Origin of the sequence: Paenibacillus sp. NRS-1781 (assembly GCF_050467745.1) — a bacterium.
Classification (GTDB): Bacteria; Bacillota; Bacilli; order Paenibacillales; family Paenibacillaceae; genus Paenibacillus; species Paenibacillus terrae_A.
Genome location: NZ_JBITPI010000035.1, coordinates 1 through 115,343 on the forward strand (window position 1 = coordinate 1; position 115,343 = coordinate 115,343).

Here is a 115,343-nt window from a genome sequence, read left to right on the forward strand (position 1 = left end):
TTCTTTAGTTCAACTTATATAAATATAGATATGGGTGCAGAATAGCAGGTCTTTTCCAGATTAGAATTTGACGCTGCGGGCTTTGGAATACTGGATGCTGTTCGTTAACGTGAAACGGTTTTACGTTCAGTTACGTCCAGATTTTATGAATACTGGTGTTTATTCATGCTTAAAGGAGAGAAATAAAGTGCGCAATTACTTGGAACTGCTGGAGGATATATTGGAGAATGGAGTAAAAAAAGAGGACCGTACAGGGACGGGAACACTTTCTGTTTTTGGAAGACAGCTCCGCTTTGATCTGGCCAAGGGTTTTCCCTTGATGACAACGAAAAGAGTACATTTAAAATCCGTTATCCATGAGTTGCTGTGGTTCTTGCGGGGAGATACCAACATTTCTTATCTCAAGGAGAACGGGGTTACCATTTGGGACGAATGGGCAGATGAGCAGGGGAATCTGGGCCCTGTATATGGATCGCAATGGCGTGCGTGGGAAACAACAGACGGACAACATATCGATCAGATTGCAAATGTCATTGAAGCGATTAAAAACAACCCGGATTCCCGACGACATATCGTCAGCGCCTGGAATGTGGCTGAAATCGATTCTATGAAGCTCCCGCCATGCCATTTTGTATTTCAGTTTTATGTGGCCAGAGGGAAGCTTTCCTGCATGCTGACCATGCGTTCAGTCGATACCTTCCTTGGCCTTCCTTTCAATATCGCCAGTTATGCATTGCTAACGCATATGGTTGCACAGCAGTGTGGTTTGGAGCCGGGCGAATTCATTTGGTCAGGCGGCGATGTGCATATTTATTCAAATCATATGCAACAAGTGCATACGCAGCTGGAGCGTGATCCTTATCCGTTGCCTCAGCTCAAAATCCTTCGTAAACCGGATTCGATATTTGATTATACGTACGAGGACTTTACTTTTGAGAACTATGAATATCATCCGGGTATCAAGGCGCCAGTCGCTATCTGATTTGGGGGAGCTGTGAGTTATGAGCATTTCGATGATCTGGGCTATGGCACAAAACGACGTCATTGGCCGGGATAACAGCCTTCCTTGGCGCCTGCCGAGAGATATGGCATTTTTCAAGGAGCAGACGGTCGGAAAAACCGTACTTATGGGGCGTAAAACATGGGAATCCTTTGGCGGAAAAAGCCTGCCTAAGCGGCGTAACGTTATTTTGACCCGTGATCAGAGCTATCTGGCGGAGGGCGCAGAAGTGATCCATTATATGGAAGAAGGTCTCCGATTGGCGGCTCAGGAAGAACTGATGATCATCGGCGGTGCAGAGATTTATTCACTGTTCTGGACACATGCTGATCGGCTAATCGTCACCAGGATTGATGAGAATTTCGAGGGAGATACGACTTTTCCTGAGCTGGATTGGAACGGCTGGAATGTAGTCAGTGAGACTCCCGGTGTCAAGGATGAAAGAAACCCGTATGACTACCGTTTTGTCGTTTACGAGAGGACGAAGTAAGATTGGGATACATTTGACCTCACTCATTTGAAAAATTAATGAACCATATAAAAAATCCTTTTGGCTGTTGATGCAGAAAGTTGCATAAGTTTTCATTACTTTTGCGCTGTATTGTGATACAATAAATCAAATTCAACGAGAATAGATCCTTTCATGATACAAACAGACAAATTCGAATTTTAGCTCAAATTCTGAATGGATGAACGGGGTTCATAAGCGAAGAGATGGGGGAACGTAACATGTCTACACCAACTGGATTTATGGAATACACACGACAGCTTCCTACAGATCGGGATCCGGCAGAGCGTATTAAAGATTGGGAAGAATTCCATAAGCATATGTCCGAAGAAGAGCTGCGTACCCAAGGGGCACGTTGTATGGACTGCGGAACTCCTTATTGTCATACGGGAATGGACATTATGGGAGCGACTTTGGGCTGCCCGGTTCATAATCTTATTCCAGAATGGAACAATCTCGTATATCGCGGTTTGTGGAAGGAAGCACTGGATCGGCTACACAAAACAAATAATTTCCCGGAATTTACTGGGCGTGTCTGTCCTGCACCTTGTGAAGGTTCCTGTACGGTCGGCCTGATCGGGCAATCTGTTACAATCAAGACGATTGAGGAAGCTATTATCGAAAAAGGCTTTGAGGAAGGCTGGGTTGTCCCTAATCCGCCGGAGAAGCGTACAGGCAGACGAGTGGCTATTGTCGGCTCGGGTCCGGCAGGACTGGCTGCTGCTGCGCAGCTTAACAAAGCAGGACACAGCGTAACTGTGTATGAGCGTGCGGATCGTGTTGGCGGGCTGCTGATGTATGGCATCCCTTCCATGAAGCTGGACAAAAAGGTTGTTCAGCGTCGTGTGGATTTACTGGAGGCGGAGGGCATTCAGTTCATTACGAATACAGAGATTGGAAAGGATATTCCTACCGATCAGCTGAATGCTGAGTATGATGCGGTTGTACTGTGTGGTGGCTCCACAAAGCCGAGAGAATTCAACATTGAAGGTAGCGATTTGAATGGCGTTCATTATGCGATGGATTATTTGAACGGTACCATCAAGAGCTACCTGGATTCCAACCTGGAAGATGGCAACTATTTGTCCTCTCAAGGTAAGGATGTTATTGTAATCGGTGGTGGTGATACAGGTTCGGATTGTGTAGCTACTTCTTTACGTCATGGCTGTCGAAGCGTCACTCAATTTGGCACACATGCCAAAGCTCCTTTGGAACGTGACCCAATTGCCAATCCTTGGCCACAATTTCCAAACGTGTACTCTCTCGATTATGCACAGCAGGAAGCGAAGGCGATATTCGGGGAAGATCCGCGTGAGTTCTCCATCATGACAACGAAGTTTGTAGGTGATGAGAACGGTAATTTGAAAGAGCTGCACACGATTCAAATTCAGCGTATTGTCGATGAAACGGGGTGTAAAATCTATCAGCCGGTTCCGGGTACGGAGCGCGTATTCCCGGCACAGATTGCTCTCATTGCGATTGGATTCGACGGTCCTGAGCAAACGATTGTGGAGCAAATGGGTTTGGAAACGGATCGTCGTTCCAACGTGAAAGCACGTTACGGGAAATATGTTACGAATGTAGATAAGGTTTTTGCTGCTGGTGATATGCGTCGCGGGCAAAGCCTTGTCGTGTGGGCCATTAATGAAGGTCGGGAAGCCGCACGTGAGGTCGATAAATACCTGATGGGCGCTACCGTTTTGGTGTAAATATAATTTATATATTAGTTATCCAGTCAAAGCTCCATCCTCGGATGGGGCTTTGTTGCGTTTAAAGGACTAGCGTGCTCAGGTTAGTAAAATGCGAATGGATACCATTGAATTACGAGATTTTTCTAAAACATTATTTGTTATCATTGTATGTAAAGGGATGTGAATTTAATGTCATATAATATGACTTTATTAAAATTTCTAGATCTGTTTTATACAGCGATCATAACATAAAAACAGGAGTGAAGTATAGCTTTTTTATTGAAAAATGAAATTATTTTGCGGTAATAATCAAAAATTTGTTTTATGTGTTATATATAATAACATAAATATAACTCTTGTGGTTATGTGGGGAGTGATTTTAGATGAAAATTCATTTAAATCATCTTCCTGTATAGCTCTTTTACATAGACCTTATGGATAATGACAGTAACTATTAGCGTTACAAGGCTTCGTAAATCATCACCTGAGAGAATGTTGGTATCTATGGTATAATACACGTATATTGTTGGAGCGCTAGACCAAATGAATGGACAAAGGAGCTTTCGCCGGGAGAAGGCTCCTTTTGCGTGAGGCCCTGCCTGTATTTCATTTACCTTTCGTTTATTACGTGTGAGTCAAGGAAGGGAAGCAGAAGGCCGTCAGGAAGGAATGGAATATGAATGAAGACGTTAATTATTGCTGAAAAACCGGATATGGGACGCACTATTGCGGCTGTTATGGAGCCGAGGGCCAAAAATAACCGTACCTATTTGGAGGGGGAGAAATACATTGTAACTTGGGCGATCGGCCATTTGTTGGGTCTCGCTGAGCCGGATGCATACGATGCCAAGTACAAACGATGGAATATTAAAGATCTTCCGATTATCCCTGAGCAGTTTAAAATTGTACCGAATCCGAAAACAAAAGATCAGCTGAAAATAATTGGTGAGTTGGCCAAACGCTGTAATGCAGTCGTGAATGCTTGTGATGCGGGGCGAGAGGGGCAATATATTTTTGCCTTGATTCAACAGCAGTTAAAGCTTCGTCAGCCGGTCAAGCGACTTTGGATCTCAGATTTAACGGCGGAGAGTATTGCAGTAGGCTTTGAACGTTTGCGAGATGCATCGGAGTTTGAATTTCTAACTCAGGCTGCGCGGGCACGAAGTGAAGCAGACTGGTTAATCGGTATGAATGCTTCCAGAGCCTTTACAACACGGCATAACGCGTTACTGTCGGTCGGACGGGTGCAGACTCCTGTACTGGCATTGATTCATGACCGGGAAAAGGAAATTGAAGCGTTTCAGTCTCAAACCTTTTATGACGTGTGGGCAGAGTTTAAGCAAGATCAGACCAAGTATAAAGGTGCGTGGCAAGGAGATCGGCTGACCAAGCCGGAAGAAGCTGAGGCGATAGCAGCGGCAGTTCGCGGAAAAACAGGTGAAATCACAAAATATGATACGAAGCAGACGAAGGAATATCCTTTCAAGCTGTACGATTTGACACTGCTTCAACGTGAGGCGAATGCCAAGTATAGTTATTCAGCCAAAAAAACACTGGATGTAGCACAAGCGCTCTATGAGCGGCATAAGGTCATTTCCTATCCGCGTACTAATTCCAACTATGTAACGGATCAAAATATAGACGGTATGCACAAGGCGCTTCGTATGCTGGGCACAGGTCCTTATGCTGATCTGGTACAGCAAGCGAACCCCAATTTGGTCCATAAACAGAATAAAGCTGTCTGCAATCCAGCCCGTGTTGAGGATCACCATGCTATATTGCCTACGCTGAAAAGACCGGGAACGCTCAGTAAGGAGGAACAAAATGTATATGACCTGATCATCCGCAGGTTTTTGTCACATTTCTTCCCGCCTGCCGAATATAAAATGCATACTGTGATAACCCAAGTGGACAAGCATCTGTTCAAAACAAGTATTAAGGAGCTTCTGTCCTTGGGTTGGAAAGTAGTTCTGAGCAAGGCTGATCAGGATAAAGGAAAAAAGAACAAAGCACCGAAGAAAGAGGAAGAAGAGGAAACAGATGAATGGACGGACAAAAAGTTTGAGATTGATGCAGGCCGTCTGGTGGATTGTATTCGCGCCGAGATGAAAGAGAAGGCGACACAGCCGCCTAAAAGCTACACAGAGGGCACATTGCTAAAAGCAATGGAGAGCGCAGGCAAGCAGATGGAGAACGAGGAATTACGTGAGGTCATGAAGGATGCTGGATTAGGTACGCCTGCGACACGTGCTGCCACCATTGAACGTTTGAAGAAGGTCGGCTACATTGAAATGAAAGGCAAAAAGATTCTCATTACGGATAAGGGGAAAATGGCAATTGACCTGATCCGCAACGCGGGGGTCGACCTGCTAGCTTCGCCGGAGATGACAGGACATTGGGAACGCCGTCTGCATCAAATTTCCAAGGGAGAAGCTGCCCAGGAAAAGTTTATGGATAACGTTAAAAAGTTTACGTTATCCATTATTGACAAGGTGAGGCAGCAACCACCGGCTCCAGCAAACGCTTTTGGCGAGGAAGCGAGGGGCAAACGCTCAGGTAGTAAGGGAGCCACCCGTAGTGGAGACGCAAGCGGAAGCATCACCACCCAAGGGGCAGCACGCGCTCCGTCACGGCGTACCAACAACTCGGTCGGAATATCGTCACTGGAGCAAGTGCCATCGGGCGCAGGAGGGCGTACTGCTTCTGCATCGGGTTCAGCTGGGAGTAGTTCAAGCGCCGGGGCAGCGCGAGCTTCGTCCGCCGAGCCGTTGGGCACTTCGCCGGGCCAAAGGCAGGCTTTAGGCAGCTGCCCGCGGTCGAATTGTGGCGGGAGCATTATCGAAGGCCGCAAGGGGTATGGGTGCAGCCACTACAAGCAGGGCTGCGGCTTTGTCGTCTGGAAGGAATATGCTGGCAAGCAGATTACGGAAACGATGCTCAAGTCTCTGTTGACGAAGGGGCAGACACAGCTGCTATCTTTTAAACGTAAAGATGGATCGAACGTCAAAGCAAGAATTGTTCTGAATGAACCAGGTACAGGGCAACTTAGCGTTCGTGAGGAAAACTGAACCAGGTACAGAGTATGTTTTTCGACAGATTGAAAAAGAAAGCTTTTTTGGCTGTCATCAGATGATTACTGAATTCATCAGGAGTCATCTTTTTTCTTGTTACGCACCCCAAAATTCCCCATAAGAGATGCTTATATAACATTTTATTAAATATTTGTAAGCTTCCAACCGATAAAATAAATAAGGGTTATGCAAAAGTACAAGCTCACTTATCACGGGGCAATCATGGATTTGGATGATGAAAGCCTAAGGCATATAGAGCTAGACCATGCCAATCTGGAGTCTGTTAACAAGCCGGAGGATTTGGCTTATATCATCTATACCTCGGGTTCCGCGTGGAAACCCAAAGGGGTCATGGTAGAACATCAGGGAATCATCAACCTCCAGCATTTCTTTCAGGAACAATGGGGTGTGGACGGATCGGACCGGATGCTGCAATTTGCCAGCAGTTCGTTTGATGCCTCGGTCTGGGAAATGTTCACGATTTTGTTGGGAGGCGGAACGCTGTATCTGGTTTCGCGGGATATTATTAATAATCTGAACGAATTTGCACGGTTCATGAACGAAAACCAAATTACGATTGCGCTGCTGCTGCCGCCTACCTATCTGGCAGGGATTGAGCCGGACAGGCTGCCGACGCTGAAAAAACTGGTGACAGGTGGATCAGCGATTACCAAAGAGCTGGTTATGCGGTGGAAGGACAGCATGAAGTATATGTACGCCTATGGTCCGAGCGAATCGAGCGTAATTGCAACCGCGTGGACGTACCGGGAAGAGGATATGGGGTATCCATCGGTAACGATTGGAAAACCGATTGCCAATACCCGGATTTACATTTTGGACAGGAACCAAAAGCTGCTGCCGCTCGGAGCAGCCGAGGATATGTGCATTGCAGGAGACGGATTGACCAGGGGATATCTGCACCGGTCGGAGCTAACGGCGGAGAAGTTTGTGGCGAATCCTTACGAAGCTGGAGAGAAGCTGTACCGGACAGGGGATCTGGTGCGTTGGCTGCCGGACGGGAATATCGAATTTTTGGGAAGAATCGACGATCAGGTGAAAATTCGGGGCTTTCGCATTGAGCTGAGGGAAATCGAAGCGCAGCTAATGAAGCAGCCGCTTGTCCGGGAAGTGGCGGTGATCGCGAGGGAAGATAAGCAAGGCGAGAAGTATCTGGCGGCGTATTTTACAGCAGAGGACGAACCGGGAGCGGAAGAGCTACGGGGACAGTTTATGCAGGAGCTGCCTGATTATATGGTGCCGTCCAGCTTATGCAACTGGATGGCATGCCGATGACTCCGAGCGGAAAAATTGACCGGAAGGCACTACCCGAGCCTGAATGGCAGGGAAGCGACCACACAGTCAGCAGCCCAAGAAATGACTTTGATTTGAAAATCCAGAAGGTATGGCAGGAGATTCTCGGCATAGAGTCGATTGGAATTGATGAGCATTTCTTTAGCTGGGTGGTAATTTCGATCAAGGCGATTCAGGTGGTTTCGAGGCTGGCGCTTGATTTTGAAGTGGGCATTAACGACATCTTTCAATATCCGACGATTCGGGCCTTGGCGGATAACATTAAGTATTCCAAAGACAGATTAAAACAATTTGTGTACACCTTACGGGAAGCGGCAGCTTCCGGAGAAAACGGCGTACCTGGTGTTGTCTGGAAAATGCGCGAGAGTCTCAAAGAATACCGGAAGAAAAATCAGGGTTATGAAAACATCGATCTTTCTGAACGGGCTGACTACCGTAATGTTCTGCTGGTAGGAGGAACCGGGTATCTGGGAATCCATATTTTGTTTCAACTGCTGCAAAATACGGAATATAAGGTGTATGTACCTGTTCGGGGAACGAATGACGAAGAGGCGCTCGAAAGACTATGGGCGAAGCTGAAGTTCCATTTTGGCCTTGAGCTTGATGGGCAGAATGTCTGGAAAGACAGAGTATGCGTGTTTTGCGGAGATTTAACCGAGGACCTGCTTTGGACTGAGCCGGGAGCACTATAGGGATTTGGTCGGAAGCATTGATACGATCATTAACTCGGCGGCAAATGTGAAGCATTTTGGGCATTACTCGGAATTTCAAGCGGTCAATGTGGAAGGGAACGCAAGACTGATCAAATTTGCTGGCACAGGGAAGAAAAAGACCTACAATTTCGTTTCCACCACCAGCGTAGGTAGTGGCTGGATAGAAGACCAGAGCAGCATCATGTTCACTGAATATGATTGCAATGTCGAACAAAGCTCTGATAACTATTACGTGATGACGAAGCTCGAAGCCGAGAAAGAGATTGTAAGAGCAAGGGAAGTAGGGCTTGATTCCAATGTGTTCAGGGTCGGAACCTCGTGTTTGATTCTAATTCGGGGATATTCCAGGAAAATATTTCGGATAATGTATTTTATTCGTTGGTAAAGTCGATGATCAAACTTGGCCGATTACCCACAATTCAAGATAAAACCATGGACTTCTTCTTTGTGGATGAGGTGGCCAAGGCAGTTGTACTCCTGTTCGACCGGAAAAATCTAATCAACGAAACCTATCATCTGTTTAACAGCCATCAGGTTAGCATGATAGCTTTTGCCAAGCTTTTGAAGCAGGCGGATATAAATGTAAAGCCGATGTCAGTGGAGGATTTTACCGAATACATGTTTGAAAAGTACGATGAATCAGAGACAGAGCAGAAGGTTGCCCGGATTCTTCATTCCAATGTCTTTTTTGAGGGAGCAAACAAAACATTGTTCATGACGATGAACAAGAAGACTGATGGTATTTTGCAGGAGCTGGGGTTTGAGTGGTCCAGGCTGGACGGTCAAAAAGCGAAGCTAATGATGGATCATGCCAGAAAAGTAGGGTTTATATAAAAGAACGAAGGGAAGGAGGGAGAAAAATGGATGCGATTAAACTGGCGAGCACCTACTTTTTCGGAACTGAAGATTATATATTATCCAACAGCATGATCGCAACGGTTACTTTTAAAAGAAGAATCGACGCTGAAAAATTGTTTTCCAGCTACCGTTCGCTCATCCTGGACAACCCTTTGCTGCAAGCCAAAAGGGTGGAACCATTCGAAAAAGACACGTTTGTATGGGGGCGTTTTTCTCAGGAAGAGCTGGAACAATTTCTGGAGGCTGAAAATCTGAAGCTTTCCCAATATTTTACGGAGAAGGAGGTACTGGCCCAGTACAGACCGACCAATGCCAGACTTCCGTTTCGTATTTACCCTATAAATGAATATACAATGATATTTGCGATGAACCATGCGGTGGCTAATGGGCTGAGCCTGGTTTTCTGGATCAAGAGATGGCTGGAATATTACTCAGGCGAACCAGATCCCGAGTCGGAAAATAAGGCGGCAAAGGGCGACGTCTCCAAAGACAGGCTGTTACGTATGAAAAGAAGATTCTCCGCTTTTATGTGGATGCCGGTTTTTGTTGCCGGTTTTATGTCCAGGGTTAGGGGAAAAGGGACAAGCGCTGGCGAAACCGTTGATTTGAGTTATGGCAGAAGGCCAGAGCAAGGCGGCGGTTATATTAAAAAATCGTATAGATTCAGCAAAGAGGAGACTGGTGAGATTTTACGGCGCTGCCGGAGCCTAAAAATGACATTAACCGAATACATCTGTTATCGAATGACTGATGGACTATTGCAGCATGCTCCCGACAAGCAACGCGTGTTTGTCTCCATGTCTATGGATTTGAAGTTTCTGCATAACTACTCGCCGGAAACTATGCACGGCAATTACGTCGCAAGCCTACCAATGCAATTTTTCCGGGCTGGAAATTTGGAAAAACAGGTGAAATCCGCGTTCAAATGGTTCAAAAGGGGGGTTCCTTATGCGTTGTCGCTCTTTTTTGCTTCGTTTTCCAATTCATATCGGAAATATAAACAAGAGTGTCTTGAATTGGTTATGAAAACAATGCCTGAAAGATCCCACCTGTGGAATTTTACCATCACCTTGTCCAATCTGGGAGTTATATCGTATCCGATTATGGAGGAATGGGTGGATACCATCTATTTTTCCATCAAAAACCAGTCGTTATTGCTCACAACGGCTACGCTTTCGGGACGTTTAATGATGGAGGTCAGCGTATTGGAGAATCTTTACGATTCGGAAGAAGTCTTTAGTCTTTTTGACCGGATTTTATCCGTGGAACATTTATTGAATGGTTATATCACTGACAATTAGATAAGTGAAAAAAATATCCACTCCAAGTTCTCTCTAGCCTCATGATACCATGTGGACTTTTTGGAGTGTCTACTTGAAGGGGATATTAGCGGTGCTCTCTAGCCGAGAGTCCTTTTTTGTTGATGCAATTGAATGCTTTCGTGTATGACTCGGGGTACTTCTGTTAGCTTCTGTATCGTATACATCACGGAGTTAACGCTTTTTTGCAGCTCAATCATATTGTAAACCCATTCTTTGGGCTGCTTGAGATACACGGCATGAATGCCTGCCGCAAGGGCGGGAGATATATCGGTGCGCAGGGAGTTTCCAATCATCCAGGTGATGCTTCGGTCAAAACGGTTCGTCTGAATAATTTCCTCCAGAGCCTCGACATTTTTATGCTGGCGAATGTAGATGCGATCATCAAAATAGTTAGTCAGTTTCATCTGTTCAATCTTCTTTTCCTGAATGACCTGCTCACCGCCAGTGTAGAGATGCAGGGAATGTCCGGCTTTTTGGAGCGAGTTTAACGTTTCGACCATTCCGGGATATGGCTCAATTTCCTGCTCGTACACACTTCGGCCAAGCGAGCGAAGCTCCTGCTCTTCCCGAGGATCTGTACGGCGTCCGAATTGCTCCGAGAAAAAGTGGTACGTATCAATCAAGGACTGAGGAAAATGCTCACTGGCAAATCCCACCTGATGGACACCAGCCACATCAATTTCGATTTGTTTTTCACGAATTGTATCTTTTATCAGGTTATGGGCTGCAAACCATTCCTGAAGCAAATCGAAAAAGTGGTTGAGAATAAGATCAAAATACTTGTTGCAGTGGACCAAAGTGTCATCAAGATCGAATAATATGTGCTGTTTCGGATACGACATGTTGCATACTCCTTCCAAGCCAATGCTTTAACGAAGTTCGGTTATAACGTAGGGCACAGCTCCATTTACAGTCCGATATAGGATTCCAAAAATACCTGTATATCAGCCGCTCCGTCGGGGCGAATACTGAATTTTTCCTTGTGATAACGTCCAATGTGGATACGGAGCAGGCCAGCTACTCGCAAAATCATCATATCAGACATGAGCGTGTCTTCCAATCGGCTCAAATCATGACGCATATCTTCGAGAGATTTAGGGCCTTGAGCCACGTAACGCAGAATCCGCAGACGTTGCGGGTCATTTACCGCCCGAGTCAGCCGAAGCAGGAGTGTAGGCGGTTCTTCCTCGCTTTCTTCGGGAACGTCTACCGGATACTGGATTAGCAGCATGCGGGTATAAAAACAGTACGAATTGATCGGACGGTTATGGACGACTGGAAACAGAACAACTGTATCCAAATCTTCCATATGAGGCACGATCAGTCCGGCTGTGGCGTATTCAACCAATGCTTCCGGTTCCATTTTGTTCAGAAGCATACGTTTTTCTGCAGCGTCTTCCTCTGCCAGCACACGCAGTTCGCTTTCCATTGCCCGGAAGTAGTCCCGGTCCCATAATTTGAGGAGAGGGGCGTACACCTTGCGAATGCGCAAAGATTCTTCAAAGGTTAAAAAAGGAACATGAGGAACAATCAGCTCGAACATATCTTCATCTGGGCCGTGGTCCAAATAAGCGATATAATCAGATATTTCATCCGATTCCGGTCGAAGCAAAGCCCAAACATAAAGCGCGTCATAATCGCTAAAAGGGCAATTCTGCGTTGTAGCCAGCTCGGTGCGAACTTCGTTTTGTAGCCGTGCATCCACTTTGTCGATCCACTCATGGCCCAGGTCCATATCGTGTACCCATTTTTTGGTTACATAGGCCATAAAGCTGCCTAGTAATTCGTAAATTGGAGAAGTGTCTATTTTAATTTGATAACTCATGGAATCAAATGCCTCCTATTCTGTCTTCGAGCCCAGAGCGGTGAACGTAATTAAGCCCGTCCATAAGCAAAACATGAGCAATTTCAAAATGCTCACTTATTTATTATGGCTTGTTCTGCTGGGCATTGTCCACTATAATATAAAATAGTGCGCTGTGACGTGATTGGGTTCGGATTGAACATACAAGACTCTCTAACGATGCGGAGTCGATTACATATCAGACAGAATTTCCGTAAAATCGTCATCTCAGATGGCGATTTTTTTCATCTTTTCTTTTATGCACTAAAAATACCGAAATTCGCATGTATTCTGCTGTATTTGCATGACCGCTATACATGGTAGTAAGAATATCTATTGATTATGGAATCAAATGCAAATCATTCCTTAACATTCATTTTAAGATATTGAGCTGGGGTTTGCATTGGGTCTGCTTGGATTGTGGTTGGACCTAACATTAGCGGAGCGCTACTGGACTATGAAACCCAAGGCAGCATGTTTCTGGTTCTCGGGGGCAGATAAATCGTTTTCGGGTTGTTGGGATTGTTATTTCGAAAAATAATATCGACGGCATAAAACTGCGGTTTGCATGGTATTTGTTTCACATTTACTATAAACTATAGATAGTATTGATGGCGGACAAAGGGGAATCACAAAGATGATTAGAATACAGAAGCTGACCAAGCAAGTGGGGCCTGAACGGACCCCATTACTTCGCGGGATTAATGCTGAAATTCACCCGGGCGAACTGATAGCCGTAGTGGGACCGAGCGGAAGTGGAAAAACCACACTGCTGCGCTGTCTTGCTTTGCAGGAGCCATGGGAGGAAGGCAGCCTGATGGTAGATGGCCAGGATGTGCTGAAATCCGGATGGACGGGCAAAATGAAAATAAAGCGGGAATGGGCATATCTGGAGCAAAATCCGCATTTAAATATGAATCGGACCGCTCTCAAAAATGTGCTGATCGGCAGATCGGGTCAGACTCCATTATGGAGAATGGTGACCGGGATGGTGCGTTCTGACGATTATATGGGAGCAATGGATGTATTGGAGGATTTGGGCTTGCTGGATAAGGCGCATGACAAATGCGACAAGCTTAGCGGCGGTGAGCGGCAACGGGTAGCGACTGCGCGTGCGCTCGTTCACGGGGCTAAGGTCATTTTGGCTGATGAGCCTGTAAATGGACTTGATCCGACTTCAGCAGCTCATGTGATGGATACCTTCCGCAAGCTTTGCTCTGACGAACGGGTGACGGTAATCACCGTACTGCCGCTGGAGATGGCTGAACGCTTTGCTTCCCGTATATGGGGATTGAACGGCGGCGAACTCGTATTTGATATTCAGGGCAGACGACTGACACAGGCGGAAAAGAACAAATTGTGAAGGGGACGGCAAGAGAAGTGAAAATGATGTTGTTGAGAATGTTAACCGGTTGCTGCACATCACTGCTTCTTGTTGGATTTTTAAGCGGCTGTAATGTCATTAGCGATCCAATTTCGCTGATGCAGGCACCGATGATGTCTGACGAGAAACAGCAGCTGAATGGTGCTGTGATTACTCAGCTTGGAATGGTACAGCCTCTGCGACCCAATGACCCCGATGACCCCACGCCCATTCGGACGGGGGATCTGAACAATGATGGTACGGACGAAGCAGTGCTTTTTTACGAAACGCCAGATGAAAGTGTAAAAATACACGGGGCCTTGTTCGAGGATCAGAACGGAACGTGGGTAAAGAAGCTGACGTTTGACGGGGAAGGTACGGTGCTGGAATCGTTCAAGCTGGTCGACGTAACGAATGATGGCACGCTCGATATTGTAGCAGGCTTTTCCAGCGGGGATAGCAGTGAGGGTGGCGATCAGAAGGGACTTATCGTGTATTCCTATACCGGAGGAACTTTGGAGAAAATATATGCTACAGGTTATACGGACTTCGTCGTAGACGACTTTAATCATAACAAGATGGACCTGAACGGGGACAATTTGAATGACTTGACGATTATCCTGCTGCGTCGCAATGAATTTTTCACGGTCAAAACATTCCAATTCAGCGGGGGAACCTTTAAGGAAATCGGATCGCTGGATTTGGACAGTCAGGCTCTTAGTATCTACAATGTGGTCGCTGGTAAGGTAGCCGAGGGTAGGCAGGGGATCATTATAGATACCAAGATTGCTCAGACGACTACGGTGTCCAATGTCATTGTGATGGACCACGGCAAGCTCAAAAAGCTTGATCTCATGGATGTGACCTTTAAGGATGCTACCATTACTAGCGGTGATGTAGATGGTGATGGCATTCTGGAATTTGGCAATTTGGAGAAGCCGAAAGGCTGGTCCAACAGGCCACTGGATGAGGTTCCGTATTTTGTTTCGTTCTATCAGTGGGATGGGGCCAAGGGAACGATTTTCAAGCAGCAGCAGTATCGAGATTCCAATGATCAGGTCTATTTCAGGCTGCCAAAGGAACTGCATGGCAAAGTGACTATTGATCCGAAAGCATCAAAGAAGGACAGCTATTTGCGGTTCATTTTGGATAATACAGACAAAACGATTGCAGAAATTAAATATTTCTCATTGTCGCAATGGGAGCGAAACAATGAAGGCTATAGCCAGCTATGGCGAACCAATGCACAGGTGATTGGTATCAAGCGATCCAGCGAGCTGGAACCACGTAAAACCATTAAAAACAAGTTGGGGGAAAGGCAGGTAGAATAGAGTGAGTAAAGTTTTGATCATGGAAGACGAGGAATCCATTCGCAGCTTTATCGTCATAAACTTGAAACGAAACGGTTTCGAGGTGCTGGAGGCAGCAGATGGGCATGAGGCTCTTAATATTTTGAACACGGTGCGGGATATTGATATCGCGTTGCTCGACGTAATGGTGCCCGGTATGGACGGTTTCGAGGTCTGTCGAAGAATTCGGGAAACGAATGAGCGCATTGGTATTATCTTTCTCACGGCGAAGGTACAGGAGCAGGATAAGGTGTATGCCTTGTCTGTAGGGGCTGATGATCATGTGAGCAAGCCTTTCAGCCCGACGGAACTCATTGCCCGTATTCAGTCGCTGCTGCGTAGGGTGAATGTACACCGCGAGACGGCGGCTAAAGTATCCTTCCAGTCTGGTCCGTTCACGCTGGATCTGATTGCCAAGCAATTTAAGAAAAACGGGCAGTTGATTGAGCTGACGCCAACAGAGTTTTCCCTGATTCAATTTTTTCTGGAAAAAGAAAATACACCGCTCAGCCGGGATGTTTTGCTTGACCATGTGTGGGGCAAGGAATATATGGGCGATCCAAAAATCGTGGATGTGAACATCCGGCGGTTGCGGCAAAAAATTGAAAACAATCCTTCCGAACCCGCCTTTTTGCAAACGGTATGGGGGCATGGGTATAAATGGAAAGGTCAGGCTCAATGATCAAAAAAGGGATTGGCAGACAGATTGTGCTTCACTATTTTTTTGTGGTGTTCTTGGCGCTTCTGTTGGTAGAAGTCATTTTCATGATTGTAATCCGTGCATACTATTACGACACGATTTATAAGCACGTGGAAAGTCGCATCCAATCGGTAAGTGAGTTTGCACCCAAATTCAAGGAGCCGGGACAGTCTTTGCAGTCGTATCTGCTTAATACGTTTTCATTAGGGGATACGGAACTGCAATTGCTCGATGAGAAGGGGAATGTAATAGATAATTCCACGAACTTTGCGGCAGAAACAAGTGTACAAACCAGTGATGTGACGCAAGCATTAGCGGGGGATACGGGGAGCTGGATTGGGAAGCAACCTGGTACGGGTCAGCAAGTTATGGCGGTATCCAAAAAACTGGATAATATCGTCGGAGATCAGGTGTATATTGTTCGGTATACGACCTCGCTGGAAAAGGTCAACGATAAGCTATTTACCATTACGCTCTTCTCCGTGGGCATCATGGTAGCTGTACTGGTTATCGTATTCGTAGTCAGTACAGGACTAGCTAATTCCATCGTTAGGCCGATTAATAATATCCGTGATGTATCAGCTCAGATGGCGCAAGGGCGATTTGATGCACGAATTAAAGGAGATTATCGCTTTGAGTTGGGTGAGCTGGCTTCGACACTAAACTACATGGCCCAGGAAATTGCTAGAACGAATCAAATCAAGGATGATTTTATCTCGTCCATTTCCCATGAGCTGCGTACGCCGCTGACTTCTATTAAGGGATGGAGTGAAACGCTAAATTCCGGCGGCTATGATCCAGAGGAGACGAAGATCGGGATGCAGATTATTTCCAAGGAGACGGATCGGTTGATTGGTTTGGTCGAGGAGATTCTTGATTTTTCCAAGCTGGAACAAGACGCAATGAAGCTTGTCATGGGAACGGTTGATCTGCGCGAGCTTTTGCAGGAGATTATGCTGAACGTATGGGCCAAAGCGGAAATGAAGCAAATTAAACTCCAACTGGACTCGGAGGAAACAGTATACCTGGTTCATGGAGACGGCAACCGTTTGAAACAGGTGTTTTTAAACATTGCGGATAATGCCATCAAGTTCTCGCATGAAAGCTCTATTATTTTTCTGTCACTGCAAAAGATCGGAGACAACATCGAGGTGTCTATGCAAGACACAGGAATCGGGATTAGCGCGGAGAATCTTGCCAGAGTAAGAGAACGATTCTTCCAAGTAGACCATCAGAATGGTGGTACGGGCTTGGGATTGGCAATCTCGCAGCAATTTGTGGAGCGCCATCAAGGGCAAATGCTCATCAAGAGTGAATTGGGAGCAGGTACCACGATTACAGTTTCATTGCCTGCTTTGCAAGCCGAGGAACCCGTAGAGCCACCGCAACTCACGGAAGTCTAGATATGTAACCGAAAGTTAGTTTTAAATAGATGTAAATTATAAAAACAGCCAGTCCCCATTATAGTGAAGGGCTGGCTGTTTGACATATTTCGTTCCATTAAGAAGTAAAGCCTTCAGCACGCAGGCGTGTGTTGCGCTCATAAGCTTCTTTCAATATGCGGGCTGTTTGTGGGCGTACCGCCATTTTACCGAATACCGTTTCATTCGGCCCGATAACCATAATTTCACCCGGATTACCCTTGATGACTGCACCGTCACGAATCACAGCACCTTCACCAATAATCGCGTGCTCAATATACACATTACGACCAATACGGGTGTCAGGCATAACGATACTTTCCTTAATAGCCGAGCCTTTACCTATTTCGACACCGCTAAATACGACGGAACGTTCAATTTGACCTTCTACTTGGCAAGAATCATGCAGGAGGCTGTCCAATGGCTCCGTTTTGCGGTTAGATAGCTTATGTGCGCTCAACCTTGTGCGGCGTTCACGCGTATACATAGGCCAGTCTGTCCGTTGCAGATCAATCGCGCAATCCTCTTGCAGCAGATCCATATGTGAATCCCACAGGCTTTTAACGGTACCTACGTCCTTCCAGTAGCCTTGAAATTCGTAAACATATAAGGATTCTTGATCCGCCAGCATTTTAGGAATGATGTCTTTACCGAAATCATGGCTGGATTGCTCATCCTCGGCGTCCTCCACCAAATACTTTCTTAAATAATCCCACTTAAACAGGTAAATCCCCATAGAGGCCAGATTACTTTCAGGTTTCTCCGGCTTTTCAGCGAATTCGGTTACACGCAGCTCCTCATCGGCACTCATGACGCCAAAGCGGTGCGCTTCATCCCAAGGTACTTCCATAACGGAAATCGTAGCCGCAGCAACTTTTTCCTTATGATAGTTCAGCATTTCACGATAATTCATATAGTAAATATGATCACCAGATAAAATAAGCACGTGTTCCGGGTTTTGACTGTCTATATATTCGATATTTTTATGAATGGCGTCTGCCGTTCCCAAATATTCAGCGTTGTCTGTATTATAAGATGGAAGTAAGGTAACTCCCTTGTCGTTCGTTTGAGTAAGACCCCAGGGAGTTCCATCCCCAATATGCTCGTGCAAGGATTCCGCCTCATATTGCGTGAGCACACCTACAGTATCGATGTCTGAATTAACACAGTTGCTGAGAGGAAAATCGATAATTCGGTAATGACCGCCAAAGGGTACGGCGGGTTTTGCAATCGTTGAAGTAAGGGGAGCAAGACGGCGTCCCTCTCCGCCTGCCAGCAGCATGGCAATGCATTCTTTATTAAACATTTCGTTTCCCTCCCGGTTTAGTTGTCTGTTGTAGTACATACATAAACGGTATGGGGTGCTCTTGAAACCATCAGGTGTGTAAGATCCCCCAAAATTTAAGGTTTATTTTTTTCATAGTCATTTTTCTGTTCATTGTGGCTAGAATGGGGTAATAACCCAAGTCAGCTTTGACTGGAAAGCAAATGTATTTCCGAATCATACATTTTGTTCTAACAAACATATAAGGGTGGTGACGTGATGACAGACCAAACTCTCCCGCAACAGGCTGTATCGCCGGAAGATATTTATTTGTTTCACGAAGGAACACTTTATCACAGCTACCGATCTTTGGGTTCCCGCCTTACTGTGGAGAACGGAGAACAGGGCGTCCGTTTTACGGTCTGGGCTCCTCATGCTCTCCATGTCGGGCTTGCTACAGATCGTAACAACTGGAATGGGGAACAGGATTCCTTATATAGAGTTCCCGAATCTGGCTTTTGGAGTCGTTTTTTTTCAGGTATATCCCAAGGAACTTTTTACAAATATGATATTACGGGTGCAAATGGTGAACGTTTTCTAAAAGCAGACCCTTATGCGGTACGCGCAGAATTAAGACCGGCAACGGCTTCCGTGGTCGCTTCACTGGAGGGCTACGTTTGGAACGACGCGGCTTGGCGGCGTAAACGAAGAGAGCCTTATGGAAAGCCCCTTCATATATATGAGCTGCATTTGGGCACCTGGAAACAAAAAGAAGACGGTACGTTTTATACATACAGGGAAATGGCTGAGCTTCTTGTACCCTATGTAACGGAAATGGGTTACACGCATATTGAGCTTATGCCACTCAGTGAGCATCCGTATGATCTTTCCTGGGGATACCAGCTCACCGGATATTTTGCACTGACAAGCCGTTATGGGGAACCGCATGATTTTATGTATTTGGTGGATCGTTGTCATCAGGCAGGCATCGGGGTGCTTATGGATTGGGTTCCGGCTCATTTTGCCAAGGATGCTCATGGTTTGAGACTGTTTGATGGATCGCCGCTGTTCGAATACGCGGACCCGCTGATTGCAGAAAAGCCTGGTTGGGGGACACTGACGTTCGATTACAGCAAGCCGGAGGTGCGTTCTTTCCTGATATCCAATGCACTGTTCTGGATGGATGTGTACCACATTGACGGTCTGCGCGTAGATGCTGTGACGAGTATGTTGCGGCTGGATTTTGAAAAGCAGGACGGTCAATATTGTTTTAATTCCAAGGGAGGCATTGAAAATGAGGAGGCTATTGCCTTCCTTCAACAATTGAATGAAACAGTCTTCCGCTATTATCCGTATGCGCTGATGATGGCAGAGGAGTCCAGTGCCTGGCCGATGGTTACCTCCCTGGTAAGCGATGGAGGACTCGGCTTTAATTACAAATGGAATATGGGCTGGATGAACGATACGCTTGATTATATTGAAACGGTTTTCGATCAGAGGCCTGAGCGCCATAATTTGCTGACGTTCCCCATAGCCTATGCATACAGCGAGAATTTTACACTGCCGTTGTCACATGATGAGGTCGTTCATGGTAAAAAGTCGCTGCTTGATAAAATGCCGGGTAGCTATGAGCAAAAATTTGCCGGGCTTCGAGCGCTTCTCGGTTACCAAATCACCTCACCGGGCAAAAAGCTGTTATTTATGGGTGGGGAATTCGGCCAATTCATTGAATGGAAGGATGAGGAGCAGCTTGACTGGTTTCTGCTGGATTATGACAGTCACCGTTCGCTGCACGCTTTTACGAAAGCGCTGAATCATTTGTATATACAGGAAAAAGCATTATGGGAGCTGGATCATTCGTGGGATGGCTATCAGTGGATTGAGGCGGAGGACCGTGGGCAGAGCGTAATTACGTATTTGCGTAAAGGGAAAAAGCCGGGAGATACACTGGTCGTGCTTATTAACTTTCAGCCCGTGTCAAGAGATAACTACCGAATTGGTCTGGAAAAGGCGGGGAGCTATATTGAACTGCTGAACAGCGATCATTCGGACTTTAGCGGTAGTGGCCAGTTGAACACCGAAGTGTTGAGCACAGCCAAGATCCCTTGCCACGGACAACTCCACAGCTTGGAGCTGACCATTCCGCCGCTGAGTGTCGTTATACTGAAGAAAGCGCCCCGAAGGGCTAAAAAAGCAGATTAATCCATGTTACAACTGGTTTAAAATAGGGTTGAGGTCATTAGGAGGAAGCACATATGAACATTTTATTTGCGGCAGCAGAAGCACATCCATTTATTAAAACAGGCGGGCTGGCTGATGTCATTGGTGCACTGCCAAAGGCACTTCGTCAGGCGGGGTGCGATGTCCGGATCATCTTGCCTAAATATGCGGGGATCCCCGATCCTTATAAGGAGTCTCTGCGTCCGGTAACAGTCAAGCATGTCGCCGTAGGCTGGCGTGATCAGTATTGTGGAGTAGAGGAACTGATGTTGGACGGGATCAAGGTTTATTTTATAGATAATGAATATTACTTTGGTCGTGACGGAATTTACGGCTATATGGATGATGGCGAGCGTTTTTCCTTTTTCAACCGGGCGATCTTGGAAGTACTGCCTGATTTGAATTTTCAGCCTGATATTTTGCATTGTCATGACTGGCATACCGCGATGGCGCCGTTGCTATTGAATGCCAATTACCGTCATTTGCCCTTTTACAGTGATATTCGCACCGTGTTTACGATACATAACCTGTTGTATCAGGGGGATTTTCCATATGAGGTCTTAACGGAACTATTGAATCTGGACGGGAGCTATTTTACCCCTGAGGGTGTGGAATATCATGGCAGACTGAATTTTATGAAGGGTGGGCTGACCTACTCGGATCATGTCACCACTGTAAGTCCTACCTATGCAGAGGAGATACAGACGGAATTTTACGGATATGGGCTGGAAGGGCTGCTGCGTAAGCTGGGAGAGCAGGGGCGTTTGTCGGGTATTGTGAACGGAATTGATACCAAAAGCTACAATCCTGCTACGGACAACCGTATTTATACGAAGTACCGCACCAGTCTGGTCAAGAAAAAGAAAAACAAGATCGGTCTGCAAAAGGAACTGGGTCTGCCGGTACGACCGGATGTGCCTTTAATTGCGATGGTAACCCGACTTGTGGATATGAAGGGACTGAACCTGGTAACCAGGGTGCTTGATGAAATCATGTATGATGATGATATTCAGTTTGTTGTGCTGGGTACGGGAGATCCAGCCTTTGAGCATTGGTTCCGGGAAGCGGCTGGACGTTATCCCTTGAAAATGTCGGTGCAGCTCGCTTTTAGTGAGCCTTTGTCCCGTAAAATTTATGCTGCAAGCGATATGTACCTTATGCCGTCGAGGTTTGAGCCTTGCGGGATTAGCCAGCTGCTGGCGCTTCGTTATGGAAGCATCCCGATTGTGCGAGAAACGGGTGGTCTGAATGATACCGTACATGCTTACAATGAGTCCACAGGCGAAGGGAACGGCTTTAGCTTCAAAAATTACAATGCTCATGATATGCTGCATACGATTCGTCGTACGGCTGATTTTTATCGCCAGCCTGAGCATTGGTCCAAGCTTACACACACTGCTTTTGCAGGAGAGTACAGCTGGGATGTGTCGGCTGGAGCGTATCTGGATATTTACCGTTCACTGACAGGGAACGAATGAACTAAGTCGACCGGGCAGGAGTGTCTGAACAAGGCAGAATTGGCATAGTACAATGGAAAAAGGGCATCCCACAGAAGCCAATAGTGGCTGAGGAATGCCCTTTTTTGCTGCGATCAGTCGCCTCCGCCTCCACCACAGCTGCTTCCGCATGAGGAGCTACTGCTGCACGAGGAATGGCTACCGCCGGAATCACCCGAATCGTGGTGAGATGAGCCTCCATCATGGGAGCTTCCGTGGCAAGAGTGATGGTTCGAGTGGTGCGTATCCCAATTCGAGCAGCCACTTGCTGAACTACAGCCTGACGAGCTTGCTAATGCGGCACTTCCTGTAGCATCAGGATGCATCTGCAAGGCAAACTGATGGGGTTGATACCAGGAATACCATACGACGGCCAGCAGCAGATCATCTATTTGTAAATAGTTGACCTTCAGCAGCCGCTTGCCATCTGGATCATCCACTGCTTCATTCACCCGATTACGCAGATGGTTCATGATCCTCTGAACCGCTTGCTGTGCCTGCTGAGAGATGCCTATGCTCTCCTGCATATTCCAACGATCGCCTGCTGGCTGCCCGGAAGCTGTCAGCTTGTAATAGTGTGCAAGCTCGTTATTCGGTAATGGATGATTGAAAAAAGTCCCCCATAAGCTTGCACTATAGTGGTTCCAGCCAAAGCATTCCGCATACAGCCAGTCAAACCATGCCCGTTCATCTGGCATCGGCTGTGAGCCAGCGTGAGGGGCGTGGTGCAGCATACGACCAAAGAAGGCTTCCGAGAAATGCTGGTATTCCCGCGTAAACATCAGCATTTCGTGCCACAGTTCATCCACATCTGGACTGAACATGGGCACTCGATTCATAATCGCACATAGCATAAAATAGCGTTTGAGCTCATTCCAGCGCCAATCGTATTCCTGTTCCGTCAGGTGAGGATGGGTATCCATTACACGCCGCCTTACACTATGAGCGTAGGAGGCTGGAATAGATTGTTCCAGAAGCTGCACGAGCTCTATAATTTCCTTATACCGCCCCTGTTCAAGGGAAGAAGGGGACGGGGAGCGGAGAAAAAAAGCATTACGGCGGCGTGTCTTTCGATTTTCCCTGTTCCTTCGGTATAATGCTCGAAAAAAGAACCACAAAATAATGATGTCGACCACAATAAACAACGCCCAAAAGCTGCTCATATGATTCATAATGACTGCTCCTTTCTGGAGAGAAGACGGAAGACGAAATTAAAAATTTGGCGAAATTAAAATTTTAAATTTTTCTTTTCAGCAGAGAGAATTCTTCCTTAATCTGTGTCAGTAACTCAGGATTCGTGATTACATCACATGCGGTCCAGGCCAAGGTTCTGGCGGCTAGCAACATTCCTTCCAGCGCCCGGTCCTGCATCGCCAAATCGCGGAATTCAGGTGTATGCAAGGCGTGCTTCTCGTCAATAACTTGAATGTACGGATGAATGGCGGGACAGTGCAGCGACACATTTCCAATATCCATGGAGCCGTGATCTTCGCCCTCTGTGATGTCCTCCTGCGGAATGCCTGTCAGCACCAAATTTGCGGTAAAGGCATCGGAGAGCGCACGGTTGGTCACCATTTCATCATAAGATGTCTCATAATTCGAGGTTTTCAGACGACACCCGGCTTGTAGGGCCGCTCCTTCGGCAATTTGAATGACGCGGCGAGTCAATGAATTCAGTTCATGCCGTGTAGCAGCCCGTACATAAAATTGGGCAGAGGCATAATCAGGAATGATGTTTGCTGCCTGGCCTCCTTGATTAATGATGCCGTGAATACGTACCGTACTCTTCACCTGCTGGCGGAACGCATTAATGCCGTTGAACGTTTGAATCACCGCGTCCAACGCGTTAATACCTTCGTGGGGACTGGCCGCCGCGTGAGCGGATTGCCCAAAGAATTCGAATTGTACGGCATCAATCGCCAGCGATTTACCCGATTTTTCATAACCGTCGTAAGGATGCGTCATGAGTGCTATATCACAATCATCAAACAACCCGGCAGCCGCCATGGGGACCTTGGCACCGCGTGTTTCCTCGGCAGGTGTGCCGTATACTCGTACTTCTCCACCGATCTCGTCAATGACCGATTTGAGGCCAACAGCCGCTCCTGTACTCATCATACAGATCAGATGGTGTCCGCATGCGTGTCCCAGACCTTTCAGGGCGTCATATTCTGCTAGAAAAGCGATGACCGGACCGGGTTTTGCGGCTTTATAAGTCGCAATAAAAGCCGTTTCGATACCTAGAACAAGAGCCTGCACTTCAAATCCGTGAAAAGCCAATTCCTCTTTTAGACGAGCAGCCGCCAAAAACTCCTCATTCCCCAGCTCTGGGTTTGCGCCAATATATATAGAAATATCCTTAAAACTTTGGGCATGCTGCTCAATGGTACGTTGGATCGTCTGTTTAAAATCCATGCTAAAAACTCCTTTATATATGCTGTAATGTAGGTACTAAGCTAGAGTGCTGAATTTGTACTATAACATTCATTGCATAATCATGCATATTCATTTATAATGACACAATCTTATTTATTATAAAGAATTTAAGGAGAGAAAAAAAGATTGAAAAAGGCATATCGTTTTACCGCCCTTATTCTGACGGCGGTTATCTTGCTGTTGGCTGGTCTTCCGATGCTTACTGCATACGGGACGGAAGCGAAGACACAGTCAAAACTTGTACTCGGCATGAGTGCCGATTTTCCGCCTTATGAGTTTCATAAAGACATTAACGGCAAGGATACCATTGTAGGATTTGACGTTGATATCGCCAATGAAATTGCCAAGGATCTGGGTGCAGAGCTGGTCATTGAGGACATGAGCTTTGACTCGTTGCTGCCTGCCCTGCAAAGCGGTCGTGTAGACCTGGTACTGTCTGGTATGACACCAACGGATGAACGCAGAAAGAGCATTGATTTTTCGGATGTATACTACCACTCCAAGCAAGTCATTATGGTACGTCCGGAGGATAAGGACAAATATCCGATGATGGCTGCTTTGAAAGGCGAGAAGATCGGGGCACAAAAGGGCAGTATTCAGGAAGAGATTGCTCAAAAAGTGCCCAATTCCTCTGTAACTTCGCTGGATAAAATCTCCGACCTGGTACTCCAGCTTCGGACACAGCGTATTAACGCTGTCGTGATTGAGGATACAGTTGCTAAAGGATATACGTTGGACGGTACGGTAACGCTCGCCAAGGCGGTGCCAGAGGATGAGGGAGCAGAAACCGCTGTAGGTATTCGTAAAGGAAATGCTGAACTGCTGGCCTCTGTAAATAAAACGTTGACTCGCCTGAAAGCAGACGGTTCTATTGAAAAGTTTTCCACAGAAGCGAGTGCGCTCAATGCGGATCGACAGGTTTCATCCAATAACATCGTGGATATATTTTGGAAATATCGCAGCTTTTACGTTACGGGTATCGGCTACACGTTGTTGCTGTCTGCGCTCGGGGTACTGTTCGGATTTATCATTGGTCTGATCATCTCTCTGCTGCGGATGAGTGGTGTACGTATCATTGAATGGTTGGGTACGGCCTACGTAGAGGTACTACGTGGTACACCTATGCTGGTACAGCTTATGATCATCCATTATGGGGTTGCTTTGACGCTGGGCGTCAATTTTACGCCACTTCAGTCCGGTATTATTACGTTATCTCTGAATAGCTCGGCTTATCTGGCTGAAATTTTCCGTGCAGGTATCCAGGCAGTGGACCGTGGTCAGATGGAAGCAGCTCGTTCACTCGGTATGGGACGAGGCAAAGCTATGCGTCACGTCATTTTACCGCAAGCGTTCAAGTCTGTACTGCCTGCGATCGGCAATGAGTTTATTACGATTATTAAAGAGTCCTCCATCATTTCTACCATCGGTATCGTGGATATTATGTATCAGGCCCAAGTCATTAAGAACATCACCTACGAAGGATTAAGTCCGTTCGTCATCGCGGCTGCTATTTATTTTGTAATGACATTCAGCTTGTCGAAGCTGTTGGGTTTATGGGAAAGGAAGTTGAGAGCCAGTGATCACCGTTAAACAACTGCGTAAATCGTTCGGCAAAAGTGAAATTTTAAAAGGCATTGATATAGATATTGCCAAAGGCGAGGTTGTTGTCGTCATTGGCCCGAGTGGTTCGGGGAAAAGTACATTTTTACGTTGTATGAATCTGCTGGAGCAGCCGACCGACGGGGAGATTTTGTTTGAGGGCGAGCCGATCACAGCTCGTGGTCATAACATTAATGCGACTCGTGAGAAAATGGGGATGGTGTTCCAGCATTTCAACCTGTTCCCGCACAAAACGGTGCTGCAAAATCTGACGCTTGCGCCAACTCAGGTTAGGGGCCAGTCTGTGAAGGAAGCGGAGAAAATTGCGCTGGAGCTGCTGCGCACCGTTGGACTTGAAGACAAAAAGGCCACCTATCCAAATCAGTTATCCGGTGGACAGAAGCAGCGGATTGCGATTGCACGCGCCTTGGCGATGCAGCCGCATGTAATGCTCTTCGATGAGCCGACTTCGGCTTTGGACCCTGAAATGGTCGGGGAGGTGCTGGACGTGATGAAGAAGCTGGCTGAGGGTGGCATGACGATGGTCATCGTGACCCATGAAATGGGCTTTGCCCGCGAGGTAGGAGACCGCATTATCTTTATGGATAACGGTCAAATTGTGGAGCAAGGTACACCGGAGCAGGTTTTTGGTACTCCAAGCCATGATCGTACCCGGGATTTTCTTGCCAAGGTTTTGTAAGAAATGAGCTTGTAAAGGCTATGAAGAAAGCTCTCCGCGTTGGAAGTTTGACGGGGGGCTTTTTCTTTTTTTTGTCATCCTCGTTCATATTTTTGTAACTAATTTCGATTTCATGATGACAAAATTGTAACACATGTAGTATGATGTTCAAGGTTCCCAACATTTTCATGCAGATAAGGTTACAAAATTGTGATATTATGCAGTGAGCCAAAACTTACCGGGGCAGCAGACAGCTACGACAGACGCTGAATGCGGGACCCAAAACCATGGGAAGTGCGGGGGACGTAACAACGGCAGTAACTTCTGATCCGTCTTCATACGAATGGATGGAAGGTTGCCTAGGGGTGAATTGCATTAAGCATAGGGCTTCTCCTGAGTCCGAATCCGACAGCTAACTTCGCAGGCATAACAGAGGAGGTACATATCTTTTGAAACATCTGAAACGTATTGGAAAAACAATGAAATTTGCGGTGCTGGCAGTAGCCATTGCAGGATTGGCGCAGACAGCCGGGGTAGCCGACGCTGCTTCGCTTCATACGGCCAAGGAAGGTGACACCTTCTTTTTACTTGCTCAACGTTACGGGGTATTTGTAGAAGATCTGCAAAAGGAGAACCCGGATGTTGCCGCCAGCAATATATATGCAGGAATGCAAATTAAGGTGCCGGACGAGAACAAGTTAAAGGCCGCTTCGGATTCGAAGCCTCAGCTTCTTTCCGAGAAAGCGCCAGCAGGTGACGGTCAACAGGTTGAAGCATGGGGCAAAACATTCAACTACAGAAAAGTAGTTGACGTGAAGGCCACAGCGTATTCCGCAGCAGCCAGTGAAAATGGAAAATGGGGAGCGGTGGACTATTTCGGAAATCCGCTTAAGCTCGGTACGATTGCGGTAGACCCCAACGTAATTCCGTTGGGTACGAAAGTGTTGGTTACAGGCTATTCCCACCCGGGGCTGCCGGATCAATCTTTTGTAGCAGTAGCACGTGATAAGGGCAGCGCCATCACGGGTAAACGGATTGATATTTTCATTCCAGGCAGCCCATCTTTTGTGAGTGACTTTGGTTTTCAGAATGTGAAGCTGTATGTCATTGATAAATAGACTATGTAAGCAAATGAATTAAGTGAACATAATATATATTATGTAAACTATGATCAAATAACGTAATCGCAGGTTCAGATCATATATGGGTCTTGTCGATTAGAAAAGGGCTGTCTTGACCGCAGAATGCATCTGCTGACAAGACAGCCCTTTACTGTTATTTCCGCTCCGAGGTGTGAAGTAGCCGGGGAACCGTGACAAATTTGTAGCCCTTGGCTTTCAGCGACTGAATGAGACCCGGCAGGGATTGAACAGCGCCTTTCAGATTGGAGCTTTGACCTCCACCTGCGTGCATTAAAATGATAGAGCCTGGTCCAGTAGCCGGGATCACATTACGCTGAATTTGTGTTTTACTGAGTCCCTTCCAATCGAGGGAGTCTACGTTCCAATTGACAATCATGTAGCCGTGACGACGCGCCCATCGGATCTGAGGCTCCGTAATTTCACCATAGGGCGGGCGGATCAGCTTGGGTCGAAAGCCTACAGTGGCCTCCAAAATATGTTCTGTTTTCTTAATCTGGTTGCGAAAGCGTTCCGGTGAAGCCTTCCTAAAATCCGGATGGGTATAGGAATGGTTGCCTAAGGCATGGCCTTCACGTACGATACGGCGAATCATGCCCGGGTGTTTTTCCGCACGGTGACCGACAATAAAGAAGGTGGCTTTGATCCCATTCGCATGCAAAATGTCCAGAACCTGCGGCGTATACCGGGAATCGGGCACGTCATCAAAAGTCAGGGCAATTTGCTGAGTGTGCGGGCCGCACATTTTGAAAATATCCGCATGTTTTTTTCGAAGCATGGCTAATGTGGGAGTGGCTCGTTCTCTGCTCTTATGTGCTGAAGAAACAACAGTCGCTTCCTTGGAATGAGTCGTTCCGATATCGGGAGGCGCATCCGCGTGAACGGGAAAACTCGAAAATGCTAGTAACAGTGACATGATTGGCAATATTCCCCTGTACGGCATATGTATCCCCCTTTCCGTGCAGTGGTTCCTTCTGTTGCTTTCATTTATTATGTACCTGACATGTTGAAATTATGCCGCAGAACAGGTTAGACTATGGAGTGACTGAGTGGAAATGCCTTGTGAATCGGATGTAAGTGCAGATCACGAAGCTAAACGAACATATTCTATTAAACCTGACCGAAAACAGCAGTATTTTCGCAGCTTTTAGCCTTTAAATGGATTCGGTATCCAGTGATTACTGGTGTATAATGGGGTTGCAATTCATATTGTACAGAGATGGAATTAAAGGAAGGATGGATCAAAGTGACCGACTTGTTTACTCCTTATCAATTAAAGGGACTCTCTTTAAAAAATCGGATTGTAATGCCCCCCATGTGCCAATACAGTGTGGAGGCCAAAGATGGAAAGCCAAATGATTGGCATCATGTCCATTACGTTAGCCGGGCAGTAGGTGGCACCGGGCTGATTATTGTGGAAATGACAGCGGTCCATCCGGATGGACGTATTACAGATTATGATCTGGGTATTTGGAGTGATGAGCATATTCCTGCATACCGTAAAATAGTGGAGGAAGTCCACAAGTACGGTGCCAAAATCGGAATTCAATTAGGTCATGCCGGACGCAAGGCTGAAGATGCTGATTTGCCTGTCGCACCTTCCTCGATTGCTTTTAGCGAACGTTTCAAGGAGCCGCATGCTTTGACAACAGCCGAGGCCAGGAAGCTGGTTCAGGCTTATAAGGAAGGCGCGCGCCGCGCGGTGGAAGCCTGTTTTGATACAGTAGAAATTCATGGTGCCCATGGCTATCTGATTCATCAATTTCATTCCCCTTTAACGAACAGAAGAGAAGATGAGTATGGACAGGATTTATCGCTGTTCGGTGTTGAAGTGATTCAGGCTGTTAAAGAGGTGCTTCCGTCTGATATGCCTGTGTTGATGCGGATATCCGCCAAAGAGTATGTTGAAAATGGATATAGTGTGGAATACATAGCAGGCATAGGGGAACGATATCGTGATGCAGGTGTGGATATTTTTCACATCTCCTCTGGTGGCGAGGGGCCGATTGGTTCCAATGGCGGTCCATCTGCGCGTGCGGGATATCAGGTGGATCTGGCACATGATATACGTGAAAAGCTAAATGTGCCTGTAATCGCTGTTGGTCTGCTGGACGATTATGAGGATGCCCGGCGGGTGATTCAGCAAAAAGAAGCTGATCTGGTAGCGATAGGACGCGCCATGCTGCGCGATCCGTATTGGGCGCTGCATGCGTCGCGGGAGCTAAAAGTACAGGCGGATATCCCGGAGCCTTACTTGCGCGGTTTTTAGAATGCACTTTATTTTTTAGAATGCACTTTGTCCGATAATATTTTTGAAACTCTATTTGCAAAGCTTGCGTAAACATGTGTACAGAGCTTAAAATTTAAGCATTCAACACTAGGAGGAACTTCACATGTCTATTTTCAAACGTTTAAGAGATCTTACCATGTCCAATATCAACTCCATTATTGACAAAGCCGAAGATCCAGTTAAAATGACAGATCAATACATTCGTGATATGCAAGAGGATCTGGAGGATGCAGAGAAAGCGGTAGCCGCTCAGATTGCCATTGAGAAGAGATTCAAACAGCAGTACGAAGAGCAGGCTGCTCTGGTAAAAAAACGTGAAGAGCAGGCCCATACAGCAGCAAAAGCGCAAAATGTGGATCTGGCTCGCCGCGCGTTGGAAGAAAAGAAATCTGCTGAGCAAAAAATGACCGAGTTTAAGGCTGGCTACGAGCAGAACAAGGCGGCAGCCGATAACCTGCGCGGTAAGCTGGATGAAATGCGCAGACAGCTGACGGAAATGAAGAACAAGCGTGAAACGCTGGTTGCCCGTTATAATGCAGCTAAAGCACAAACGGAAATTAACAAAGCAATGAACGGTTTTAGCTCCGATACGGCAACTGCCGGGCTGAAGCGCATGGAAGAAAAAATGCTGCAAGCAGAGGCGCGTGCTGAAGCAAGCAACGAAATGTCCTCTAAAGAAAAATCGCTGGATGAGGAATTCAAGGAGCTTGATAAGAAAAGTGCCGTGGACGATGAGCTTGCCGCTTTGTTGAAGCAATACGACAATAAATAAGGTTATAAGCATGGCCGCCTGTGTGGCTGCTAAGGAGCGAAGGGGAACCGTTTTCTCCTTCGCTTTTCCCTGCCCGGAGGCGTAAATCAACATATATGAAGGTCAAGATGATGTGGAGGATGGTATGAAATGCATTTTTTAGAAACGATGAAAGCGATGCTTGTATGGACTGGCGCGGGTGCCGTTTTGTTGTTCGTATTGATGTACATTGATTCTTTATTTACGAAGTATAAGGATTTTGCAGAAGTGAAAGCCGGTAATATGGCCGTAACAGTCCGGTTAATTATGAAGCTGTTTGCACAGGGGTATATTTTGTCAAGCTCCATTGCTACAGCTAACAATTTGCTGGAGGCGCTTGTGTATTCTGTGATCGCCTTTGTCATTCTGTTTGTTTTGGAAGTTGTCGTACGTCTATTGCTTCGGTACTGGGCACAGCTTGATCTGGATAAAGGCACACAGGAAGGAAAAATCGGCTTTGGTCTGTTTTCAGGTACGCTGCATCTGGTCGGCGCTTTAATCATTGCGGCATGCTTCTAGGCTAAAGAAAGGCAGGGGGAATCATCATGGGTGTATGGAAACGAATTTCGAATCTGTTTACCAAGCCAGAGCCGCCAAAAGCGGAAAAGAGTATGCTTCATTTAAATCCCGGCGATATCTGTGAAGTGTCGCTTGTCACATATGAAGTGGTGGGCCGAGTACATAACCGCGCTCGGAATGCCGTTGTTCTGACGCTTCAGGATGGTAATCAAGTCAGCTACCTTCACATTGAGGAACGGGAAACGCTGCAATTCGGACTGTACCAGGCTATCGATGGCAGACTGGACAACCCGGAGGAAGTGCCAACGATTCTGGAGCTGGATGATACAACATATCATTTGGAAGAGCAGTATTTTGGGCATGTTACGGTTATGGGCCGTGCTCCTTTTCGACAGGGTGGAGAGCAGCATGTTTGGCAGTATCAGTCGGATGATTACCATCTGCTGCGTGTAGAGTGGCAGGACGGCCGCTTTATGCTTTATGAAGGAGAAGAAGTAATTACCGGAGACGTCAAGGTTATTCGGGCAAGCTAGGAGAGGGTGACACATGAGCAAACGCACCTGGCAGTATGCATTAAAGGTCATTGTGGCGCTGAGCTTGTTCGTATCCGTGCTAAGCGGTTGCGGTGCGCCAAATGTGAAAGATACGTACCCATTGGAATCGGTCAGTGGCAGCGGCAACTCGACCTCGTACGTGTACCGGGCCGCAGGCAAGACGGTTCCAGAAGTGGCGGAGGAACTGAAAGAACAACGTGAACCGAAACAAATCTCGCCGCAGAGCAATGAGCGGATGTTTCTGGTGTACAGCGATGAATGGTATCATTTACAGCAAGATCCAGCCAAGAAGGAAGACACATTAATTGAAATCGACAGCAAGAAGTATGTCGAGCAAAATTACAGCTCCAGCTTTCTAAAAGGATACTTAACGGCAACCGTACTGGATGCTCTGTTTGATTCGTTGCGCGGATCAGGCTCTTACCGGGGGTATTCCAGCAGAGATGTATATCGGCCTTCTCAAGGCCAGTACCGTGCACCTACGGTGCAGGAGAAGAAAGCCATCCCGCCTATTACGGTGGAGCGGAAGGGTTCCGTTACCCGCAGGGGTACGGGGTCTGATTCCAGTGTCGGTTCCAGCGGAAGTCTGTTCGACAGAGGCTCCAGCAGTAGTTCACCGAGTAGAGGCTCGATTTCGCGTGACCGGGGCAGCAGCGGTGGTTCCAGCATTTTTAATTCGCCGCGCAAATCTTATAGTAAGCCTAAAACACGCAGCGGATCAGGTAAAATCAGCCGACGAAGTCGACGATGATGGGGTTAAGGTGTGTAATGACAAGCAAACTTTTAACGTAGAATCTGCAAAACAGTCCGGGAATGTGATCCCGGGCTGTTTTTTTTGCGTATAGAGACTTGTCGCTACTCAATAAACATGGCTCGGATTTGCCAGATAACGGTTTTAGCGTTATAACAGAAAGAGGGCATTTTCAGAAGAACGGGAGTGAAGATATGAATCAGGCACAACTCAATTCGAACAAATTTCAGCGCAAAGCGGTTCAAGTGGAAGAAGCGCAAAGCAGAATAGCTGCTCATGTTAAACAGGGAGAGCGGGAGGATGTAGGACTGGAGCAGGCGCATGGACGTTATTTGGCGATGGATTTGACCGCACCACACCCGTATCCCAGCTTCCGTCGTTCAGGCATGGATGGATACGCCATCCTTGGTTCGGACACTGAAGTCTGTTCGTCCGGTCAGGAAATCTGGCTACGCGTGATTGGTGAAATCCCATGCGGCACCGTATCGGACAAGCGGGTGGAGACGGGAATGGCGACCCGCATCATGACAGGAGCACAATTACCTGAAGGGGCCGATACGGTTGTTATGTTGGAAGCGACACAGCTACGTGAGGAAGATGGACAGGTATATGTCGGCTTGAAGAAGCGCATGGAAATCGGCAAAAATGTGACGACAATCGGCCATGAGATTCAGGAAGGTCAGCTTTTACTTAGTAAAGGAACCTGTCTGGGGGCAGGACACATCTCGGTGCTGGCTACCTTTGGTGTACATCGGGTACCCGTCTGTAGGAAGCCACGAGTAGCTGTTTTTTCCACAGGTTCGGAATTGCTTGCCGTGGATGAGCCGTTGCAGCCGGGGAAAATTCGGAACAGCAATACATATATGCTGGCTTCACAAATCAGGGAGGGAGGGGGGGAGCCGTTCATCCTGCAAGCCATTCATGATGATTTGGCTCTCGCCCGTGCTTCTGTGCGTGAAGCGATAGCTGCCTACGATATCGTCGTTACGAGTGGCGGAGTATCGGTGGGGGATTTTGATATTATGGGCGATCTGGTACGACAGGAGGATGTGGATATGCTGTTCAACAAGGTCACCATGCGTCCGGGTAGTGTGACCACAGCCGCGGTGATTGACGGCAAGCTACTATTTGCGCTTTCTGGCAATCCCGGTGCGTGCTTTGTAGGTTGTGAGTTGTTTGTGCGGCCCACCATCCAAATGATGCTGTCTTCAGAACAGCCGTATCTGCAAACCTGGACGGCGCGGTTGGGAGCAGATTATACGAAGGTGAATAATTTTACCCGTTTTGTACGCAGCTCCCTGGAAATATGCAGCGGGCAAGTATACGCAATTCCTGCGCGAGTAGATGAATCCAGCGTCATGGTGACGATTAAGGACGCCGACTGTCTGATCGTGGTTCCTCCAACAACAGAAGGCTTGCGTGCAGGGGAAGAGGTGCGTGTGCTGGTGCTTCAAGGCGGTCAGGTGACGTGAATACGACGAATCCGTATGTATGTCAGGTTGTCGGCTTCAAAAACACGGGGAAAACGACCTTCCTCGGAGGATTGATTGTTTATTTGCGGGAGTCTGGACTACGTGTAGCTGTGATCAAGCATGATGGACATGAGTTTGAGATGGATCATGAGGGAACAGATACGTACAAGCACCGACTAGCGGGAGCCGAAGGCGTAGCCATTGTTTCAGATGGAAGAACAGCCATTTTAGAGGAGCATAGTCGGCCTGTTGCCGGACTGATCCGGCATTTTCAGGCATACGACTGCGTGTTGCTGGAAGGCTTCAAGCAGGAGCATTATCCGAAGCTGGTTATGGTGCGGGAACAATCGGATGCCCAGCTTACTACTGAGCTGACCAATGTACAGGGAGTAGCGGTTTGGGAGGATCATACGGGCTGGGCACAGAGCCATTTTTCGGATCAAACGATGCAGATATTTCCCGCCGATGCCAACGGCCCGGCAGGCCGCTGGTTACTTGGACAGATTCAGAATCAGAGAGAAGGAGTCCGGGATGAGCAGGGCTGAGACATCAATCGGCTGAGTCGGTTTGAGTCTCCACCCGCCGTTCAATCGCTTGGGACATGGTCTTGTCGGTCAGATGGGCATAGACTTCTGTCGTTTCTGTGGAAGCATGACCGAGTTGTTCCTTCGTTTTGTAAATATCGTTTTGCAGATAGTAGTCGGTGGCAAAGGAATGACGGAGCTTGTGAACGGTCAGGTAAGGCTTGCCGAACCGTTTGGCATACTTGATAATCATCGCCTGAATCGCTCTTTTGGTCATCCGTTTGCCTTCCGTACTGCCGTTGGGACGTGCGACGAAGAGCGCTTTTTCCTTTTTGGGTGCGCGATAACGGGTATGCCGCAGGGATAAATAGAGTGCCAGATCATCTTTGGACTGCTCGCGGAAATATACTGGCGTTTTAAAGGTCTCATCGTTGTGGCCTTTACGGTACACATATAGTAATTTGTTGTTTACATCCAGATCGTCCAGATTCAGATTGACGATTTCAGATACGCGCAGGCCCGAGTTCAGAATGAGACTGGCAATACAGGCGTCCCGTTCCTTGTTCAGCTCATAGGAGTACAGTGCCTGCTTGTTACCGGCCAAATCTTGTCCATAGCCTTCATAAATATAGCCGATAAATTCAAGCAGCTCCTCCTCCTCTAGTATTTTTCCTTTGAGCTTGGCGGCCGTGTCCTTGGGTTTATGTATGCGCTTGATTTCGACCTTGGCCATAATGTTGCGTTTGAGCAAAGGATAAAAGTTTTCATCCTCAGCGATCTGGCTCAAATAATGAAAGAGGGAACGCAGGGACGAAAGCTTACGTGAAATCGTAATGCGGGAATTGGAGCCTTCACGCTTAGTCGATAGAAACAAACGATAGCCTGTAATACTATCCATATGGAGCGTCTCCAATTCTTCCAGTGTAACTTGGGCGTTCGTCTCTCCGGCAGACAAGCCCTCTGAGCGAAGCCATGTAAAAAAAGCTTCATAATCCCGCACATATTCCAGCAATGTGGAAGGGGACAGGTCGGGTAGCTTGTAATCCATAAATTGCTGCACGTACCATGGTAATCCCGGCATTTTTTCATCCAGTTTGCGCCGGTCGATGATCTTTTGTATATTCATTGGGCTCCACCTCGTCCGGTCATAATATATGTATTTTAGCATATTTTGAACAGCACCGGAGGGAATGTGAGATTGGGATGCAAATCGAAGTAAAGAACGAACTGATCCGTCAAGAGAGGTGAAGATATGGGGTATGACATTCAGTCGAAATTGAAGCTGTCCATAAAAAGTGCACCGGAGTCGCAGAAAGACATTATTGTGCAGCTCATGCAATTTTATTTATATGATTTTACAGCCTATCTTCAAATTGATGTTACAGAAAACGGCACCTTCCCGGCTTACCCGGACTTGTATCAATACTGGACAAGCGGTGAACAGAAGCTGCCTTTTCTAATCTGGAGGCAGGACGTTCCCGTAGGTTTCGCATTGGTTGACCAGATGTCCAGCAATCGGGAGGCTGACTACTACATGGCTGAGTTCTTTGTGCTTCGTCCTTATCGGCATAAGGGTGTCGGTACTTGGGCGGCTCATGAGCTGTTTGGACGTTTTGCCGGGCGTTGGAAGGTAACGCAGATGAGCACGAACAGGGCAGCGCAGTCCTTTTGGCGGAAGGTGATTGGCAGTTATACGGATGGGGACTACAGGGAGCAGACTCATCCAGTACGAGGGAGTATAAGTCAGTTTTTCAATACCTGAAAAATTCAAAACTGTAATTAGTAACAAAATGAGTCGGGGAGAGCCTCCTGTCGGCTCTTTTTTGCGTTTTCAATTTAAGTCTTCTATCCATCTATAGAGATGCTAAGCGGGAGGAAATTTACAAAAAGGTACAATAATTGATCTGTGATCAAGTTGTTATCATTCGATTTGTCGGCAGGCTGTATGGAGCAGAGGATTTTGCTTATTACTTGGAGAGACGGCCGGGAGCTTTCATTCATGTGGGGGCGCGTAATGAGGATGAACGAACACATTATGCTCAACACCTTCCTCATTTTGATTTTGATGAGCGTGCATTGCTTGTGTCAGGCCACATATTTTTGGTGTTGGCGCTTGAATAGTTGCAATAATAAAGGATATATTTAATGCTTATTGATAGCATTCACGTAAAATGGAACCGCGCATAGCGCGGTTTTTTGGCGTATATCAAAGTATTTTGACAGATATTAAAGAATGAGAAATGAATTGATTATTTCAATACATGAAAAATTCATAATAGAAGTATTTAAAAAGTATCAATGTCCAGGTGAAGGATCAAGCCCATACTGTAAGCTGTGAAGCAAGTAATGATATTAACATAATCTTGATTTTTTACACAAGGAAATGAGAAAAGGATGACGAATGTATTGAGCGAGACAAATGTAAGCGCTTTATAAAATGTGGTTCCTGTTGTATTTCATGGATAACGACTGGAGGTGAGACCGAGAGAAGCTTTTATCAGACTATGTTGGTTGTTGGAAAGACAATGATTAGGAACGAATCTGGAATCGACTGGTTTCTTTGATATGAAAAATATTTGCATATTCAAATGAAAATAGAGAAGGAGGTTGAATTCATTGACTAAGGTAAAAAGCAGGTTTAGGATCGCATGTTTGGCCCTTGTGGTAGCGGGTGCTTCCTGGACAGGGTTGATAACGCCCTCACATGCTGCTCCTCCAAGTGATGAGTACACCTGGAAGAGTGTGGTCACGGGTGGCGGTGGCGGTTTTGTGCCAGGTATCATTTTTAATGAGAAGGAAAAAAATCTGATCTATGCCCGTACGGATATCGGAGGTGCTTATCGCTGGAATCCCGCTGACGAGAGCTGGATTCCGTTGACGGATTCTGTGGGTTGGGAAGATTGGAACAAAAATGGCGTAGATGCGTTGGCGACCGATCCTGTTGATCCGAATCGTGTATATATAGCTACAGGTACGTATACCAATTCATGGGACAAGCAAAACGGGCAGATTATGCGGTCGACCGACCGGGGCAATACGTGGCAGACAACGAAGCTTCCTTTTAAGGTGGGAGGGAATATGCCAGGACGCTCGATGGGCGAGCGTCTGACAATTGATCCCAATAAGAACAATATTTTGTTCTTCGGGGCACGGAGCGGTAATGGACTATGGAAAAGCTCGGATTACGGGGTAACCTGGAGCAAGGTGAGCAGCTTCCCGAATCCGGGCACGTATGTTCAGGACCCTTCCAATGAGTACACCAGTGATATTGTCGGTTTGGCCTGGATTACGTTTGACAAAAAGACAGGCTCTGCCAGCAAAGCTACCCAGACGATTTATGTAGGGGTAGCTGATAAGAACCAAAGTGTCTATCGCAGTACGGATGGCGGGTCAACCTGGTCCGCTGTAGCAGGACAACCAACGGGCTATTTACCGCATCATGGCGTGTTGTCATCGGACGGCAACCTGTATATCTCTTATAGTGATGGGGCGGGTCCATATGACGGGACAAAGGGTGATGTATGGAAATTGAATACAGCCAGCGGTCAATGGACCAATATAAGTCCTATTGCCAGTAGCAGCACGGACAATTATTTTGGATATGGTGGATTGACAGTAGACGCGCAGAAGCCCGGTACTCTGATGGTGGCTACGCTGAATTCCTGGTGGCCGGATGCAACGATTTATCGCAGCATCGACAGCGGGTCAACCTGGAGCCCCATTTGGGAATTCGATGGTTATCCAACTCGCAAGCTGAAATATAATTTGGATATAACAGCTGCACCTTGGCTGACTTTTAATGCCAACCCTGCTCCGCCGGAAATATCGCCCAAGCTGGGCTGGATGATCGGGGATCTGGAGATTGATCCATTTAATTCAGACCATATGTTATACGGCACAGGAGCTACGATTTACGGCTCCAAAAATGTGACGAATTGGGACAAGGGCGGCAAGCTGGACATTTCGGTAGCCGCTAAGGGGGTAGAGGAAACGGCGATTTTGGATCTTGTAAGCCCTCCAACCGGTGCACCTTTGGTGAGTGCAGTAGGGGATGTCTCCGGTTTCAGACATGACGATCTGTTCAAGGCTCCAGCTAAAATGCTGGATAATCCCACTTTTACAAGCAGTGAAAGCATCGACTATGCCGAGCTGAATCCAGCTTTTATGGCGCGGGTAGGCAAAGCCGATTACGAAAAAGATCCGAATGCCAAATCCATTGGCTTCTCCAATGATGGCGGAGCAAACTGGCATAAAGCGAACAGTGAGCCTGCCGGTACAGCAGGAGGGGGAAGCGTAGCTGTTGCGGCAGATGGTAATGGCTTGCTTTGGAGCACATCGGACAAAGGCGTATTTTACTCCAAAACAGGCGGCAACTCATGGACCGCAAGTACAGGTATTCCAGCGAACGCGAAGATTGCCTCGGATCGGGTGAATCCCAACAAATACTATGCATTCGCCGACGGAAAAATATATGTCAGCACCAATGGAGGCGTATCGTTCACAGCCTCGGCGGTATCTGGCTTGCCAACCGTAGGTAATGCCGATATTGATGCAGTACGTGGAGTAGAAGGGGATGTGTGGTTCGCTGGGGGCTCTGAGGATGGAGGGCCATACGGCTTGTGGCATTCCAAGGATTCCGGTGTTACGTTCACCAAACTCGCTAATGTGCAGGAGGCAGACTTTGTAGGCTTTGGTAAAGCAGCACCGAATCGTACCAATGCAGCTGTATTCATCGTTGGTAAAATCGACGGTACACGCGGATTTTACCGTTCGGACGATGATGGCGCAAACTGGGTACGTATTAATGACGACAAGCATCAATATGCACGGGCGACGACCATTATCGGTGACCCCCGAGTTTATGGACGTGCTTATCTGGGAACGAATGGCCGCGGCATTCTGGTAGCAGATCGATTGGGCGGTGATCAACCATCTGCGGGTCAGTCTAGCATTACGCCGACAACTGCCACCTATGGACAAGATAACACAAATACCAATATTTCCGTCAAGCTTACACTGAACGGTAATACGTTAGACGCTATCCAGCAGGGTAGCGTAGTGCTGAATAAAGGTGAAGATTATACGCTCAATGGCGAAACGGTCACCTTCTCCAATAGTTATTTGTCCAAACTCCCTAAAGGAGATACAGCGCTAATGTTTCATTTTAATGCAGGTAGTGATGTGCAGTTTACGGTGACAGTAAAGGAAAATACACCAAGCGAGCCGGGAACAGAACAGGGTGTTCTCAAGGTACAGACCTTCAATGGGAATGTATCCGAAACAAGCAATACGATCAGCTCCAAGTTTAAAATTACGAATACAGGAGCTTCATCGGTTTCCCTTGCCGATGTGACGATGCGTTATTATTACACTATAAATGGGGAGAAGTCCCAAAATTTCTTCGCAGATTGGTCAAGTGTTGGTCCTGAGAATGTGATCGCTAGCTTCAAAACACTGTCCAATCCAAAACCGGGAGCAGATTCTTATATGGAAATTGGCTTTAAGCCAGGGACGGGTTCTTTAGATCCCGGTCAAAGTGTGGAGCTACAAACCAGGGTAACCAAAACGGACTGGAGCAATTACACCCAAACCGATGATTATTCCTTTGACGCCACAGCAACCAGTTTAAAAGATTCCACTAAGGTAACTGCTTATTTGTCTGGAAGCAAGCAATGGGGGATAGAGCCGTAAACCCTGTTAAGGTAAGCGAAATCCGAGCGAAAAGAGGACGATTGCTAAAATGGCTAACTGCTTTGCAGCATTTAGCATAAGAATAATCCTAAAGCCAGCCACTCCTGAAGAGCGAGCTGGCTTTATTTTTGCTGGCATTGTTGATTCTAGTCGAACATTTATAAATATTTCACTATATGAAAAATTCATAATAGATAAACAGTTCTTTCTCGCACACGATCTCCATAAAACACACATACCACTTGAATCAGGGAAAAGTCGAACAATTACGAACGTATGTTCTTTTTTTGAAGAAAAAATGCTCTTGTCCTCAGAAAAAAGCGGTTCCATATAAGTCGAACACGAAAAAATGAACGTTAAAAACGGAGTAGGCCGAATAGTGCTGTACAAGCGAAGTGGTGGCGATGGGAAGCACTATTCGGCTTATATAAGCCAATCAAATCAAACAAGATACCTGGATGCTGAAATCAACAGTGTCATTGTAATGACATTCACAATGGTAGAAAGAAGTACCGTTTGAGCTGCGAAATCGGGTTCATTTTTATATTCTTCCGCCAGAATACTTGTATTAACACCGGTAGGCATACCAGAGGCAATCAGCAGGGCTTGAGCAGGAATCCCTTTAAGCCCCAGCAGGAGTACGATCAGAAAACCGACCGCAGGACCAACAATCAGACGCAGCACCATACTAATATACACGGCTGTACGCCGCAGACGAAAGGGATATTGCACAATTTGCGCTCCCAAGGTAAGCAGGGCAACGGCAACCATCGACTGACTGATATAATTCAACGGTTCTGCCAGTAAATTGGGCAATGGACTGTGCAACAGGTTCAACAGCAAGCCCAGCACGAGGGCGTAAGGAACTGGCATTTTTAAAAAATTAATCAGAATTTTTCGACTGTCGGCCTTGCCGTTTTGTACAACAAAAGTACCGTATGTAAACGTGACAAAGCTTTGAAAGGTCATAATCAGTGCTTGAACGGACGTAGCCAGCGGATCACCTTTGAATACTAGCTGATTGATCGGCAGACCGTAATTTCCAGAATTATCAAGCATGACACTGTTTGTAAAAGCTCCCCGCATTCCAGGGCTATACTTCAAAGATCTGGAAACAGTTGTACTGATGACGTACAAAATGGCTATGTACAAGGCGTAAAAAAGAGAAACCTCCCCCATGAGCATTAACGAAATTTCCGAGTTATAAAGACCGGTAAACACAACCGCAGGGGTAATATAGTAAAAATTGATCTTAGCTAAGGTATACAAATCCAGTCGAAAATAATATTGCATGATACAACCAAAACCGATGAGTACAAAAATAGGTAAAACTACGTCTAAAAGAATAGTGCCGAACATATCTGGTTCATCTTCTTTCTATTGTGCGATTTCTTAAAAATGCATGTGCATCGTCCATTATACTGTGGAAATAGGCTGGGCGTATAATAAAATTTTATATAACCCAAGAGGGGCTACTCGCATTACATGCTGTTCATATGTACAATTAAATAGAGAACACAGAGAAAAGGGAGTGGCATAGATGGATTTAGGATTAACGGGAAAAGCTGCCTTTGTTGCAGGCTCCAGCAAAGGACTTGGCAAGGCAAGCGCACGGGAGCTGGCGCGTGAAGGTGCGAATGTCGTGATTTCGGGACGGGACGAAGCGGAGCTTCAACATACACAGGCTGAACTCCAACAAACGGCCAGCGGGCGCGTCGAATATGTGGTTTGCGATGTAACGAAACCTGAACATATTTCCAAAGCTATCCGTCGTACAGCAGATTTGTTCGGCACCGTCGATATTTTAGTTAACAATGCGGGCGGGCCTCCTGCGGGAACCTTTGATGATTTTACGGATGAAGTTTGGCTGCAAGCCTTTGAGCAAAATTTGCTTAGTCATATCCGGTTAATTCGTGAAGCTCTACCTTATATGAAAAAACAACAAAGCGGCCGAATTTTAAATATTGCATCCTCCTCGGTTAAGCAGCCGATTCCGGGTCTTATTATCTCGAATACACTACGTACGGGTGTCGCTGGCTTGGCGAAAACACTGTCTCTGGAATTAGCTCCTTACAATATCCTGGTACATACCGTAGCGCCGGGAAGAATTGCAACCGATCGTGTGCGAAGCTTGGATGAGCATCGGGCCGAGAAGACTCAGCAAACATTGGATCAGGTTCGCAAGCAAGCTGAAGAAGGTATTCCGTTGGGAAGATATGGGGAGCCGGAAGAGTTCGGGAGAGTGATTGCTTTTCTGGCATCTGAAGCCTCGTCCTATTTGACAGGCAGCACCATTCTTGTCGATGGCGGGATGATCAAATCGATGTAACAAATATTTTAAAAAAGCGTGCCAGCATCAGAATGAATCGGATGTTAGCACGCTTTTTAGGAGGGTTAGTTAAGAAGCTGTGAATCGCTGTTCACTCATCGATCAGTTCTCGCGGCGTGGAAGCTCACAACCGTCGTCTGTGCATACACCACCTGCATCGTCTGCGGAGGAGCTTGCGCTTACCATCGTGAACGGAGAGCGTTGGTCCCATGCTTTTTGCAGGGCATCATGGAATACCTCGTCCGGTTGAGCACCCGAAACAGCAAATTTACGATCAAAAACAAAGAATGGCACACCACGAACACCCAACCCAGCACCCTCGGCTTCATCGGCTCTAACTTCATCCGTATAGCGATCACTGGCCAGCACAGCAGCGGCTTCGTCTCGATCCAGACCAACCTCGGCAGCCAACGCCGCCAGCACTTCAGGGTCACCTGTATGCTTGCCTTCTATGAACACAGCCTGGAATAAGCGCTCGCTCAGCTCCAGCATTTTGCCTTGTGTTTGAGCCCACAGCGTTAAGCGGTGGGCATCCAGCGAGTTGGTTGGCACCATCGCATGAATATTGTATTCCAGACCCGCCGAGCGTGCGTTTTCGTTCATACGATCATTCATAGCCTGAGCCTCTTGCAGACTGACGCCATACTTGGCCGACAGCTCTTCATTGATCGTTTTACCACTATCTTTTACAGCGTCCGGGTTCAGCTCAAAGCTCTTAAACGTCAATTTCACCTCATTGTGGTGCGGGAATTGCTGCAATACTTGTTCCAAACGGCGTTTGCCGATATAACAGAACGGACACATATAATCAGACCAAACTTCGATATTCATAAGGAAAAGCCTCCATGTATACGTATTTTATCGAGTAACCGGAAGTGAGTAAGCTCACGTTTAGATTTCTTATCGAAGGTGAAACTCAATCAGTTACATTAGAATTATAAGGCCAAAGCCTGCTGCGTGCAAATATTTAATACTTGTCAAAGAATAAATGCTGTGATATTTTATATTTGTAATCGGTTACATATTGGAGTTGAAACTACACAATGACAACAATTAAACAGGTCGCCAGCTTTGCAGGCGTTTCGGTAGCGACCGTATCCAGAGTTATTAATGAAACCGGATACGTGCATGAGGATACACGTCGCAAGGTTGAGGCCGCTGTTAAGCAACTAAATTACAAACCCAACGAAGTGGCTCGTTCTCTGTACAAAAAGAAATCCAAATTAATCGGCCTGCTTCTGCCGGATATTACGAATCCTTACTTTCCCTTGCTAGCTCGTGGAGTGGAGGATCGAATGCAGGAAAATGATTTTCGAATTATTTTTGGTAATTGTGATGAAGATCAGCAAAAAGAACTGGATTACATGGATACCTTTATTCAAAATAATGTCGTTGGCGTCATTTCATCTACAAATGATCCCAATGCTGATTGCTACGCCAAGCTGAAAATCCCTGTCGTTTTTCTCGATCGGACTTCCAATGATAGCCCCTCCGTATACGCCGATGGTGCTCATGGCGGTCGACTTGCAGCGCAGGAAATCGTGGCCCGTGGCAGCAAACAAATTACAGTCATGCAGGGCCCGGCACATATTCGTCCGGCGCAGGATCGTTTTCGCGGGGCGGTTGAAGAGCTTCAGCAATCGAATATTACTTATCATGTCGTCAAGACGACGTCCTTTTCGTTCAAGGAAGCCGAGCTGTGGGCCAAAGAGCTGTTCAACAAGCATCCTGATACAGACGGAGTCATTGCGAGTAACGATATTGTGGCTACAGCGGTGATGCACGAGGCACATCGATTAGGAAAGATAATCCCGGATGATGTTCAGATTATCGGGTTTGATGATATACCATTAAGCAGCTTGTTATTCCCGCCATTGTCAACGATCCGGCAGCCCGCTTATGAAATGGGATGGGAAGCAGCAGGTCTGCTGATTCAACTGATTGAGCAGTCACAAGTAACGAAGTCAAGCGTACCTAATCTTCATTCGAGCATACTTACCCATTCAAGCATACAATTGCCCGTCAAATTCATTGAACGGGAAACGACCAGAAAGGTGGATTATCATGGCTAAAATCACGATTGTTGGAAGCAGCTCTATGGATCTTGTAGTGACTTCATCCAAGCGCCCCGGCGCAGGAGAAACCGTACTGGGTGAAAGCTTTACAACCGTACCCGGAGGGAAAGGAGCCAATCAGGCAGTAGCTGCGGCCCGTCTCGGAGCGGAAGTTACGATGATTGGACGCGTAGGGGATGATCATTTTGGTCAACAGATTTTAAGGAACTTTGAAGAAAATCATGTTCATGTTGGCTATGTGAAACCGGTTACACATATGGAAAGTGGCACAGCACATATCGTACTGGCTGAAGGTGATAACAGTATTGTCGTTGTAAAAGCAGCGAATAATGAAATAACTCCAGCCTATGTAGAGGAAGCACTCGATGTGATCCGAAATTCGGATATGGTGCTCATCCAACAGGAAATACCGGAGGAAACGGTCGTATACGTGAGCAAAATTTGCGCCAAGTATGAGGTGCCGCTGCTGCTGAATCCTGCTCCGGCTCGTGAGGTGGAAGCAAATGTGATTGAGAACGCGACATACATTACGCCCAATGAGCATGAAGCTGCTATTATGTTCAAGGGCCAAAGCCTTCAAGAGGCTCTGCGTCAATATCCGAACAAGCTGTTTGTTACGGAAGGCAGCAACGGTGTACGATTCTTCGACGGAGAACAGGAGGTCGTTGTTCCTACTTATAAAGTAGAAGCCGTGGATACGACAGGTGCAGGGGATACATTTAACGCTGCATTTGCGGTGGCGCTGTCTGAGGGGAAATCGCTGGCAAATAGTGTGAAATTCGCCAATCGTGCTGCATCGCTGTCCGTTACCAAGTTTGGGGCACAGGGTGGTATGCCAACGCGGCGTGAAGTGGAGGAACAATTATAATATGAAAAAACATGGAATCCTGAACAGTCATATATCCAAAGTACTGTCGGATCTCGGCCACACGGACTATATTGTCGTGGCCGATGCCGGCTTACCCATTCCTGAAGGCGTTACCAAAATTGATTTGGCTCTCAAATGGGGAACTGATGGATCAGAAGAAATAAAATGGGCGTAACCCCCCATATATTTAAGATTTCGGGCTGATGCGAGAATGCGATCAGTCCGTTTTTTTATGAGACAGGAATCATTTGCTTCGTATAATATGGAAGTTTTTAATTTTAGTGTTGTAAGAAGTAGCGGTAAAAGATAGAATAACAATTGTATGATAATGAGAATCACTATCATTTTTTAGTGTATATACTTAAGGAGGACATCATCTTGCAACAAAGTAACGGGGTAAAATCGGGGATTACGCTGTGCCTCGTGGTTCTACTAACGTTTATACTGGGTGCTTGTGGAAACACAGATACCCGCAGTCAGACCAACGGAAAGACAAGCATTAACGACTCTTCCGGGCAATCCCAAACGGTTGCCATGCGTGAATATACAGATGCCACTGGCAACAAGATCAATATCCCTGTAAATCCGCAACGGGTTATTACGACGCAATATTTGGATGCCATACTCGCCTTGGGAGTTAAGCCGGTAGGTGCTGCTTCCCATTTGTTGGAGGGCGAATATTTAAAGGGTAAGATTGACGGAATTGCAGATATTGGGAACCCGACGAATGTAGAAAAGGTGCTGGAGCTACAGCCAGACCTGATCATAACAACAGAAGATATCACTCCCGAAGTGAAGGAGCAGCTGGAGAAAATTGCTCCAACCGTAGTCGTTTCTTTTGGAGCAGGGGATGTGTTCAAGCAATTTCGGGATGTTGCCGCCGTGCTAGGTAAGGACAAGGAAAAGGAAGCTGAGCAGTGGATTGTTAATCTGGATCAAAAGGCTGCCGAAGGCCGGAAGAAGCTGGCTGGAAAATTTAAGAAAGGCGAAACGGTCACGATTTACATGACTTACGGAAAGGATGTTCTAAGAGTGTATGGGGCGCGGAATGTAGGACATGTCATTTACCGTTCACTGGAATTGAATCCTCCTGAGTACATACGCCAAAAGCTGGCGAAGGACCCAAACTTTAATTTCGTTTACGATAGCATCTCTATGGAAAAGCTGCCTGAACTGTCAGGGGACCGAATTATTATGCTGGTTTATGATGAAGAGAGCAAGGATGGAATCCTCAAGGAAATCGAGCAAAGCGCACTGTGGAGAAATCTTCCTGCGGTTAAAAACCACAAAGTATATTTCATCAAAGCTGACCCGTGGTTTACGTACTCACCGCTTGCGATTGACAAATCGCTGGATGAAGCGGTTAACATGCTTTCCGTCGATCCTAAATAATCACTTGAAATAAGAAAGGAGAAGTCATATATGTTAAAACGTTTTTTTGAATATTACCGTCCTTACCGGACTTTGTTTATTATTGATTTCTCTTGCGCCTTGCTGGCTGCACTGCTGGAGTTGGCTTTTCCACTTGCCGTCAACCGGGTGGTCGATGATTTGCTACCTAGCGGGAACTGGAAGTGGATTTTATATGCTTGTATAGGACTGCTTGGTATTTATGTAGTCAGTGCCGGATTAAATTACGTGGTTACCTATTGGGGCCATAAGCTGGGGATTAACATCGAATCGGACATGCGTAAAAAGCTGTTTGATCGAATTCAAAAGCAATCCTTCCGTTTTTTTGATAATAACAAAACAGGGCATCTCGTCTCCCGTATGACCAACGATCTGATGGATATCGGGGAAATCGCCCACCACGGACCTGAAGATTTGTTTATCGCGTTGATGACACTGGGAGGGGCCTTCGGCATCATGCTAGGCATTAACTGGAAGCTGGCAGTGCTGACGTTCATTATTGTGCCGCTTATGATTTACTTGTCCTTGTATTTTAGCCGTAAAATGAATGCTGCTTTCCATCGCATGTTTTCGGATATCGCAGATTACAACGCACGCATCGAAAATAATGTCAGTGGTATCCGCGTTGTACAAGCATTTTCGAACGAAGAGCATGAAATGGAACGTTTTGCTGAGAACAATGGACGATTCCGTAAAACCAAGCTAATTGCTTACCGTATTATGGCTTGGAATTCTTCGATTAGTTTTGTTCTGATGAAACTGGTTTCGCTATTTGTACTCGTGTGCGGTACATGGTTTGTGATTGAAGGGCAAATGACGTACGGGGAATTTATCGCGTTTGTGATGCTGTCCAACGTATTTCTTGCACCAATCAAGCAGATTAACTCTGTTATTGAAACGTATCCCAAAGGCATTGCCGGCTTCCGCCGATACCTGGATTTATTGGAAAGTGAATCGGATGTAGAAGATCTGCCAGGGGCCAAGACCGTTACCCATCTGAATGGAGAAATCCAATTTACAGGTGTAACATTTGGCTATGAAAACAAAGACAAAGTATTGCGCAAAGTGGACCTATCCATCCATGCGGGAGAGACTGTAGCACTAGTCGGCCCTTCAGGAGCAGGTAAAACGACGCTTTGCAGCTTGTTGCCACGCTTCTATGATGTGGAGGAAGGCAGCATTACCATTGATGGTATGGATATCCGTGAAATGAACCTGGAATCGTTGCGCTCCATGATTGGGATCGTACAGCAGGATGTGTTCCTGTTCGATGGAACGGTTCGTGAAAATATTGCATATGGCAAGCTAGGTGCTTCGGAAGAAGAAATTTGGGATGCCGCCCGACGGGCTCAGATTGAAGACCTCGTTCGTACATATCCGGAAGGGTTGGATACGATGATTGGTGAACGGGGCGTGAAACTGTCCGGGGGTCAAAAGCAACGCTTGTCTATTGCCCGGATGTTCCTCAAAAATCCACCTATTCTCATTTTGGATGAAGCAACATCAGCACTGGATACAGAGACAGAAGCTGCGATTCAGCAGGCTTTGACAGAGTTGTCGCAAGGACGCACAACGCTCGTTATTGCGCATCGTCTGGCAACGATTAAAAACGCCGACCGCATTATCGTGGTTGCCGATCAGGGAATCGCCGAGCAAGGTAGACATGAAGAATTGCTGGCGGTAAAAGGTCCATATAGCCGTCTGCATCAAGCTCAGTACGGTACCTAAATGAAATAGTATGACATGTAAGCAGAGAGAGGAATGAATGTTTTGAAAAAGAAAATGTGGATTGCAATGCTGCTACTGTCATTCATCCTGGCTCTAACCGCTTGTGGAGGAGATACGGGGCAGGCTGACGGAAAGCAGAATCCAACTTCTACGAATCAGAAGTCAACTGCAACAAAGACAATCCAAACGATTCATGGTGATGTTACAATCCCAACTCATCCTCAACGGATCGTAGTAGATATGTATCAGAATGATTTATTAGCTCTCGGTATTAAACCTGTGGGGAGTGTGAAGTATTATTTGGACAATCCGTTTTCCAAGGATCTGGTACAGGGCATTACAAGCATTGGAGATCGTGGTAGCGTGTCCTTTGAAAAGGTACTTACTCTGGAGCCGGATTTGATTTTGATTGGTTCCAAAGATGCTACTGAATATGAGAAATACAGTAAAATTGCACCGACTGTCGCTATTCCTTATGGTACGTATAAGGATGTACATGAGGAATTAACTGCTTTTGGAGAGCTTCTTGGTAAGGATCAGGAGGCTAAAGCGTGGCTAGCGCAATACGATCAGCGGATGCAGGCAGCACGCGACAAATTAAAGGGAATGATTCAACCTGAGGATACCTTCACTGTCATGGAGGCTTCAACGAAGGAATATTATGTATATGGCGATAACTTTGGCAGAGGAGGACAGGCGGTATACAGAGGACTGGGTTTGACGCCTCCACCTCTTGTCCAAAAGGAATTATTAGGTGAGACTCAATGGAAATCGGTATCTAAAGAAGTGATTAATCAGTATGTCGGCTCTTTTATTTTTCTGACGGTTAACAAGGATACCGCCGGTTATACAGGGGACAGTATATGGAAGTCACTGGATGCCGTCCGAAATGGCAAGGTTTTTGAGTTACAGGAGGATCGATATTGGTACTTCGATCCGATTGCCATTGTAGGACAAGCAGAAGAAATCGCAGACATGCTCGTCCAACGGAATAAAGAGAAGGCTTCACAGAAGTAGTTACTCCGGTGTTGCTGGCAGCCCTTTGGTATTGATGCCAAAGGGCTTTATTTTTCACAAAATTGCAGGGCTTCATGGGTTCGTCGAAATTTACTATTGAAGCCATTGCCGCATTAATTTACAATAGTAAAGATTGCATGATAATAATTCTCATTATCAAATGCCTTCATGAGCACAGGTTTGTGTGATAGCCTACATACTATTCAACAAGTAAGGGTGAAAAATAGTCATGAAATTATCAGAATCATCGGAGAGTCCCGCCCAGAGTAACCATAGCCAGCCGCCGCCTCCATTCCACTCACGGCCATGGGCGGCTTCACTCATCTTAACAGCCGGACTAGCCCTTTTGGCGTTCGGTATCGCTTTATCCCTATCTTTTGGTGCAGCTCCTATTAGGCTGTTTGAGGTATGGAATGCAGTCTTTCATTTTAATCCTGAAATACAAAATCATCAAATTATTTGGGAAATCAGGCTACCACGGATTTTGGGTGGTGTGTTGATCGGAGTCTGCTTCGCTGTGGCGGGGGCGATTATGCAGGGGATGACCCGAAATCCGCTTGCTGACTCGGGTTTGCTTGGATTGAATTCGGGGGCCAGTTTGGCGATGGCGATTTGCTTTGCTATTTTTCCCGGGTCATCCTTTTTACAACTGATGCTGTACTCCTTTGTTGGCGCGGCCTTAGCTGTTGTGATGGTATATGGTACAAGCTCCATATCCAAGGGTGGACTTACGCCAGTACGCCTTGTATTGGCGGGTGCAGCTGTAACGGCATTGCTGTCTGCCTTGGGTGACGCGATCAGCTTGTATTTTAATGTCGGACAGGATCTGGCCTTCTGGTATGCAGGGGGACTTAGCGGAACCAAGTGGGTGCAACTGGGGATTGTCTTGCCTTGGGTTGTGGCAGCCTTTATCGGCGCTCTAATGCTGTCACGGTCTATTACGTTGCTCAGCCTCGGGGATGAAATTGCGCTCAGTCTCGGTCAGCGCACTGGCATTGTAAAGGTGCTTGGGATGATCTTGGTACTTATTCTGGCGGGGGCGGCAGTGTCGCTGGTAGGATCTATCGGCTTTGTAGGACTGATTATTCCTCATATGACCCGCAAGCTGGTAGGTGTCGATTATCGCTGGATCATTCCTTGCTCGGCCATTATGGGGGCTTTACTCATCGTGTTTGCCGATCTGGCGGCTCGTATGATTAATGCACCGGAGGAAACACCAGTAGGCGTGCTTATTGCCCTAATTGGGGTGCCATTCTTCCTTTATCTAGCTCGTAAAGAAAGGAGAGCACTGTAAGATGAATAACATCACGACTGGAGCTATTGCCAAAGCAGATCACCGTAAAAAAATCCATGATTGGATCGTTGTTATCGTTCTGCTCATTTTGCTCATTGTTGCATTCACCATTAGTGCGAATACAGGAACCATTCGACTTTCGCCAATGGAGCTTTTCAGAACCTTATTTGGGCAAGGGACTCCACAGCAGGAATTAATCTTATTTGAATTCCGATTGCCACGAATGGTTATTTCCGTTTTGATCGGTGCAGGTCTGGCGGTTTCTGGCTGTATCATGCAGGGAGTTTCACGTAATGGTTTGGCGGACCCTGGCATCTTGGGGATTAATGCTGGGGCCGGGCTGATGGTTATGCTGTTTGTATTACTGTTCCCAACGATGCAAACAACGAATTCATTGTTTTTACTACCTGCCCTTGCGCTGATTGGATCGGGAGCGGCTGCTATTTTGATCTACGCTCTTTCTTACAAAAAGGGTGAAGGGATTTCTCCGACAAGGTTACTGTTAAGCGGAATTGGTGTAGCTGCGGGGATCAGTGCTGCGATGATCATTTTGACTCTCAAGCTTACGCCTGAAAGTTATACGTTTGTTGCCAATTGGTTGGCAGGAAGTATATGGGGGTCCAACTGGAAATTTGTAATGGCACTGTTACCTTGGCTTGTGGTGCTGCTGCCTTTCGCATACTACAAGGCCAATGTAATGAATGTGCTTAATTTGGGAGATCAGACGGCATCCGGGTTAGGTACATCTATTGAAAAAGAACGCATCCTTCTGCTCGCTGCTGCGGTTGGATTGGCCAGTTCCAGCGTATCGGTTAGCGGTGGAATCGGCTTCGTCGGTTTAGTTGCTCCGCATTTGGCAAGAAAACTGGTGGGGCCAAAGCATAAGATGCTGTTAGTGGCCTGTGCATTGGTTGGGGCACTGTTAGTGCTTGTGGCGGATACAATTACACGATCCTTACCTTTACAGAAAGAAATCCCGACAGGTTTGATCGTGGCGATCATTGGTGCTCCATACTTCCTATATCTGCTGAGTCGCTCCAAGGGATGACATCGTGAAGAAATCATAACTTATTCATTAAAAGCTATACACGACAAAATAACCTTCAACACCACTAAGGAAGTGGGGCTAAAGGTTATTTTGCATTTAAACATTCGTATTTTTCATATCAACGGGAAGTATTTAAGGCGTGAGAAGTTTGATGAAGCTCTCTGATCATTTTGTGCAAAGTGTAATTTTCTTGACGCGTCACGCCGTGTTGATTTTCCTGAACCAGCAACTGATGGATGTTCCGTTTTAAAATTTCACTTCGACGTTCCAGCATTTCGGTACTCATAAATAAATGAACACTCCCTTTGTCATGAATAACTTACATTTTTGAAATGAACATAAGCTGAAAATAAGTTTTCCTTTCGACTTCTTTAAGTATAGCGTGCTGAAAGATGAAGGGAAAATGGAGCGAGCCAGCAAAATTCCTTTTCACATCACCCATGTCCCGCCGACGGCTACTCACCCCATAGGTTCTTAGATATGCTTCCTAATGCTGGTGATAACGGTATCTAAGGAGAAAATCAGTCAAAATGGCAGTAGACAAGGCTATAGTGCTTTATTTATACTTAAAAAGCGGCCAAAATAATAGCGTATAATATAAATTATACGCAGTTTAGGTTTAAATCGACTTTCATTAGCCCTCACGCACAAGATGTCGATTGAATTGTCGATAAAAAGCAGGCGAAAATAGACGTTTTACAGTATATTGGGATGATGAATCGGAACGGAGGTAATCGGGATGAAAAAGGGGGATGGCAAATGGAGACGGATATGATTGATGATATTGATGAAGTGTATGCTGAGGAGCTGGAAGCTTTTTTGATCTGGATGAAAGATGCAGGTTATACGATACATACGCAAAAAAACTATACGGGGGATGTGAAGCAGTTCTTACGTACGCTGCGTGAAAAGCCACTTGATCAGGTGAAGAAAATTCATGTAATGTCATATCTGTCTAAAGCGCGGGAAAGTGGGGCCGGAGATAGTACGCGGAACCGAAAGCATGCGGCGGTAAGCAGCTTTTACAAAGCATTGCAGGAATTTGAATTGTGCAGCACGAATCCGGCATTTGGAATTAAAAAAGCAAAGACCGAGAAGAATCGTATGCCTGTCTATTTGGATGAAAAGGAAATTCAGCCGTTTTTGCTCGCAGTGGAGGGCAAATATGCAAATCGCAACATGGCTATTTTTCTGCTCATGGTATATATGGGATTACGGGTGGGAGAGGTTCATTCTTTAAATATCTCGGATTACAGCCGTGAACGACGTACCTTAGATGTGTTCGGTAAAGGACGCAAGTGGCGAACGCTTCCGGTGCCAGAGGGTGTGTGTGATATTGTGGAGCGTGCATTGGAGGAAAGATTAACCCCCTGGAGGGGGAAGGAGGACGCGATGTTTGTGTCGCAAAAAGGCCGCCGTTTGGCGGTGCGGTCTATTCAGCAGATTGCTACGGAAACATTCGAGCGATTCCAGCAGGATAAAGGTGCGCAAGGTCGAGTGGCCTACTCCAGCCATAAGCTGCGGCATACGTTTGCAACGATGCTTTTACGTAAGGGGGCAGATCTGCGTACTGTGCAGGAACTGCTAGGACACTCTTCCATCCAGACGACCACTGTATATACGCATGTCACCGATCGGGAAAAAGAAAAAGCGATGGATAAGCTGGATATTCAGATACCAATAACGGGATTGTAAGTATATACTATGGGTTCATTTTGAAAATAAATACGTTTAGTTTACATAAAAATTATTATGTTAACTAAATAAAAGGAATTGCACCCTGACTTGGAAATCGCATCAACGACTTTGTGTCATCCATATTGTGAACATTGTATCCTTTATCACGTCCAAACGATTTTTCAAGAATACTGTAGGAACATCGCAACACAAATCATTAATTTGCAATCAATTCTTGACCCTGAAAGTTTGTTATTGGGGGAGGCATATCTGAAAATCCTTTACTGGTAATTACGATTAGGAAATGAAGCGAATCTGCTAGGTGCTATATACAACTACAAACAATCGTATCATCTTGAATGATGACCAAAGTTATTTTTCGACGAGTGCGGGATTGAGTAATGCTAACCAATAAAACACCAACAATAGAGCGTGCCTTTAACTTTGGACACGCCTTTTTGCATTACAGACGTTTTGAAATCAACAGGATTACATAATATATATTATGTTAATATAACAAGATTTATGAGTCCTATTCATGCATTCAAATGACAAAAGTAGAATCTGCAAGTGGATCACTCTTTCAAAGTGTCCGCTTGCAGATCAAAGTTTCACTGACATTCAAAAAAAGCTTATTTTCGATTGAGAAAATGCATGCGCGACTACATTTCATTTTCCGGAGGAGATTCAATGATCAGACCTTGGAGATGCTTGCGTCCCATAAGCTTCCGTTTTTTGCGGTTTCCCTTGGTTTCTAAAACAATATCCAGATCATAATCGTCAGGATATAATTCAGTAGCAGCTATGTGAAGGACGAGCCTCTTTTTGTTCATGGTCAGCTTTTGGCCTTGGATCAAAATCTTCACATTCCCGCGTTCATCCTCAGTTTTATATACAATTCCAGTCCGATTCAGGTAGCCTACATAAACACTATCGCCAAGGGCAAACGGCGTCGCTGAAGGGTCTGAAACTGCTCTTTTGGAGGGAGTTTTACTTGCAGCAACAGGCTTTTCATCATCAAGAGCGGGGGGGGGATAACGAACGAATCTTGTGTATTCCGAGATGCTCTGCTTGCAGAAATGGCCTGAGAACGCTCGATAATACGATTCCACATCCCCAGCTTCAAGGCAATGGCGTATGCATAGCTTTCTCCTGCTTCACCAATTCGGAGACGGTATAATGGTTGCAGCGTTTCGGTATCAAACTCCATTCGAGCATTCTGGAATCCTGGCGTATTTTCGGCAAAATGCTTAATCTCACTAAAGTGCGTGGTAGCCACAACGGTTGTCCGGCGGCGGTGGAATTCTTCCAGCAGAGCGATTGAGAGACCCACGCCTTCGCCCGGATCGGTTCCAGATGCCATTTCATCAATCAGGATCAGAGTGGAGTTTCCTGTTGTTTCCAAAATTCCGATCATGTTGCGGATATGTGCAGAAAAGGTGCTCAAGGCATGCTCGATGCTTTGTCCGTCTCCGATATCCACCTCGATGTTCTCGAATACAGCCATTCGTGAGCCTTCTGAAACAGGTACCAGTAGTCCGGATTGTACCATCAGAGTTAAGGCCGACACTTTTGAGGGCCATCGTTTTTCCACCTGTATTGGGTCCAGTAATGATGAGCGAGGAATAGCCTTCACCGATGGAGAAATCAAGTGGAACCATGGAATTTGCCATCAACGGGTGACGTGCACCTCGGATGTCAATAATCCCGTTGAGGTTAAGCTCCACAGGGACAGCATCTATAGCCTTGGCATATTTGGCTTTTGCTAATACAAAGTCGATTATACCTACCGTCTCTGTGTTGATGCTCAGCTCCCGGCTGTATGACTCAGTGAGTGCCGTCAGGTCTCCCAGCACCTTCATTTCTTCTTTGGATTCTTCGGCCATGTTCGCACTCTGATCGAATTGCAGACTTATGATCTCGGCAGGCTCGATATAAACCGTTTGACCACTGCCCGACTCATCCAGCACATTGCCTTTCACCTGTTTGCGGAACTCTTTTTTGATTGGAAGCACATAACGGCCACTGCGCTGACTAATCATATTTTCCTGCATGATGGATCGGTGACGGCTGGTGAGAGAATTAAATGTGTTCCATCCCTTCCAGTGAGGGGATAGGAACACTTGCACCGTGGCGAATGAGCTGCAAGGCTTCCGTTGCTTCGTCAAGGCGGATCTTGATCGTACGGATATCTGTAATGGGTTGCATGGCAGCGGCATGGCGCTTACCAAGGTAAGAAAAAGCACATTCGGAAACTCTTGTTTTGATCCGGTCATATTCCAAACGCTGCATTGTGGTTTCATTCATGAATAAATCTCTCCATTAGTGTGTGATTTTAGGATGGTTTAGAGCCTTCTCTGTGAAATAAAAAAAGGGCGGAGAATGAACAAATCGTTCATTCTCCGCCCTGAAGGAAAGAGGGAATTTATCGTCAAATAAGCCTATAATCCAGCTTTTGCAGCTCCAATTTATACGTCTCCAAATCATTCATGAGTAAACCAATTTGTAAGCTAATTAGCTATGAATAGGAGGTATATAAAGGAAGTTTACAAAATCTGAAAACAAAAAAACCGCGCTGAACACAGCACGGAATAAGGCCTAGAAGAAAATAATCCCTGAGGCGATTTATGATATCCGCATGTTCTTAACTAATGTCAGGGTAAAAACACAATAACAAACTAACCTGTCCCCGGAGGGCACAAGCGCCTGAATGGTCTTCCCTGAATATGAAGTTGCTTAGTTAAGAACGTTCACCGACATCAAAATCTCTCCCTTGATTACAGATATATCCACACTATACGATCAGTCAGCACCGAAGTCAAGCCATTCTTCTTCAAAGAACAAAAAAATATTACATAATAAATATTATGTTAACTAAAATGTATATCTGAACAATGAGGATTTGCATCCGATGTACGTTTTAAATCCATAGTGATATAATTACGCGTACATGCCTGAAAAGGAGCGTATGAAACGCAAATGAACTTTCAAGTGGACTTTTTATCTTTTTTTGTAATTCAGGTAGACGGAAAAGAAGGACAGGGTGGTAAGTCCTACAAGCATTATGCTACGATGGATGACTATGATTATGACGAAAGCGATGTTAAAAAATTTCTGGACGGGGAATTTGCCCGCATTAGCAAGCGGAAGGTCGAGAAAAATCCGAGTACAGAGCAGGCACCGACCAAAATTGGCCGCTTTATCGTCGAACCAGAGCATGAACTGAGCAGTAATCCGAATTTCAATATGTTCGCCCGGCTGCGGGCAGCAGAGGATAAGGAGGATTTTAAAAATGCCTGCGACGATCTGGTGCGGATGTATCTGGATACGAGCGCGGTACGCGGCGGAGCGTTGATCATTGTACAGGCTACCTTGAATACACACTCCGATGATCCCTTTATTTTTGTGCTCAAATGTGATTTTGAACCTAAAATTGCCCGGATTACCGAAAGCAATCTGGTCAGTGAGGTCGAAATGGCCATTTCAGCCCGTAATATGAAATCCATCATGTATCCTTACATGCTGGAGGAGGGGATGAACGATGAGTGGGAGCTTAAAATTCACCAGTCCTCGCATGCCCGGTATTTTGAGGATTTTCTGAAATTTGTGACCTACGAGCAATCCATGCCAGAAATCGTTAATGAGCATGTCATGGGCTTCGTCCAGAACTATGTAGAGACGAAATGGCCAGATGCTTCCAATGAGGAAAGACAGCAAGAGGAACGTGATCTGGAGCTGTGGGCGGCCAGTGAAAAACGGGATTTGCAAGGAAAATGGGAACCCCTTCAGGTCGTAGAGGCTGCACAGCATATTGTTGAGCTAAAGCCGGAAATTGAAGTTCGCTTCAAGCTGGATGATACGGCTGTGCGTGGACTGCTGTCCGACTTTGGGGCCAAGCTGCATATTACGAAGCTGCATGATAGATACGCGCTTATCATTGAAGGCGACGCATTTACGTTTGAAAAAGGCTTTTCACCGATTGAGCTGCTTCAACCTGAATCGTTCGAAACGGTGGCTGAGCGCTTGAAAGAGAAGCGCCAGCAAGAAGACGAGTATGCCGATGGCGATGCACCACCTTGGTAATCTGAATAAACGGTTTACGATAAGCTGAACTCCTTATATGAAATAATCAAAGGGCCTCTCAACGGTATTTTCGCCGCTGTGAAGGCCCTTTTTGTCTACAATTTCAGTTTGTTCATCTACAAGTCGAGTTTACTAATTTGATCTTTCAGCTTGTCCGCAGATTGATGCAGCCCTTGACGTTCTTTGTCATTCAGTGGAAGATCTAAAATTTCGCGTACCCCGGTGTGATCTACGATACTCGGGACACCCAGATAAACGTCAGACACTCCGTTATAATCTTCCAGCAAAGTGGACACATTAAGTACCGACCCTTCGTCCCCCAGAATGGCGGCTACGATCCGGTCGAGAGCCAGCCCGATGGCGTAAGAGGTCGCGCCTTTGGCATCTATAATTTCATAGGCTGCATTTTTGGTGCTTTCAAAAATTTCATTTTTTGTTTCTTCGCCCAGCTCCAATGGAGTTCCTGCGATGTTGGCCATGCTCCATACAGGCAGCTCTGAATCGCCATGTTCTCCAATAATATGGGCGTGGATGCTCCGAGGATCAATGCCCTTTTGCTTACCAATCAAATAACGGAAGCGTGCGCTGTCCAGCAGCGTACCCGAACCGATAACTCTGCTCGAAGGCCAGCCACTACGTTTCCAGGAGATGTAGGAGAGAATGTCCACCGGATTGGTTGCGATCAACAAAATGCCGTGTGTGTTTACCTTGACGATATTATCAATAATGCTTTCAAAAATTTCGGCATTACGCTTGAGCAGATCAATGCGTGTTTCTCCCGGTTTTTGTGATGCGCCCGCTGTAACAATGATGATATCCGCATCACGACAGTCTTCATAATCACCCGCCCACACTTTGACACCGCCGAGAAAGGGAAGCCCGTGATTCATATCGAGCATTTCCCCCTGCGCCTTTTTGACATTAACATCAATAAAGACAAGTTCTGACATGCGTTGGCGTAGCAGGAGGGTGTAACCGGTCGTTGTACCGACCGCTCCCATGCCGACAATGGCCACTCTGCTTCGTTTGTAAGGTTTTAAGCTCATAAAATCCTCATCTCCTTCTCGGGTTGAATACCTTTTCATATTTTAATAATACAAAATTTATCTTTCTAACTTAGTTTACCGTATATGTGCCCTCCACTGCAAAGAAATATGACATTTCTCCTTGACTTCAAACAGGGACTCGCTAATAATTAATCGAATGACAGGAACACACACTAAAGCGTTGAAGTAGCAATATTGGCGTAGGACATTATGGAAAGAGGATTATGATTATGGACTTATTTCGAAAAAAAACAGGGATGCTCCCGCATGGAGAAAACGAAACGACGGATCACTTGAAGAGAACGATGGGCGCCTTCGATCTGACTATGCTGGGTGTAGGATGTATCATCGGTACCGGGATTTTTGTGATCACAGGCAAGGCAGCAGCGGAAAATGCGGGTCCTGGCCTGATGATCTCCTTTGTTATTGCAGGAATTGCCTGCGTGCTGGCAGCCTTGTGCTATGCAGAGCTTTCATCTACGGTTCCCGCTGCCGGCAGCGCTTATGCGTATAGCTATATTGTGTTTGGGGAAATTCTGGCCTGGGTGCTGGGCTGGGACTTAATTCTGGAATACGGGGTGGCGGCCGCCTCAGTGAGCAGTGGCTGGTCTGCTTATTTTCAAGGTTTGCTGGCTGGGTTTGATATACATTTACCACTGGCTTTAACCGCAGCCTTTGATTCAGCCAAAGGAACCATTATTGACCTGCCTGCTGTGTGTATTATTATGTTGATCACACTGCTGTTGAGTCTCGGAGCCAAGGAAACGGTCCGATTTAATTTCATTATGGTTTGTGTCAAAGTGGGCGTTGTGCTGCTGTTTATCGGAATCGGAATTTTTTATGTTAAACCTGCGAACTGGACACCGTTTCTCCCCTATGGTTTTTCCGGTGTTTTGAGTGCCGCGGCAATCGTATTTTTTGCTTACTTGGGTTTCGATGCCATTTCAACGGCAGCAGAGGAGGTACGTAATCCGCAGCGGAATATGCCAATTGGTATTATTTCCTCGCTTGCGATTTGTACGGTGCTGTATATAGCGGTTTCGGTTGTACTTACCGGAATGGTGCCTTATACGCAGTTAGGGGTAAATGATCCTGTTGCGTTTGCTTTGCGCTTTATCCATCAGGACATTGCGGCCGGACTCATTTCTGTCGGTGCGATTGCCGGGATGACCACGGTTTTACTCGTACTGTTGTATGGTCAAACACGGTTAATTTTCTCGATGTCCCGTGATGGTCTGTTACCGATATTTTTATCTAAAATCAATCCCAAAACTCAAACACCCATCCGAAGCACTTGGCTGGTCGGAAGCATCATCGCATTGGCTAGTGGATTTTTTCCATTACATGCACTGACGAACCTGACGAGTATCGGAACCCTGTTCGCTTTTGCCGTTGTATCGGTTGGGGTGATCGTTCTGCGTAAGAAACGTCCCGATCTGAAAAGAGGCTTTACCGTACCTTGGGTCCCGTTACTCCCGCTTTTGAGTGCCCTGGTTTGCGTCGGTTTGATGCTTCAGCTTCATATCAGCACGTGGATTGGATTTATCGTTTGGCTTCTGCTAGGTCTACTGATTTATTTTTTCTATGGATATCACAAAAGTTTGTTAAACCATAAATCCTAATTTGTCTGAATGTTAAAAAGCCGGCATCCTGCACTATATGTAGAGGGTGGCCGGTTTTTTAGTATGAGTGCGCGAAAAGTGTCACATAAGGTCGTTTATGGTATAATTCTGTTTCAGATAAGGTTGTGGCACGGGATTACCGCATGCCATTGAGGGAGGATTTTTATATGAAACTGCGCTGGTGTGCGCTCCTGGGGGGAGTATTGCTGCTGACAGGTATCCTGCTGGCTGGCTGTTCTTCCGAACCCGCAGAAACCGTAACCAAACCTCCGATTGAGGAACCGGATGACCAGGGGCAAACGATAACTATTAATCCACCATTGACACCGAAGGTGGGCTATCCCAATGCCAAATATATAGTTCAGACACGAATAGCTGATTTTCATCTGATTGATAATACCAAAGCCTTCGTTTGGGGAGTTACTCGTAATGAGCTTCGGCTCTATTATACGCATGATGGTGGAAATACCTGGAATAATATTTCTCCTTCCGAAAACGTCCAATTTCAAGACAAGCTTGAATATGGGAAGGATATTAGCTTTACCGATTCCCGGCATGGATGGGTTGTCCGTCAAAATCTGGACAAAACCGCAACCGTCATCCTCAGAACCGCTGATGGGGGACAAAGCTGGGATATTTCAGCGCTCCCAAGCGGGGAGCATGTGAGCGCGATACAATATGTAAATCCGTCTACCGGATGGATTATGGCGTCTACAAACCTGAATGAGCAGGATCAACAAAAGTTGTTGTATCATACCACTGATGGAGGGGCCACATGGAAGAAGGTTGCGCAAAGTTCTGGCATGTCATCCAATGAGTCAAGCTCGGGCCTGCCCGACCAGGGCAGCATGGCGGGAATGAGCTTTGATGGCAACAAGCAGGGTTTTGTTGCGATTAATCTGGATAGCAGTGTTAAGCTTTATAAGACTTCGAATCAAGGGAAGACCTGGACCCCGGTAGCCAGCAAGATGCAGGGTTGTCCTCAAGCAGAAGCCGAAGCTCCGCAGTCTTTTAAAGGAAATAGTTCCTCGTATTGGATTCCTGTTCTCTGTTATTTAGACAGCGGTACAAAGTATAGCGGACTGTTTACTGTTGATGCAGGCATGCAATGGAACCATGTGTCTTTGGGGCTGATCAGTAAAAGAAACTCCGTTATTCCCGGCCGCACTTTTCTAAATGATAAGGAAGGGTGGATCGTAACTCCAGCCGGAATGAGCCGAACAATGGACGGGGGCAAGACGTGGACAACCCTTACTGGCAGCAAAGTGCTGCCATCGAAGCTAGAGGATTACCCGCGATCGGTCAAGCTCCGGTTCGCTTCTTCTACGGTAGGGTGGCTGCTTCTGGAACGATTGGACGACAAGAAATCACTGTTACTTAAAACGACGGATGGCGGTGCCAACTGGAGGATCCTATAACCCTTCACCAGAGCGATTGCCCTGTGCTTTTTCGTCTAATTTTGCACGTCCTCAAAAGGGCATGCAGATACAGGGAAGAGGCACAGGGCGTTTTATTTTTAAAAAACTTAAATTTTATACGACAACATGTGAAAAAAATCACAATCCATCGAATGAACCACTGTTATACTAAACATGTAAACAACGATAGGAGTGATAATCATGAGAGCGAATCAGGATCAAATGTTAACCCAATATTACCTTCAATTTTGTTACACTTGCCAGGATGCCTACGGTTGCACGACTGAAGAGGATTGTAAGCAGTGTGCAGAACGTTACGCCGAAACAGAAGAAAATGAAGTACTGGATGAGACACAACGTTATCTCCAGCTTGTACATGTATAAACAGATGCATCATTCTGATATCGCCATATGTTGAGCCTCCCGGATCATTCCGTGGAGGCTCTTGGCGTTCTTGAGGGTTGCTATCAAATTTGGGCAGGAACGTACATATACTATTATAGAAAGCTTAGGTCATGTGAGGATGCCCGGCCGTTTCCCTGTGGAATGCCTGGCGGAGAGGAGTGCGGTGCATGGGATTTGAGTCATTATGGATGTTCGATTGGCTGGGTACGGTACTGCCCGTATTTTTCGTAGTCGTGTTGGGTATTGTCGTACTGTCTGCGGGCAAGGAAGTCATGGAATGGAGCCGGAATAAAAGGCAGCCTGTATTGACGGTCGGTTCCCGAATTACGGCCAGAAGAACACATCTCCAACAGAGGCGGCAGGAGGAACAAGGGACTCGTACCTATACTTTCTATTATGTGACCTTCGAGGTGGAGAGTGGCGATCGGATGGAGTTTAAGGTGAGCGGGGAAGAATATGGTCAATGTTCCGAGGGAGATGAGGGACGGCTTACCTTTCAGGGTACACGGTACATCGGGTTCCAGCGTCTCAATCGCTATAGCTTGCAACAGGTTAAAATGTAAACGGTAGCTATATAAGGATACGTTATTGCAGGATAGTCCCGAGTTTCGGGGCTATTTTTTTGTTTATTTTTTCGTTGTCGCTGTCACCCATTGGGCATTTGTACCATACGATACGATATATGATTAAGCAGTAAGGAGGGGAGACGTTGGCTGTTATTAATGTCAACTCAGAGGATGTAAGGACACTGGCCCGGCTTATGCGAGCAGAGGCCGAAGGAGAAGGAGAGCAGGGAATGCTCATGGTCGGTAATGTCGGTGTTAATCGGATTTTGGCCAATTGCCTGGATTTTCAGGGAATTCGCCTCATGAATGACATGGTGTTTCAAAGTCCCGGTGGATTTGAAGCTACCCAAAAGGGGTACTTTTACCAAAGAGCCCGTGACCGTGACATTCGTCTTGCCCAGCGTGTCATTAATGGGGAAAAGATTCGCCCGGCTTCGAATGCATTGTGGTTTTTCAGACCTTCCGGGGACTGTCCGGATACCTGGTATAACCAGACTAACACCGGCCGTTACAAGGCCCATTGCTTCTTTAGTCCAACTGCACAGGATTGCCCTGCCGTCTATTAACACGTAACAACATGAGTGTGGATGATTTAAAACCATTTTAGGAGGAATTAACATGATTTCACAGCAAGCTTACCGTCCTGTCTCTTATCCTGCTGGCGGCGGGTTTCCCGAATGGCCTAGGTTGACTCCAATGGGAACCATGCAGCCCATGAGCGGCTTTCCCCCTCAAGTCAATAGTGGAAGCGCAATGACACCGACTGGCACAGTGGTACAGACTCAGACTCCACAATATGAGCAATCTTATATTGAAAATATTTTGCGCCTGAATCTGGGCAAAACGGGTACTTTTTATATGACCTATGAAAATAACCGCGAATGGAACGCGAAAATTTTCAAGGGTATTTTGGAAGCGGCTGGTCGTGACCACATTATTATCAGTGATCCTTCTACCGGAAGACGCACCATTCTGTTGATGGTGAATCTGGACTATGCGACTTTTGATGAGCCGCTGTTGTACCAATATCCTGGCGTCATGGGTAATCCGGGCTCGTCCCCGGTTCGCTGATGTCTTCATATATATAGTTTATTCCCCAATCCTCTGCCTTACGGCGGGGGATTTATTTTATTTATATTCTTTCTCAAATATAGTAGCTTCCCTTGTGGTAAGAGGCGGAAAATGGCGATTTTCGGTCAAAATGACCGCGTTAGCCGATTTTTCTGACATACCTTGCGGATTGACTGTGTAGTGTATAACTATATAATTGAATATAAGCTGATGAATGGCTTCGTCATTCATGCGAAAATATGGCTTGTAAAAGCCGAAAGGAGTGAATGTGTTGGGAAGTTGACGCTGCTTATGATGTGTTATCGTTCTGTCTATGATGAAACTATCCGAAGGAGGTGCGCCTGTCTGCCGTAATGACGGCTGACGGGGAGCATATTGAGTGACCCTTTACCGAGTATGTTTAACTTATTTATTGTTTTTGCATTAGTATTATTAAACGGTTTTTTTGTATCTGCAGAATTTGCAATGGTGAAAGTCAGAAGCAGCCGTATTGAAACATTGGTAGAGGCGGGTAACAAAAAAGCCGTTTATGCCGCGAATATGTTACACAATTTGGACGCTTATCTGTCTGCCTGCCAGTTGGGCATTACACTGGCTTCGCTGGGACTGGGGTGGATCGGAGAGCCGGCCGTTGCACATTTGATCGAACCTGTATTTACCGCCGCCGGGCTAGGACCGGTATATGTACACGGTACTGCCGTGGTCATTGCATTTATTGTGATTACGATTCTGCATATTGTGCTGGGGGAATTGGCCCCCAAAACGATAGCCATTCGTAAAGCTGAAACCATTACGCTGTATTCGGCCATGCTAATGACTTGGTTTTACAAGCTGATGTATCCATTCATATGGGCGTTGAATGGCATGGCGAACAGCCTGCTGCGTTTATTCCGTCTGGAGCCGGTATCTGAATATGACGATTCCGCGCATACGGGGGATGAAATACGCATTCTGATGAAAGAAAGCAATAAGAGCGGACTAATTGATAATACGGAATTGGCGCTTGTTGATAATATATTTGATTTTACCGACACGACCGCCAGGGAAATCATGATTCCGCGTACCGAGATGATCTGTTTGTACAGCAATGAGTCCACAGAGGAAAATCTCGCGATTGCGACGGAAAGCATGAGAACGCGTTATCCAATCTGTGCCGAGGACAAGGACCATATTATCGGCTTTATCCATATTAAGGATCTTCTGCGGGCGAACAAACTGGATACCCGTACGATGATCCGCCCGATTCTTGCCGTTCCTGAATCTACACAAATTAGCGATTTGCTCAAACGCATGCAGCGTAGTAAGACACAAATTGCGATTCTGATTGATGAATACGGTGGTACTTCGGGTATGGTGACGCTGGAGGATATTATGGAAGAGATCGTTGGTGAAATTCAGGATGAGTTCGATCAGGAGCGTCCGGATTGTGAGCAGATTAATGACGAGGAATTTTCCATTGACGGTATGCTGTTAATTGATGAAGTGAATGATCGCTTTGGACTGAATCTGGATCATGAGGATTATGATACAGTAGGGGGCTGGCTGTACTCGCATGTTGAGGTCATCCCGCCACAGCCGGGTCAGTCTGTAGAATTTGAAGGTTGTCAGTTCGTTGTAGAAGAAATCGAGAACAAGCGGATTTCACGTATTCGGCTGTTGAAGCAGCCAATCCTTATGGAGGAAGCCGGAGTCTCGTAAATCAGGATTCACCAGACAAAAGAGTAGACATTCTATAATTGAATCATCCTTGAAGCGACCCTTGAACGATAGAGGGCCGCTTTTTTTGATTTTGGCTTCTTTACACATAAGACACGAATTGATATGATGTTCGCATTATTGTTAACCTATTTTATACTTATTGTGTTGACAATTAAAAAGGCAATTTATCCTGATAAACATATATATTTACATGCTTATTTAAATTAGGAGGTACAAAGTATGAATTGGTCCAATGAGGTTACGGATTGGTACTCACTGGCAGAAAAGTGATCCACGCCAGCAATTTGACGCTGGAAGAAGGATTGGCGGTGCTGGAAGCGGACAATGAGGAAATATTACCGATTATGCAAGCTGCATTTCGTGTGCGTCATCATTTTTACGGTAAGAAGGTAAAGCTCAACATGATTATGAATGCCAAAAGCGGCCTGTGTCTGGAGGATTGCGGCTATTGCTCACAATCGATCGTATCCACGGCACCTGTCAGAAAATACAGTATGCTGGACAAGGAGTCTTTGCTGGCACTATCCGTCCATTACAACCACACATACATACGATCAACGTGCCGAAACGGTTAAAATGGCTCAATCTCACGGGAATGTCACCCTGCTCTGGCGTGATTATCGGCATGGGGGAAACGAATGAGGAAATTGTCCAAATGGGTTATGCTTTACGGGAACTCGGTGCCGACTCCATTCCGGTTAACTTCCTGAATCCGATCCCTGGAACCCCGCTGGAAGGAGCAGAACGCACATCTCCGATCAGAGCATTAAAGGTACTAGCGCTGTTTCGGTTCATTTGTCCATCCAAGGAAATTCGTGTCGCAGGCGGACGGGAGCTGAATTTAGGGACACTGCAACCCTTATCCCTGTATGCGACCAATTCGATTTCCGTAGGAGATTATTTAACGACAGATGGACAAGAAGTCACAGCCGATCATCAAATGATTGAAGATCTGGGGTTTGAAATTGAGATGTGTGCCCTTTCAGCCGTATAATAGGAATTGTACAAACTTGGAAGGGAGAGTTGAACGATGAGTGAAAAGGTATTTATTAGTCCGGGTAAATATGTGCAAGGGAAAAATGTGATTGATAAAACGGGTGAATATGTCAAGCCATTAGGTCATAATGCTCTGGTTATTGCCGACAAGCTGGTATGGGGTATCGCAGCCGACCGGGTAGTGAAAAGTCTGAAACAAGCGGGGCTTGCTTCGGTAAAGGTGGAGTTTCAAGGGGAAGCGTCCAAAAATGAAGTGAACCGTATTGCTGATCAGGGACGAAGCGGACATGTCGATATTGTCATTGGTGTAGGCGGCGGCAAGACGCTGGATACCGCCAAGGCGGTTAATGAGGTGCTAGGTACCTCGGTTGTGATTATTCCAACGACAGCCTCTACGGATGCTCCGACCAGTGCGCTATCTGTCTTGTACACGGATGAGGGTGCATTTGATACGTATTCTTTTTTTAGTAAAAATCCAAGCCTGATCCTGGTCGACACGAAGGTTATTTCCCAAGCACCGCCATTGTTCCTCTCTTCTGGCATTGCGGATGCGATGGCAACATGGATTGAAGCTCGTGCGGTTATCGAGGCTCGGGCGACAACGATGGCTGGTGGCTTGCCAACCTTGGCAGCCGAAGCGATTGCGGCCAAGTGCGAAGAGGTTCTATTCGATTACGGACTGCAAGCTTATGAATCCGTGAAGCGCAAAGTGGTTACACCTGCGCTTGAAGCAGTGGTGGAAGCCAATACGCTGCTGAGCGGCCTAGGATTCGAAAGTGGCGGCTTGGCAGATGCACATGCGATACACAACGGTTTTACCGTGCTGGAAGGGGATATTCATCATCTGACGCATGGTCAGAAGGTCGCTTTCGGCACCTTGGTACAGCTTGCGTTGGAAAAAAGACCTTTGGCCGAGGTGGAACGGTATATCGATTTTTATCTGAAGCTGGATCTGCCCGTCACACTGGAGGACGTCAAGCTCCAGGAAGCCTCTCGCGATGATCTGTACCGGGTAGCTCAGGCTGCGACGAAGGAAGGCGAAACCGCTCACAACCTGCCATTTGCTGTAACGGCGGACGATGTGCTGGATGCGATTTTAGCCGCTGACCAGTATTCCCTTGCTTACAAAGCTAAAATTGGGTATAAGAACTAACACCAATACAATATGAAATACACGAAGAGGTCGCTAATAAGCGGCCTTTTTCCATTATTTAACTTGCAGCTTATGTTATGATTTTTACAGTACGTAAATGAGCATTTTGCAACAATCCCAAGAGCGATTACAAATCAGCAATATGGAGATCGAAACGGTTTAGTTCGTCTACCTATTGTACTTTCAAGCGTTGGGAATCGAATAATGCAACATGCTGAATTAGGAACTGTCGGAAGTATATCTACGGCTACCCTAAAATTTGAGAGGAGTAGAGCAATGGCAAAATGGAATGTAGAAGATAATGGAACTCAGTATGAAATTGAGTACAAGCGTAGCCTCGGCGGCGGGAAAATTATTGTGAATGGAAGCGTACAAAAGGTTAAAAGCCAGAATGCTTTTTTGAATTTGGTCGATTTCCCTATCAGATTGACGAATAAAGCTGTAAATGTTGTCGTCATTGGCAACAAAGCGGATCTGGCCGTGGATGGCGTATATCTGGGTTCCAATCAACCTTACGTGCCCGTGTCTAAAGTTCCGGGCTGGAGCTGGGCTTTTGTAGTGGTCAGCTTGGTTATAGGAATACTATTTTCGGGGATCTTTGGTGTGTGTATAGGAATATTGAGCAGCATGTTTTATGTAAAATCTTCTTTATCCATGCACCAATCCACGAATAGAAGAATCGTAAGCTGCCTTATTGTCTTTTTAATCATCAGCGTGGTACAAATTGTCTTTGGAATTACAGTAAATCAATGGCTTCGTAATTTGTAAAATATCTGTGACATAACCCGTTGAATGAAGAAAAAAGGCTCCTCCGCATGAAAGCGGCGAGAGCCCTTTTTGTCATTTTAGATCGCCCAATTTCCTTTGCGGAAGATGGGCTCCTCGGTACCGTCCTCGGTGACGCCGTTAATGTCCATTTCACCTGAGCCGATCATAAAATCGACGTGTGTCAGACTGGAATTCAGGCCGTTGGCAGCCAGTTGCTCCTGAGTCATGTTCTTGCCGCCTTTGAGGTTAAATGCATAGGCATTGCCGATGGCCAGATGGTTGGAGGCATTTTCATCAAACAACGTATTATAGAACAAAATGTTCTTATCCGAAATCGGGGACTGGTGAGGTACAAGAGCGACTTCGCCCAAGTAGTGGGAGCCTTCATCCATTTCAACGAGATGCTGAAGAGTCTCCAAGCCTGTTTCAGCCTGCACATCTACAATGCGTCCGTTTTCAAAGGTCAGTGTAAAGTTGTCGATAATATTTCCACTGTAGCTGAGCGGCTTGGTACTGCTTACTTTGCCGTTCACTCCGGTTTTGAGCGGGGCAGTAAACACTTCCTCGGTAGGCATATTGGCTACGAAGGAATGTCCCTGCTGATTGACGCTTTCGGCTGCAACCCACAGGTGATCTTTAGCCAATTCGATGGTCAGATCGGTGCCTGGAGCCAGATAATGCAGTTTTTTATAGCGTTTGGCATTCAAAATGTCTGATTTGCTGGAGAGTGTTTTCAAATGCTCTTTCCATGCTTCTACCGGGTTGTCGAGATCTACACGCACGGTGCTGAAAATGGCTTCCCACAGCTTATCCATTTGTTCGGAAGCTGGCAAATTCGGGAATACTTTAGCGGCCCACTCTTCAGAAGGGTAAGCAATCAGAGCCCAACTGAATTTGTCGGCCATTTGAAGTTCACGGTATTGACGCAATTCATGTGAACGCACACGCTGAGCCGCAGTAATGCGACTGGACGGAATACCTTGAAGCAAATCCGGATTATCTGCTATGATATGCAGTACTGCTGCGCCGTTCTCGACCTCTTCGGTCATTTCGGCCGCATACCATTTGGGAGGAATATTAAAAGTCTCATCAGGAGCCAGTTCATACTGTAGGCGAGTGATGGTTTCGTCGCTCCATTTTACCTTAACTAGCTTGGCTCCAACGGTATACGCAGATTTGACTATAAGCCGCACAAGTTCAGCGGACAGAATGGGAGCATGAACGATGAGGGTTTGCCCAGGCTGGACATTAGCCCCCACCCGAACGGCTAACTCAGCATATTTTTGTAATTTTTGTTGAAAATCTGACATGTAACTTTCCTCCATTTCACGAAAAGGCCCTTAACAGGGCTTGGGGTTGCCTGCGCAGTTTTTTGCAAATTTCACACACGGCTTATATATTGTACAATGTAACGAAAAGGTTCACAAATTAATTTTGGTACATTTTGGTGAAAATGAAAGGGCGGATAGATGAATGACGGATCAAAATGCACATCAGGAAGTAAAGGAAGTACATATTCAACAGGCACAAATGACTAGAGATGAGAATGGTGCATACTTGGGTCAGGTCGTGTTTGGAGTAGATGGACAGACTTCTGTATACGAAATTACGTTCCATAGCAAAAGGGGCAAGGAGTGGGATTACAGTCTTCATTTTGCAGGCGAGCTACGCGTAGAGGAAGAGATGCTGCGTATGGATGCCTGGATTGAAGAGAATGATGATTTGTTTGATTATTTGCTTGATACGGCTTGGAGTAAATTACCCGAGTAATGTAAACATGGTCTATTTTCGTGACAAGCGGATTATATTTAGCAGTGTCCGCATAATGCATAATCTGCCGACATGGGGGAAGCCTATAGGTCGATAATGACAGCAAATTCCATGTGAATGGGGAGGATGACGGTTTGGCAAATCATCTGTTCACCGAAGGAATGACGGCAAATGAAGAGGTTGCTCCCGATCTTCTGAGCTTACGGACGCTGTTTGTAAATGTGTGTTTTATCGGGGAGCCGGGAAGTCGATCCTGGGTACTGGTGGATACGGGGATGGCGGGGTTTACAGACTCGATTATTCGCTTGGCTGAGGAACGGTTCGCTGGCCCTCCCGTTGCTATTGTGCTCACTCATGGGCATTTTGATCATGTGGGATCGGTCATTGAGTTGGTTCAGCATTGGGGTACCCCTGTGTATGCGCACCCGCTGGAGCTTCCTTACTTGACAGGGATGAAGGATTACCAACAACCTGATCCCAGTGTGGATGGAGGTCTGCTGTCGAGCGTTTCCTTTTTATATCCCAATGATGCTATTGATCTGGATGATCGCATCACCCGTCTGCCAGAGGATGGAAGTGTGCCCGGTGCGCCTGGTTGGAAGTGGCTGCATACACCTGGACATACGCCGGGTCACATATCTCTTTTTCATGAACGCAGACGGTTGCTGGTAGCCGGAGATGCTTTTATTACCGTAAAACAGGAATCGGCGCTGGCGGTTATTTTACAGGAAAAAGAAATACACGGTCCGCCTGCATATTTTACGACAGATTGGCAGGCTGCGCAGCGGTCAGTAGAACTGCTGTCCGGTTTAAAGTCGGAGATCGCCGTAACGGGGCACGGTCACTACATGCAGGGAAATGAGCTGACGAGCCAGTTGGAACGACTTGTGGAGGATTTTGAGCACACGGCTGTACCCAATCAGGGGCGCTATGTGTAGCGGTTTGGAAAGGACGATGCCTTACGGGGCATCGTTTTTTTTGTGTTGGCATGGAATTTTTTTGCTCAGCGTGGTATAGTCAAGCCAAAAGCTAAACGCTTTCATTTATCATCGTCATTCATCAAGGAGGATTTTTGATGACACATCAGCATGCTGCAATTGGTGACCTTTATTATGGAATACCAGCGATTCGCCTTAAATTCGGGCGTTATGAAGCGGTAGCCCTGCCGGGAAACGGCGCAAATCTGATTTCTTTTCGTGACAATGAGACGGGATATTCATTTCTTCGTGAGCCGGAAGCTGACAGCATAGAGGCTTTTAAACAAAGTCCGTCAGTCTATGGGATTCCTTTCCTGTATCCTCCGAATCGGTATGAGGATGGCAAATTTCTGTGGAATGGAGTTACATATGAACTGCCCATCAATGAAACGGCCACCCACAACCATTTGCACGGTTTTTTACACACCGTCCGGTGGGAGGTTGAGGACTACGGATCTGGAGAACAGGGCAGCTATGTGGTAATGAATCAGCATGTGAGGGAAGGACATCCCATGTTCCGCTATTTGCCGTTCACCTTTACCATCAAGCTGACGTACAGCCTGGACGAATTTGGACTGCATCAGCGTTATGTGATCCACAACGAGGATGATCAGCCGATTCCAAACCTGTTTGCCTTTCACACGGCGATTCGGGTTCCGTTCGTACCGGATAGTTCACCGGAAGACTACAAAATTAAGGTTACTATCGGTGAGCGCAGGGAGCTGACAGAGCGGTTGTTAGCCACAGGACAGTTCCAGCCATTGTCGCCGGAAGAGGAACTGCTGAAGACAACGGGAGTAAGTCCTTATTTTGCCTCCATGGATAATCATTACACGGCAGCTCCGCAAAATGGACGCAACTATATGGAGCTGACACACAGCAAGACAGGCGCTACTCTCGTATACGATGTAGGCACGGCCTATAAGCATTGGATGATCTGGAATAACAAAGCGAACAAGGAATTCATCTGTCCTGAGCCGCAAATGAACATGATCAATGCACCGAATCGTCCGGACTTGCCTGCGGAGGAGATCGGGTTGATCGCACTTGCTCCAGGCCATATTTTTGAAGCAACCAGCCGTTTATATTGTGTCACACCTGCACGTTCGAAATCCTAGCCTATATTTTATCGAAATAAGCCTGTATCGTATCCACGGTGCGGGCTTTATTTTGTTGAAGGGAACATGAAAAACAGGTTGCAGGATGGCAAGCCGCTATAGTATGATACGAAACAGGAGATGATCAGATGAATCAGGAAATGGTGCCTTTTCAAGCCGTCAAACGCAAGCAAATCGCCGATGAAGTGGCTGAACAGCTGCAACGAAAAATAGCTGCTGGTGAATGGGATGTGGGTACAAAAATTCCGACAGAGCCTGAGCTAATGAAGCTTTTTGGAGTAGGACGTTCCACGGTGCGTGAAGCGGTCAGCGTTCTCGTACATGCCGGTCTATTAGAGAAAAAACAAGGACACGGAACCTTTGTCAGCCAACCGACAACTTCCCAGGAGCCTCTGGATTACCGACTGAGTCGCGCTGAAATTATTGAGGTCTATGAGGTGCGGAGTGTGTTGGAGCTGGAAATTGCCAGACTGGCTGCTTTACGCCGTAAGGATGAGGATTTACGCTTGATGCGCGAGGCGCTGGACCGTCGTGCTGTGACATTGGCCGCTGGAGATTTGAACGGGTATCTGGATGCGGATATCACTTTTCACTTGGCTGTTGCCGGAGCTACACGTAATAAGGTGCTCACGGATGTATATCGCAGCTTTGTAGAGGCGATTCGGAAGGCGCTGAAAAATCTCGTAACTGATCCGGCGATGAAAAATCCTTTTACACTTCAGCATGAGAAAATATATGAAGCGATTCGCGATCAGGATGCCAAAGCTGCTGAGCTGTACAGCATTCAGCATTTGGACGGCACCAAGCTGGAGCTGCAAAAGCATATGGAACATTCATAATTTTTTTAATCTTAAACATCAGATGATCATATGAATTAAATGATTCGTAAATCTTTTATATCGACCATCTCCTAAAATAAAACCAAAGGTGGGTTCTGTATGCGCAAAATATGGGTGTTGGACACAACGTTAAGAGATGGAGAACAAGCACCAGGAGTAAGCCTGACCAGCACAGAAAAGGTGGAAATTGCCCTTCAATTGCAAAAATTGGGCGTGGATCGGATTGAAACTGGTTTTCCGGCTACCTCGCCAGGTGAGATATTCAGCATGCAGGAGATTGCCAAACAGGTTACTAATTCAACCTTGGTTGGTTTTGCTCGTTCGAAAGAGCAGGATATAGATGCGGTCAGAGAGGCGCTGCGGGGAGCGGAAGATGCTTGTCTTCATCTGTTTCTGGCTACCTCACCCATTCACCGCCAGCACAAGCTGCGAATGGACAAGACGAAGGTACTGGAGACCGCAGCCGCAGCCATTCGTTATGGGCGCAAGTATTTTGACAAGGTAGAATTTTCGGCGGAGGATGCCAGCCGTACCGAGCTGGATTTTATTTGCGAGGTCGTGGATATGGCGATCCGTGCTGGAGCAACAGTCGTCAATCTGCCGGACACAGTGGGTTATGCTTCGCCGGATCAGTTCGGTGAAATGTTCAGAATCGTAAAAGCCCAAGTGCCCGGCATTGAAAAAATACAGCTCAGCACCCACTGTCATGATGATCTCGGCATGGCAACAGCTAACACACTCGCGGCCATCCGTAATGGTGTAGACCAATTTGAAGGCACAATCAATGGTATCGGGGAACGTGCCGGAAATACACCGGTGGAGGAGGTCGCGCTCGCTCTTGATACGAGACCTGAGCTGTATGACGCAAAAACGGATCTCGTTCTGGAGGAATTTTATGCTACCAGTCGTCTGGTGAGCAAACGAACCGGGATGCCGGTACCGGGGAACAAGGCTATAGTTGGAGCCAATGCTTTTGCCCACGAGTCCGGTATACACCAGGACGGGATGCTTAAGGAGCGTACAACGTATGAGATCGTGCTCCCCGAGCGCATCGGCTTGAAGACAAGTAAGCTTGTACTTGGCAAGCACTCAGGTCGGCATGCGTTCAAGGAAAAGCTGGCGGACATGGGGTTTGATGTTTTGACAGAGGAGCAGCTTCAGGAGGCGTTCCGAAAATTCAAAGCCTTGACGGACAAGAAAAAGCAGGTGCTGGATGAAGATCTGCTCGTCCTGATGGATGAGAGTCGCAGTCCCTTGCCTCAAATTTACACGCTGGATTCCATCCAGGTATCCTATGGCAATCAGTCGGTTCCAGTAGCGTCTATTCGACTGATTACACAGGATGGAACAGCTATTGATGAAGTGGCGATGGGCAACGGCTCCGTCGATGCAATTTTTCATGCTATAGACAAGGCAAGCAGTGAAGAAGTGGAGTTGGAGGATTATTCGATCCAATCTGTAACGTACGGTAAGGATGCACTGGGTGAAGTGCATGCTGTTCTGAGACAAGGAGAGTACAGCGCCCGCGGAAGAGGCGCAAGTACAGATATTTTAGAAGCCAGCGCCAAAGCTTACATCGACGCGCTGAATAAGCTACTCGGTAGAAAAGAAGTTCGCACTAAAGGCAATATCACCATTAGCTGAACCCAGGAGACTTGCCTGTAGTTAACGATACATTTCTCCTCTGGCCTAATCGTAAAAGAGCGCTTGCAAAATATATGATAACCTTTGAAATTTAATGTATAATAGGCAAGGAAGTCACCATATTTTGTCTGAATTACATAGGCCAAGAGGAGGAAATGAGTTGAACTACCGCATCGAAAAAGATACATTGGGTGAAATCAAGGTACCGGCAGATCGTCTGTGGGGAGCGCAAACACAGCGCAGCAAGGAAAATTTCCCTATTGGCTCGGAGAAAATGCCATTAGAGGTTATTCAGGCTTTCGCAGTGCTCAAGAAGAGTGCAGCGATCAGCAATTTTAAGTTGGGCAAGCTGTCACAGGAGAAGCAGGACGCCATTATTTATGCGGCGGACGAAATTCTTGCTGGACGGGTGGATGACCATTTCCCATTGGTCGTATGGCAGACAGGAAGCGGTACACAATCCAATATGAATGTGAACGAAGTGATTGCTCATCTCGGAAGCCAGTGGCTGCAAGAGCAGGGACAGGATGTGAAGCTGCATCCCAATGACGATGTGAACATGTCGCAAAGCTCGAATGATACGTTTCCGACGGCGCTTCATGTAGCGGGTGTCATTGCAGTGGAGGATCACTTGCTGCCTGCTATAGATAAGCTGAAAGAAACCTTCCAGCAGAAGTCAGAGCAATTCAAGGACATTATTAAAATCGGACGTACTCATTTGCAGGATGCCACGCCGCTTACACTGGGTCAGGAAATCAGCGGCTGGTATGCCATGCTGGACAAAAGCAAGCGAATCATCACCGACACCGTTCAATATATGAAGGAGCTTGCGATTGGCGGTACAGCCGTGGGCACGGGTATTAACGCTCATCCGGAGTTCGGTGACCGAACCTCTGCGGAAATTTCCGGCTTCACTGGCAAAATGTTTACGTCCGCACCAAACAAATTCCATGCGCTGACGAGTCATGATGAAGTGGTTGCCGTACACGGAGCCGTTAAAGCTCTTGCTGCTGATTTGATGAAAATCGCCAATGATGTTCGCTGGCTGGCAAGTGGTCCGCGTAGCGGCTTGGGTGAAATCACGATTCCTGCTAACGAGCCTGGAAGCTCGATTATGCCGGGTAAGGTCAATCCGACCCAGAGTGAGGCACTTACGATGGTCGTAACGCAGGTTATGGGTAATGATGCAGCTATCGGCTTTGCTGCGAGTCAGGGCAATTTTGAGCTGAACGTGTTTAAGCCGGTCATTATTTATAATTTCCTGCAATCCGTGAATCTGCTAGCGGACTCAATTGTAGCCTTTAATGACAACTGTGCGGTCGGCATTGAGCCGGATCTCACTAAAATTGAGCATAATTTGAACAATTCGCTGATGCTGGTGACAGCATTAAATCCGTATATCGGATATGAAAATGCGGCTAAAATCGCCAAACTTGCGCATGCGGAAGGGCTGTCTCTCAAAGAAGCGGCTCTGCGTAGCGGACTACTGACTGAAGAGCAGTTCGACCAATATGTCGTACCGGCGAATATGATTCAGCCCAAAGCATAAAGCGTGGAGCTTTCGCAGCTTAAGCCTATAGAAAAATCAGCTGATAATTTAAAACGAATTTTGACAAAATTTCTTAATTTAAGATCAAAGAAAAAAGGTGAGGAATTTAAATGGACTATCATCCCATTAATCTAAACGAAAAGTTGTCGAAATTTACTGAGCATTGGTCTCCCAAAGTCATTGGTGAAATGAATGACTATCAGTTTAAGCTAGTCAAGATTCAAGGGGATTTTGTATGGCATAAACATAACGAGACTGATGAGGTATGTATAGTACTTGACGGGGAGATGGCCATTAAATTTCGTGATGGAGAGGTCAAACTATCAAAAGGAGAAATGTATGTGATACCAAAAGGAGTGGAGCATAAGACCTATGCTGAAAAGGAATCCCATATAATGCTGGTGGAACCAAGAGGTGTCGTCAATACTGGTGAAACAGAAGGCGAATTGACTGCTGAAAACGATGTATGGATTTAAACCGATAAGTTAGTAGTTTTCGAAAAGATTTGGGACCCCGCAAAATTGATCTTTAAGAAAAGGCACAATTTGTGGTGCAACACAGGTAGAAACAACCAATCTTTTTTCAAAATGCGCTCTTTCTGTTTGTAAATTTATGAAGGTCCTCAGTATTAATTTGATCAAAGTTTATTCAAAAGCAACACCAGCTCATGAAGTGCTATTCTAGCACAGACCGTGAGCTGTTTTTTTTAATTTTTAATTTTTTTTCATCTGGGATTAGTATTCTGCGTGATTTGAGGGTATATAGATAAAAGGCGAAAAAATGAACATTATTTTCAGGATAGGAGAAGCCGTCGTATGGAACAGACAACTGTTATTAATTTTATTGTGCTTTTGCTGTCCGGCTTGCTGCTGGTTGGCGTACTGACTACCAAATTTTCCAGTCGTTTCGGCATGCCTGCGCTCGTATTGTTTATTGCCGTCGGTATGGTGCTCAGTCAGTTTATTTATTTTGATAATGCGTTTATTACGCAGCTGGTGGGCATTCTCGCGCTAATCGTTATTTTGTTTGAAGGCGGGATGCAAACGAAATTTGCAGATGTTAAGCCAGTCATTCGGCCTGCGATGTCACTATCGACGCTTGGCGTCATTATTACAACGGTGGTCATTGGGATTTGCGCCAAGTTTATTTTAGGCGTGAGTTGGATGGAATCCATGCTGTTCGGAGCTATTGTAGGATCGACGGATGCGGCAGCAGTGTTTTCCGTTTTAGGTGGTAAAAACATCAAGAAACGAATTACGTCCACGCTGGAAGCGGAATCCGGAAGTAATGATCCGATGGCCGTTTTCCTGACGGTAACGTTGATTGAGCTGATACATCATCCTGAGCAATCCATTTGGGTACATATTTTGCTGTTTTTATGGGAAATGGGTTTTGGTCTGGTCGTTGGTTTTGTGCTCGGTCGCATAGCTGTATATGCCATTAATAAAATGAATTTTGGTTCATCCGGTCTGTATCCTGTGATGGCGCTGGCATTTGCAGTCTTAACGTATGCGGCCGCATCCTTACTGGAGGCAAGCGGCTTGCTGGCGGTATATGTCATGGCCATCGTGCTGGGTAATTCGGACCTGACCTACAAGCGGTCTATTATTCATTTTAACAACGGCTTCGCCTGGATGGTGCAAATCATGATGTTCGTCCTGCTCGGACTGTTGGTTTTTCCCGATCAGCTACTCGGCATTGCGTGGCAAAGCTTGGCGCTTTCCTTCATCCTGATGCTCGTAGCCCGTCCGATTGGCGTGTTCCTGAGCCTGCTTTTTTCCAGGTACTCTATACGAGAAAAGACGCTGTTATCCTGGGCAGGATTAAGGGGAGCGGTACCGATTGTACTGGCTACCTATCCACTGCTGGATAAAATGGATGTGGGGTCGCTGTTTTTCAATGTCGTATTCTTCGTCGTGCTTACCTCGGCCATTATACAAGGTACGACCATTTCGTGGCTGGCGGTGAAACTCGGCTTAATGGACCCTAACGAAACATCGTCGCCCTCGCTCCTGGAATTGGTATCTCTAGGCAAAACCACCTCGGAGATCAATCACATTCAGGTGCAGGAGGGGATGTCCATTGTGGGAACAGCGATTCAGGATATGCAGCTTCCCGATGACATTTTGTTCACCGCTATTATTCGAGAGGAGCAAATTATAGCTCCAAGAGGCACGACGGTGATTAAGCCGGGGGATACCTTGTATGTGCTTAGTCCGAAGCTCAAGCGCCAGCAAATGAAAGAACTGTTCATGCTGCTTGAACCGGAGGTCGCACCGTAAAAGGGATTGCAACGGCAACAAAACGGGTTACGACCAAGCGTGAAATTTAACGTAATTTTCCAAGCAGTCCTTCAGCTTCAGGTGGAGGGCTGTTTTATTGTGTTCTTTTTCGGTATGATGAATCTGTTAAAAAATTGACACTATCATTCTACAAAATTAGTTTATGATATTGTCGTTAGATGTCGCTGCCGATATGTTACCCTCTGAGGATCAGAATCAGCAGCATGGCTGTCCTGAACAACAAACCTTATTAACTCATAGAGAACGGGGTTATATTCAAGACAGAAGTCAGCATACAGGAGAGATGACGAATGAAATCGGAAGTCTTGCCACAGCGTGCAACAGCCCGCAGGCAGAAGAACAAAAAAAAGAAACGAAAAGGAAAATTCGGTCGCTTTATGACGCGGCTTTTTATTGTATTACTGCTCGCAGGAGTCGGGGGCGGTGCGTGGTTGTTTTTAACGCCATCTGGCAAGGACATGCGCTACTTGGCGGCGGATACGCTGATCACAACACAACATCGTCACTGGGCAAAATATTTTATTGGTGAGGTGGAGGCACAGAAGCGAGTGGCCGAATATTCGGCCCGTTTCGAGCAGATGGGCGAGGAGAAGGACCGACATACGATCAAGCTGCCTGATCTGACACCGACCAAGGTGCGGCAAACCCCGCTGGTTGAGGTAGAAGAGGTATCCGGTCGTAATTATCACGGCTATGTGATGACGGTGCATGACCCCACTAAAATCAGACTCGGGATTCCTGCCAAGGTAGGCAAAGGAGAAAGAGTATCCAGTATGGTAGAGCGTCTGGGAGCGGTTGCAGGCGTAAATGGCGGCGGCTTTGCCGATCCCAACTGGAATGGAAATGGCTTTAAGCCGATTGGCGTTGTTATTTCTCAGGGCCAGTTATATTACAATGATATGGGGAAAAATGCTTCTGCCCAAATCGTAGGGATTGATAAGCAGGGGAAAATGGTGGCCGGGCATTATTCGCTGTCCGAGCTGTCCAAAATGAATGTGCAAGAAGCGGTTACCTTCCAACCACGCTTGATCGTGAATGGTAAAGGTCTTATTCGTAATGCGAGCGAAGGCTGGGGAATTGCTCCCCGTACGGCAATGGGGCAGAGAGCAGACGGCGCGATTATTTTTGTGACCATCGACGGTCGTCAGCCGGGTTACAGCATCGGTGCCAATTTGTATGATATGCAAAATATTTTACTTAAACACGGAGCGGTTATCGGTGCTAATCTGGATGGTGGATCATCGACCGTGCTCGTCAAGGATCATGCCATTGTAAATAAACCTTCTTCTGAATACGGCGAGCGGTATTTACCGACAGCATTCCTCGTATTTGAGCATCCAGAGAACGTAAGTATCCCTAACATTTGGGAAGGTTTGAATCCTGGAGACATTGACGCTGCCAAGAAAAGATAGAGTTGGAATATAAAAAGCACGTATCTCGGAAGTGAAAAATGACTTCCCGGTACGCGCTTTTTTTGATTCTATTAAGCATCATTCTCTGCTTCGAGAAATACGGAGATCAGAATTCGTGCGTTGTTTTCTCCAATGTTTTTGGCATAATGCGGGATGGCTGCTCTCCAGCTAAAGGAATCTCCTGCTTCGAGGGTAGCCGAATCCTCACCTTGCTCCACATATACCGTGCCTTCCATAACAAAATGAATCTCATCGCCCGCATGAGCATGCTCTTCTTCCGTGGATGAGCCTGGCGGCATATCCACCAGCATCATTTTGACGTTACCCTGCCCTCCCAAATGGTCAACCTGAAGCTTATTTTTGCCATAGACCGTTTTGCGTCGTTCGTCCTTGCGAATCACCTGCATCCGTTCCTCTTCTTTGAGCAGCAGAAATGCCAGGGGCACCTTAAGTGCATTAGCGATGCTGTCCAATGTAGCAATGGAAGGGGAGGTTTTGTTGTTCTCCACTTGACTCATAAAGCCTTGAGATAATCCGGTTCGTTCGCATATTTGCTGGATGGATAAATTTTTACGTTTACGTGCGGCACGTATGTTGCAACCTATACCCATAGAAGACTCCTCCTTTAAGAAAATATAATCTATACTAAATTATTATTTATCATACCAAATATTTTATTGACAGACTATAGTTTCTTATGATAAATTCACATTACAAAATAATTATTCCTATTACTAATAATTTGAGTTTTAATCGTACTTATATAAGTTACAGCTTAGAGGAAGGTTATTTTATTTTTTAACCAAATTATTAGTAATATAAAATAATTATTAATATGTGCTCAAAACGGGTGCGAAAATTATTCAGAATGGAGAGATAAATATGGGTTCAGCAAGCAGAAACATTTCTACAATTATGCGGGTGGCGTTGGGTATCTTGTTTTTGGCGCACGGAATTGCTAAATTTCAAATGGGGTTAGGTAATGTAGCTGGCTGGTTTTCCAGTATAGGTGTTCCGGGATTTTTAGGTTATGCCGTTGCCGTAATTGAGTTAGTCGGAGGAATTGCTTTAATTCTTGGATTGCTTACCCGTTATGTATCTGGACTTTTTGTTATTGTATTGATCGGTGCGATTTTCACAGCAAAATTGTCCGGCGGTCTGATGGGTAATGGTCAGGGAGCAGGGTATGAGCTGGATATTGCCTTTATTCTGGTAGCATTGCATTTGGTATTTGCGCCGACGACTCGCTTGTCTCTGGATTCTTTGTTTAGTCGTCGTACCTCAACAGAACAGTAAATTATCATTAAGTGTAGTCCACAATCCACGTAGAAAGAGGCAAATCTCATGACAGCACATATTCATGACAACACCAGAATCGGGCAGGTTTCATTAAAGGTTAGTCACTTGCAGCGCTCTATTCAATTTTATACCGAGGTTGTTGGCTTTCAACTGCTGCGTCAAACGGCGGATACCGCTGAATTGACAGTCGACGGAAAGCACCCGCTGCTAACCCTTAAGTTTATTGAAAATGCAGTTATTCTCCCTCGCCAATCGGCAGCCGGATTGTATCACTTTGCTATTCTTGTACCGAATCGCGTTGCTTTGGGCCTGTCTCTGCGTAATCTGCTTGTTCATGAGATTGAAATCGGACAGGGGGACCATGATGTAAGTGAAGCACTGTATATCCATGATCCTGATAATAACGGGATTGAGATCTATGCAGATCGTCCCCGTGATCAGTGGAAGAAAGATACAGATGGGTATTACATTATGGGTACAGATCCTGTGGATGCAGAAGGCTTGGTCGCAATTTCCGAAAATGTACCTTGGCAGGGGCTGCTCGAAGGAACGGTAATTGGACACGTTCACTTCCATGTATCTAATTTGCTCAAGGCGCAGCAATTTTATTGCGAAGTGCTCGGATTTGACATTACATGCCGCTATGGCTCGTCTGCTTTGTTCGTATCCGCAGGGGGTTACCATCACCACATGGGCTTGAATATATGGGCAGGGGAAGAGGCGCTCCCAGCTCCCGATCATGCCTCAGGGTTGGATCATTTTGAGTTAATTGTGCCGGATCAAAAGGAACTGGAGGCCATTGCTGCCCGTTTGACTGCGGCAGGCTATGGAGTAGAAGAACGCGATGGTGCCAAATACGTGGCTGATCCGTTCCGCATTCATATCAAACTGGTTACCGACGGCCAAACTGTTTAACTTATCAGGTAAGTAAAAAAGGGTATTCCCGTAAGCCGCAAAGGCTGGGAGTACCCTTTTATTCGTAAACTAAAACAAGCTCCAATCCAAATCCCGCGACATGGTCTCCAGCAAGTGTACACCCGCTGTACTGTTACCCATGCGGTTTAGAGAAGGTCCGACCAGTCCAATGCCATATCGTCCGGGCACCATCGTCATAATGCTGCCAGACACACCACTTTTGGCGGGGAGCCCGACCTGAATGGCGAATTCTCCGGATGCGTCATACATGCCGCATGTGGTCATAAAGGTTTTGGCGATCTGTACATAGCGGCGGGGAACCAGTGGTACACCCGTGACCGGATCACGTCCATTGTAGGCTAATACGAGCCCCATACGTGCCAAATCCGTACAGTTCAATTTTACAGCGCAATGCCTGAAGTAAACTTCCAGCACGTCCTCGACATGTCCGCGCAGAATTCCCTTTTCCATCAAAAAGTAGGCAAGGGAACGGTTCAAATGGCCTGTTGCAGATTCCGAATCGTAGACATCCTGGTCATATTCCAGCGTGTCATTACGGGTAAGCAGACGGAAAAATTGCAGGACACGGGCAAACTTCTCTTCGGGACTGTTCCCACGAATCAGAGAGGACACGGCGATGGCTCCGGCATTAATAAGCGGGTTAAACGGGATGCCCGGCTCAACCAGCTCCAGCTTTAGCATGGAATTGAAACGGTCTCCGGTAGGCTCCATACCGACCTTGGAGAAGACAACATCTTCGCCATTATCCATCAAGGCCAAAATAAGCGTGAATACCTTCGAAATGCTTTGCATCGTAAAACTGATTTCGGTATCTCCGGCTACCACGGTATCTCCGATTCCGTTCATCACGACAACACTCAGCGCATCGGCTGGGGCCTTGGACAATTCGGGAATATACGCTGCCACCTTGCCATGAATATACTGATGACGGCTTTGTTCCACCCATTCCGGCAGTTTGGTCTGTAATCTCTGCCACTCCGATGTCATTTCTTTTCCTCCAGTCGAGTAACCATCCTGTGGTATTGTTATTGTAGAGCAAGATGTGATAGCTATACGCCTATTCTAAAGATATTTCTGGTCGAAAGACAAGATATTATTGAACACAGTGAAAGGAGGCAGTTGACTTGTCATCATATCGCTATGCTGTGAAAATAAAAGCGTAAAACGAAGGGGGAAAGTATACTATTCTGTCACCTGATGTCATTTCTTCATCTCCAGCTAAATCCCCATTTTAATGTAAAGTTGTGATTATAGTTTATCCATAAACGACTTCATTCGCTTGTAGAGCAAACCTTAAATCGTATGAACGTTAATGGGAGAAGGAGATGAGGCGGAGCATGTTACACAGTACGTTAGCGGATTACCCGCGGGATACAACGATTCATCAGTTGTTTGAGGGGGAGACCGAGCGCACACCGGAGCAAGTGGCCGTTGTATTGGGAGACAAGCACTTGACGTATGCTGATCTGAACAAACAGGCTAATCAGCTTGCCCGGGTTCTGCGGAAAAAAGGCGTAAATAAAGGCGACCCCGTCGGGATTATGGCCGAATGCTCATTGGAAATGATCGTCGGTATTTTCGGGATTTTAAAAGCCGGGGGAGCCTATGTGCCGATTGACCCGGAATACCCCAAGGAACGTATACGCTATATGCTGAAAGATTCTGGCGCAAAGCTCCTGCTAACCCGGCTACCAATTGAGCAACAAGCGGAGCTCAACGTTCCTGTACTGGATTTGTCGGACAAGCGAAATAACAGGGAAGAAACAGGGAATCTCACCTCCATTCATGGCTCAGATGCACTAGCCTGCATTATGTATACGTCAGGCTCTACGGGCGAACCGAAGGGAAACCTGACGATGCACTACAATATTACACGTGTTGTCAAAGAGACAAATTACATCCGATTCGCGGCAAAAGACCGAATCTTGCAATTGGCTAGTTTTTCGTTCGATGGTTCTACATTTGGCATTTACGGGGCACTGCTCAACGGAGCCACCCTCGTTTTGACCCCACAAGCCCACATCATGAATGCACGTGAGCTATCGAGTGTACTGCGGACACAACAGATTACAAAATGCTTCATCACAACAGCACTTTTTAATGCATTGGTGGATATTGATCCGGATTGCTTTGCCACACTTGAAACCTTGCTATTCGGTGGTGAAAAGGTGTCGGTGAGCCATGTGCGCAAAGCATTTGCCCGTCTGGGCTCTGGCCGTTTAATTCATGTCTACGGACCGACCGAGAGTACAGTATTTGCAACGTTTTACCAGATTTATCATTTGGATGAAGCTGCAAATACCGTACCGATTGGTAAACCCATCAGCAATACGTCGGTTTACATCATGGATCATGACCAGCATCCTTTGCCACAAGGAGTTGCAGGTGAACTGTACATCGCCGGCGATGGATTAGTGAAAGGTTATTTGAACCGTCCAGAGCTGACAGGGGAAAGGTTTATTCCGTTTCCAGGGGTGCCGGGGGGCAGGTTGTACCGAACCGGAGATTGGGCAAAAGAGCAAGCGGACGGAAACATTGAATATATCGGCCGGATCGACGAGCAAGTGAAAATACGAGGCTACCGAATTGAGCCAGGGGAAATTGAGGCACAGCTATTAAAAATAAAGGATATACAAGCAGCCGTAGTTATCGTGCGTGAAGATGGGAACGGACAGAAGCAACTGGGAGCGTACTTTAGGGCAAGCCAAAGGCTGACGACAGATGAAATTAAAAACACGCTTTCTGCAAAGCTGCCGAATTACATGATTCCCTCTTTTTTTATGCAATTAGAGCAGATGCCACTGACACGGAATGGAAAGCTGGATCGCAAGGTACTGTTGTCCTTTGAAGACAATGGACATACCGTGGCAGCAGCATACGTATCCCCTGAGACAGGGCTGGAAGCTAGGCTGATGGAAATCTGGCAGGATGTATTAGGTATTCAGCAGTTCAGTGTTGTAGACAGCTTCTTCGACCTTGGTGGACATTCTATTCATGCGCTTACGTTAATGTCAAGGATGGAGGGGGCAGGATATCATACCACTTTGACAGATATTTACCACTATAAGACGATCCGTGCGCTCGCTGCATATCTTCAATCGGCTCAAGAAAGTGAAAGAGCCTTGAAGCAGCAGGGCACCATAGAAACCAAACAAGAGTTGATTTCCTGGCTGCACCAAGAAACAGATGGTGTGTACGATCTGGTGAAGTACCAAGTGCGGGATTTTCTTCACGAAGTGAGAGAGATTCGAGTGCTTTACTTCAACTCTGTGGACGATGTTAATCCTGTCATGCGGATCATGAACGGGAAAGTCGCTAAAGAACTGCAGCCGCATTATATTGTACCACTGCATCAAAAAGTAAAAATGGATAATCAATACCAGGTCATCGATGAAGAAGAGTTTGTCCAGCGTCTGGGCCTGAAAACCATGGACACGGATCAGGCGGCGAGGTTGCGCGAGCAACTGGAAGAAGATTATTTAAAAAGAGATCAGTGGGTTAAAACGGGGCAAGTGGCACAAGAATATCCGCTAAGTGGAATTCAACAAATGCAAATTTCATTTCATACACCGCCGAGTATTGGCCTATTTAGGCTGGACGAATATGTGAATTATGATTTTTTGAATCAGGCTTATGCTCAATTTGTACAAAGTCAAGGATTACTGAGAAGCATTCCTGTGCAAAGAGATGAATGGACGTATTGGAGGGAATACGTACTTCCCGACGCCGATCTGCCAACACTCACCATCCTCGATTTAACGGACTGCAATCCATATGGCCCCTTGATGGAAATGATAAACGAATACATGACGAATACCCGATACATGGGAGAACATACTTTGTTCCAGATGTTTGTGCTAAAACGAAATCTGCGTGAGCATGTTGTTATTACGCTTTATCATCATGCGATATGTGATCGGGTGACTTCGGAAGTAGCTGAACGACAGGTAATGGCTTGCTATAGGAGTCTGCTTCAAAACGAATCCCTTCCTACGGATGAAGTGAAGTCCTATATGGATTATGTAGAACAAATCCAAAGCGGGCCCAGCGGAATCACTGAACAGGCATTGATATCCGACTTTCATCTGGAAGCGTTCCAGCAAAGCAAGCAGGACCTGTTACAATCTCCGAAGCTAAGAACGAGCACAGAAGCCTATCTGTTTAGCGTGAGCATCCCGGCTGAAAACCCGTCCTTGGAGTTTGCGCTCTCTGTCTTTACAAGGGGCTTGCAAATTTATTTAAGTATGGACCGATTGCCATTGTTATTTTTATATGATGGAAGAAGGTACGGTGAGGCGACGTATTATAACACGGTCGGTGAGTTTATTGATTTTGTGCCTATGCTGATGGATATGAAGCAGAAGCCGGATGAAATGCTGCTGACTGTCAGAAATAGGCTGGAATTATTAAAACACCACACGATTAATTTTATGAACCTGCTTACAGGACCTGCCTATAAAAACAGGTGGGAATGGACCAGAACACTTGTACAATTTGGGAAGCAATATGAGCAGCTAGATGTATTCATGTTTAACTATTTGGCCAATAGCGCAAAGGAAGGGTTGAAGTATAGCCAATTTTACGATGATACGGTCATAAAGCAACCGAATCCGCTGCCGATCTATTCGCTGTTCAACTGCATTGCTACCTCCTACACAGACGGTCTTATTTTTTCGATGCGGTGCAGTTACGAGATAGAGGTTGAGGAAGTCAGGGCTGCTTTTTATCAGGCTGCCAGTATGGCGTCTCAGAAAGGGGAGGTTCAATAAGTGATCCAACCTTACTTGCCTTTATTTTCCCATCGCAGAGGGGATGCCGGACAGACTGAAGACAAAGATCAAGTCCTTTACCATATTCGTTTGGAAACAAGACAGGTCAAAACGATCATGGAGTTTGTACAGCAGCATCAGTTGGGTATGCCTTCTTTTATCGCAGCCATATGGTCTGTGCTTTTATCCCATTACGCCAATCAATATACAGTACCTCTTTTATATTCCATGTTATCAGACAAAGAGGGGACACGATGTCGTCAGGACTATCCGCTTTTTATCCATATTGAGAAGGAAGATCATCTTCTCTCCTTGATGCAAAGAATAAAGGCAAATTGGGATAAGCGAGATAGCAGCAGTGAGTGGAGTGAGGATCTTTCGCAGTACATGAAAGTGGATTCCCCACCAGAAATAGATGGAGATTTTTTCAATGTGGGCATCGTAGAAACTTGTGGTGATCTCTCGCATTCAAGTTCGAGCACAAAAGCACTAGCTTTTCTATGCGGTATAAATCCACCAGAGATTGCGCTCTGCTACTGTTATGGTTCGGAAAGATTAGAATGCGCAATACAGTATGATAGCAGGTATTTTGGTAAAAAGCAGATCGCTAATCTCGCAGGCCACTTTCAGATACTACTGGCCAATGCACTCCATCTTCCGGAGAAAGCGGTACTCCTTCACCCCATACTGACAACGAAAGAATACGAGCAGATGCAACAATGGAATGATACGGAACAAGCATATCCTTTGGATAAAACCGTGGTTCAACTGATTGAGGAGCAGGCTGCCAGAACTCCCGATGCAATCGCATTGGAGTTTGAAGGGCAGAAGCTGACCTACTCGGAGTTAAATCAGCGGGCTAATCAAATCGGCCGCGTGATTCTAGAGTCGGTTTCCACAGGAGAGGAGGGCGCTTTACAACCCGGCACGCTGATTGCCATCTTTATGGACAGAAGCGCAGATGTAATCCCGGCAATGCTAGGAGTTATGAAGGCAGGGGCCGCTTATCTTCCGGTCGATCCCCATTATCCTGGAGAACGGGTTCGATTTATTTTAGAAGATGCGCAGGCCAAAATGATTATCACGAACAGCCAACTGGTAAATAAGCTAAATCTATCTATGAATCAATTAAATATGAAAGCGCATTCGCTTATTTGTGTAGATGAATGCCTGATGCAGCAGTACGATCATCCCGACGAGAGTTTGAATATTCAGGTTAAACAGAACGACCTGGCCTATGTCATCTACACATCCGGCTCCACTGGAAATCCGAAGGGGACGCTTATTGAGCACGCCGGACTGGTTACGTTAATCCCTTACCTTGTTGAAAAGTTTCGTATTACCTCTGACTCCAGAGTTATGCAATTCGCTTCCATCAGTTTCGACGCTTCGGTCTACGAATGGATCGGAACGTTAACAGTAGGCGGGACACTTGTTGTGCTGTCGAATGAGGAGCTGCCTCCTTATGCGGATATTTCAGATGTACTCGAAGAGAAACATATCCACATTGCCATGCTGACGCCGTCTGTGCTGCGAACCATGAAACCAAGGGAACTGCCTGAACTGCATACAATCGTATCCGCGGGAGAACCCTGTACGCCTGATATTGTGAATTATTGGGGAAGAGGACGACTGTTTGTGAACGCTTACGGACCGACCGAAGTGACGATTTTATGTTCCACCTCGGTATGCAAACCAGAGGCAGAAATCACGATTGGCAAACCCGCCTATAACAAACGATTGTTTGTATTCAATCCATTTGGTAATTCTGTGCCGGTCGGTGTTCCCGGTGAATTATGGGTGGGCGGCATAGGTCTTGCCAGAGGATACCTGAATCGTGAGGAGCTGACCCAGGAGCGTTTCGTTCACAAAGAGATGATCATCGGAAATGAGTATTCACAGCGAGAGCGGTTATATCAAACCGGGGACGTCGTGAAATGGACACCAGATGGTGAACTGGTATTTATCGGCCGTAGTGATGAACAGATTAAAATCAGAGGCTACCGTATCGAACTGGGTGAAATAGAGCATCAGCTTCGCCAGCACCCTGACATCCGTCAATGTGTCGTTCGAGCCTGGAAGGACGAGTCCTTCCATAAACTGGTGGCTTACTATACTGCCTTAAAAAGGCTGACTGAGGCTGAATTGGCCCGGTATGTAGGCTCTATTTTACCTGCTTATATGGTTCCTGCTTATTTTTGTCAGCTAGTTTCAATTCCCGTAAATACAAGCGGGAAAATTGATCGTCAAGCTCTTCCCGATCCGACCACATTATTTGTCCCTGCTGAGAATGCTGCGGAAGCAGGGGAGGGCAGTTTCGAAAAGCGACTGCTTTGCATTTGGCGACAATTGTTAAAAAGAGGAGATATCGGTGTAAACGATCATTTTTACGCGACCGGGGGAGATTCAATCCTTGCCATTCAGGTCGTCTCTATGGCCAGAGATCACGGTATGATGCTGACCCCAAGACAAGTTGCAGAGCATCCAACCATCAAGGAATTAGCTTCTGTGGTTACTTGGTCAGAACGTGAGAAGAAGGAAGAGTGTATGGTTGATTTGACAGGCGAATTTGGTCTGACACCGATCCAGCGCTGGTTTTTTGAGCAGCAGTTCAAAGAACCGCATTATTTTAATCAATCCCAGCTGTTTATACTCCGTGATTGTGACCCCGTAAAGCTGAAAACGGCCATCCAACAATTGATCCGTCTCCATCCAGAGCTTTCAATGGAGATTGTAGCTGGCAAGCATGGATATGCGCAGCGCTACCGAACGGATACCACCATTCAGCTTGCAAGTCACACCATTCAGCAAATCGCTGATCCCGAATCTGAAATTTCAAGCATATGTGATGCATGGAATAGACAACTGAATTATGAGACAGGCCAGATGATTTATGCAGGCGTAATCCAGGGTCACCCTGAAGGTCAAGTCCGCTTATTTATAACGATTCATCATTTGGTTATTGATGGCGTTTCCTGGAGAATATTGGTTCGGGAATTGGATCAATTGTATCAAGGTACCGAGTTGTCTCCTGTTTCAAATCCGTACAAAAAGTGGCAGTCTGTAATGATGAATTATGCCAAAAATGAAGATACTTTAAGTCATATAGATTATTGGAAAAAAGTGCAACTCCAAAATGCAGCATTTGTGCTGCCGGTAGACCATTGCGCGGATCATAAAATGAGCAGTGAATCTTCGGAATTGGTTACAATGCTTACCCCCGACGATACGCAGCTACTCTTGTATCATTGCTCCCAGGCATATCATACCGAGATCAACGACCTGCTGCTTACGGCCTGGTCGCTGGCGCTCTCCGCTTGGTCTGGACAGGAGATGGTTGTGTTTCGGCTGGAGGGGCATGGACGTGAACACTCTGTATCCGATATGGATCTGACAAGAACAATTGGTTGGTTCACCTCGATGTTTCCGGTATGCATCCGGGTTACGGACACTCACTCCCTGGGGGCGACGATCAAATCCGTTAAAGAGCAGTTACGTTCTATTCCTCACCGTGGCATGTCATACGGTGCTTTGAGATACTGCCATCCGAACGAAGAAGTCCGTTCCGAGCTAACAGCTTCCGAGCCTCAGGCTCTATTCAATTATTTGGGTCAATTTGATCAGACAAATACGAGCGGGCTAGACCAGTGGTTAAGTTTTACACGTGACGCAGCACAGGACCATAGCTCACCGCTGAATCATGGAACAAGCCTGTTGGAACTTAACTGTTCCATCGTTCATGGGCAATTGCATTTGTTCATGAAATATAGCAAACGTCACTATGAGGAAACGACCATCACTCAGTTGATAAATACTTTCATATCACGTTTGCTTTCTATCATCGAGCATTGCAGCCAAGCTAATTACGAAGAGTTTACACCAAGTGATTTTCCATTCGTGTCACTGGAGCAGCATTCGCTGGATCAGATCGTAAAGACCTATTCTAAGCAATATGGTCTGAATAAAATGATGCATTTAAGTCCTTTACAGGAAGGTCTGCTATTCCATTATTTAGATCATCCATCTTCCGATCAATACTTCGTACAGGTTAGTTGGAAATATCACGGCAGGCTGGATGTCAACCGTTACCAGGAAGCATGGAGCCACGTCATTGCTGAAAATGATTGCTTGCGGACATGTTTCGTTTGGGAAGAATTGGACAAGCCCATACAATGTGTCCTTCGAAAAGTAGAATTGGATTGGACTTATTTGGATTTTAGAACAGAGTCTCCAGATCGGCAACAGGAGTATATCGAACAATGGGCAACGTCGGATCGTAATCGGCGTGTTGATCTGCATCAGCCTGCGTACCGCATAACACTGATTCAGACTAGCCCAGAGGAATGGACAATGAACTGGAGTTACCACCATATCTTGCTGGACGGTTGGAGCCTGCCACTGCTGTTGAATCGGGTTCATGAAATCTATGATTGCAGCTTAAAAGGCATGGTGCCGCAGCATAGCCTGTCCCGCTCTTTTGAGACTTACATTCGTTGGCTGAACAATAAAGATCGAACAGAAGCTGAGTCATTCTGGAAAGATTATTTGTCCGACCTAACGGAGCCAACCCTCCTGCCGATGGGGAAGAGAGGCATGCTTCCTGATGTGCATCAACCGATTAAGAACCAGCAGATCCAGACCATTCAATTCGATTCAAGCATGACCAAGCGCATGGCGGCATTTGTACAGCAAGCACAAATTTCACTAAACACCTTGGTGCAGTTCGTTTGGGGGAAAGTGCTGCAAGTCTATCATGATGCAGATGTAACCGTATTCGGCATGATCGTGTCCGGTAGAGGATCCGATCTGTCAAAAGCGGACCACATCACAGGCCTGTTGATCAATACGCTTCCCCTGGTTATGCATTGGAATGTGGAACAGACCATTACCGAATATGTTGAGGATCTTCACCAAACGATCCAAAAGCTGAACGATTACTGCTATGTGAGCCTGAACGAACTGAAGAGCTGGAGTGCCATTCAAGGGCATACATTTTTTCATAGTATCGTTGCATTCGAAAATTATATGAACGACTATCGGCAGCCAGAAAATGAATTGAAAATGTCAGCTATGGAGGAGCATGAGAAAACCAATTACCCGATGACAATCACCATTACCAATGACGGGGAACAGATCACTCTCAAGTTGATTTACGATGCAGATCGCTTGAAGCAAGCAACGGTTTGTCGCCTAGCCGAGCATCTGCTAAATACATTGCACTATGTGCTGGAACATCCGAGTCATTCCGTCGGAGACGTGTGTTTTATAAGCAAGGACGAATATGATCAAGTCGTCTACGACTGGAACGATACGTATACAGACTATCCCAGAAATCGTTCCATTGTTGACTTGTTCCATGAACAAGTGAAGCTACGGCCTTCACAGCCCGCTGTCATTGAGCACAACCAGGTAATGTCTTACCACGCCCTCAACCAAATGTCCCAGTACATGGCCAATAAGCTAACGGATGATACCGACAGTCATGGGAAGTTTATCGGGGTTTACTTGCCGCGCTCTCTTGAATTCATTGTCTCCATCCTAGCGATCATGAAAGCAGGAAGTGCCTATGTTCCCATAGATCCCGATTTTCCGGCAGATAGAACGCGCGAATTGATTATGGATGCCAGACTGGACACCATCATCACCTCACAGAAAGGGGCAGAAAGTATCTCGGAAGCCTGTAAGGGAATCCGTTTAAAACTGATTTATACGGAGCATTTTGACCCGTCTGGAGTTGTACCACAAGAAGAGAAGGAGAACATGATTGCTCCCAGTGACCTTGCTTACCTGATGTATACATCAGGCTCGACGGGAAAACCCAAAGGCGTGATGGTAGAACATCGCAATGTCGTTCGCTTGGTCAAAAACACCAGCTACTTCCCTTTTTCCTCTGATATCAGGTTGCTCTATACGGGTTCGCCTGTTTTTGACGCTTCTACGTTTGAAATTTGGGGAACATTGCTGAATGGAGGCCATCTGTATGTAGTTTCAAAAGATGATCTTCTAAATATCCATATGCTGGAGCATCAAATGAAGGAGTGGAAAATTAATACACTATGGCTAAGCTCCGCCCTGTGTAATCACTGGATTGAAGAAAATGAAAAGATGTTTGCTGAACTTAAATGGTTGGTCGTAGGCGGGGAAGCTTTATCGGCTAAGCATATAAATCGTATCTGGCTTGCCTATCCGGAACTTTTAATTCTTAACGCATACGGTCCCACGGAGAACACCACATTTTCGACGAGCTATCGGATCAAAGAGACTTTTGAGCAAGATATCCCTATCGGCAAGCCCATTAGTCATTCAACTTGCTATATCCTGGACAAACAGGGGCGTATTCAGCCTATCGGGGCGGTCGGGGAACTATATGTAGGAGGAGACGGGGTTGCAAGGGGATATTGGCTGCAAAACCAGCTGACACAGCAAGTATTTATTCCAAATCCATATACTTCTGCCAAAGATCGTGAAAGAGGAGTAAATCCAGTTCTCTACCGCACAGGAGATTGGGCGAGATGGTTGCCGGACGGTAATATCGAATATATTGGACGGGTTGACGATCAGGTGAAGCTTCGCGGCTATCGAATCGAACCCGGAGAAGTCGCGTTCCGTCTTGGCGGCTACCCTGTCGTAAAAGATTGTCTGGTCGTAGCTCGCGAGATTCACGCGGATATGAGGCTGATCGCTTACTATACAGCGGAAAAGGAAGAGCGGGAGGAACAGCTTCATGCTTTTATGACTGACAGTCTTCCATCTTATATGCTACCCTCTCGCTACGTTTGGCTGAAGACGTTCCCATTAACGGTCAACGGGAAAATCGATCGTAAAAAGCTTCCTTTGCCAGAAATCCATAGGGGCGATAAACAATCAAATTCTGGACCAAAAACCGAATTGGAACAAATAATAGAAGAGATTTGGAGCAGGGTTCTGAAGCTTGACCACATCCGCAAGGATGAAGACTTTCACGCGTTGGGAGGACATTCGCTTTCTGCGCTGCGTATAGCGAGCCTACTGCAAAAAAATGGTTATCCGGTTACAGTCAACCAGGTATTTCGCGAGCAGACCATCGAACGCTTAGCCCTTTCATTAAGCAGGGGAGTGACGGATACAGCCACTGTTCTTAGTCCGAATATGGATATCCCAACTATTCAGTCTACAACAAAAGTATACCCGGATGATGGATTTCCACTGTCTGCCGTACAACAACGTTTTTTTCAAAGAGATCTGGCGAATCGCAACATGTTTAATGTGCCTTACCTGGCTCTGCTCAAGAAATATGTTCCCAGAGAATTGCTGAACGCTTCGCTGGAGGTACTATTGAACAAACATGCGGCCCTACGGCTGTCATTTGCTCAACTGGATCATGATGAATGGTATCAGTATGAGCAGAAAATGAGTGTGGAACAGGTTGTTTCTTACGTGCAGCTGCAAGCGATCCCAAGGCCACATGATACCTACATTTCGGAATACTGCGCGAAGGTTCAGCATGAATTTGACATCGAGGAGGGCCCTTTATGGAAGGTCGTGCTGTTTGATTACTATTGCGAAGAGAGACAGCAGGTGATATTGCTCCTGTTCCATCATTTAATTTTTGACGGCATATCCATAAACATTTTTTTAGAGGATTTGAAGCATCTTCTCTTGCCGGGAACGGGGAGTGATTTGGCGTTACATGGGGAGGAGGAAAGCAGTTATCGGGATTGGTGCATGGCGTTGACACAATATGCGGCGAAAGACGTTTCTTCTAAAGCATCAATCTACTGGAGAAAGGTTGTAGAAGGTGGTGAGTCTTTTCAGGTCGACAGGGATTCGGAGATCCAGCCTCTCCACCGCCACATGACAACCATAACGCAAGATTTGCTTGAAGGAGAGGAACATATTAGTCTTTTAAAAGAATTGGCTGTGAAGCAGCATACTACACCGCTTAGCATGATACTAACAGCATTGTCACAGGCTTGCTACCAATTGAAAAAGCAATCCGATTTGCTGCTGCATGTGATGTCTTATCAACGCGAGTCTTTTTTGCGGGGGGTTGTGATTGATCGTACGATTGGTTTTTTTGCCGGAGCTTATCCCATTCGAATCCAGATTCCCGAAGAGGAGCCTTCAAAGAATTGGGAAATCATTCTAGAACATGTCAAACACACGTTGCAGCATATTCCATCTGAAGGACTGGATTACTTTATTTTACGATATATGATACAGGATATTTATCCCAATATGGAGTCACTAAAAGACGAAACACACATGCTTTTCCATTACCAATCAGAGGAAATAAATGGACTAGCCGACGATTTTTATGAGCCTTTGGCTGTTCCTTTCGGAAATACCAATGCGGCCGACAATCCCTCCGCCTACTGGTTAAATATGACGGCAAGCTTAAAACACGACAGATTAAGTGTAACCTGCTATTACAGTTCACTGCACTATGAAGACCAGACCATCGCCGAGCTTGTACGTTTAATTTCCGGGCATCTTTGCCGCAGTATCAATGTTCATCCGTACACTACGATAGTAGAGGGGAGCTTCCGGTTATGAAAATATACGAATTTTGTCCTTTTTTTAATGAAAATCGGATTGCAGATATTAAAATAAGAGAAAATGACCGCTGGATTGACGAGCTGCATGTGGTCGAGGCTAACAAGACTTTCAGTTATTTAGATAAGCCACGCAACTTCAATTCAAATTATCTTGGCCCGAAGGTGATTCATCATCCATTTCATGCTGATGATCTGTTTCGTGAACCCTTGAAGCATCAATTGTATTTTGATGTGGCCAACTGTGGTGCGGATAACTTTGACCGTTGGTATTGGCGTCTGCTCAGCTACAACAGCGCATTTCATAATGAGGCTTGTCAAAGAAACAGGAGTACCTCTATCTTGCGGGATAGGGTCGAGGATGATGATGTGATCATTCTGGCTGACTTCGATGAGATCATTGATAGTCGGATGGCGGATCGGATTGTTTCGGAAGTGAAGAAACACCAGATTATTACAATTAAAATGCACTATTCCGTATTCTTTCTGAACCTTTTTTGCCAATCTAATCACGGTGCTCCTCATTGGAGCTATCGTGTGTTCGCGATGACGGGTCGTTACTTCAAAAGTATGCCATTCTCATCGGACTATCTCAGGAAGAAGGGGATTGCCGAAGCGCTGTATCATGACATCTATTGCTTGGAAGAACCAGCCGGATTCCATCATTCATGGCTTGAATATCAGAAAACCGCGCTTCCCAAGTTGCAGGCATTTGCCGCCAATGTAGAGGATAAAAGTATATTGAATGCAGATTATATTGATCAATGCTTAAACGATAAAAAACTGTACTATATCGACACTGAACTTTATGTTGACAACTCAAAATCGTTTTTGAGCAGTCTTCAAGAAGTTGAAACGAATGATCTTTGGTATGAATAAAGAAGGCTTTACTTAGCTTGTCGAGAAACCCAGTCTATACAAGACCAGGGTTTCTCTTTTGGTTTTTTTGAGACATAGGATTGCTGTTGACGAAGCTGGAATTATATATTATTGTGTTGATATTAACATTTTGTTTTTATCATTGAGTTAAAATAAAAGAATGTTACATAAGCTGTTTTCGCTGCTTGATTTAGAAAGCAACTATAACCCATATATGAACAGGTAGGTGACGCAAGTGACAGATATATCGAAGCACAATCATAACGGCTTGACGGAGGAACAATTTTTGGCCGCATATGATGCCAACCAGTACGAGCGTCCATCGGTAACGGTAGATATGCTGCTTTTTACCGTGATGGATCAGCTTCAGCACAATTACCGCAAGCTACCTGAGAAGACACTCCAGTTGCTTCTGATCCAGAGGGGGGAGCATCCGTTTCTGGGACAATGGGCGTTGCCAGGCGGCTTTGTAGGGATGGATGAAAGCCTGGAAGAGGCTGCACGACGTGAGCTTAAGACTGAAACGAATGTAGACCGGATTTATATGGAGCAGCTATATACGTGGGGAGATGTAACACGTGATCCACGTACGCGGGTCATCAGTTGCGCCTACATGGCATTGGTAGACCACGATTCACTGGAGGTACAAGCCGGAGATGATGCTGCGGATGCCCAATGGTTTGAGTTGGACTACAGTGTGGCTCAGGAGACACGGACGAATCAGCCGGAAGGTTACAGATGGGAACAAGACATTGACATTACATTGAAGCATGGGGACATTCACCTGTCAGCCAAAGTAAAAGTGACTGAAATTCTCAAGGGGAAAACCATTGAGGTTAAGCGAGAAGTGCTGGAATCACAAGGAATTGCTTTTGACCATGCCCAAATTATTGTGTACGGCATCGAGCGTTTGCGCAGCAAAATAGAATATACAGATATTGCTTTTCACCTGATGCCATCCCTGTTTACATTGGGTGAGCTTCAACAGGTATATGAAATTATTCTGGGTAAGGAGCTGTTGGCCGCAGCCTTCCGTCGTAAAATAGCCGAACTTGTGGAAGAGACGAATGAATACAGAAAGGCGGCCGGACATCGTCCATCCAAGTTATACCGCTTCAAGCCCCGGTCGCGTTTTATGTAGCATGAGTAATATGAAATGAGGAATTAACGTGGAAAAGTTTACATTTTTTTATCGCAGTCAGTCGCCATTTTCACAATGGTACCCCTCTGTGTTTATCGTGGATGGATTGGAATTCAACTGTGCGGAGCAATATATGATGTTTAAAAAGGCTGAGCTTTTTGGAGATGAAGAGGCGGCCAGTAAAATTATGCAAGCCTCTACCCCTCGGGAGCAAAAAGCACATGGTCGTAGTGTGCGCGGATTTGATCAATCCTTGTGGGAGGCGAATTGCCGACAATTTGTGTATGACGGCAGCTACGCCAAATTTACACAAAATTCGAATTTACTTAAGCATCTGCTCAAAACGAAAGGAACTACGCTGGTTGAGGCTAGTCCGACGGACACGATTTGGGGGGTAGGATTGGCTGAAACAGATGCCCGCATACGCTGTCGTAAATCATGGCGAGGCACAAATTGGCTTGGAGAAATATTGACGAAACTACGTGAGGATGTACTGCAAAAGGAGGAATATTCATCATGAAACATACCATGAACCCCCGGAGCAACCGGGATACTCGATCACATATGGCACAGGAAACGCTATCTATTCTGGAAAATGGATATTATACGAATACCAAACAGGCACAAGTAAATATTGCACAAGAGGTAAGCAATGCCATCACAGGCTCCAAGCTATATGCACCATCCCTGCTTGTGGCTGTAAAACAAGAGGCGGAGGAAAAGATTCTTCTATTAAAAGGCGCATTAGAGTCTTCTCGGCTGACGCAACAGACGATTCATGAGAAGATGGAAGTTACGGGAGAAAGCACATTGGAGGCGGCGTATAGGCTCCAGGTTTCGGAGAAGCTGGAGCACGTGGCATGTCTGAATTTTGCATCAGCCAAAAATCCGGGAGGCGGATTTCTCGGAGGAAGTCAGGCACAGGAGGAAAGCTTGGCTCGTTCGTCAGCATTGTATCCCTGTATTTCACAAATGGAAGAGATGTACCAGCACAACCGGAAGCTGCGGAGCTGTTTTTATTCGGATTATATGATTTATTCGCCTGATGTGCCGGTATTTCGGGATGATCAGGGAATGCTGCTGGAGAAGCCGTACCTAGTCGCTTTTCTGACCGCACCTGCTGTTAATGCTGGAGTCGTGCGAGAACGGGAGCCAGAGCAGGTAAATCGGATTGGCGAAGTGATGCTGGAGCGAATCCGTTACATACTCAGCTTGGCTGCACAAAATGGAGTAGAGCAACTTGTGCTGGGAGCCTATGGCTGTGGGGTATTCCGCAATAAGCCGGAAGAGGTTGCCGTCTGGTTCAAGCAAGTGCTTGTAGATGAAGGATATGGATTGTTGTTTGACCGGATTGTTTTTGCGGTGCTGGATCATACAGCAGGACAGCGTACCTTGAATGCCTTTAAACACGGCCTTTCCTAAAGCCGGGGGACGTGTTTCAAAAACCATATACAGTGATAAATTATGAAAAAGGAGAGTGCTGAATGAATCCAAATGAGAACGTCACTTGGCATGCGTCAGACGTGGACAAGCAAGCGCGCCAGCTTCTGAATGGGCATAAAAGCCCGGTAATTTGGTTTACGGGGCTGTCTGGCTCGGGAAAATCAACGGTATCTTCCACACTGGAAAAAGCATTATTTGCACGAGGCATACACACGTTTATTTTGGATGGGGATAATGTTCGGCATGGTTTAAATCGCAATCTGGGTTTCCTGCCCGCTGACCGCAAAGAAAACATCCGTCGTATTGCTGAAGTAGCGAAGCTGATGTCACATGCGGGAGTGCTGACGATTTGTGCTACGATCTCTCCTTATCGTGAGGATCGTGAAATGGTAAAGAACATTTTACAGCAGGAAGGCTGTTATGAAATCTATATCCAGTGCAGTCTCGAGGAATGCGAGCGACGTGATCCCAAAGGCATGTACAAGAAGGCAAGAGCCGGAGAAATACGCCATTTTACTGGTATTGATGCGCCTTACGAGGCACCTTTGGAGCCTGAGCTCATCGTATCCACTGAAGGCCGGGAGATTGGCCAGTCGGTTCAGGATATACTAGATTTTCTCGATAGGGAATCATTGTTGCTCTAATCTTCGCCAAACCTTTTCCAAATCTTCCTGAAATCTTCATTATCTAAAATGGAATTCATGTTTAAATAGAATAGACCTCTCGATCTTGAAGCCGTCTGAAATTTCCCCCTAGTTTTTTCAGATGTTCGGCGCTAGAGGCGGGAGGTTTTTTGTTTACAGCACATAACCAACCAATTCATTCAAGAGGTGATTTCAATGATGAATAAACAACCAACCAACCTGACTACCAGCTGGGGCGCTCCTGTCGGTGATAATCAAAATTCTATAACGGCTGGATCACGCGGACCTATATTGATTCAGGATGTGCATCTACTGGAAAAGCTTGCGCATTTTAACCGGGAACGTGTGCCGGAGCGTGTGGTTCATGCCAAGGGCGCAGGGGCGCACGGCTATTTTGAAGTCACTAAGGATTTATCTGCCTATACAAAAGCAAGCTTTTTATCTGAGGTAGGCAAGCGCACACCGATGTTTATCCGTTTTTCTACGGTTGCCGGTGAGCAAGGCTCGTCTGATACGGTACGCGACCCGCGTGGTTTTGCGGTGAAGTTTTATACCGAGGAAGGCAACTACGATCTCGTAGGTAACAACACACCCGTATTTTTCATCCGGGATGCTATCAAATTTCCGGACTTTATTCATACGCAAAAACGTCACCCCCAAACTCATCTGAAAAACCCTAATGCCGTTTGGGATTTCTGGTCCTTATCTCCTGAATCGCTGCATCAAGTAAGTATTCTGATGTCCGATCGCGGCATTCCCGCTACACTCAGACATATGCATGGATTCGGTAGCCACACGTTCAAGTGGGTCAATGCCGAAGGGCAGGCGGTATGGGTGAAATATCATTTTAAAACAGAGCAAGGCGTTCAAAATCTCGATGTAGAACTGGCTGCCAAAATTGCCGGTGAACACCCGGATTATCATACCGAAGATCTGTTTAATGCCATTGACAAGGGTGATTTCCCTGCATGGAGGCTTCATGTGCAAATGATGCCTGTGGAGGATGCGGACACATACCGCTTTGATCCATTTGATGTGACGAAAGTATGGTCGCAAAAGGATTACCCGCTGATCGAGCTGGGACGCATGGTATTAAATCGCAATCCTGAGAATTATTTTGCAGAAGTAGAGCAAGCAACGTTCTCTCCGGGTTCGTTCGTTCCAGGTATTGAAGCATCTCCGGATAAAATGCTGCAAGGACGCCTGTTTGCCTACGGAGACGCACATCGCTACCGTGTAGGCGCAAATCACAATTCATTACCGATCAATCGACCACATGGGGAAGTACACAACTATCAACGTGATGGTGCATTGCGTAGTGACGACAATGGTGGCAGATCGGTCTATTATGAGCCTAATAGCCTCGGTGGGCCGAAAGAGTCTCCAGCGCACAACATCGCTCCTTTTGAAGTGAGTGGAGAAGCACAAAGTGTGGGTTATGATCATCATGATCACTATACTCAACCGGGCGATCTGTACCGCTTGCTCAGCGAAGAAGAACGGGCGCGTCTGGTACAAAACATCGTGGGTGCGATGAAGCCGGTGGAAAGTGATGAAATCAAGCTGCGTCAGATTGGACATTTCTATAAGGCTGATCCTGAGTACGGACGCCGTGTAGCCGAAGGTTTGGGCTTGACTGTTCCTAAGGGCGAATAGAGGTATTGGCATACGTTAGTTTCAAGGCTTCTCCTAAAATAAAAGAATGTCCCAACGCCATCATGTAGATGGTTGATGGGACATCCTTTACTTTTATGTGCGATGTAAAGCAGGTGTTTGTGGTGGACGCTCCGCGAACGGAACGTTGCTCCAATCGCTGTTGTCTCCAGATTTATTGAATCATACTCAGCGGTGTAAATCTGGAGACAAGGGCGATCGTAAGAATGATCCGTCCGCGCAGCGGTCATAGAAGCACGCATTAACACGTTCGTTAGCAAGCTATATCCTCTGCAACCGAGGCAAATAGATCACAAGAAACAGCGACCGCCCTAAAGCAAATACGATGAACGAGAGCCAAAGCCCATGATTCCCATAGTGGGGAACGCACCAGAACAGCGCAATCAAAAAGAAGACCAATGAAATGAGCATTGAATTACGGATTGGGTACGTCACCGTCATACCTGTAAATACACCGTAGAAGACCAGACCCAGTCCGGCGGCCAGTGGAAAGGCGACTAGCCAAACGTTATATGGACCCGTAAGGCTAATCACCGTAGCGTTATCGGTAAACAGACGAATAAGCGGCTCCTTCAGTGCAAAATACAGCCCACCCGTCAGCACGCTAGTTACAATCGTCCAGAACCAGGATAAATGAATCACTCTTTGCAGCATTTTTTGATCCCTTGCACCCCGGGCCTGACCTGTCATAATGCTGCTTGCGTTGGCAAATCCGTCAAAAAAGTAAGCCATAAGGTAGTGGATTTGCAGCAAAATAGCATTCGCCGCAAGCTGATCGGTTCCAAAGCCCGCACTGCGCGATGTAAACAGATTAAACATCGTCAGCAGACAGGCTGTGCGGATCATAAGGTCCAGATTCGTTGCCATGACATTTTTCAGCTCAGAAGCTCCAAACCACCCCCGCCAATCCCGATGTCCGCTGCGCTTCCATTCTTTCCAGACCGACGAACGAAGCACCAGCACAAAACCAAGTACACATGCGAGGACCTCAGCAATTAGAGTAGCGCCAGCCACACCAGCTACATCCCATTGCATGATTTGTGTGAATACAATAGCCAGCACCATATTGATAACATTCATGGAAATTTGCAAAAACAGTGTAGCCTTTACGCGAGACAATCCCATTAGCCAGCCGAGCAGTACATAGTTCACCAGCGTGAGGGGAGCTCCCCAAATACGAATGTTAAAATAAATCGATGCCTGCGTCGCCACATCCTCAGCAGGATGGATAAGCTGGAGGGAGGCTAGCAGGATCGGCTTTTGCAGCAGAATGAACAACGCACCGATCACCAAAGCAATCCCCATCGGACGCATGAGGGCGGCTATACCCTGGTCGTTATTTTTAGCCCCGGCCGCCTGTGCCGTAAAAGCCGATGTGCTGACTCGCAGAAAGCCAAACAGCCAATATAAAGTATTAAAAATAAGAGTGCCTACTGCCACACCGCCCAAATAGGCAGAGTGGCTCAAATGACCGATTACCGCTGTATCCACAGCACCGAGTAGCGGGGTTGTAATCGTCGAGATAATTAAAGGAATGGCTAAAGCAAGATAGGCTCTGTGGGAAGGCAACATGTTGAAAAAACCTCCAGTAGCGATTGTGTATAGAAATGGCGATCTGAGTGAAATAAAGCTTCCTTGGGAAAATGCTCAAGGACACTGCCATCTTTCATAACCATGATCCGGTCACTCATAAAGTGCACGGCTGCCAGGTCATGAGAAATAAATAGATATGCCAATCCCAGTTCATCCTGCAAATCCTTTAGCAGATTTAAAACGGTGGCCTGTGTGGTCACATCCAGACTGGCCGTCGGCTCATCCAGCACGATAAAATCCGGCTCGGTGCTGATGGCACGCGCAATGGTTACGCGTTGCTTCTCCCCGCCGCTGAGCTGATGGGGATACTTATCCAGATAGCTGGAGGGAAGCTTCACCATACCGAGCAAGTGCTCAGCCATGTTCCTACGTCCCGAAGGCATACCCTTCATATAGGAGGGAACATAGCCTTTGAGCTGATCCAGCGGTTCCATCAACGATTGCAGGATCGTCAGTCTGGAGTTCAAAGCCGCAGTTGGATGCTGAAACACGGCGCCAAGTCTGCTACGAATACGCTTTAATTCGCTTCGCTTTAATCCCCGGACTGCACGCCCATCTAGCACCAGCTCGCCTTGATCCAACGGGTCCAGCGTCAAAATACAGCGAGCGAGCGTACTTTTTCCGCTGCCGCTTTCCCCGACGACACCCAGACATTCTCCGGTGGAAATCGACAGAGAGATATCTTGCAGCACAGTTTTTCCCCCTGCGTAAGCCTTCGTCAAACCAGAAACAGTGACAACGGGCTTGGAAATGCCAAGCCGCTGAGGAGGTAATGCTTCATTATCCAAGTGATCCGCTCCTATCTGGTGTGGTCTGTTCTTCGGTGCTGTAGGGCAAACGTGCGGGAGCGCCTGGAGACAATGGCGGAATGGCCGCTAGCAGCCGGCGTGTATACGGATGCGAAGGATGATCCAGTACGGCTTGCGTCTCTCCAGTCTCCACCAGTGAACCTGTACGCATCACCGCGATTCGGTCCGCATACTTGCGGACATGCCGTAGATCGTGAGTGATCCACAATACGGAAATCCCTGTTTCCATCCGTATCCGGTTGATGAGTTGGAGAACCCGGTGGGCTGTCAGTGTATCGAGCGCGGTTGTTGGCTCGTCGGCAATGAGCAGCTTTGGTTCCAGCAGCAGTGCAGCAGCAATAGCGGCTCGTTGCAACTGTCCGCCGCTGAGCTGGAACGGATAACTGCGATACACACGCTCCGCAGGAAGCTGTACACGCTCCAGCACCTCGATACAGCGTTGTTTGCGCGCTTTACGATCCTGTCTGCCATGGGCACGTATCAGCTCGTCCAACTGGCTTCCAATACGAAGGAAGGGGGTGAATGCCCCGTGATAGTCTTGAAAAATATAAGAGATTTCATTGCCTAGCAAGGAACGCATTTGTTTGGCTGATAGGGCAAGTAAATTATTCTCCTTCCACGCAATGATCCCTTTGGCTGTAACGGAAGAGGGAAGAAGACCGCCGATGGCAGACGCGGTCATGCTTTTTCCGCTACCACTTTCTCCGGCGAGAGCAAACCATTCCCCCGGACGAACGGCAAGCTCCAGCCGGTTTACGATCGTTTTTGCTTTGGTCTGAATCGTTAGGTCTTTAATAGACAGCATAACCGGTTCACACCTCCGTCCGGGTTTTGACATCATATTGGTCACGAAGCTTGTCTCCCAGGACATTCGCCAGGAGTACCGTAAGTGAGACAGCAACCCCGGGAACTAGCATCAGGTGGGGAGCTATTTGAAAATATGCTCGCCCTTCATTCAGCATTGTGCCCCATTCGGGAATCGGTGGCTGTGGACCCAAGCCCAAAAAGGACAGAGAGGCAATCATCAAAATGATTTTGCCAATATCCAGCGTAGCCAGTACCAGTACATTCCCGATCGTGTGGGGCAGAATATGTCGCATGACAATTCGCAGGGAGGATGTACCCGCCAGTATGGATAATGAAATGTAATCCTTTTGCTTCTCAGCCAGAACGATACTGCGCACGAGCCGTGCATAACTAACCCATTTTACTGCGGTCACGGCGAAAATAAGATTCAATAAGCCCGGCCCGAGCAGGCCGCTCAGTACAATGGCAAAGATATAATCAGGTAATGTCATAAAAGCATCAATCACCCGCTTGAATACGCGATCAATCCAGCCTCCAACAAACCCGGACAGTAGCCCGAGTGGAACCCCAACAACCAGTGAAACGGTCAATATCAACAAACTGGTTCCGACAGTCATCCGAAGTCCTGACATCACCCTTGACAGCATATCTCTGCCTAAATGGTCAGTTCCCAGCCAATGTATAGCACTGATCGGTTGGAGTCGATTCCCCATCTGGACACGGTACGGATCTTGCAGGGCAAGAAGGGGAAGCACTACAATTGCTGCAAGAATGAACAGGATGGAGAGCGTTACGATCCACGGTTTGGACAGTCGCATCTTGATGAGCTGCCTGTATTCGGCATGTATGGATTTTATCATGATCATCGTTTCTCCTTCAAAGCAATTTCAGGATTAACCCAACGGTAGGACAGTTCTACCAAAATATTGATGCATACGATAAACACGGCCATAAATAGCGTATAGCCCTGAATAATCGGGTAATCCCTCGCAGCAATGGCATCGACAATCCATTTGCCCAGCCCCGGATAGGCAAACAGCACCTCGATTACCACAGTACCTCCCAGTAGGCTGCCTATACTCTCACTGAACACCGTAATGAGTGGCACAAGACTGTGACGGAACATATGCCTGGAAAAGATACGCAACGGACCGATTCCACGTGCTTGTGCTGCCTTAATAAAGTCCTGTCCCGAGCTTTCGATCAGACTAGCACGAATCATCCGTACATAGACAGCAGACATTGCCAGCCCCAAGGTAAGGGAAGGGAGCACCAGATGAAAAACGGTTCCCTCTCCCATGGACGGTAAAATTCGCAGTTTAACCGCAAACCACTCCATAAACAAGAGACCCATCCAGAAGCTTGGGATCGAGGAGCCGATTAAGGCAAATACGCGACTGACGCTGTCAATCCAGCGATTTCGATACAACGCTGACAGAGTTCCCAATGGAAGAGCAATCAGCAGCATGATGAACAGGGAGGCTCCAGTAAGGAGAAGTGTATAAGGCAGCTTTTCCATGAACTCTGTGAATACCGGACGATGGGTTAAATAAGACTTTCCAAAATCAAACTGAAGTAATTGAATCAGCCACTTGCCATATTGCACAGGTAACGGTTGATCCAGTCCCAGTTGACTGCGCATATCCGCAATTTGCTGATTGGACACCGCGACATCATCTACCCGGAGAATGCTCCGGACGGGATCGCCTGGAACAAGCTTGAGCAGACAGAAGCTGACAAAGGAGAGAATAAGAAAGAACAATACAAGTTCGAAAAGCTTTTTGCCAATGGATTTGAGCATCTTAGTTCACATCCAGATCCTGAGTCAGCAGATAGTATTCACTTTGACTTGTCACCCAGTTATGTACGTAATTTCGATAGGCCACTACGTTATTCGGATGAACAAGGAAGGATTGCAGGTTTTCTTGATCAATTAGTACAACGGCTTCCAGCGCTAGCTTGTTACGTTGTTCCTCGTTCACCGTCATGTTCAGCTTCGTGATCAGAGCTTCCATTTTCGGTAAATGCACACGTCCATAATTCAACGCTCCCTCAGGCATGTAAGTCGCATTCAGGAAGTAACTTGCATCGCCACGCGGGGCAGTATTACTGCTATAAGTCGCCAAATCCCAATCCTGATTAGCCGCAAGGTATTCGTCGATATTATCAACCTGGCGGATATCAATCGTTATGCCCAGCTCCTTGGCGTTAGCCTGAATCAGCTGTGAAATGAGTGGGAGTTCTGCTCTCGACTGGTAAGTCAGTAATGTAAGATGAAGCGACTTGCCCTCGGGCGTTGTAACTTTACCATCCTGCACTTTGTATCCAGCCTGCTTGAAGCCTTCTCGCACAGCAGTCAAATCAAACTTTTTCGTAGTATACTTTGGTGAAAAAGGAAAGTCAGACAAGAATGGACCTTGAGCAGGGGTTCCTTGACTGGACATAATACCGCTGGCAATCTCATCCCGATTAATCAGGCTATCGAATGCTTTGCGCACCGTCGTTTTTTTCAGATCGTTGTTATTCATATTGTAAATGAGCTGATGCGTCCGCAGGCTGGGAAGAGAGTCAACCTTAACGGTGGGATCGGCTTTCAGCAATTCAAGACTTTCAATCGGCGGGCGGTACACAATATCGGCATCCTTGGCTTGAAAGGCAAGCTGACGTGCATTGGCGTCTTCGTTAAACATGAATTTGGCATGCTTCAGCTTCACTTCGCCATTCCAGTATTGCTCATTACGATCCAGATTCAGTTCACTTCCGGCGCGGAAGCTGGTGGCCTTGAACGGTCCTGTCCCTGATGGAAGATCACCTGTAGAAGTGGTATCTATCACCGCCGTATTCGGATGAACCAGCTCAGATACAAATTCCGGAAAAGGCCTGTCTGTCGTGATGTTTAAAATCTGACCATCTGCTTGCATATCACGGATATGCAGCGCATTTTTAACCGATGGATTGAGTTTTTGTGCTCTTTCCAGAGAGTCTTTGACAGCAGCGGCATCGACAGCTTTACCGCTATGGAAGGTCACGCCTGAACGGATGTTGAAGGTCCAGTGTTGTCCGTCCTTACTGTCCCATTTCTCTGCAAGCCAAGCCTCCAGCTTGAGATCCTTGCTCACCTTGACAAGCGTTTCACTCACTCCCGCACGAACGGCTGTGTAATTCACATCCGTATGAGGATCTACAGAAGGGCTTTGCACATTGAACAATAGGGTAACACTTTTATCTTGTGGTGCATTTGCAGCAGATGGAGAGGTTGAAGCTGATGGTGCTGAAGAGCACGCTGCCATCGTCCCTGCCAGTACCGACAGCATGAAGAGTTTAAAATACTGATTCTTAAACAACAGATATTCCTCCTTGATATTAATCGTAATCTTTACACTTTATCTCATGAAGCATATCGTAACCAAATGGGGAAGGTTTGTAAATATGTAATTATATAAATATGTATATAGGATCATAAAGAAAAAGCTGCTTGACCATGGAGATAGGTCAGCAGCCTTTTCACTTTTAGGATATTTTTGAACATAGATAGCTATAAATTATCTATTAATGCATGGGAGCTTGAGCAGCGCCTTTTTCTACATGAACTCTGCGAATGAAGAACGCAAGAATTAATCCAATTACACTGACGATCATGGCAAAGAAGAAAGAATTCTGTGATCCAAACGCCATAGCATTCGCCAATTCTTCTACAGATTTCGGCATACTGGATTGGCTCAAATAGCTTTCCATGCCCTTGGAGAGAATGCTGACCGCCACGGCTGTACCGATTGCACCGGCAACTTGCTGGAGCGTACTCATAATGGCTGTACCATCTGGGTACAGATCCATCGGCAACTGATTCAGACCGTTCGTCTGAGCAGGCATCATGATCATGGAAATGCCGATCATCAGGCAGCTATGCAGCACAATTATGAGTACGAGAGCTGATGTTGTCGTGATGCCGGATAGGAAAAACAAGACAGCGGCAACGATCACAAGTCCCGGAATAACGAGCCATTTTGGACCGAATTTATCGAACAGGGAACCCATGATGGGTGACAACAGACCATTGATAATTCCGCCGGGCAGAAGCACCAATCCTGCGGACAGCGCGGACAGGGCCAGCCCTTTTTGCAAAAAGAGTGGGAGAATCAGCATTGTAGAAAGGATCGTCATCATACACAGGAAGACCATCACAACGCCGATAACAAACATCGGATATTTAAAGACGCGCAAATTCAACATCGGTTGCTTCATTTTTAACTGGCGTACAGAGAACAGAATCAAGGATACCACTCCGATGATCAGAGGGAGCAAAACAACCGGGCTAGCCCAGCCTTCGCCGCCTTCTCCAGATTTACTGAAACCGAACACAACGCCACCGAAGCCAATAGAAGATAACAGGATAGATGGAATGTCAATTTTCGGCTTTGTAATCTCCGAAACATTTTGCATAAACAGGATACCGCAAATCAACGAAAGAATCAGAAAAGGAAGGGAAATCCAGAAAATCCAGTGCCAGGACAGATTTTGCAGCACCAGGCCCGCAATCGTAGGTCCCACCGCAGGAGCAAACATAATAACCAATCCGATGATTCCCATAGCTGCGCCTCTCTTTTCAGCCGGGAAAATGATCAAGATCGTATTAAACATCAACGGTAATAACAGCGCCGTACCGACGGCTTGAAGAATGCGTGCGATCAATAGCACCGCAAAGGTTGGTGCCAACGCAGCAACGAGACAGCCTGCAATAGAGAACAGCAGTGATGTGACGAAAAGCTGTCTTGTCGTAAAGGTTTGAAGCAGCAAGCCCGATACAGGTACCAAAATACCGAGTGTCAGCAGAAAGGCCGTGGTCAGCCATTGGGCTGTTGCTGTTGTAATGTGCAAAATCTGCATCAAATCATTCAGCGCAATGTTCAACGCCGTTTCACTGAACATTCCGATAAAGCCGCTAAGCAGCAGGGCAATCATAATAGGCAGCACCTTGAACGTCTTGGGATCAGACGGAGAGCTTGTTTGACTCATTGTACTCATGTTGTTTTTGTTCCTCCAATAAAATTGATGGGTATTGAATTATAGTGATCGGTCTATATATAATAAACGTGAAGTTATTTTTTTGTCAAAAAAAATTTAAATATTATAAGGATGCTGTATATGGCTGCTAAACCCGAATCATATGAAAATATTGTACAAACCGCTTCCAAGCTCTTTTTTCATCAGGGCTACCATGCTACCGGACTCAATCAGATTCTTGCGGAGAGTGGCTCACCGAAGGGCTCGCTTTATTATTATTTTCCGCGTGGCAAAGAGGAATTGGCTTTGGAGTGCATCAGAAGAGGAAATGAGTTTATTAAGAAAAAGTTGAAAGAAACGCTATCAGGGAAAGAGGACCCTGTGCTCGCCATACAGGATTTCATCCGCAATACAGCTGAGGAAGCGGACCAAACGAACTTTAATGGCTTTATGCCTATGGGATTTTGGGCTGCTGCGGAAACTTCCTGCATCAGCGAGTCGTTGCGGCGTGCCTGCGTGAATACGTTTACAGATTGGCAACATATCTATATGGAGCGTCTTCAGACAGCGGGATGGACAGAGGAAAAGGCACATAGTCTGGCGGTACTTATTATTTCCATGCTGGAAGGCGCCTTAATTCTGGCCCTTACTCAGCAGAGCAGTGCACCTATTTATAATGTAGCGGATTACATTCCACAGCTGATCAAATAAAAAAGGATATGGAATTGCTTTCTGGCTGACCAGCTTTGAGAGTCGATGTTCTTGTTCGTGAGAAATCGGCTCTTTTTTATACGCAAGTGCCACGAATTAACTCAGATTACCAGCACCAAATGATGAAAAGTATGGTAAAATGGAATGAATTTGATTTTGCAGTAAAGGAAGGGTGAAAGCAAGTGGCAAAGGCGAAGGTGGCCAAACGGCCTACCCGGGATGAATTTGTGCTGGAGGAAATTGGGAACCAGCTTGCAGAAGCGCAGCAAGAGCAATCCGAAGTTGTGTTGACCGTATGGGGGCGCCAAGAGACAACCCGCGGGCAGATCGTTAAAATGGACCCGAGAACGGGCAGGGTGCATGTAGAGAGTAATGGTGAAACGGACAAAGTTCCTTTTATGGATATCATGAGTGTGAATTACCCAAGAGATTAAGCAGGGTTTATATACCATTTTACATAAGCGCTGCTGTTTGTTCGGATTATTCGCTTATTTGGCGGTAGCAGGATATATCAAGCGCAATCATCTGGATGATCTCTCGAATGACTATTATCACAGCTTGGAAAAGTCAGGAAGTTAACGTGAGCAAAAACACGGCCGTTCCGGGGTTATGTAACCTCGAAAAAGCCGTGTTTTTTGTGCTATAGAATCCTTATGTCAACGGAGTCTTTTCTTTGACTTCCCTATGTAGCTTTTACCGGAGTAGCACCATTATCGCGCGCTTCGGCTTTCTTCAGTACCTTACGGTCAAAAATGAAAGGCCCGAATGGCAGCAATGAGGCAATCAGGGCGACAAGCCCTTGCAGTACCGAAAGCTTTCGCAAAATCAGCATGGCCACAATCGCAACTACATAAGTCACGAACAGTATACCATGGATCATACCGACCCACCTTACCATTTGCGGCATCCCGGCTGCGTATTTAAGCGGCATAGCGATACATACGAGCAACAGATATGAAATCGCTTCAATATTACCAATGATGCCAAATGTCTTAAAAGCATTTTTGAACATGAATAAGCCTCCCTTGTTACTATTACTTAAAATTTAATATAGCCTATAAAATGATTTTGTTACACGGTAGAAAGTTACGATTTATTGAATATTTACAGCTTTGCCTTCATTTTCAGTGAAAACATATAGATTTAAACTATGATTTAGCACATAAAATAGCATTAGAATTTATGGATCGGATGATATAAAATCAAGTTATAAGGAACGGTCGTACTCAAAAGTACCTCGACGTTCCTCAAAGTGAAAAAAATCACATGTGGGAATGCTTTAATGAAAACTTGAACATGAAATCTACAAACTCGCAAGGAGGAAGAACCATGAACCACTATCCTGCTATTTTTGAACCTCTGACAATACGTCGCATGACGTTAAAAAACCGGATTGTTATGCCACCGATGGGCACTAACTTTGCGGCTATGGATGGAAGCTTCGTTCAGGATCATATTGACTATTACGTGCAACGGGCCAAGGGTGGTACCGGTCTGATAACCGTAGAAAATGTTTGTCTGGATTTCCCAATGGGTACGAACGGAACGACCCAGTTGCGTATGGATAATGATCAGTTTATTCCCGGATTGTTTAGATTAACAGAAGCCCTTCACTCTTATGGAGCTTGCGTCTCTGTCCAAATTAACCACGCAGGTGCTTCCGCTTACGTTGGGAGATTGAATGGAGTTCAGCCTGTTTCTTCTTCGAATATTCCTTCCAAAAAGGGTGGAGCGATTCCAAGACCTTTGCAAAAAGAAGAAATTTACGCCATTGTTCGCAAATACGGAGAGGCAGCGGGAAGAGCGCAACGGGCTGGCTTTGACTGCGTGGAAATACATGCGGGCCATTCCTACTTGCTGAGTCAGTTCCTGTCCCCTATGTATAATAAACGTACGGATGAATTTGGTGGCAGCGCAGAAAATCGCACACGGTTTGCCAGATTGGTGATTGATGAAATTCGTTCGGTGGTTGGCCCATTCTTCCCGATCTGCTTACGCTTTAGTGCGGAAGAGTTCACAGAAGGCGGCAACACACTGGAGGACACCTTGGAATTGCTGGAGTATTTGAATGCTGAGGTAGATATTCTGAACGTGTCTGCTGCTCTGAATGATTCCATCCAGTTCCAGATTGATGGAATGAACCTGCCGGATGGCTGGCGCTCTTATATGGCCAAAGCGGTAAAAGACAAATTCGGTAAGGTCACCATGACCTCAGGTAATATTCGGAGTCCGCAAGCTGCGCAGGATATTTTGGAGAGAGGCGACGCTGACCTTCTGGCGATGGGAAGAGGATTGATCGCAGAACCGAACTGGGTGCTTAAAGTGCAGAATGGCCATGAAGAATTGCTTAGAAAATGTATTTCCTGCAACATCGGCTGTGCCGATCACCGTATTTCCAAGAGTAAACCGATTTGCTGCACGGTGAATCCTGACCTGTTCAGAGAAGCTGAATACCGGAAACAACACGTTAAGAATAACGTTCAAGTTGTTGTGATTGGTGGCGGTACCGCAGGACTGGAAGCGGCATGTACAGCGGCAGAAGTAGGCTGCAAAGTAACCCTTTTTGAAGAAAAACCAGAATTGGGTGGCTTGGCTCGTGATATTGCCCGATTGCCGGACAAAACGCGTATTCATGATTTCCCAGATTATCTGATTCAACGCACCAAACAACTGACCAATCTGGATATTATCACAGGAACCCAAGCGGATCTGCCGATGATTACGGCTTTAAATCCTGATATTATTATCAATGCAACAGGTGCCAAACCACTGCTTCCGCCGATTGCGGGATTGCATGATCAATTGGGTAAACCGGGTTCCAAAGTATTCTCTATCTTTGATCTTTTGCACAATATGGAGAACTTCCAAGAGTTTGAAGGCAAACGTATTGTTGTAGTAGGTGGCGGAGCCGTGGGATTGGACGTTGTCGAATATTACGCAGAACGTGGTGCTCAAAAGGTTTCCATTATTGAAATGATGCCGTTACTGGGCAAAGATCTGGATATGATTACTCGTATTTCCATGATGAAAATGGTTGAGGAGCGGGAAGTGAACGTTCATACGGAAACTGCTTTGACAGAAGTATGCAGCGACCGTTTCAAAGTAAAACACGGAGAACAGGAGTTTGAGATTCCTTTTGATCTCGGTTTCGTATGCTTGGGAATGCGCTCATTCAGTCCGCTTATGGACAGCTTGCTCGAATACGGTAAGGAATATCAAGTGGAAGTCGTGAATATCGGAGACAGTAAACAAGCTCGTCGTATTATTGATGGTACCCGTGAAGGTCGGAATATTCTGCACATCATCCAACGGGTGGATGAATTCAAAAATGAGTTTTCTTATTCTTACTAAGTATTGACCTCCTTTGCTACTACTGACTTGGGCTTGAAATAAGCCTATCAGCGTAGCAAGAGCCTATTGTCCCACAGGAGGTGTAACGAGATGATTAACATGTTTAGCGAAATTCCGGATGCCCATACATGGGATACAGTAGAAGAAGTCCATAAAGGCTGGTCCAAAGATAAAAAATACGATATCAAAACAAAAGATAACAGGGGGCTACTACTTCGAGTATCGGATATAGCCCAATATAAAAAGAAAAAATGGGAGTATGAATCTGTTAAAAAGCTGGACTTTCTAAAGGATATTTTAATGTCCCGACCACTTGATTTCGGGATTTGTAATCATGAAGAGTAAGTATATTCCTTATTTACCTGGATTGAGGGAGAGGATGCAGAGAAAATGATTCCCGCCTTAAATGCTAACGATCAGTATCAACTCGGGGTCCAGGCAGGTGAAATCTTGAGAAAAATGCATGACATTCCTGCGGAGCCAAATCAAGTACCCTGGGCTGAATATTATAATGCCAAAATAAACAGATATATCACCAATTATATAGCTTGCGGCATTCCCTTTAGGGGAGCAGATCAAGCGATCCACTTTATTGAGCAAAATCGTCATCTATTAGAAGATCGTCCTCAAACTTTTCAGCATGGAGACTATCATGTAGGGAACATGGTGATCACCCAATCTGGTGAACTGGGTATCATTGATTTTAACAGACTAACAGACTGGATTATGGCGATCCTTGGGAAGAATTCAATCGTATTACCTGGTGTGCAGGCGTAAGCCCATTATTCGCTTCGGGTCGTATCCACGGTTATTTTAATCATCATGTACCTGATTTATTTTTCAGATTAATGGCCTTGTATATTGCAAGCAACCAACTCTCATCTATTCACTGGGCGATTCCGTTTGGACAAGAAGAGGTTGACGATAGGGTGCATCGCGCTGAGTTGGTGTTGGATGCCTATGATGAATTTCAAACCTACATTCCCAAATGGTACTTGCCCGGTAGATTGTCAACAACTTGATTACCTTGAATAGCGTCCGCAGTTCTCAGTTACGGTGACTTTTAGCTTCAGACAAATTCTCTCTATACAAAAAATGTGGAATTTTTCTTAAATGAGGAATTTGCAAAATCCTGAAATAGAAAAATTCCACATTAGCTGTTCCAATCTATTTTTCAGGAACTTCCTCGCCTGTTTCTTCACTTTCACAATTCAACTGCCACTCAATTCCGAATTTGTCTTTAAGACTGCCATAGCATTTACTCCAAAATGTT

Annotated in this window: 93 protein-coding genes, 4 pseudogenes and 1 riboswitch (1 of these 98 running past the window's edge); of the genes and pseudogenes, 73 read left to right on the forward strand and 24 right to left on the reverse strand. The window is 46.3% G+C overall.

The window, feature by feature from the left end; translation table 11 throughout:
* The first annotated feature begins 187 nt into the window (after positions 1–187).
* The 9 genes from thyA (at position 188) to ACIFO6_RS13260 (ending at position 10,453) form a co-directional block, all read left to right on the forward strand.
* Positions 188–982, forward strand: a complete 795-nt coding sequence (thyA, locus tag ACIFO6_RS13220) for a thymidylate synthase (RefSeq protein ID WP_430041100.1) — start codon at positions 188–190, stop codon at positions 980–982.
* A gap of 19 nt (positions 983–1,001) precedes the next feature.
* On the forward strand, positions 1,002–1,490 hold the full coding sequence (locus tag ACIFO6_RS13225) for a dihydrofolate reductase (RefSeq protein ID WP_430041102.1): 489 nt from the start codon (positions 1,002–1,004) through the stop codon (positions 1,488–1,490).
* Positions 1,491–1,729: 239 nt separating this feature from the next.
* Positions 1,730–3,217 carry a glutamate synthase subunit beta gene (locus ACIFO6_RS13230; protein WP_430041103.1) on the forward strand — a complete coding sequence of 496 codons (1,488 nt, stop codon included), beginning with the start codon at positions 1,730–1,732 and terminating at the stop codon, positions 3,215–3,217.
* A gap of 662 nt (positions 3,218–3,879) precedes the next feature.
* Positions 3,880–6,267, forward strand: coding sequence for a DNA topoisomerase 3 (locus ACIFO6_RS13235; RefSeq protein ID WP_430041104.1), 2,388 nt, complete (start codon positions 3,880–3,882; stop codon positions 6,265–6,267).
* A 225-nt stretch (positions 6,268–6,492) separates the two neighbouring features.
* Complete coding sequence (locus tag ACIFO6_RS13240; RefSeq protein ID WP_430041105.1) at positions 6,493–7,563, forward strand: amino acid adenylation domain-containing protein; 1,071 nt, start codon at positions 6,493–6,495, stop codon at positions 7,561–7,563.
* Positions 7,539–8,273, forward strand: coding sequence for an SDR family oxidoreductase (locus ACIFO6_RS13245; protein ID WP_430041106.1), 735 nt, complete (start codon positions 7,539–7,541; stop codon positions 8,271–8,273). Before ACIFO6_RS13240 ends, ACIFO6_RS13245 begins: the two co-directional genes overlap by 25 nt.
* Positions 8,274–8,277: 4 nt before the next feature.
* Positions 8,278–8,679, forward strand: coding sequence for an SDR family oxidoreductase (locus ACIFO6_RS13250; protein ID WP_430041107.1), 402 nt, complete (start codon positions 8,278–8,280; stop codon positions 8,677–8,679).
* A 5-nt stretch (positions 8,680–8,684) separates the two neighbouring features.
* Positions 8,685–9,128 carry a hypothetical protein gene (locus ACIFO6_RS13255; RefSeq protein WP_430041108.1) on the forward strand — a complete coding sequence of 148 codons (444 nt, stop codon included), beginning with the start codon at positions 8,685–8,687 and terminating at the stop codon, positions 9,126–9,128.
* A gap of 26 nt (positions 9,129–9,154) precedes the next feature.
* Positions 9,155–10,453: a hypothetical protein gene (locus tag ACIFO6_RS13260; RefSeq protein ID WP_430041109.1), complete on the forward strand. Its 1,299-nt coding sequence runs from the start codon at positions 9,155–9,157 to the stop codon at positions 10,451–10,453.
* Positions 10,454–10,551: 98 nt separating this feature from the next.
* On the opposite strand, the gene ACIFO6_RS13265 is transcribed toward ACIFO6_RS13260, so the two are convergent.
* Together ACIFO6_RS13265 and ACIFO6_RS13270 are read right to left on the reverse strand one after the other, a co-directional pair.
* Positions 10,552–11,316 carry an HAD family hydrolase gene (locus ACIFO6_RS13265; RefSeq protein WP_430041110.1) on the reverse strand — a complete coding sequence of 255 codons (765 nt, stop codon included), beginning with the start codon at positions 11,314–11,316 and terminating at the stop codon, positions 10,552–10,554.
* 65 nt (positions 11,317–11,381) lie between these two features.
* Positions 11,382–12,299 (reverse strand): ArsR family transcriptional regulator, encoded by a 918-nt coding sequence (locus ACIFO6_RS13270; RefSeq protein ID WP_430041111.1) that lies wholly within the window; start codon positions 12,297–12,299, stop codon positions 11,382–11,384.
* Positions 12,300–12,954: 655 nt separating this feature from the next.
* On the opposite strand from ACIFO6_RS13270, the gene ACIFO6_RS13275 reads away from it, so the two are divergent.
* The 4 genes from ACIFO6_RS13275 to ACIFO6_RS13290 are packed head-to-tail and all read left to right on the forward strand — an operon-like array spanning position 12,955 to position 17,132.
* On the forward strand, positions 12,955–13,680 hold the full coding sequence (locus ACIFO6_RS13275; protein WP_430041112.1) for a phosphonate ABC transporter ATP-binding protein: 726 nt from the start codon (positions 12,955–12,957) through the stop codon (positions 13,678–13,680).
* Positions 13,677–15,011 carry a hypothetical protein gene (locus tag ACIFO6_RS13280; protein ID WP_044648477.1) on the forward strand — a complete coding sequence of 445 codons (1,335 nt, stop codon included), beginning with the start codon at positions 13,677–13,679 and terminating at the stop codon, positions 15,009–15,011. Before ACIFO6_RS13275 ends, ACIFO6_RS13280 begins: the two co-directional genes overlap by 4 nt.
* 1 nt (position 15,012) lies before the next feature.
* The gene (locus ACIFO6_RS13285) at positions 15,013–15,711 is read left to right on the forward strand and encodes a response regulator transcription factor (RefSeq protein ID WP_014281511.1); all 699 of its coding nucleotides are present in this window, start codon (positions 15,013–15,015) and stop codon (positions 15,709–15,711) included.
* Positions 15,708–17,132, forward strand: coding sequence for a HAMP domain-containing sensor histidine kinase (locus tag ACIFO6_RS13290; protein WP_430041230.1), 1,425 nt, complete (start codon positions 15,708–15,710; stop codon positions 17,130–17,132). Before ACIFO6_RS13285 ends, ACIFO6_RS13290 begins: the two co-directional genes overlap by 4 nt.
* A 97-nt stretch (positions 17,133–17,229) precedes the next feature.
* Here the strand turns inward: ACIFO6_RS13290 and ACIFO6_RS13295 are convergent, their stop codons facing one another.
* Positions 17,230–18,456, reverse strand: a complete 1,227-nt coding sequence (locus tag ACIFO6_RS13295; protein WP_430041113.1) for a glucose-1-phosphate adenylyltransferase — start codon at positions 18,454–18,456, stop codon at positions 17,230–17,232.
* Between the two features lie 237 nt (positions 18,457–18,693).
* Between ACIFO6_RS13295 and glgB the strand changes: the two genes are divergently transcribed.
* Together glgB and glgA are read left to right on the forward strand one after the other, a co-directional pair.
* Entirely contained in the window at positions 18,694–20,616 is a 1,923-nt protein-coding gene (gene glgB / locus ACIFO6_RS13300) for a 1,4-alpha-glucan branching protein GlgB (RefSeq protein ID WP_430041114.1), read from the forward strand.
* A 53-nt stretch (positions 20,617–20,669) separates the two neighbouring features.
* A complete protein-coding gene (gene glgA, locus ACIFO6_RS13305; RefSeq protein ID WP_430041115.1) occupies positions 20,670–22,112 on the forward strand; it encodes a glycogen synthase GlgA in 1,443 nt (480 codons plus the stop codon).
* 113 nt (positions 22,113–22,225) lie between these two features.
* Here the strand turns inward: glgA and ACIFO6_RS13310 are convergent, their stop codons facing one another.
* Both ACIFO6_RS13310 and ACIFO6_RS13315 read right to left on the reverse strand, forming a co-directional pair.
* Positions 22,226–23,302 carry a hypothetical protein gene (locus tag ACIFO6_RS13310; RefSeq protein ID WP_430041117.1) on the reverse strand — a complete coding sequence of 359 codons (1,077 nt, stop codon included), beginning with the start codon at positions 23,300–23,302 and terminating at the stop codon, positions 22,226–22,228.
* Between the two features lie 64 nt (positions 23,303–23,366).
* Positions 23,367–24,545: a M20 family metallopeptidase gene (locus tag ACIFO6_RS13315; protein ID WP_430041118.1), complete on the reverse strand. Its 1,179-nt coding sequence runs from the start codon at positions 24,543–24,545 to the stop codon at positions 23,367–23,369.
* Between the two features lie 147 nt (positions 24,546–24,692).
* Here ACIFO6_RS13315 and ACIFO6_RS13320 point away from each other — a divergent pair, with 147 nt between their 5' ends.
* The 3 genes from ACIFO6_RS13320 to ACIFO6_RS13330 all read left to right on the forward strand — a co-directional run bounded on the left by ACIFO6_RS13320 (position 24,693) and on the right by ACIFO6_RS13330 (position 27,962).
* On the forward strand, positions 24,693–26,156 hold the full coding sequence (locus ACIFO6_RS13320) for an ABC transporter substrate-binding protein/permease (protein ID WP_430041119.1): 1,464 nt from the start codon (positions 24,693–24,695) through the stop codon (positions 26,154–26,156).
* Positions 26,143–26,865, forward strand: a complete 723-nt coding sequence (locus ACIFO6_RS13325; RefSeq protein WP_430041120.1) for an amino acid ABC transporter ATP-binding protein — start codon at positions 26,143–26,145, stop codon at positions 26,863–26,865. Before ACIFO6_RS13320 ends, ACIFO6_RS13325 begins: the two co-directional genes overlap by 14 nt.
* Positions 26,866–27,111: 246 nt before the next feature.
* A riboswitch (cyclic di-AMP (ydaO/yuaA leader) is annotated at positions 27,112–27,286 on the forward strand.
* A 7-nt stretch (positions 27,287–27,293) separates the two neighbouring features.
* Entirely contained in the window at positions 27,294–27,962 is a 669-nt protein-coding gene (locus tag ACIFO6_RS13330; RefSeq protein WP_430041122.1) for a 3D domain-containing protein, read from the forward strand.
* A 157-nt stretch (positions 27,963–28,119) separates the two neighbouring features.
* Here ACIFO6_RS13330 and ACIFO6_RS13335 read toward each other — a convergent pair whose 3' ends face one another.
* Positions 28,120–28,926 (reverse strand): polysaccharide deacetylase family protein, encoded by an 807-nt coding sequence (locus tag ACIFO6_RS13335; RefSeq protein ID WP_430041123.1) that lies wholly within the window; start codon positions 28,924–28,926, stop codon positions 28,120–28,122.
* Between the two features lie 303 nt (positions 28,927–29,229).
* Here ACIFO6_RS13335 and ACIFO6_RS13340 point away from each other — a divergent pair, with 303 nt between their 5' ends.
* From ACIFO6_RS13340 to mobB, 7 genes are all read left to right on the forward strand, one after another.
* On the forward strand, positions 29,230–30,252 hold the full coding sequence (locus ACIFO6_RS13340) for an NADH:flavin oxidoreductase/NADH oxidase (protein WP_430041231.1): 1,023 nt from the start codon (positions 29,230–29,232) through the stop codon (positions 30,250–30,252).
* Positions 30,253–30,376: 124 nt separating this feature from the next.
* Positions 30,377–31,045 (forward strand): PspA/IM30 family protein, encoded by a 669-nt coding sequence (locus ACIFO6_RS13345; protein WP_014281523.1) that lies wholly within the window; start codon positions 30,377–30,379, stop codon positions 31,043–31,045.
* A gap of 129 nt (positions 31,046–31,174) precedes the next feature.
* Positions 31,175–31,582 carry a DUF350 domain-containing protein gene (locus ACIFO6_RS13350; protein ID WP_137063271.1) on the forward strand — a complete coding sequence of 136 codons (408 nt, stop codon included), beginning with the start codon at positions 31,175–31,177 and terminating at the stop codon, positions 31,580–31,582.
* 26 nt (positions 31,583–31,608) lie between these two features.
* A complete protein-coding gene (locus ACIFO6_RS13355; RefSeq protein WP_430041125.1) occupies positions 31,609–32,115 on the forward strand; it encodes a DUF4178 domain-containing protein in 507 nt (168 codons plus the stop codon).
* Positions 32,116–32,128: 13 nt separating this feature from the next.
* Positions 32,129–32,887, forward strand: a complete 759-nt coding sequence (locus tag ACIFO6_RS13360) for a DUF4247 domain-containing protein (RefSeq protein WP_430041126.1) — start codon at positions 32,129–32,131, stop codon at positions 32,885–32,887.
* Positions 32,888–33,081: 194 nt separating this feature from the next.
* Positions 33,082–34,359 carry a molybdopterin molybdotransferase MoeA gene (locus tag ACIFO6_RS13365; RefSeq protein ID WP_430041127.1) on the forward strand — a complete coding sequence of 426 codons (1,278 nt, stop codon included), beginning with the start codon at positions 33,082–33,084 and terminating at the stop codon, positions 34,357–34,359.
* Positions 34,356–34,904, forward strand: a complete 549-nt coding sequence (gene mobB / locus ACIFO6_RS13370) for a molybdopterin-guanine dinucleotide biosynthesis protein B (protein ID WP_430041128.1) — start codon at positions 34,356–34,358, stop codon at positions 34,902–34,904. Before ACIFO6_RS13365 ends, mobB begins: the two co-directional genes overlap by 4 nt.
* Before the next feature lie 4 nt (positions 34,905–34,908).
* Here mobB and xerS read toward each other — a convergent pair whose 3' ends face one another.
* Complete coding sequence (gene xerS, locus ACIFO6_RS13375) at positions 34,909–36,009, reverse strand: tyrosine recombinase XerS (protein WP_430041129.1); 1,101 nt, start codon at positions 36,007–36,009, stop codon at positions 34,909–34,911.
* Positions 36,010–36,135: 126 nt separating this feature from the next.
* Here xerS and ACIFO6_RS13380 point away from each other — a divergent pair, with 126 nt between their 5' ends.
* The 4 genes from ACIFO6_RS13380 (at position 36,136) to ACIFO6_RS13395 (ending at position 40,908) form a co-directional block, all read left to right on the forward strand.
* A complete protein-coding gene (locus ACIFO6_RS13380; protein WP_430041130.1) occupies positions 36,136–36,645 on the forward strand; it encodes a GNAT family N-acetyltransferase in 510 nt (169 codons plus the stop codon).
* Between the two features lie 137 nt (positions 36,646–36,782).
* Positions 36,783–37,004, forward strand: a complete 222-nt coding sequence (locus tag ACIFO6_RS13385; RefSeq protein WP_430041131.1) for a hypothetical protein — start codon at positions 36,783–36,785, stop codon at positions 37,002–37,004.
* A 495-nt stretch (positions 37,005–37,499) separates the two neighbouring features.
* Positions 37,500–40,574, forward strand: a complete 3,075-nt coding sequence (locus ACIFO6_RS13390; RefSeq protein WP_430041132.1) for a X2-like carbohydrate binding domain-containing protein — start codon at positions 37,500–37,502, stop codon at positions 40,572–40,574.
* A 49-nt stretch (positions 40,575–40,623) separates the two neighbouring features.
* Positions 40,624–40,908, forward strand: a complete 285-nt coding sequence (locus ACIFO6_RS13395) for a hypothetical protein (protein WP_430041133.1) — start codon at positions 40,624–40,626, stop codon at positions 40,906–40,908.
* Positions 40,909–41,015: 107 nt separating this feature from the next.
* Here ACIFO6_RS13395 and ACIFO6_RS13400 read toward each other — a convergent pair whose 3' ends face one another.
* Positions 41,016–41,933, reverse strand: coding sequence for an AEC family transporter (locus ACIFO6_RS13400; RefSeq protein ID WP_430041135.1), 918 nt, complete (start codon positions 41,931–41,933; stop codon positions 41,016–41,018).
* A 181-nt stretch (positions 41,934–42,114) separates the two neighbouring features.
* Here ACIFO6_RS13400 and ACIFO6_RS13405 point away from each other — a divergent pair, with 181 nt between their 5' ends.
* Positions 42,115–42,903, forward strand: coding sequence for an SDR family oxidoreductase (locus ACIFO6_RS13405; RefSeq protein ID WP_430041137.1), 789 nt, complete (start codon positions 42,115–42,117; stop codon positions 42,901–42,903).
* Between the two features lie 102 nt (positions 42,904–43,005).
* On the opposite strand, the gene ACIFO6_RS13410 is transcribed toward ACIFO6_RS13405, so the two are convergent.
* A complete protein-coding gene (locus tag ACIFO6_RS13410; protein WP_430041139.1) occupies positions 43,006–43,734 on the reverse strand; it encodes a DsbA family oxidoreductase in 729 nt (242 codons plus the stop codon).
* 212 nt (positions 43,735–43,946) lie between these two features.
* On the opposite strand from ACIFO6_RS13410, the gene ACIFO6_RS13415 reads away from it, so the two are divergent.
* The 8 genes and pseudogenes from ACIFO6_RS13415 (at position 43,947) to ACIFO6_RS13450 (ending at position 52,343) form a co-directional block, all read left to right on the forward strand.
* Complete coding sequence (locus tag ACIFO6_RS13415; RefSeq protein ID WP_430041140.1) at positions 43,947–44,975, forward strand: LacI family DNA-binding transcriptional regulator; 1,029 nt, start codon at positions 43,947–43,949, stop codon at positions 44,973–44,975.
* The gene (gene rbsK / locus ACIFO6_RS13420; protein ID WP_430041142.1) at positions 44,968–45,846 is read left to right on the forward strand and encodes a ribokinase; all 879 of its coding nucleotides are present in this window, start codon (positions 44,968–44,970) and stop codon (positions 45,844–45,846) included. The genes ACIFO6_RS13415 and rbsK overlap by 8 nt, the downstream gene beginning before the upstream one ends.
* Before the next feature lies 1 nt (position 45,847).
* Positions 45,848–46,009, forward strand: a pseudogene (locus tag ACIFO6_RS13425) (RbsD/FucU domain-containing protein); the annotation flags it as partial.
* Between the two features lie 215 nt (positions 46,010–46,224).
* Positions 46,225–47,238, forward strand: coding sequence for an ABC transporter substrate-binding protein (locus ACIFO6_RS13430; RefSeq protein WP_430041143.1), 1,014 nt, complete (start codon positions 46,225–46,227; stop codon positions 47,236–47,238).
* Between the two features lie 30 nt (positions 47,239–47,268).
* Positions 47,269–48,984 (forward strand): ABC transporter ATP-binding protein, encoded by a 1,716-nt coding sequence (locus ACIFO6_RS13435; RefSeq protein WP_430041144.1) that lies wholly within the window; start codon positions 47,269–47,271, stop codon positions 48,982–48,984.
* A 33-nt stretch (positions 48,985–49,017) separates the two neighbouring features.
* The gene (locus ACIFO6_RS13440; RefSeq protein ID WP_430041145.1) at positions 49,018–50,001 is read left to right on the forward strand and encodes an ABC transporter substrate-binding protein; all 984 of its coding nucleotides are present in this window, start codon (positions 49,018–49,020) and stop codon (positions 49,999–50,001) included.
* A gap of 229 nt (positions 50,002–50,230) precedes the next feature.
* Positions 50,231–51,295, forward strand: coding sequence for a FecCD family ABC transporter permease (locus ACIFO6_RS13445; RefSeq protein WP_430041146.1), 1,065 nt, complete (start codon positions 50,231–50,233; stop codon positions 51,293–51,295).
* Position 51,296: 1 nt separating this feature from the next.
* Complete coding sequence (locus tag ACIFO6_RS13450; protein WP_430041147.1) at positions 51,297–52,343, forward strand: FecCD family ABC transporter permease; 1,047 nt, start codon at positions 51,297–51,299, stop codon at positions 52,341–52,343.
* A 118-nt stretch (positions 52,344–52,461) separates the two neighbouring features.
* Here the strand turns inward: ACIFO6_RS13450 and ACIFO6_RS13455 are convergent, their stop codons facing one another.
* Positions 52,462–52,629, reverse strand: a complete 168-nt coding sequence (locus ACIFO6_RS13455) for a hypothetical protein (protein WP_007432475.1) — start codon at positions 52,627–52,629, stop codon at positions 52,462–52,464.
* Positions 52,630–53,057: 428 nt separating this feature from the next.
* Between ACIFO6_RS13455 and ACIFO6_RS13460 the strand changes: the two genes are divergently transcribed.
* Positions 53,058–54,038: a tyrosine-type recombinase/integrase gene (locus ACIFO6_RS13460; protein ID WP_430041148.1), complete on the forward strand. Its 981-nt coding sequence runs from the start codon at positions 53,058–53,060 to the stop codon at positions 54,036–54,038.
* Positions 54,039–54,682: 644 nt separating this feature from the next.
* On the opposite strand, the pseudogene ACIFO6_RS13465 reads toward ACIFO6_RS13460, so the two are convergent.
* Positions 54,683–56,327 (reverse strand): annotated as a pseudogene (locus ACIFO6_RS13465) (endonuclease MutS2).
* Between the two features lie 672 nt (positions 56,328–56,999).
* Here ACIFO6_RS13465 and ACIFO6_RS13470 point away from each other — a divergent pair.
* Positions 57,000–58,103, forward strand: coding sequence for a DUF3900 domain-containing protein (locus ACIFO6_RS13470; RefSeq protein WP_430041149.1), 1,104 nt, complete (start codon positions 57,000–57,002; stop codon positions 58,101–58,103).
* Positions 58,104–58,219: 116 nt separating this feature from the next.
* Here ACIFO6_RS13470 and ACIFO6_RS13475 read toward each other — a convergent pair whose 3' ends face one another.
* Positions 58,220–59,149, reverse strand: a complete 930-nt coding sequence (locus ACIFO6_RS13475; RefSeq protein ID WP_430041150.1) for an L-lactate dehydrogenase — start codon at positions 59,147–59,149, stop codon at positions 58,220–58,222.
* 230 nt (positions 59,150–59,379) lie between these two features.
* Here ACIFO6_RS13475 and ACIFO6_RS13480 point away from each other — a divergent pair, with 230 nt between their 5' ends.
* The 10 genes and pseudogenes from ACIFO6_RS13480 to ACIFO6_RS13525 all read left to right on the forward strand — a co-directional run bounded on the left by ACIFO6_RS13480 (position 59,380) and on the right by ACIFO6_RS13525 (position 68,867).
* Positions 59,380–60,771: an amino acid permease gene (locus tag ACIFO6_RS13480; protein WP_430041151.1), complete on the forward strand. Its 1,392-nt coding sequence runs from the start codon at positions 59,380–59,382 to the stop codon at positions 60,769–60,771.
* Between the two features lie 167 nt (positions 60,772–60,938).
* Positions 60,939–62,189, forward strand: coding sequence for a WD40/YVTN/BNR-like repeat-containing protein (locus ACIFO6_RS13485; RefSeq protein WP_430041153.1), 1,251 nt, complete (start codon positions 60,939–60,941; stop codon positions 62,187–62,189).
* A gap of 201 nt (positions 62,190–62,390) precedes the next feature.
* Entirely contained in the window at positions 62,391–62,573 is a 183-nt protein-coding gene (locus ACIFO6_RS13490; RefSeq protein WP_430041154.1) for a hypothetical protein, read from the forward strand.
* Positions 62,574–62,761: 188 nt separating this feature from the next.
* Entirely contained in the window at positions 62,762–63,157 is a 396-nt protein-coding gene (locus tag ACIFO6_RS13495; protein WP_430041155.1) for a DUF2500 domain-containing protein, read from the forward strand.
* 146 nt (positions 63,158–63,303) lie between these two features.
* The gene (locus ACIFO6_RS13500; protein WP_430041156.1) at positions 63,304–63,726 is read left to right on the forward strand and encodes a cell wall hydrolase; all 423 of its coding nucleotides are present in this window, start codon (positions 63,304–63,306) and stop codon (positions 63,724–63,726) included.
* Positions 63,727–63,778: 52 nt separating this feature from the next.
* A complete protein-coding gene (gerQ, locus tag ACIFO6_RS13505; protein ID WP_430041157.1) occupies positions 63,779–64,231 on the forward strand; it encodes a spore coat protein GerQ in 453 nt (150 codons plus the stop codon).
* Positions 64,232–64,627: 396 nt separating this feature from the next.
* Positions 64,628–65,929 carry a hemolysin family protein gene (locus tag ACIFO6_RS13510; protein WP_430041158.1) on the forward strand — a complete coding sequence of 434 codons (1,302 nt, stop codon included), beginning with the start codon at positions 64,628–64,630 and terminating at the stop codon, positions 65,927–65,929.
* A 240-nt stretch (positions 65,930–66,169) separates the two neighbouring features.
* Positions 66,170–66,944: pseudogene (locus ACIFO6_RS13515) on the forward strand (hypothetical protein).
* A 36-nt stretch (positions 66,945–66,980) separates the two neighbouring features.
* Positions 66,981–68,099 (forward strand): glycerol dehydrogenase, encoded by a 1,119-nt coding sequence (locus tag ACIFO6_RS13520; RefSeq protein ID WP_430041159.1) that lies wholly within the window; start codon positions 66,981–66,983, stop codon positions 68,097–68,099.
* Between the two features lie 276 nt (positions 68,100–68,375).
* Complete coding sequence (locus ACIFO6_RS13525; RefSeq protein ID WP_430041161.1) at positions 68,376–68,867, forward strand: hypothetical protein; 492 nt, start codon at positions 68,376–68,378, stop codon at positions 68,865–68,867.
* 77 nt (positions 68,868–68,944) lie between these two features.
* On the opposite strand, the gene ACIFO6_RS13530 is transcribed toward ACIFO6_RS13525, so the two are convergent.
* A complete protein-coding gene (locus tag ACIFO6_RS13530; protein ID WP_430041162.1) occupies positions 68,945–70,177 on the reverse strand; it encodes an aminopeptidase in 1,233 nt (410 codons plus the stop codon).
* A 163-nt stretch (positions 70,178–70,340) separates the two neighbouring features.
* On the opposite strand from ACIFO6_RS13530, the gene ACIFO6_RS13535 reads away from it, so the two are divergent.
* The 9 genes from ACIFO6_RS13535 to ACIFO6_RS13575 all read left to right on the forward strand — a co-directional run bounded on the left by ACIFO6_RS13535 (position 70,341) and on the right by ACIFO6_RS13575 (position 80,479).
* Positions 70,341–70,637: a hypothetical protein gene (locus tag ACIFO6_RS13535; protein WP_430041164.1), complete on the forward strand. Its 297-nt coding sequence runs from the start codon at positions 70,341–70,343 to the stop codon at positions 70,635–70,637.
* Positions 70,638–70,771: 134 nt separating this feature from the next.
* The gene (locus ACIFO6_RS13540; protein ID WP_430041165.1) at positions 70,772–71,575 is read left to right on the forward strand and encodes an MBL fold metallo-hydrolase; all 804 of its coding nucleotides are present in this window, start codon (positions 70,772–70,774) and stop codon (positions 71,573–71,575) included.
* A 137-nt stretch (positions 71,576–71,712) separates the two neighbouring features.
* Entirely contained in the window at positions 71,713–72,732 is a 1,020-nt protein-coding gene (locus ACIFO6_RS13545; protein ID WP_430041166.1) for an aldose 1-epimerase, read from the forward strand.
* Between the two features lie 128 nt (positions 72,733–72,860).
* Positions 72,861–73,571, forward strand: coding sequence for a FadR/GntR family transcriptional regulator (locus tag ACIFO6_RS13550; protein ID WP_430041167.1), 711 nt, complete (start codon positions 72,861–72,863; stop codon positions 73,569–73,571).
* A gap of 99 nt (positions 73,572–73,670) precedes the next feature.
* On the forward strand, positions 73,671–75,215 hold the full coding sequence (locus ACIFO6_RS13555) for a 2-isopropylmalate synthase (RefSeq protein WP_430041168.1): 1,545 nt from the start codon (positions 73,671–73,673) through the stop codon (positions 75,213–75,215).
* A 160-nt stretch (positions 75,216–75,375) separates the two neighbouring features.
* Positions 75,376–76,764, forward strand: a complete 1,389-nt coding sequence (gene fumC, locus ACIFO6_RS13560) for a class II fumarate hydratase (protein WP_430041169.1) — start codon at positions 75,376–75,378, stop codon at positions 76,762–76,764.
* A gap of 110 nt (positions 76,765–76,874) precedes the next feature.
* Positions 76,875–77,240, forward strand: a complete 366-nt coding sequence (locus ACIFO6_RS13565) for a cupin domain-containing protein (RefSeq protein ID WP_430041171.1) — start codon at positions 76,875–76,877, stop codon at positions 77,238–77,240.
* 339 nt (positions 77,241–77,579) lie between these two features.
* Positions 77,580–79,046, forward strand: coding sequence for a potassium/proton antiporter (locus ACIFO6_RS13570; RefSeq protein ID WP_430041172.1), 1,467 nt, complete (start codon positions 77,580–77,582; stop codon positions 79,044–79,046).
* A gap of 311 nt (positions 79,047–79,357) precedes the next feature.
* The gene (locus tag ACIFO6_RS13575; protein WP_430041173.1) at positions 79,358–80,479 is read left to right on the forward strand and encodes a phosphodiester glycosidase family protein; all 1,122 of its coding nucleotides are present in this window, start codon (positions 79,358–79,360) and stop codon (positions 80,477–80,479) included.
* 71 nt (positions 80,480–80,550) lie between these two features.
* Here ACIFO6_RS13575 and ACIFO6_RS13580 read toward each other — a convergent pair whose 3' ends face one another.
* A complete protein-coding gene (locus ACIFO6_RS13580; protein ID WP_134914680.1) occupies positions 80,551–81,090 on the reverse strand; it encodes a helix-turn-helix domain-containing protein in 540 nt (179 codons plus the stop codon).
* A gap of 271 nt (positions 81,091–81,361) precedes the next feature.
* On the opposite strand from ACIFO6_RS13580, the gene ACIFO6_RS13585 reads away from it, so the two are divergent.
* Both ACIFO6_RS13585 and ACIFO6_RS13590 read left to right on the forward strand, forming a co-directional pair.
* Positions 81,362–81,775, forward strand: coding sequence for a DoxX family protein (locus ACIFO6_RS13585; RefSeq protein ID WP_430041174.1), 414 nt, complete (start codon positions 81,362–81,364; stop codon positions 81,773–81,775).
* 48 nt (positions 81,776–81,823) lie between these two features.
* Positions 81,824–82,693, forward strand: coding sequence for a VOC family protein (locus tag ACIFO6_RS13590; RefSeq protein ID WP_430041175.1), 870 nt, complete (start codon positions 81,824–81,826; stop codon positions 82,691–82,693).
* Positions 82,694–82,762: 69 nt separating this feature from the next.
* On the opposite strand, the gene glsA is transcribed toward ACIFO6_RS13590, so the two are convergent.
* Positions 82,763–83,701: a glutaminase A gene (gene glsA / locus ACIFO6_RS13595; RefSeq protein WP_430041176.1), complete on the reverse strand. Its 939-nt coding sequence runs from the start codon at positions 83,699–83,701 to the stop codon at positions 82,763–82,765.
* A 350-nt stretch (positions 83,702–84,051) separates the two neighbouring features.
* Here glsA and ACIFO6_RS13600 point away from each other — a divergent pair, with 350 nt between their 5' ends.
* From ACIFO6_RS13600 to katA, 8 genes are all read left to right on the forward strand, one after another.
* A complete protein-coding gene (locus ACIFO6_RS13600; RefSeq protein WP_430041177.1) occupies positions 84,052–87,483 on the forward strand; it encodes an amino acid adenylation domain-containing protein in 3,432 nt (1,143 codons plus the stop codon).
* The gene (locus ACIFO6_RS13605; protein ID WP_430041178.1) at positions 87,484–96,018 is read left to right on the forward strand and encodes an amino acid adenylation domain-containing protein; all 8,535 of its coding nucleotides are present in this window, start codon (positions 87,484–87,486) and stop codon (positions 96,016–96,018) included. It abuts the gene before it with no gap.
* Complete coding sequence (locus ACIFO6_RS13610; RefSeq protein ID WP_430041180.1) at positions 96,015–96,896, forward strand: hypothetical protein; 882 nt, start codon at positions 96,015–96,017, stop codon at positions 96,894–96,896. The genes ACIFO6_RS13605 and ACIFO6_RS13610 overlap by 4 nt, the downstream gene beginning before the upstream one ends.
* A 235-nt stretch (positions 96,897–97,131) precedes the next feature.
* Positions 97,132–98,037, forward strand: coding sequence for an NUDIX hydrolase (locus tag ACIFO6_RS13615; RefSeq protein ID WP_430041181.1), 906 nt, complete (start codon positions 97,132–97,134; stop codon positions 98,035–98,037).
* Between the two features lie 28 nt (positions 98,038–98,065).
* On the forward strand, positions 98,066–98,557 hold the full coding sequence (locus tag ACIFO6_RS13620; protein ID WP_430041182.1) for an NADAR family protein: 492 nt from the start codon (positions 98,066–98,068) through the stop codon (positions 98,555–98,557).
* A complete protein-coding gene (locus ACIFO6_RS13625) occupies positions 98,554–99,459 on the forward strand; it encodes a TIGR02452 family protein (RefSeq protein ID WP_430041183.1) in 906 nt (301 codons plus the stop codon). The genes ACIFO6_RS13620 and ACIFO6_RS13625 overlap by 4 nt, the downstream gene beginning before the upstream one ends.
* Before the next feature lie 62 nt (positions 99,460–99,521).
* Complete coding sequence (gene cysC, locus ACIFO6_RS13630; protein WP_430041184.1) at positions 99,522–100,124, forward strand: adenylyl-sulfate kinase; 603 nt, start codon at positions 99,522–99,524, stop codon at positions 100,122–100,124.
* 198 nt (positions 100,125–100,322) lie between these two features.
* On the forward strand, positions 100,323–101,780 hold the full coding sequence (gene katA / locus ACIFO6_RS13635; protein ID WP_430041232.1) for a catalase KatA: 1,458 nt from the start codon (positions 100,323–100,325) through the stop codon (positions 101,778–101,780).
* Between the two features lie 279 nt (positions 101,781–102,059).
* Here katA and ACIFO6_RS13640 read toward each other — a convergent pair whose 3' ends face one another.
* From ACIFO6_RS13640 to ACIFO6_RS13670, 7 genes are all read right to left on the reverse strand, one after another.
* Positions 102,060–103,370, reverse strand: a complete 1,311-nt coding sequence (locus tag ACIFO6_RS13640; RefSeq protein WP_430041186.1) for an MATE family efflux transporter — start codon at positions 103,368–103,370, stop codon at positions 102,060–102,062.
* Positions 103,337–104,179, reverse strand: coding sequence for an ABC transporter ATP-binding protein (locus ACIFO6_RS13645; RefSeq protein ID WP_430041187.1), 843 nt, complete (start codon positions 104,177–104,179; stop codon positions 103,337–103,339). Before ACIFO6_RS13645 ends, ACIFO6_RS13640 begins: the two co-directional genes overlap by 34 nt.
* Entirely contained in the window at positions 104,172–105,005 is an 834-nt protein-coding gene (locus tag ACIFO6_RS13650) for an ABC transporter ATP-binding protein (RefSeq protein ID WP_430041188.1), read from the reverse strand. Before ACIFO6_RS13650 ends, ACIFO6_RS13645 begins: the two co-directional genes overlap by 8 nt.
* A 7-nt stretch (positions 105,006–105,012) precedes the next feature.
* Positions 105,013–105,867, reverse strand: coding sequence for a nickel transporter permease (gene nikC / locus ACIFO6_RS13655; protein ID WP_430041189.1), 855 nt, complete (start codon positions 105,865–105,867; stop codon positions 105,013–105,015).
* Between the two features lie 2 nt (positions 105,868–105,869).
* Positions 105,870–106,808 (reverse strand): nickel ABC transporter permease, encoded by a 939-nt coding sequence (nikB, locus tag ACIFO6_RS13660; RefSeq protein ID WP_430041190.1) that lies wholly within the window; start codon positions 106,806–106,808, stop codon positions 105,870–105,872.
* A 1-nt stretch (position 106,809) separates the two neighbouring features.
* Positions 106,810–108,351, reverse strand: coding sequence for a nickel ABC transporter substrate-binding protein (nikA, locus tag ACIFO6_RS13665; RefSeq protein ID WP_430041191.1), 1,542 nt, complete (start codon positions 108,349–108,351; stop codon positions 106,810–106,812).
* 205 nt (positions 108,352–108,556) lie between these two features.
* Positions 108,557–110,020, reverse strand: coding sequence for a DHA2 family efflux MFS transporter permease subunit (locus ACIFO6_RS13670; protein WP_430041234.1), 1,464 nt, complete (start codon positions 110,018–110,020; stop codon positions 108,557–108,559).
* Positions 110,021–110,149: 129 nt separating this feature from the next.
* On the opposite strand from ACIFO6_RS13670, the gene ACIFO6_RS13675 reads away from it, so the two are divergent.
* Entirely contained in the window at positions 110,150–110,719 is a 570-nt protein-coding gene (locus ACIFO6_RS13675) for a TetR/AcrR family transcriptional regulator (RefSeq protein ID WP_430041192.1), read from the forward strand.
* A 182-nt stretch (positions 110,720–110,901) separates the two neighbouring features.
* On the forward strand, positions 110,902–111,153 hold the full coding sequence (locus tag ACIFO6_RS13680; RefSeq protein WP_014281611.1) for a YolD-like family protein: 252 nt from the start codon (positions 110,902–110,904) through the stop codon (positions 111,151–111,153).
* 248 nt (positions 111,154–111,401) lie between these two features.
* Here the strand turns inward: ACIFO6_RS13680 and ACIFO6_RS13685 are convergent, their stop codons facing one another.
* The gene (locus ACIFO6_RS13685) at positions 111,402–111,731 is read right to left on the reverse strand and encodes a DUF3817 domain-containing protein (RefSeq protein WP_430041193.1); all 330 of its coding nucleotides are present in this window, start codon (positions 111,729–111,731) and stop codon (positions 111,402–111,404) included.
* 317 nt (positions 111,732–112,048) lie between these two features.
* Between ACIFO6_RS13685 and ACIFO6_RS13690 the strand changes: the two genes are divergently transcribed.
* Together ACIFO6_RS13690 and ACIFO6_RS13695 are read left to right on the forward strand one after the other, a co-directional pair.
* Positions 112,049–114,070 carry an FAD-dependent oxidoreductase gene (locus ACIFO6_RS13690; protein WP_430041195.1) on the forward strand — a complete coding sequence of 674 codons (2,022 nt, stop codon included), beginning with the start codon at positions 112,049–112,051 and terminating at the stop codon, positions 114,068–114,070.
* A gap of 90 nt (positions 114,071–114,160) precedes the next feature.
* Positions 114,161–115,092 (forward strand): annotated as a pseudogene (locus ACIFO6_RS13695) (aminoglycoside phosphotransferase family protein).
* Positions 115,093–115,237: 145 nt separating this feature from the next.
* On the opposite strand, the gene ACIFO6_RS13700 reads toward ACIFO6_RS13695, so the two are convergent.
* A protein-coding gene (locus ACIFO6_RS13700) for a VOC family protein (RefSeq protein WP_430041196.1) crosses the window boundary here: on the reverse strand, positions 115,238–115,343 show its end. It continues 338 nt past the right edge of the window; only the last 106 of its 444 coding nucleotides appear in the window; its start codon lies beyond the right edge, outside the window; the stop codon is at positions 115,238–115,240.

Bases quoted from the DNA above. Each gene is read 5' to 3' on its own strand.
- ACIFO6_RS13225 (WP_430041102.1), top strand. From the start codon at position 1,002: ATGAGCATTTCGATGATCTGGGCTATGGCACAAAACGACGTCATTGGC.
- ACIFO6_RS13230 (WP_430041103.1), top strand. From the start codon at position 1,730: ATGTCTACACCAACTGGATTTATGGAATACACACGACAGCTTCCTACA.
- ACIFO6_RS13235 (WP_430041104.1), top strand. From the start codon at position 3,880: ATGAAGACGTTAATTATTGCTGAAAAACCGGATATGGGACGCACTATT.
- ACIFO6_RS13240 (WP_430041105.1), top strand. From the start codon at position 6,493: ATGGATTTGGATGATGAAAGCCTAAGGCATATAGAGCTAGACCATGCC.
- ACIFO6_RS13245 (WP_430041106.1), top strand. From the start codon at position 7,539: ATGCAACTGGATGGCATGCCGATGACTCCGAGCGGAAAAATTGACCGG.
- ACIFO6_RS13255 (WP_430041108.1), top strand. From the start codon at position 8,685: ATGATCAAACTTGGCCGATTACCCACAATTCAAGATAAAACCATGGAC.
- ACIFO6_RS13260 (WP_430041109.1), top strand. From the start codon at position 9,155: ATGGATGCGATTAAACTGGCGAGCACCTACTTTTTCGGAACTGAAGAT.
- ACIFO6_RS13265 (WP_430041110.1), bottom strand. From the start codon at position 11,316: ATGTCGTATCCGAAACAGCACATATTATTCGATCTTGATGACACTTTG.
- ACIFO6_RS13270 (WP_430041111.1), bottom strand. From the start codon at position 12,299: ATGAGTTATCAAATTAAAATAGACACTTCTCCAATTTACGAATTACTA.
- ACIFO6_RS13275 (WP_430041112.1), top strand. From the start codon at position 12,955: ATGATTAGAATACAGAAGCTGACCAAGCAAGTGGGGCCTGAACGGACC.
- ACIFO6_RS13290 (WP_430041230.1), top strand. From the start codon at position 15,708: ATGATCAAAAAAGGGATTGGCAGACAGATTGTGCTTCACTATTTTTTT.
- ACIFO6_RS13295 (WP_430041113.1), bottom strand. From the start codon at position 18,456: ATGTTTAATAAAGAATGCATTGCCATGCTGCTGGCAGGCGGAGAGGGA.
- glgB (WP_430041114.1), top strand. From the start codon at position 18,694: ATGACAGACCAAACTCTCCCGCAACAGGCTGTATCGCCGGAAGATATT.
- glgA (WP_430041115.1), top strand. From the start codon at position 20,670: ATGAACATTTTATTTGCGGCAGCAGAAGCACATCCATTTATTAAAACA.
- ACIFO6_RS13310 (WP_430041117.1), bottom strand. From the start codon at position 23,302: ATGAATCATATGAGCAGCTTTTGGGCGTTGTTTATTGTGGTCGACATC.
- ACIFO6_RS13315 (WP_430041118.1), bottom strand. From the start codon at position 24,545: ATGGATTTTAAACAGACGATCCAACGTACCATTGAGCAGCATGCCCAA.
- ACIFO6_RS13335 (WP_430041123.1), bottom strand. From the start codon at position 28,926: ATGCCGTACAGGGGAATATTGCCAATCATGTCACTGTTACTAGCATTT.
- ACIFO6_RS13345 (WP_014281523.1), top strand. From the start codon at position 30,377: ATGTCTATTTTCAAACGTTTAAGAGATCTTACCATGTCCAATATCAAC.
- ACIFO6_RS13350 (WP_137063271.1), top strand. From the start codon at position 31,175: ATGCATTTTTTAGAAACGATGAAAGCGATGCTTGTATGGACTGGCGCG.
- ACIFO6_RS13355 (WP_430041125.1), top strand. From the start codon at position 31,609: ATGGGTGTATGGAAACGAATTTCGAATCTGTTTACCAAGCCAGAGCCG.
- ACIFO6_RS13360 (WP_430041126.1), top strand. From the start codon at position 32,129: ATGAGCAAACGCACCTGGCAGTATGCATTAAAGGTCATTGTGGCGCTG.
- ACIFO6_RS13365 (WP_430041127.1), top strand. From the start codon at position 33,082: ATGAATCAGGCACAACTCAATTCGAACAAATTTCAGCGCAAAGCGGTT.
- xerS (WP_430041129.1), bottom strand. From the start codon at position 36,009: ATGAATATACAAAAGATCATCGACCGGCGCAAACTGGATGAAAAAATG.
- ACIFO6_RS13380 (WP_430041130.1), top strand. From the start codon at position 36,136: ATGGGGTATGACATTCAGTCGAAATTGAAGCTGTCCATAAAAAGTGCA.
- ACIFO6_RS13395 (WP_430041133.1), top strand. From the start codon at position 40,624: ATGGCTAACTGCTTTGCAGCATTTAGCATAAGAATAATCCTAAAGCCA.
- ACIFO6_RS13400 (WP_430041135.1), bottom strand. From the start codon at position 41,933: ATGTTCGGCACTATTCTTTTAGACGTAGTTTTACCTATTTTTGTACTC.
- ACIFO6_RS13405 (WP_430041137.1), top strand. From the start codon at position 42,115: ATGGATTTAGGATTAACGGGAAAAGCTGCCTTTGTTGCAGGCTCCAGC.
- ACIFO6_RS13410 (WP_430041139.1), bottom strand. From the start codon at position 43,734: ATGAATATCGAAGTTTGGTCTGATTATATGTGTCCGTTCTGTTATATC.
- ACIFO6_RS13415 (WP_430041140.1), top strand. From the start codon at position 43,947: ATGACAACAATTAAACAGGTCGCCAGCTTTGCAGGCGTTTCGGTAGCG.
- rbsK (WP_430041142.1), top strand. From the start codon at position 44,968: ATGGCTAAAATCACGATTGTTGGAAGCAGCTCTATGGATCTTGTAGTG.
- ACIFO6_RS13435 (WP_430041144.1), top strand. From the start codon at position 47,269: ATGTTAAAACGTTTTTTTGAATATTACCGTCCTTACCGGACTTTGTTT.
- ACIFO6_RS13440 (WP_430041145.1), top strand. From the start codon at position 49,018: ATGAATGTTTTGAAAAAGAAAATGTGGATTGCAATGCTGCTACTGTCA.
- ACIFO6_RS13445 (WP_430041146.1), top strand. From the start codon at position 50,231: ATGAAATTATCAGAATCATCGGAGAGTCCCGCCCAGAGTAACCATAGC.
- ACIFO6_RS13450 (WP_430041147.1), top strand. From the start codon at position 51,297: ATGAATAACATCACGACTGGAGCTATTGCCAAAGCAGATCACCGTAAA.
- ACIFO6_RS13455 (WP_007432475.1), bottom strand. From the start codon at position 52,629: ATGAGTACCGAAATGCTGGAACGTCGAAGTGAAATTTTAAAACGGAAC.
- ACIFO6_RS13460 (WP_430041148.1), top strand. From the start codon at position 53,058: ATGAATCGGAACGGAGGTAATCGGGATGAAAAAGGGGGATGGCAAATG.
- ACIFO6_RS13470 (WP_430041149.1), top strand. From the start codon at position 57,000: ATGAACTTTCAAGTGGACTTTTTATCTTTTTTTGTAATTCAGGTAGAC.
- ACIFO6_RS13475 (WP_430041150.1), bottom strand. From the start codon at position 59,149: ATGAGCTTAAAACCTTACAAACGAAGCAGAGTGGCCATTGTCGGCATG.
- ACIFO6_RS13480 (WP_430041151.1), top strand. From the start codon at position 59,380: ATGGACTTATTTCGAAAAAAAACAGGGATGCTCCCGCATGGAGAAAAC.
- ACIFO6_RS13485 (WP_430041153.1), top strand. From the start codon at position 60,939: ATGAAACTGCGCTGGTGTGCGCTCCTGGGGGGAGTATTGCTGCTGACA.
- ACIFO6_RS13490 (WP_430041154.1), top strand. From the start codon at position 62,391: ATGAGAGCGAATCAGGATCAAATGTTAACCCAATATTACCTTCAATTT.
- ACIFO6_RS13495 (WP_430041155.1), top strand. From the start codon at position 62,762: ATGGGATTTGAGTCATTATGGATGTTCGATTGGCTGGGTACGGTACTG.
- gerQ (WP_430041157.1), top strand. From the start codon at position 63,779: ATGATTTCACAGCAAGCTTACCGTCCTGTCTCTTATCCTGCTGGCGGC.
- ACIFO6_RS13510 (WP_430041158.1), top strand. From the start codon at position 64,628: ATGTTTAACTTATTTATTGTTTTTGCATTAGTATTATTAAACGGTTTT.
- ACIFO6_RS13520 (WP_430041159.1), top strand. From the start codon at position 66,981: ATGAGTGAAAAGGTATTTATTAGTCCGGGTAAATATGTGCAAGGGAAA.
- ACIFO6_RS13525 (WP_430041161.1), top strand. From the start codon at position 68,376: ATGGCAAAATGGAATGTAGAAGATAATGGAACTCAGTATGAAATTGAG.
- ACIFO6_RS13530 (WP_430041162.1), bottom strand. From the start codon at position 70,177: ATGTCAGATTTTCAACAAAAATTACAAAAATATGCTGAGTTAGCCGTT.
- ACIFO6_RS13535 (WP_430041164.1), top strand. From the start codon at position 70,341: ATGACGGATCAAAATGCACATCAGGAAGTAAAGGAAGTACATATTCAA.
- ACIFO6_RS13545 (WP_430041166.1), top strand. From the start codon at position 71,713: ATGACACATCAGCATGCTGCAATTGGTGACCTTTATTATGGAATACCA.
- ACIFO6_RS13550 (WP_430041167.1), top strand. From the start codon at position 72,861: ATGAATCAGGAAATGGTGCCTTTTCAAGCCGTCAAACGCAAGCAAATC.
- ACIFO6_RS13555 (WP_430041168.1), top strand. From the start codon at position 73,671: ATGCGCAAAATATGGGTGTTGGACACAACGTTAAGAGATGGAGAACAA.
- ACIFO6_RS13565 (WP_430041171.1), top strand. From the start codon at position 76,875: ATGGACTATCATCCCATTAATCTAAACGAAAAGTTGTCGAAATTTACT.
- ACIFO6_RS13570 (WP_430041172.1), top strand. From the start codon at position 77,580: ATGGAACAGACAACTGTTATTAATTTTATTGTGCTTTTGCTGTCCGGC.
- ACIFO6_RS13575 (WP_430041173.1), top strand. From the start codon at position 79,358: ATGAAATCGGAAGTCTTGCCACAGCGTGCAACAGCCCGCAGGCAGAAG.
- ACIFO6_RS13580 (WP_134914680.1), bottom strand. From the start codon at position 81,090: ATGGGTATAGGTTGCAACATACGTGCCGCACGTAAACGTAAAAATTTA.
- ACIFO6_RS13585 (WP_430041174.1), top strand. From the start codon at position 81,362: ATGGGTTCAGCAAGCAGAAACATTTCTACAATTATGCGGGTGGCGTTG.
- ACIFO6_RS13590 (WP_430041175.1), top strand. From the start codon at position 81,824: ATGACAGCACATATTCATGACAACACCAGAATCGGGCAGGTTTCATTA.
- glsA (WP_430041176.1), bottom strand. From the start codon at position 83,701: ATGACATCGGAGTGGCAGAGATTACAGACCAAACTGCCGGAATGGGTG.
- ACIFO6_RS13600 (WP_430041177.1), top strand. From the start codon at position 84,052: ATGTTACACAGTACGTTAGCGGATTACCCGCGGGATACAACGATTCAT.
- ACIFO6_RS13610 (WP_430041180.1), top strand. From the start codon at position 96,015: ATGAAAATATACGAATTTTGTCCTTTTTTTAATGAAAATCGGATTGCA.
- ACIFO6_RS13625 (WP_430041183.1), top strand. From the start codon at position 98,554: ATGAAACATACCATGAACCCCCGGAGCAACCGGGATACTCGATCACAT.
- cysC (WP_430041184.1), top strand. From the start codon at position 99,522: ATGAATCCAAATGAGAACGTCACTTGGCATGCGTCAGACGTGGACAAG.
- katA (WP_430041232.1), top strand. From the start codon at position 100,323: ATGAATAAACAACCAACCAACCTGACTACCAGCTGGGGCGCTCCTGTC.
- ACIFO6_RS13640 (WP_430041186.1), bottom strand. From the start codon at position 103,370: ATGTTGCCTTCCCACAGAGCCTATCTTGCTTTAGCCATTCCTTTAATT.
- ACIFO6_RS13650 (WP_430041188.1), bottom strand. From the start codon at position 105,005: ATGCTGTCTATTAAAGACCTAACGATTCAGACCAAAGCAAAAACGATC.
- nikC (WP_430041189.1), bottom strand. From the start codon at position 105,867: ATGATAAAATCCATACATGCCGAATACAGGCAGCTCATCAAGATGCGA.
- nikB (WP_430041190.1), bottom strand. From the start codon at position 106,808: ATGCTCAAATCCATTGGCAAAAAGCTTTTCGAACTTGTATTGTTCTTT.
- ACIFO6_RS13670 (WP_430041234.1), bottom strand. From the start codon at position 110,020: ATGAGTCAAACAAGCTCTCCGTCTGATCCCAAGACGTTCAAGGTGCTG.
- ACIFO6_RS13675 (WP_430041192.1), top strand. From the start codon at position 110,150: ATGGCTGCTAAACCCGAATCATATGAAAATATTGTACAAACCGCTTCC.
- ACIFO6_RS13685 (WP_430041193.1), bottom strand. From the start codon at position 111,731: ATGTTCAAAAATGCTTTTAAGACATTTGGCATCATTGGTAATATTGAA.
- ACIFO6_RS13690 (WP_430041195.1), top strand. From the start codon at position 112,049: ATGAACCACTATCCTGCTATTTTTGAACCTCTGACAATACGTCGCATG.